Annotated in this window: 107 protein-coding genes and 1 riboswitch (2 of these 108 only partly in view); of the genes, 80 read left to right on the top strand and 27 right to left on the bottom strand. The window is 73.1% G+C overall.

All coding sequences use genetic code 11. From position 1 onward, the window contains the following. The 4 genes in view from ACH34S_RS14460 to ACH34S_RS14445 are tightly spaced (at most 13 nt apart) and all read left to right on the top strand, a layout consistent with a single transcriptional unit that may run on beyond the window. Positions 1–521, top strand: partial view of an RsmB/NOP family class I SAM-dependent RNA methyltransferase gene (locus ACH34S_RS14460; RefSeq protein WP_395953088.1) — the final stretch only. 889 nt of this gene lie to the left of the window's left edge; only the last 521 of its 1,410 coding nucleotides appear in the window; its start codon lies beyond the left edge, outside the window; the stop codon is at positions 519–521. Positions 522–533: 12 nt separating this feature from the next. Beyond that, a complete protein-coding gene (locus ACH34S_RS14455) occupies positions 534–1,472 on the top strand; it encodes a phosphatase PAP2 family protein (RefSeq protein WP_395953086.1) in 939 nt (312 codons plus the stop codon). A 13-nt stretch (positions 1,473–1,485) separates the two neighbouring features. Beyond that, complete coding sequence (gene rpe, locus ACH34S_RS14450) at positions 1,486–2,163, top strand: ribulose-phosphate 3-epimerase (protein ID WP_132170532.1); 678 nt, start codon at positions 1,486–1,488, stop codon at positions 2,161–2,163. Continuing rightward, positions 2,160–2,798 carry an HAD-IA family hydrolase gene (locus ACH34S_RS14445; RefSeq protein WP_395953085.1) on the top strand — a complete coding sequence of 213 codons (639 nt, stop codon included), beginning with the start codon at positions 2,160–2,162 and terminating at the stop codon, positions 2,796–2,798. The genes rpe and ACH34S_RS14445 overlap by 4 nt, the downstream gene beginning before the upstream one ends. Before the next feature lie 7 nt (positions 2,799–2,805). Here the strand turns inward: ACH34S_RS14445 and ACH34S_RS14440 are convergent, their stop codons facing one another. Next, a complete protein-coding gene (locus tag ACH34S_RS14440; RefSeq protein WP_395953084.1) occupies positions 2,806–4,296 on the bottom strand; it encodes a P-loop ATPase, Sll1717 family in 1,491 nt (496 codons plus the stop codon). A 220-nt stretch (positions 4,297–4,516) separates the two neighbouring features. Between ACH34S_RS14440 and ACH34S_RS14435 the strand changes: the two genes are divergently transcribed. The 8 genes from ACH34S_RS14435 to ACH34S_RS14400 all read left to right on the top strand — a co-directional run bounded on the left by ACH34S_RS14435 (position 4,517) and on the right by ACH34S_RS14400 (position 10,697). Continuing rightward, positions 4,517–5,518 (top strand): hypothetical protein, encoded by a 1,002-nt coding sequence (locus ACH34S_RS14435; protein ID WP_395953083.1) that lies wholly within the window; start codon positions 4,517–4,519, stop codon positions 5,516–5,518. Next, the gene (locus ACH34S_RS14430; protein WP_395953082.1) at positions 5,515–6,024 is read left to right on the top strand and encodes an NUDIX domain-containing protein; all 510 of its coding nucleotides are present in this window, start codon (positions 5,515–5,517) and stop codon (positions 6,022–6,024) included. Before ACH34S_RS14435 ends, ACH34S_RS14430 begins: the two co-directional genes overlap by 4 nt. Positions 6,025–6,109: 85 nt before the next feature. Then, positions 6,110–6,240: riboswitch (FMN riboswitch) on the top strand. A gap of 72 nt (positions 6,241–6,312) precedes the next feature. Further along, the gene (locus ACH34S_RS14425; protein WP_395953081.1) at positions 6,313–6,906 is read left to right on the top strand and encodes a riboflavin synthase; all 594 of its coding nucleotides are present in this window, start codon (positions 6,313–6,315) and stop codon (positions 6,904–6,906) included. After that, entirely contained in the window at positions 6,903–7,556 is a 654-nt protein-coding gene (pnuC, locus tag ACH34S_RS14420) for a nicotinamide riboside transporter PnuC (RefSeq protein ID WP_395953080.1), read from the top strand. The genes ACH34S_RS14425 and pnuC overlap by 4 nt, the downstream gene beginning before the upstream one ends. Further along, positions 7,553–8,779, top strand: a complete 1,227-nt coding sequence (locus ACH34S_RS14415; protein WP_395953079.1) for a bifunctional 3,4-dihydroxy-2-butanone-4-phosphate synthase/GTP cyclohydrolase II — start codon at positions 7,553–7,555, stop codon at positions 8,777–8,779. The genes pnuC and ACH34S_RS14415 overlap by 4 nt, the downstream gene beginning before the upstream one ends. Continuing rightward, entirely contained in the window at positions 8,779–9,285 is a 507-nt protein-coding gene (ribH, locus tag ACH34S_RS14410; RefSeq protein WP_395953078.1) for a 6,7-dimethyl-8-ribityllumazine synthase, read from the top strand. Before ACH34S_RS14415 ends, ribH begins: the two co-directional genes overlap by 1 nt. An 88-nt stretch (positions 9,286–9,373) precedes the next feature. Next, entirely contained in the window at positions 9,374–10,249 is an 876-nt protein-coding gene (hisG, locus tag ACH34S_RS14405; protein WP_395953077.1) for an ATP phosphoribosyltransferase, read from the top strand. Position 10,250: 1 nt separating this feature from the next. Next, positions 10,251–10,697 carry a PH domain-containing protein gene (locus tag ACH34S_RS14400; RefSeq protein WP_395953076.1) on the top strand — a complete coding sequence of 149 codons (447 nt, stop codon included), beginning with the start codon at positions 10,251–10,253 and terminating at the stop codon, positions 10,695–10,697. Between the two features lie 121 nt (positions 10,698–10,818). Here ACH34S_RS14400 and ACH34S_RS14395 read toward each other — a convergent pair whose 3' ends face one another. From ACH34S_RS14395 to ACH34S_RS14385, 3 genes are read right to left on the bottom strand one after another with little or no spacing between them, the layout of a single operon-like run. After that, positions 10,819–11,457, bottom strand: coding sequence for a hypothetical protein (locus ACH34S_RS14395; RefSeq protein ID WP_395953075.1), 639 nt, complete (start codon positions 11,455–11,457; stop codon positions 10,819–10,821). Positions 11,458–11,461: 4 nt separating this feature from the next. Then, positions 11,462–12,862 (bottom strand): selenium-binding protein SBP56-related protein, encoded by a 1,401-nt coding sequence (locus tag ACH34S_RS14390; RefSeq protein WP_395953074.1) that lies wholly within the window; start codon positions 12,860–12,862, stop codon positions 11,462–11,464. A gap of 10 nt (positions 12,863–12,872) precedes the next feature. Then, positions 12,873–14,141 carry a sulfite oxidase gene (locus ACH34S_RS14385; RefSeq protein ID WP_395953073.1) on the bottom strand — a complete coding sequence of 423 codons (1,269 nt, stop codon included), beginning with the start codon at positions 14,139–14,141 and terminating at the stop codon, positions 12,873–12,875. 134 nt (positions 14,142–14,275) lie between these two features. On the opposite strand from ACH34S_RS14385, the gene ACH34S_RS14380 reads away from it, so the two are divergent. The 4 genes from ACH34S_RS14380 to ACH34S_RS14365 are packed head-to-tail and all read left to right on the top strand — an operon-like array spanning position 14,276 to position 18,049. Continuing rightward, complete coding sequence (locus tag ACH34S_RS14380) at positions 14,276–15,169, top strand: AAA family ATPase (protein ID WP_395953072.1); 894 nt, start codon at positions 14,276–14,278, stop codon at positions 15,167–15,169. 2 nt (positions 15,170–15,171) lie between these two features. Further along, positions 15,172–16,314, top strand: a complete 1,143-nt coding sequence (locus ACH34S_RS14375; RefSeq protein ID WP_395953071.1) for a VWA domain-containing protein — start codon at positions 15,172–15,174, stop codon at positions 16,312–16,314. Further along, complete coding sequence (locus tag ACH34S_RS14370) at positions 16,307–17,431, top strand: XdhC family protein (RefSeq protein ID WP_395953070.1); 1,125 nt, start codon at positions 16,307–16,309, stop codon at positions 17,429–17,431. Before ACH34S_RS14375 ends, ACH34S_RS14370 begins: the two co-directional genes overlap by 8 nt. A gap of 18 nt (positions 17,432–17,449) precedes the next feature. After that, positions 17,450–18,049 (top strand): NTP transferase domain-containing protein, encoded by a 600-nt coding sequence (locus ACH34S_RS14365; RefSeq protein ID WP_395953069.1) that lies wholly within the window; start codon positions 17,450–17,452, stop codon positions 18,047–18,049. A gap of 25 nt (positions 18,050–18,074) precedes the next feature. On the opposite strand, the gene ACH34S_RS14360 is transcribed toward ACH34S_RS14365, so the two are convergent. The 5 genes from ACH34S_RS14360 to ACH34S_RS14340 are packed head-to-tail and all read right to left on the bottom strand — an operon-like array spanning position 18,075 to position 24,134. Then, positions 18,075–19,292, bottom strand: coding sequence for a DUF6986 family protein (locus tag ACH34S_RS14360; RefSeq protein WP_395953068.1), 1,218 nt, complete (start codon positions 19,290–19,292; stop codon positions 18,075–18,077). 46 nt (positions 19,293–19,338) lie between these two features. After that, on the bottom strand, positions 19,339–20,298 hold the full coding sequence (locus tag ACH34S_RS14355; protein ID WP_395953066.1) for an aldose 1-epimerase family protein: 960 nt from the start codon (positions 20,296–20,298) through the stop codon (positions 19,339–19,341). A 28-nt stretch (positions 20,299–20,326) separates the two neighbouring features. After that, complete coding sequence (locus ACH34S_RS14350; RefSeq protein ID WP_395953065.1) at positions 20,327–21,739, bottom strand: DUF1116 domain-containing protein; 1,413 nt, start codon at positions 21,737–21,739, stop codon at positions 20,327–20,329. After that, positions 21,736–23,190, bottom strand: a complete 1,455-nt coding sequence (locus tag ACH34S_RS14345; protein WP_395953064.1) for an FdrA family protein — start codon at positions 23,188–23,190, stop codon at positions 21,736–21,738. Before ACH34S_RS14345 ends, ACH34S_RS14350 begins: the two co-directional genes overlap by 4 nt. Continuing rightward, positions 23,187–24,134, bottom strand: a complete 948-nt coding sequence (locus ACH34S_RS14340) for a DUF2877 domain-containing protein (protein WP_395953063.1) — start codon at positions 24,132–24,134, stop codon at positions 23,187–23,189. The genes ACH34S_RS14345 and ACH34S_RS14340 overlap by 4 nt, the downstream gene beginning before the upstream one ends. A gap of 212 nt (positions 24,135–24,346) precedes the next feature. On the opposite strand from ACH34S_RS14340, the gene ACH34S_RS14335 reads away from it, so the two are divergent. The 5 genes from ACH34S_RS14335 (at position 24,347) to cutA (ending at position 31,482) form a co-directional block, all read left to right on the top strand. Then, positions 24,347–26,116: a PucR family transcriptional regulator gene (locus tag ACH34S_RS14335; RefSeq protein WP_395953062.1), complete on the top strand. Its 1,770-nt coding sequence runs from the start codon at positions 24,347–24,349 to the stop codon at positions 26,114–26,116. Positions 26,117–26,276: 160 nt separating this feature from the next. After that, positions 26,277–27,707, top strand: coding sequence for a uracil-xanthine permease family protein (locus tag ACH34S_RS14330; RefSeq protein ID WP_395953061.1), 1,431 nt, complete (start codon positions 26,277–26,279; stop codon positions 27,705–27,707). Further along, complete coding sequence (locus ACH34S_RS14325) at positions 27,704–28,567, top strand: FAD binding domain-containing protein (RefSeq protein ID WP_395953060.1); 864 nt, start codon at positions 27,704–27,706, stop codon at positions 28,565–28,567. The genes ACH34S_RS14330 and ACH34S_RS14325 overlap by 4 nt, the downstream gene beginning before the upstream one ends. Continuing rightward, complete coding sequence (locus ACH34S_RS14320) at positions 28,567–29,067, top strand: (2Fe-2S)-binding protein (protein WP_395953059.1); 501 nt, start codon at positions 28,567–28,569, stop codon at positions 29,065–29,067. Before ACH34S_RS14325 ends, ACH34S_RS14320 begins: the two co-directional genes overlap by 1 nt. Then, positions 29,068–31,482 carry an aerobic carbon-monoxide dehydrogenase large subunit gene (cutA, locus tag ACH34S_RS14315; RefSeq protein WP_395953058.1) on the top strand — a complete coding sequence of 805 codons (2,415 nt, stop codon included), beginning with the start codon at positions 29,068–29,070 and terminating at the stop codon, positions 31,480–31,482. It begins immediately after the preceding gene. A 114-nt stretch (positions 31,483–31,596) separates the two neighbouring features. On the opposite strand, the gene ACH34S_RS14310 is transcribed toward cutA, so the two are convergent. Further along, the gene (locus ACH34S_RS14310) at positions 31,597–32,445 is read right to left on the bottom strand and encodes a polysaccharide deacetylase family protein (RefSeq protein WP_395953057.1); all 849 of its coding nucleotides are present in this window, start codon (positions 32,443–32,445) and stop codon (positions 31,597–31,599) included. 204 nt (positions 32,446–32,649) lie between these two features. Here ACH34S_RS14310 and ACH34S_RS14305 point away from each other — a divergent pair, with 204 nt between their 5' ends. Continuing rightward, on the top strand, positions 32,650–33,285 hold the full coding sequence (locus tag ACH34S_RS14305; protein ID WP_395953056.1) for a carbon monoxide dehydrogenase subunit G: 636 nt from the start codon (positions 32,650–32,652) through the stop codon (positions 33,283–33,285). Between the two features lie 13 nt (positions 33,286–33,298). Here the strand turns inward: ACH34S_RS14305 and ACH34S_RS14300 are convergent, their stop codons facing one another. Then, positions 33,299–33,673: an FKBP-type peptidyl-prolyl cis-trans isomerase gene (locus ACH34S_RS14300; protein WP_395953055.1), complete on the bottom strand. Its 375-nt coding sequence runs from the start codon at positions 33,671–33,673 to the stop codon at positions 33,299–33,301. 134 nt (positions 33,674–33,807) lie between these two features. On the opposite strand from ACH34S_RS14300, the gene ACH34S_RS14295 reads away from it, so the two are divergent. After that, on the top strand, positions 33,808–35,856 hold the full coding sequence (locus tag ACH34S_RS14295) for a hydantoinase/oxoprolinase family protein (RefSeq protein WP_395953054.1): 2,049 nt from the start codon (positions 33,808–33,810) through the stop codon (positions 35,854–35,856). Then, entirely contained in the window at positions 35,853–37,670 is a 1,818-nt protein-coding gene (locus ACH34S_RS14290; protein ID WP_395953053.1) for a hydantoinase B/oxoprolinase family protein, read from the top strand. The genes ACH34S_RS14295 and ACH34S_RS14290 overlap by 4 nt, the downstream gene beginning before the upstream one ends. Here the strand turns inward: ACH34S_RS14290 and ACH34S_RS14285 are convergent. Further along, positions 37,616–38,254, bottom strand: coding sequence for a uridine kinase (locus ACH34S_RS14285; protein WP_395953052.1), 639 nt, complete (start codon positions 38,252–38,254; stop codon positions 37,616–37,618). The two genes, ACH34S_RS14290 and ACH34S_RS14285, sit on opposite strands and share 55 nt — an antisense overlap. A gap of 41 nt (positions 38,255–38,295) precedes the next feature. Here ACH34S_RS14285 and ACH34S_RS14280 point away from each other — a divergent pair, with 41 nt between their 5' ends. The 12 genes from ACH34S_RS14280 (at position 38,296) to glyS (ending at position 51,278) form a co-directional block, all read left to right on the top strand. Then, positions 38,296–39,696 (top strand): acyl-CoA synthetase, encoded by a 1,401-nt coding sequence (locus tag ACH34S_RS14280; RefSeq protein ID WP_395953051.1) that lies wholly within the window; start codon positions 38,296–38,298, stop codon positions 39,694–39,696. A 109-nt stretch (positions 39,697–39,805) separates the two neighbouring features. Next, positions 39,806–40,744: an ABC transporter ATP-binding protein gene (locus tag ACH34S_RS14275; RefSeq protein ID WP_395953050.1), complete on the top strand. Its 939-nt coding sequence runs from the start codon at positions 39,806–39,808 to the stop codon at positions 40,742–40,744. Beyond that, positions 40,741–41,565, top strand: coding sequence for an ABC transporter permease (locus tag ACH34S_RS14270; protein ID WP_395953048.1), 825 nt, complete (start codon positions 40,741–40,743; stop codon positions 41,563–41,565). Before ACH34S_RS14275 ends, ACH34S_RS14270 begins: the two co-directional genes overlap by 4 nt. 47 nt (positions 41,566–41,612) lie before the next feature. Beyond that, a complete protein-coding gene (locus ACH34S_RS14265; RefSeq protein WP_395953047.1) occupies positions 41,613–42,851 on the top strand; it encodes a sensor histidine kinase in 1,239 nt (412 codons plus the stop codon). Continuing rightward, the gene (locus ACH34S_RS14260) at positions 42,848–43,453 is read left to right on the top strand and encodes a DNA-binding response regulator (RefSeq protein WP_395953046.1); all 606 of its coding nucleotides are present in this window, start codon (positions 42,848–42,850) and stop codon (positions 43,451–43,453) included. The genes ACH34S_RS14265 and ACH34S_RS14260 overlap by 4 nt, the downstream gene beginning before the upstream one ends. A gap of 21 nt (positions 43,454–43,474) precedes the next feature. Continuing rightward, positions 43,475–44,638 (top strand): pyridoxal phosphate-dependent aminotransferase, encoded by a 1,164-nt coding sequence (locus ACH34S_RS14255; protein ID WP_395953045.1) that lies wholly within the window; start codon positions 43,475–43,477, stop codon positions 44,636–44,638. A gap of 84 nt (positions 44,639–44,722) precedes the next feature. Then, complete coding sequence (locus tag ACH34S_RS14250) at positions 44,723–45,688, top strand: carbamate kinase (RefSeq protein WP_395953044.1); 966 nt, start codon at positions 44,723–44,725, stop codon at positions 45,686–45,688. 41 nt (positions 45,689–45,729) lie between these two features. Further along, complete coding sequence (locus ACH34S_RS14245; protein ID WP_395953043.1) at positions 45,730–46,836, top strand: ring-opening amidohydrolase; 1,107 nt, start codon at positions 45,730–45,732, stop codon at positions 46,834–46,836. A gap of 68 nt (positions 46,837–46,904) precedes the next feature. Then, a complete protein-coding gene (locus ACH34S_RS14240; RefSeq protein ID WP_395953042.1) occupies positions 46,905–47,603 on the top strand; it encodes an SseB family protein in 699 nt (232 codons plus the stop codon). 43 nt (positions 47,604–47,646) lie between these two features. Then, positions 47,647–48,408 carry a phytanoyl-CoA dioxygenase family protein gene (locus ACH34S_RS14235; protein ID WP_395953040.1) on the top strand — a complete coding sequence of 254 codons (762 nt, stop codon included), beginning with the start codon at positions 47,647–47,649 and terminating at the stop codon, positions 48,406–48,408. A gap of 48 nt (positions 48,409–48,456) precedes the next feature. Beyond that, entirely contained in the window at positions 48,457–48,723 is a 267-nt protein-coding gene (locus tag ACH34S_RS14230; protein ID WP_395953335.1) for a glycine--tRNA ligase subunit alpha, read from the top strand. After that, entirely contained in the window at positions 48,720–51,278 is a 2,559-nt protein-coding gene (gene glyS, locus ACH34S_RS14225; protein ID WP_395953039.1) for a glycine--tRNA ligase subunit beta, read from the top strand. The genes ACH34S_RS14230 and glyS overlap by 4 nt, the downstream gene beginning before the upstream one ends. Positions 51,279–51,463: 185 nt before the next feature. Here the strand turns inward: glyS and ACH34S_RS14220 are convergent, their stop codons facing one another. Next, positions 51,464–52,471, bottom strand: a complete 1,008-nt coding sequence (locus ACH34S_RS14220; RefSeq protein WP_395953038.1) for a DUF2332 domain-containing protein — start codon at positions 52,469–52,471, stop codon at positions 51,464–51,466. 79 nt (positions 52,472–52,550) lie between these two features. Here ACH34S_RS14220 and aroC point away from each other — a divergent pair, with 79 nt between their 5' ends. The 4 genes from aroC to aroQ are packed head-to-tail and all read left to right on the top strand — an operon-like array spanning position 52,551 to position 55,771. Beyond that, positions 52,551–53,729: a chorismate synthase gene (gene aroC / locus ACH34S_RS14215; RefSeq protein WP_395953037.1), complete on the top strand. Its 1,179-nt coding sequence runs from the start codon at positions 52,551–52,553 to the stop codon at positions 53,727–53,729. A gap of 16 nt (positions 53,730–53,745) precedes the next feature. Continuing rightward, the gene (locus ACH34S_RS14210) at positions 53,746–54,252 is read left to right on the top strand and encodes a shikimate kinase (RefSeq protein WP_395953036.1); all 507 of its coding nucleotides are present in this window, start codon (positions 53,746–53,748) and stop codon (positions 54,250–54,252) included. Continuing rightward, a complete protein-coding gene (gene aroB, locus ACH34S_RS14205; RefSeq protein ID WP_395953035.1) occupies positions 54,249–55,322 on the top strand; it encodes a 3-dehydroquinate synthase in 1,074 nt (357 codons plus the stop codon). The genes ACH34S_RS14210 and aroB overlap by 4 nt, the downstream gene beginning before the upstream one ends. Beyond that, positions 55,319–55,771: a type II 3-dehydroquinate dehydratase gene (gene aroQ, locus ACH34S_RS14200; protein WP_395953033.1), complete on the top strand. Its 453-nt coding sequence runs from the start codon at positions 55,319–55,321 to the stop codon at positions 55,769–55,771. The genes aroB and aroQ overlap by 4 nt, the downstream gene beginning before the upstream one ends. Here the strand turns inward: aroQ and ACH34S_RS14195 are convergent. After that, positions 55,768–56,343: a TetR/AcrR family transcriptional regulator gene (locus ACH34S_RS14195; RefSeq protein ID WP_395953032.1), complete on the bottom strand. Its 576-nt coding sequence runs from the start codon at positions 56,341–56,343 to the stop codon at positions 55,768–55,770. The genes aroQ and ACH34S_RS14195 overlap by 4 nt on opposite strands. 103 nt (positions 56,344–56,446) lie before the next feature. Here ACH34S_RS14195 and ACH34S_RS14190 point away from each other — a divergent pair, with 103 nt between their 5' ends. From ACH34S_RS14190 to ACH34S_RS14155, 8 genes are all read left to right on the top strand, one after another. After that, positions 56,447–57,115, top strand: coding sequence for an enoyl-CoA hydratase-related protein (locus tag ACH34S_RS14190; protein WP_395953031.1), 669 nt, complete (start codon positions 56,447–56,449; stop codon positions 57,113–57,115). 53 nt (positions 57,116–57,168) lie between these two features. Next, positions 57,169–58,218 (top strand): LLM class F420-dependent oxidoreductase, encoded by a 1,050-nt coding sequence (locus ACH34S_RS14185; protein WP_395953030.1) that lies wholly within the window; start codon positions 57,169–57,171, stop codon positions 58,216–58,218. A gap of 169 nt (positions 58,219–58,387) precedes the next feature. Further along, the gene (locus tag ACH34S_RS14180; RefSeq protein ID WP_395953029.1) at positions 58,388–59,464 is read left to right on the top strand and encodes a M24 family metallopeptidase; all 1,077 of its coding nucleotides are present in this window, start codon (positions 58,388–58,390) and stop codon (positions 59,462–59,464) included. Positions 59,465–59,494: 30 nt separating this feature from the next. Continuing rightward, complete coding sequence (gene efp / locus ACH34S_RS14175) at positions 59,495–60,052, top strand: elongation factor P (RefSeq protein ID WP_395953028.1); 558 nt, start codon at positions 59,495–59,497, stop codon at positions 60,050–60,052. A 16-nt stretch (positions 60,053–60,068) separates the two neighbouring features. After that, positions 60,069–60,485, top strand: a complete 417-nt coding sequence (nusB, locus tag ACH34S_RS14170) for a transcription antitermination factor NusB (protein WP_395953027.1) — start codon at positions 60,069–60,071, stop codon at positions 60,483–60,485. 200 nt (positions 60,486–60,685) lie between these two features. Then, the gene (locus ACH34S_RS14165; RefSeq protein ID WP_395953025.1) at positions 60,686–61,426 is read left to right on the top strand and encodes a methyltransferase domain-containing protein; all 741 of its coding nucleotides are present in this window, start codon (positions 60,686–60,688) and stop codon (positions 61,424–61,426) included. 9 nt (positions 61,427–61,435) lie between these two features. Next, positions 61,436–62,698 (top strand): DNA polymerase IV, encoded by a 1,263-nt coding sequence (locus ACH34S_RS14160; RefSeq protein WP_395953024.1) that lies wholly within the window; start codon positions 61,436–61,438, stop codon positions 62,696–62,698. A 147-nt stretch (positions 62,699–62,845) separates the two neighbouring features. Next, a complete protein-coding gene (locus ACH34S_RS14155) occupies positions 62,846–63,271 on the top strand; it encodes a DUF3040 domain-containing protein (RefSeq protein ID WP_395953023.1) in 426 nt (141 codons plus the stop codon). Between the two features lie 114 nt (positions 63,272–63,385). Here the strand turns inward: ACH34S_RS14155 and ACH34S_RS14150 are convergent, their stop codons facing one another. From ACH34S_RS14150 to ACH34S_RS14140, 3 genes are read right to left on the bottom strand one after another with little or no spacing between them, the layout of a single operon-like run. Then, the gene (locus ACH34S_RS14150) at positions 63,386–65,929 is read right to left on the bottom strand and encodes a transglutaminaseTgpA domain-containing protein (protein ID WP_395953022.1); all 2,544 of its coding nucleotides are present in this window, start codon (positions 65,927–65,929) and stop codon (positions 63,386–63,388) included. Further along, positions 65,926–67,212: a DUF58 domain-containing protein gene (locus ACH34S_RS14145; protein ID WP_395953021.1), complete on the bottom strand. Its 1,287-nt coding sequence runs from the start codon at positions 67,210–67,212 to the stop codon at positions 65,926–65,928. The genes ACH34S_RS14150 and ACH34S_RS14145 overlap by 4 nt, the downstream gene beginning before the upstream one ends. Before the next feature lie 4 nt (positions 67,213–67,216). Beyond that, positions 67,217–68,227, bottom strand: coding sequence for an AAA family ATPase (locus ACH34S_RS14140; RefSeq protein ID WP_395953334.1), 1,011 nt, complete (start codon positions 68,225–68,227; stop codon positions 67,217–67,219). Positions 68,228–68,703: 476 nt separating this feature from the next. Here ACH34S_RS14140 and mraZ point away from each other — a divergent pair, with 476 nt between their 5' ends. The 19 genes from mraZ to ACH34S_RS14045 all read left to right on the top strand — a co-directional run bounded on the left by mraZ (position 68,704) and on the right by ACH34S_RS14045 (position 90,331). Then, complete coding sequence (gene mraZ / locus ACH34S_RS14135) at positions 68,704–69,135, top strand: division/cell wall cluster transcriptional repressor MraZ (protein ID WP_131963293.1); 432 nt, start codon at positions 68,704–68,706, stop codon at positions 69,133–69,135. A 362-nt stretch (positions 69,136–69,497) separates the two neighbouring features. Beyond that, positions 69,498–70,490: a 16S rRNA (cytosine(1402)-N(4))-methyltransferase RsmH gene (gene rsmH / locus ACH34S_RS14130; RefSeq protein ID WP_395953020.1), complete on the top strand. Its 993-nt coding sequence runs from the start codon at positions 69,498–69,500 to the stop codon at positions 70,488–70,490. Beyond that, on the top strand, positions 70,487–71,098 hold the full coding sequence (locus ACH34S_RS14125; RefSeq protein WP_395953019.1) for a hypothetical protein: 612 nt from the start codon (positions 70,487–70,489) through the stop codon (positions 71,096–71,098). Before rsmH ends, ACH34S_RS14125 begins: the two co-directional genes overlap by 4 nt. After that, on the top strand, positions 71,095–73,305 hold the full coding sequence (locus tag ACH34S_RS14120) for a peptidoglycan D,D-transpeptidase FtsI family protein (RefSeq protein ID WP_395953018.1): 2,211 nt from the start codon (positions 71,095–71,097) through the stop codon (positions 73,303–73,305). Before ACH34S_RS14125 ends, ACH34S_RS14120 begins: the two co-directional genes overlap by 4 nt. Before the next feature lie 87 nt (positions 73,306–73,392). Continuing rightward, entirely contained in the window at positions 73,393–74,928 is a 1,536-nt protein-coding gene (locus ACH34S_RS14115) for a UDP-N-acetylmuramoyl-L-alanyl-D-glutamate--2,6-diaminopimelate ligase (RefSeq protein WP_395953017.1), read from the top strand. Then, on the top strand, positions 74,925–76,307 hold the full coding sequence (murF, locus tag ACH34S_RS14110) for a UDP-N-acetylmuramoyl-tripeptide--D-alanyl-D-alanine ligase (protein WP_395953016.1): 1,383 nt from the start codon (positions 74,925–74,927) through the stop codon (positions 76,305–76,307). Before ACH34S_RS14115 ends, murF begins: the two co-directional genes overlap by 4 nt. Before the next feature lie 73 nt (positions 76,308–76,380). Continuing rightward, on the top strand, positions 76,381–77,442 hold the full coding sequence (mraY, locus tag ACH34S_RS14105; RefSeq protein ID WP_395953015.1) for a phospho-N-acetylmuramoyl-pentapeptide-transferase: 1,062 nt from the start codon (positions 76,381–76,383) through the stop codon (positions 77,440–77,442). Positions 77,443–77,492: 50 nt separating this feature from the next. After that, complete coding sequence (murD, locus tag ACH34S_RS14100; RefSeq protein WP_395953014.1) at positions 77,493–78,917, top strand: UDP-N-acetylmuramoyl-L-alanine--D-glutamate ligase; 1,425 nt, start codon at positions 77,493–77,495, stop codon at positions 78,915–78,917. Continuing rightward, positions 78,914–80,167: a putative lipid II flippase FtsW gene (gene ftsW, locus ACH34S_RS14095; RefSeq protein ID WP_395953013.1), complete on the top strand. Its 1,254-nt coding sequence runs from the start codon at positions 78,914–78,916 to the stop codon at positions 80,165–80,167. Before murD ends, ftsW begins: the two co-directional genes overlap by 4 nt. A gap of 39 nt (positions 80,168–80,206) precedes the next feature. Continuing rightward, positions 80,207–81,301 carry an undecaprenyldiphospho-muramoylpentapeptide beta-N-acetylglucosaminyltransferase gene (gene murG, locus ACH34S_RS14090; protein ID WP_395953012.1) on the top strand — a complete coding sequence of 365 codons (1,095 nt, stop codon included), beginning with the start codon at positions 80,207–80,209 and terminating at the stop codon, positions 81,299–81,301. Next, the gene (gene murC, locus ACH34S_RS14085; RefSeq protein WP_395953011.1) at positions 81,298–82,716 is read left to right on the top strand and encodes a UDP-N-acetylmuramate--L-alanine ligase; all 1,419 of its coding nucleotides are present in this window, start codon (positions 81,298–81,300) and stop codon (positions 82,714–82,716) included. Before murG ends, murC begins: the two co-directional genes overlap by 4 nt. A gap of 83 nt (positions 82,717–82,799) precedes the next feature. Beyond that, on the top strand, positions 82,800–83,546 hold the full coding sequence (locus ACH34S_RS14080) for a cell division protein FtsQ/DivIB (RefSeq protein WP_395953010.1): 747 nt from the start codon (positions 82,800–82,802) through the stop codon (positions 83,544–83,546). A 452-nt stretch (positions 83,547–83,998) separates the two neighbouring features. Beyond that, a complete protein-coding gene (gene ftsZ / locus ACH34S_RS14075) occupies positions 83,999–85,480 on the top strand; it encodes a cell division protein FtsZ (RefSeq protein ID WP_395953009.1) in 1,482 nt (493 codons plus the stop codon). Then, positions 85,477–86,205: a peptidoglycan editing factor PgeF gene (gene pgeF, locus ACH34S_RS14070; protein ID WP_395953008.1), complete on the top strand. Its 729-nt coding sequence runs from the start codon at positions 85,477–85,479 to the stop codon at positions 86,203–86,205. Before ftsZ ends, pgeF begins: the two co-directional genes overlap by 4 nt. After that, positions 86,202–86,924: a YggS family pyridoxal phosphate-dependent enzyme gene (locus ACH34S_RS14065; protein WP_395953007.1), complete on the top strand. Its 723-nt coding sequence runs from the start codon at positions 86,202–86,204 to the stop codon at positions 86,922–86,924. Before pgeF ends, ACH34S_RS14065 begins: the two co-directional genes overlap by 4 nt. 174 nt (positions 86,925–87,098) lie before the next feature. After that, positions 87,099–87,635: a cell division protein SepF gene (locus tag ACH34S_RS14060; protein ID WP_131963304.1), complete on the top strand. Its 537-nt coding sequence runs from the start codon at positions 87,099–87,101 to the stop codon at positions 87,633–87,635. Between the two features lie 36 nt (positions 87,636–87,671). After that, a complete protein-coding gene (locus ACH34S_RS14055) occupies positions 87,672–87,956 on the top strand; it encodes a YggT family protein (protein WP_395953006.1) in 285 nt (94 codons plus the stop codon). Between the two features lie 49 nt (positions 87,957–88,005). After that, a complete protein-coding gene (locus ACH34S_RS14050; protein ID WP_395953005.1) occupies positions 88,006–88,920 on the top strand; it encodes a DivIVA domain-containing protein in 915 nt (304 codons plus the stop codon). Positions 88,921–89,056: 136 nt separating this feature from the next. Next, entirely contained in the window at positions 89,057–90,331 is a 1,275-nt protein-coding gene (locus ACH34S_RS14045) for a hypothetical protein (RefSeq protein ID WP_395953004.1), read from the top strand. Positions 90,332–90,355: 24 nt separating this feature from the next. Here the strand turns inward: ACH34S_RS14045 and ACH34S_RS14040 are convergent, their stop codons facing one another. Both ACH34S_RS14040 and ileS read right to left on the bottom strand, forming a co-directional pair. Next, entirely contained in the window at positions 90,356–90,958 is a 603-nt protein-coding gene (locus ACH34S_RS14040; protein ID WP_395953333.1) for a DUF1707 domain-containing protein, read from the bottom strand. A 127-nt stretch (positions 90,959–91,085) separates the two neighbouring features. Beyond that, the gene (ileS, locus tag ACH34S_RS14035) at positions 91,086–94,265 is read right to left on the bottom strand and encodes an isoleucine--tRNA ligase (RefSeq protein WP_395953003.1); all 3,180 of its coding nucleotides are present in this window, start codon (positions 94,263–94,265) and stop codon (positions 91,086–91,088) included. A 734-nt stretch (positions 94,266–94,999) separates the two neighbouring features. Here ileS and ACH34S_RS14030 point away from each other — a divergent pair. From ACH34S_RS14030 to ACH34S_RS14020, 3 genes are all read left to right on the top strand, one after another. Further along, the gene (locus ACH34S_RS14030; RefSeq protein ID WP_395953332.1) at positions 95,000–95,380 is read left to right on the top strand and encodes a TraR/DksA family transcriptional regulator; all 381 of its coding nucleotides are present in this window, start codon (positions 95,000–95,002) and stop codon (positions 95,378–95,380) included. A 68-nt stretch (positions 95,381–95,448) separates the two neighbouring features. Then, entirely contained in the window at positions 95,449–96,036 is a 588-nt protein-coding gene (gene lspA / locus ACH34S_RS14025; protein ID WP_395953002.1) for a signal peptidase II, read from the top strand. After that, positions 96,036–96,968: an RluA family pseudouridine synthase gene (locus ACH34S_RS14020; RefSeq protein ID WP_395953001.1), complete on the top strand. Its 933-nt coding sequence runs from the start codon at positions 96,036–96,038 to the stop codon at positions 96,966–96,968. Before lspA ends, ACH34S_RS14020 begins: the two co-directional genes overlap by 1 nt. Before the next feature lie 4 nt (positions 96,969–96,972). Here ACH34S_RS14020 and ACH34S_RS14015 read toward each other — a convergent pair whose 3' ends face one another. The 3 genes from ACH34S_RS14015 to ACH34S_RS14005 form a co-directional block, all read right to left on the bottom strand. Continuing rightward, entirely contained in the window at positions 96,973–97,284 is a 312-nt protein-coding gene (locus ACH34S_RS14015) for an AzlD domain-containing protein (RefSeq protein ID WP_395953000.1), read from the bottom strand. Beyond that, positions 97,281–97,997 carry an AzlC family ABC transporter permease gene (locus ACH34S_RS14010; RefSeq protein WP_395952999.1) on the bottom strand — a complete coding sequence of 239 codons (717 nt, stop codon included), beginning with the start codon at positions 97,995–97,997 and terminating at the stop codon, positions 97,281–97,283. Before ACH34S_RS14010 ends, ACH34S_RS14015 begins: the two co-directional genes overlap by 4 nt. Before the next feature lie 73 nt (positions 97,998–98,070). Then, complete coding sequence (locus ACH34S_RS14005; RefSeq protein ID WP_395952998.1) at positions 98,071–98,439, bottom strand: chorismate mutase; 369 nt, start codon at positions 98,437–98,439, stop codon at positions 98,071–98,073. A 276-nt stretch (positions 98,440–98,715) separates the two neighbouring features. On the opposite strand from ACH34S_RS14005, the gene ACH34S_RS14000 reads away from it, so the two are divergent. Continuing rightward, positions 98,716–99,576 (top strand): AraC family transcriptional regulator, encoded by an 861-nt coding sequence (locus ACH34S_RS14000; protein WP_395952997.1) that lies wholly within the window; start codon positions 98,716–98,718, stop codon positions 99,574–99,576. Between the two features lie 166 nt (positions 99,577–99,742). After that, complete coding sequence (dnaE, locus tag ACH34S_RS13995) at positions 99,743–103,273, top strand: DNA polymerase III subunit alpha (protein WP_395952996.1); 3,531 nt, start codon at positions 99,743–99,745, stop codon at positions 103,271–103,273. A gap of 4 nt (positions 103,274–103,277) precedes the next feature. Here the strand turns inward: dnaE and ACH34S_RS13990 are convergent, their stop codons facing one another. Then, positions 103,278–104,168: an LLM class flavin-dependent oxidoreductase gene (locus ACH34S_RS13990; RefSeq protein ID WP_395952995.1), complete on the bottom strand. Its 891-nt coding sequence runs from the start codon at positions 104,166–104,168 to the stop codon at positions 103,278–103,280. A 66-nt stretch (positions 104,169–104,234) separates the two neighbouring features. Then, positions 104,235–104,939 carry a DUF6882 domain-containing protein gene (locus tag ACH34S_RS13985; RefSeq protein ID WP_395952994.1) on the bottom strand — a complete coding sequence of 235 codons (705 nt, stop codon included), beginning with the start codon at positions 104,937–104,939 and terminating at the stop codon, positions 104,235–104,237. Positions 104,940–105,037: 98 nt separating this feature from the next. On the opposite strand from ACH34S_RS13985, the gene ACH34S_RS13980 reads away from it, so the two are divergent. Then, positions 105,038–105,655 carry a hypothetical protein gene (locus tag ACH34S_RS13980; RefSeq protein ID WP_395952993.1) on the top strand — a complete coding sequence of 206 codons (618 nt, stop codon included), beginning with the start codon at positions 105,038–105,040 and terminating at the stop codon, positions 105,653–105,655. On the opposite strand, the gene ybaK is transcribed toward ACH34S_RS13980, so the two are convergent. Further along, on the bottom strand, positions 105,539–106,030 hold the full coding sequence (gene ybaK / locus ACH34S_RS13975) for a Cys-tRNA(Pro) deacylase (protein WP_395952992.1): 492 nt from the start codon (positions 106,028–106,030) through the stop codon (positions 105,539–105,541). The two genes, ACH34S_RS13980 and ybaK, sit on opposite strands and share 117 nt — an antisense overlap. Positions 106,031–106,053: 23 nt before the next feature. Beyond that, entirely contained in the window at positions 106,054–106,716 is a 663-nt protein-coding gene (locus ACH34S_RS13970; RefSeq protein ID WP_395952991.1) for an LON peptidase substrate-binding domain-containing protein, read from the bottom strand. Between the two features lie 187 nt (positions 106,717–106,903). Between ACH34S_RS13970 and hisD the strand changes: the two genes are divergently transcribed. From hisD to hisF, 7 genes are read left to right on the top strand one after another with little or no spacing between them, the layout of a single operon-like run. Then, entirely contained in the window at positions 106,904–108,238 is a 1,335-nt protein-coding gene (gene hisD / locus ACH34S_RS13965) for a histidinol dehydrogenase (protein WP_395952990.1), read from the top strand. Next, a complete protein-coding gene (locus ACH34S_RS13960; RefSeq protein ID WP_395952989.1) occupies positions 108,235–109,335 on the top strand; it encodes a histidinol-phosphate transaminase in 1,101 nt (366 codons plus the stop codon). The genes hisD and ACH34S_RS13960 overlap by 4 nt, the downstream gene beginning before the upstream one ends. Beyond that, positions 109,332–109,925 carry an imidazoleglycerol-phosphate dehydratase HisB gene (gene hisB, locus ACH34S_RS13955; protein WP_132177761.1) on the top strand — a complete coding sequence of 198 codons (594 nt, stop codon included), beginning with the start codon at positions 109,332–109,334 and terminating at the stop codon, positions 109,923–109,925. Before ACH34S_RS13960 ends, hisB begins: the two co-directional genes overlap by 4 nt. Before the next feature lie 2 nt (positions 109,926–109,927). Continuing rightward, positions 109,928–110,098, top strand: coding sequence for a hypothetical protein (locus tag ACH34S_RS13950; protein ID WP_395952988.1), 171 nt, complete (start codon positions 109,928–109,930; stop codon positions 110,096–110,098). A 13-nt stretch (positions 110,099–110,111) separates the two neighbouring features. Next, positions 110,112–110,747: an imidazole glycerol phosphate synthase subunit HisH gene (hisH, locus tag ACH34S_RS13945; RefSeq protein WP_395952987.1), complete on the top strand. Its 636-nt coding sequence runs from the start codon at positions 110,112–110,114 to the stop codon at positions 110,745–110,747. A 35-nt stretch (positions 110,748–110,782) separates the two neighbouring features. After that, a complete protein-coding gene (gene priA / locus ACH34S_RS13940) occupies positions 110,783–111,502 on the top strand; it encodes a bifunctional 1-(5-phosphoribosyl)-5-((5-phosphoribosylamino)methylideneamino)imidazole-4-carboxamide isomerase/phosphoribosylanthranilate isomerase PriA (RefSeq protein ID WP_395952986.1) in 720 nt (239 codons plus the stop codon). Beyond that, positions 111,499–112,275 (top strand): imidazole glycerol phosphate synthase subunit HisF, encoded by a 777-nt coding sequence (gene hisF, locus ACH34S_RS13935; RefSeq protein WP_395952985.1) that lies wholly within the window; start codon positions 111,499–111,501, stop codon positions 112,273–112,275. The genes priA and hisF overlap by 4 nt, the downstream gene beginning before the upstream one ends. A gap of 5 nt (positions 112,276–112,280) precedes the next feature. On the opposite strand, the gene ACH34S_RS13930 is transcribed toward hisF, so the two are convergent. Further along, positions 112,281–113,999, bottom strand: partial view of a CocE/NonD family hydrolase gene (locus ACH34S_RS13930; RefSeq protein ID WP_395952984.1) — the 3' portion only. The gene runs 3 nt beyond the window's last position; only the last 1,719 of its 1,722 coding nucleotides appear in the window; the start codon falls outside the window, past its right edge; its stop codon occupies positions 112,281–112,283.

Below are 113,999 nucleotides of genomic sequence, written 5' to 3'. Positions count from 1 at the left end.
CCCTCGCCGCCCAGCGGGACGCGCGGCTCCTGGCCTCCGATGTCCAGCCCCGCCGCGCCGGGCTCGTCCGGGACGCGGTCGACGCCCGAACCGGCGTGGTGGCCGCAGACGGCACCGCCCCCGCATGGCGGCCCGCGTCGTTCGACCGCGTCATGGTGGACGCGCCGTGCACCGGCCTGGGCGCACTCCGCCGCCGCCCCGAGGCGCGCTGGCGACGCGGCCCGGAATCGGTCGCGGAACTCGGCCCCCTGCAGCGGAAACTGCTCGCCACGGCACTGGACTCCGTCCGGCCCGGCGGCGTGGTCGCCTACGTCACGTGCTCCCCGCACCTGGCCGAGACCCGGGTCATCGTGGACGACGTCCTGCGTCATCGCAAGGACGTCGAACGCCTCGACGCCCCCTCCGTGCTCACCTCCGTCGCACCGGATCTCACCGGCCTGGGGGACGGCCCCTACGCGCAGTTCTGGCCCCACCGCCACAACACGGACGCGATGTTCCTGGCCCTCCTGCGCCGCACCTGACCCGGGGGACCCGTGCTGACAGGCTTCTGGCATTTCGTGTCGTTCCTGGGCAGCGCCGGGTTCTACGTCCCTCTGCTCGTGGTCCTGTTCTGGTGCGCGGCACCGCGCCTGATCGCGCGGGCCACGGTCCTCCTGCTGTTCAGCGCGTTCCTCAACACGCTCCTCAAGCTGGTCTTCCACGACCCACGCCCCTACTGGACGGACCCCACCGTCGAAGGCAAGGCGTCGCACGCCTCCTTCGGCATGCCTTCCGGTCACGCGCAGAACGCCCCGGTCGCCTGGGGGTTCTTCGCCGCCCAGACCAGGCGGCGGGCACTGTGGGCCGCCGCGGCCGTCGTCATCGCCCTGATCGGTGTGTCCCGCGTCTATCTGGGCGTTCACTCGATCGGCCAGGTCCTGGCGGGCTGGGCCGTCGGCCTGGCGCTCCTTGTGGCCGCGCTCGGGCTCGAACCCGTCATCGTCCCTTGGTGGACCCGCCGCCATCTGGCCGTGCAGATGACCCTCGCCCTCGCCGTGTCCCTGCTGCTCCTGGCAGCCGCCTGGGGCGCGCTACACCCCCTCCAAGACTGGCAGTGGCCGGGCGCATGGGCCCGTGCCATCCGAGCGGCAGGAGGACAGACCGAACCCGTCACCCTCATCGAATCGGCCAGGGCCACAGGCGGATTCTGCGGAGTTCTGGCGGGCCTGTCCCTGCTCGCGGCACGCGGCTGGTTCGACGCGGACGGGAAACTCTGGCAGCGCCTGGCCCGCCTCCCCGTGGGCATCGCAGGCGGCCTCGCCGTCTCCCTCCTCGACGGATCGCACCTGGTCCAGGCGTTCGCCGTCCAGGCGGTGCTCGGCCTCTGGGTCACCGCAGGCGCGCCGGAGGCGTTCGTCCGCCTCCGGCTGGCCGGACGCTCCGCGCCCGCGGCGACAAGGCCGGGTGACGATCGGACGGAACTGCGCCAATAGACTTCGCGGCATCATGGCTCCACAGATCGCACCCAGCATCCTGTCCGCCGACTTCGCCCGCCTGGCCGAGGACGTCGAGCGCATCGCCGACTCCGCCGACTGGGTCCACGTCGACGTCATGGACAACCACTTCGTCCCGAACCTGACCTTGGGACTGCCCGTCGTCCAGGCACTGCTCAAGCACAGCGCGCTGCCGCTCGACTGCCACCTGATGATCGAGGACCCCGACCGCTGGGCGCCGGAGTACGCCGAGGCCGGAGCGAAGAGCGTCACCATCCACGCCGAGGCGGCCAAGGCCCCGATCCGCACCCTGCGCGCCATCCGCGCCGCGGGCGCGCGCGCGGGCCTGGGCGTCAACCCGGCCACCCCCGTCGACGGCTTCGAAGACCTCCTAGGCGAGATCGACATGCTCCTGCTGATGACCGTCGAGCCCGGGTTCGGCGGCCAGAAGTTCCTGGACGTCGTCCTGCCGAAGGTCCGCCGCGCCCGCGAGCTCATCAAGGGCCGCGATCTCCCCGTCTGGCTCCAGGTGGACGGCGGCGTCAGCGCCGAGACCATCGAACGCTGCGCGGAGGCCGGAGCGGACGTGTTCGTCGCGGGCAGCGCCGTCTACGGCGCGGACGATCCCGCCGACGCCGTCCGCAGGCTCCGCGGCCAGGCCGAAGTAGCGACAGCGAAGGCGAACTGGTGATCCTGCCCTGCGCGGCCGTCCTGTTCGACGTGGACGGCACCCTCGTCGACTCCACGCCCCTCGTAGAGCGGGCCGCCCGGGAATGGGCCGCCGAGTACGGCATCGACCCGGACGAGTTCCTCTCCGACGCCCACGGCCGCCGCACCGTCGACCGCGTCGCCGACTTCCTCCCACCCGAGCAGGTCCTCGAAGCCACGGCACGCCTGGACGCGCTGGAGTCCGTCCGCACCGACGGCATCACCGCCCTGCCAGGCGCCGTCGACCTCCTGACGAACATGAACGGACTGCCCTACGCGTTCGTCACCTCGATGGACAGGCCGCAACTGAAACTCCGCACGGAAGTGGCCGGCGTGCCCGTCCCGCAAGTGGTGGTGACCGCCGAAGACGTCCCGACCGGAAAACCGGACCCGACCGGCTACCTCAAGGCCGCCCGGACCCTGAACGTGGACCCGTCCGCCTGCATCGTCATCGAGGACGCCCCTGCGGGCGTAGCGGCGGGCCTTGCCGCCGGTGCGACCGTCCTTGCGGTGACCACCAGCCACGACCCGGCGGTCCTCACCGCAGCACACCGGATCATCCAGAACCTCACCCAGGTCACGGCGGCACAGACCGGCCTGCGCCTGGCAGACGGCTGACGACCGCTCACCCCTCCGCGGCGGCGATGCCCAGGGACGAGCGGAACATCTCGTGGATCCGGAAACGCTTGACGGCCGCCACGTTGAGGTGCTGCACCTGATGGCTCCCCAGGAAGGTGCCGTCCCCGTGGGCCTGGGCGGTGAGCAGCCCCGACCGCCACAGGACCTCGATGAGGTCGTTCGGGTAGCAGTGCGGCAGCCACGACTCCGTCCCGCGCGTGGGGATCTCACCGACGGCCAGCTCAAGGCAGAGCAGTTCCAGCTCCTCGCGCTCGAACGTGTGCGGGCGGCTGCGGAAGACCTCGAAGACGCTCAGGAGCCCCGGGTACTGGGAGCGGTACTCGGCGGCGATGTCCCTGGTCCGTTCGGCCGAGTAGCCGTACTCGCACCGCTCGATCGCCGAGTACGGCACCGGCAGCTTGGAAGCGCGCCTTCTGGCCTGCGCCAGCGCCTCCGAACAGAACTGGATGATCTCCCTCGGCCGGTACAGCGTCCGGTCGACCATGTAGCGGAACGCGGTGTCCCGTGCCTGGCCCGGCGGTGAGGCGAAGACCGCCGACCAGCAGGCGTGGTCCCCGGCCCGCTCCAGCGCCTCCACGTCGAAGCCCTTCTCGTGCGCCGAGTACCGGATCCGCTTGGCGATGAGCTCCAGCAGGGACTCCTCCGACCAGTAGATCTTCTCCAGCAGATCCCGGTGCTTCTGCGCGTCGTCGTAAAGGGCCGGGATGTCGTCGTAGAGCTCCTGCCGCAGCGACACGTACACCCGCAGGTTCTTGTGCAGCCCGTTGATCGACACGCAGGCCTGGAACAAGCCCGAGACGAACGCCTTGGCGTCCTCGGACGAATCCCACCCGCGGTCGAGTTCGTCGACGAGCACGATGACCCGCTGGCCGTCCAGCACCTTCTTCAACGCGGGCTGCAGATTGTGGATCTCTTCGAGTTTGTAGAGCCGGTCCAGCTCCCGCGTCCGCAGCCCAGCCTCGATCGGCCCGAGCTTGATGGCCTCAAGCCGCTTCAGATACGACACCAGCAGCGACAACGGCCCGAGCTGATGGGCACCGTGATTGTCCCGGATGTAATTGTGGATCTCCCGGCCGCCGCCCTTGGTCAGCCGCATTCCCTTCCGCGCCAGCGCCTTCATCACCAGCACGTAGATGAGGTACTTCCAGGCCGCCGCATAGGCGCCCTGCTTCGCCCACGACCCCGCGTCCTCGGCCTCCATCGTCGAGCTGAGCAGCTCGTAGGAGTAGTCCTCCGGGCTCAGCTCGATGACATGGCTGCCCTCCGCCCGCTCCCGCTTGGCCAGCACCTGGAAGATGGCGCTCTTCCCGGCCCCGCGATTGCCCATCAGGATCGTCTTCGCCCCTGACCGGACCCGCTGGTAGGCATCGGATTCGACGAAATACTTCTCCAATCCACGGGAAATGTCCCGCTCAGCCGACGGAGTGCCGAAGTCGAGGACGTCCAGAATCTTCGGCGACAAGGTCACTTTGCCCATGGGCCAACCCCCGGATCCGCAGCGGTTTCCGCCAACGAGTTTCATCCCGCCACCGCTCCCCGGCAACCCCGCCGCGAGTTCCGCCCGGCCAGGCGATCGCCGACATCAACGACCCTGTTCGGTCTCGCCGTCAACGCGGGTGACTGCCGAGCCTCCCGGCTTTCTCCGATTCCGCGGCGCTCAGCGGCGGGCGCGCGCGTTCCGCTGGTTCCGTGTGCGGTTGACGCACCTGCTCGAAGATGGACACTCGGAGCAAAGCCCGGCGCGAGACGGTTCGGGGGTTGGCGTGGACATCAGTGCGGTATTGACCGTCGCCTCGCAAGTCGCCGGAGCCACGGGTTTGGTGACCGTATCGTCGAGCGCGTCCAGGTGGATGAAGCGGACGGCGAGGTTCCGGCAGCAGGCCGACGTCGCCAAAAAGGTCCTCGGTCTGCATCAGGGCGGGATGGTGGCCTACCGTCACGACTCCCGGCACGTCCTGTACACCGGGACTGAGACGTTACATCCGGACAACCTGCATGGCCTCGTCGCAGCGAGCGGCAACGACTACGTACGGGCCCAGCAGGCGGGCCGGGTCCGGATCGAGGACGAGTTACGCGCCCACGCCGCGCACGACCTGGTGCTCATCGGCAGCCCGATCGCCGAAGGGCTCTCCCGCGTCCTGTTCGGCTACGTCCCTGATGGCGACGCGGATTCGCTGACCCTGAGCGACGCTCCGGTGGACCTGCCCTACCGCTGGGTCATGTCCAAGAACGACGTGGCGGAAGGGGCCGTCGCCCGGCGTCTCGTCCCCGGCCGCGGAATGGTCGAGCGGCCGAACTGGCGTATCACGGGACCCGAGCGCAGCTACGTCCCGAGGGTCGACGAGGACGGCGTCCTGCTGGAGGACTATCTCCTCGTCACCAAGCTTCGCAACTACCTCTCGCCCGTCGCGCTCGACGACGGGCGCGCGGTGATCAGCTTCGGCGGCACCCACGGCACCGGCACCCGGGCGCTGGGCCTGATCTTCAGGGACAGGGACGTCCTCGGGGAACTCGTCGATCAGCTGCGGTCCCGGCCCGCGGCGTTCCAGATGCTGTTCCGGGTAGGAGACATAGCGCACGATCAGAAGGCGGGCAGCCATGCGCGCGCGATAGAACTGGTCGAGAACGCCATCATCCTGCCTGACAACGACCAGGTCTGGCGCACGGCCGCGCAGACGCTCGAGAGGAACCTGCGATGACGCCGCGCAAGCGACCGGAGGTCAAGTTCGCCCCAAGGGAGACCTTCGAGAGCATCCTCGAATACGCGGTCATCCCGACCTTCGATCTCGTGGTGGAGCTCCCCGAGGACGGCGGTGTGATCCTGGTGCGACGCACGATCGCCCCCTACCAGAACAAATGGGCGCTTCCCGGCCTGCGCATGTTCAAGCCCGAAAGCATCGACGACGTCATCGCGCGCGTCGCCGAGGACGAGCTCGGGCTTGCCGTCGACGTCGACGGCAAGCGGTTCCTCGGTCAGTACGTCGGCCGGTTCAAGACCGAGCACGAACGGCAGGACCTCTCCACGGGATACGCCGTCCGCGCGTCCAGCGCCGAAATCCGGATCAACCCAGACCACTTCTCCGGCCACCAGATCATCAAGAAGTGGGGCGAGGTCCCGCCCGCCACTGGCGCCATGTACCGCTACTACCTGGCTGAATACTTCGACAAGGCCGACGCCCTCCATGGAGACCCGGAGCCGCGCTGACCTCCCATGGCCGCCGGAGCGGCGTCGTGGCGATGGTCACATCGGGTGGGAATGCGTGGCGTGGCACACTGGTTGGCAAGCATGAACGCGTGCTCCGGGGTCGGTGAAATTCCGAACCGGCGGTGACAGTCCGCGACCCGGCCGAAGCCATCGGCCGGTTGACCTGGTGGAACTCCAGGACCGACGGTGAAAGTCCGGATGGGAGGCAGCGCGCGGCACGCCCCTGTCCCAGGGGGCGTGCGCCGATGTATCGACGTCCCCCGGAGCCTTAACTAGGAGGCCCGGGAGATGTTCACAGGCATCGTCGAGGAACTCGGCGAGATCGTGGGGATCGAGCCCTCGGACGGCTCGGTCGCGCTCACGGTCCGCGGCCCGCTCGTCACACAGGACGCCGTGCACGGCGCGTCGATCGCCGTCAACGGCGTCTGTCTCACCGTCGTGGACGTCAAGGACGAGGCCTTCACCGCCGACGTCATCAAGGAGACCCTCGACAGGTCGAGCCTCGGGGCGCTCGCGCCCGGCTCCAAGGTCAACCTGGAACGGCCCGTCCGGCTCTCCGACCGGCTCGGCGGGCATCTCGTCCAGGGCCATGTGGACGGCGTCGGCGAGATCATCTCCAGGGAGCCGGGTGAGCGGTGGGACGTCGTCACCGTGTCCCTGCCCTCTGACCTGGGCCGCTATGTGGTGAACAAGGGCTCGATCACCGTTGACGGCATCAGCCTCACGGTCGTGGAAGCCGCAGCCGACCGGTTCAGCGTCGCGCTCATCCCGACCACACTCGCGCTCACCACGCTCGGCCACAAGAAGCCCGGCGACCCGGTGAACCTCGAAGTGGACGTCGTCGCCAAATACGTCGAACGCATGCTGGGCGACCGGCGATGAGCTGGCTCGGCGCCGGATTCGAGGTGTTCGGCGAGCACATTCTCTGGACCGACCTCATCGGCAACGTCCTCTCGCTCGCCGTTGTGTGGCTCGCCATGCGCAAGACCCTCTGGACGTGGCCCGTGCAGCTCGCCGGCGCCGCACTGCTGCTCGCCGCGTCGCTGCATGCGCACGTCCCAGGGAACGCTCTCAAGCAGGTGCTCTTCTGCGGGCTCGCCCTCTACGGGTGGGCCATGTGGACGCGTGGACGGCGTGAGGCCCGTGGGCTCGTCGTCCGGCAGGCGACGCTCAAGGAGCGTGCCGTTCTGGCGGGTGTGCTGCTGGTGGGCACCGCGGTGGTCGCGCAGCTGTTCGTCCACATGGAGTGGCTGAAGATCGCCTGGTCGCCGTGGGCGAACGCCTACATCTTCGTCGGCAGCGCGGTCGCGACCTTCGCGCAGAGCCGCGCGCTCGTCGACTTCTGGATCGTCTGGGTGCTGGTCGACCTGGTCGGGGTCCCGCTGGCGTTCAAGTCCGGGCTGTACGTCTCCGGCGCCGTCTACGGGATCTTCTTCGTGATGGTGCTGGTCGGGTTCAGGAACTGGCTCCGGGAGTCCCGGGCCGTGCAGGGGGCGCACGCCCCCAGGGAGAAGGCGGTGACCGCATCATGAGCGGTAAGGACGGCGACGGGATCTTCGACTCCATCGAATCGGCGGTGGCCGACATCGCGGCGGGACGTCCCGTCGTGGTCGTCGACGACGAGGACCGCGAGAACGAGGGCGACATCATCTTCGCGGCGGCCAAGGCCACGCCCGAGCTGCTGACGTTCACGATCCGGTACACGAGCGGCGTCATCTGCGTCCCGATGGAGGGCCCCGACCTCGACCGGCTGCAGATCCCGCTGATGACGGCGCAGAACACCGAGCGCATGCGCACCGCGTACACGGTCAGCGTGGACGCCCGGCTCGGCATCAGCACCGGCATCTCCGCCGCCGACCGGGCCCGGACGATCAAGACGCTGTGCGACTCGGCGTCCGAGCCGCGCGACCTCGTCCGTCCGGGGCACATCTTCCCGCTGCGCTACCGCGAGGGCGGGGTGCTGCGCAGGCGCGGGCACACGGAGGCCGCCGTCGACCTCGCCAGGCTGGCCGGGCTGTCCCCGGCGGGCGTCCTCGCAGAGGTGGTGAACGAGGACGGCACCATGGCGCGCCTGCCGGAACTCCAGGTCTTCGCCAAGGAGCACGGGCTCAAGCTCGTCTCGATCGAACAGCTCGCCGAGTACCGCAAGCGGCACGAGTCGATGGTGACGCGCGTCGTGGAGACGCGCCTGCCGAACCGGTACGGGACGTGGCGCGCGGTCGGGTTCTCCAGCGCCATCGACGGCGGCGAGCACGTCGCGCTGGTGCTCGGCGACCTCGCAGACGGCGAGGACGTCCTGATCAGGGCCCATTCGGAATGCCTCACCGGCGACGTCCTGCACTCCGACCGCTGCGACTGCGGCACCCAGCTCGACGCCGCCATGGAACGCATCGCCGAAGAGGGCCGCGGCGTCGTGCTGTACCTGCGCGGGCACGAGGGGCGCGGCATCGGCCTGCTCGCCAAGCTGCAGGCGTACGCGCTGCAGGACAACGGGTCCGACACCGTCGACGCCAACCTGGAGCTGGGGCTCCCCGCCGACGCGCGCGAGTACTCCAACGCCGCCCACATGCTGCGCGACCTCGGCGTACGCTCGGTCCGGGTGCTCACCAACAACCCCGACAAGCTCAAGGGCCTGGACGGGTTCGGCGTGGAGGTGCGCGGCCGCGAGTCCATGCCCGTCGTCGTCACCGAGCACAACCGGCGCTACCTGACGGTCAAGCGGGACCGTCTCGGACACCAGATCGAGGGACTCTGATGAGCGGAGCGGGACGCCCCGAGGACACCGCCGTCGACGCCGCCGGCGTCACGCTCGGCATCGTCTGCACCCGCTGGCACGAGCCGATCACCGACCGGCTCCTGGAACGGGCGCTCGCGGCGGCGAAGTCGTGCGGCGTCGACGAGCCCGTCGTCGCGCGCGTCGCCGGGGCGCTGGAGCTGCCCGTGATCGCGCAGCAGCTCGCCCGCGACCTCGACGCCGTCGTCTGCCTCGGCGCGGTCATCCGGGGCGCGACGGCCCATTTCGACTACGTGTGCGACTCGGTGACCGCCGGTGTGACCCGCGTCGCGCTGGACGAGTCGACTCCGGTGGGCAACGGGGTCCTCACATGTGACACCATTGAACAGGCGATGGAACGCAGCGGGCTGCCCGGCAGCCCCGAGGACAAGGGATGGGAGGCGACTGTGGCCGCACTCGACACGGCACTGACCCTGCGAGGTCTGCGGCATCACGGTCACGCCGGGCACGGCCTGGAGCATATGTAGGGGTCTCAGGGCTCCGTCCCTGAATGACTCTTACTCGGCTCCTTACGTCCCGGGTTTCCCATTCTCGTCCCATTGAAAGGCTTATTCCGTGCTGTCACTCGTCCTGCCCAAGGGGTCGCTGGAGAAGGCGACCATGCAGCTGTTCGACGCCGCCGACCTCACCGTCCAGCGCTCGTCGGACCGCGACTACCGCGCGTCCATCGACGACCCGCGCATCGAGCGCGTCCGGGTGCTGCGGCCGCAGGAGATCCCGACCTACCTCGAACAGGGCCTGTTCGACCTCGGCATCACCGGCCGCGACTGGATCACCGAGACCGACGCCGACGTCGTCAGCCTCGGCGAGCTGAAGTACTCCAAGGCGACGTCCAACCCCGTTCGCGTGATCATGGCGGTGCCGGACGGCGCGCCCTGGCAGAAGGTGTCCGACCTGCCGGAGGGCGTCCGGATCTCCACCGAGTTCCCCGCGATGACGCGGCGGTTCCTGGACAAGCACGGCGTGAAGGCGACGGTCGTCCCGTCCTACGGCGCGACCGAGGCGAAGGTCCCCGACATCGTCGACGCGATCGTCGACCTCACCGAGACCGGCTCGTCGCTGCGCAAGAACGGCCTGCGCATCCTCGACACGCTCCTGACCAGCTACACCGAGCTGGTCGCCAACCGCGACGCCTACGAGAACCCCGAGAAGCGCGCCGCGATGGAGGACATCTCCCTCCTCCTCCAGGGCGCGATCCGGGCGCGCGGCAACGTCCTGCTGAAGCTGAACGTCGCGCAGGCCGACCTGCAGAAGGTCCTGGACATCATGCCGTCGATGTCGTCGCCGACGGTGACCTCGCTGGCGGGCGGGGAGTCGAACGCGGTGGAGTCGGTGGTCGCCAAGCGCGGCGTGAACACGCTGATCCCCGCGCTGAAGGCGGCCGGCGCCCACGACATCCTCGAAATCCCCATCTCGAAGATCGTTGACTGATTTGACCGAGCCTCCGGCGCTGCCGGTGGTGTGGCGCCCCCGCACCACCCGGCTCGTCGCCTACCTCACGGCGGGCGTGATCATGCTCGGCCTGATCACGCTCGCCGTGGTGGTGGCGCCCCAGTTCAAGACGTTCGACCGCGTCCTGATCGTCGGGTTCGGCGCCCTCATGGCGTGGATCCTGCACATGCTGGCCCGCTGCCGCGTCGCGGCCGACGAGTCGGGCCTCACGGTCGTGAACGCGTTCCGCACCCGCCGCCTCGAATGGCCCGAGGTCGTGGACGTCTCCATGACGGTCGGCGACCCCTGGCCCACCCTCGACCTGGCGGACGGCACGTCCATCGGCGCGATGGGCATCAACGGCGCCGAGAAGACCCTCGCCGCCCGCCAGCTCGCCGAACTCCAGTCCCTCCTCCACACCCGAGGCGAAGCCCCCGACCCCCACTGACGCGCCGCTCTACGATGACACCGAACCAGCCTCGTTCCGTGATCATTGGTGTGCAGAAAGTCATGACTTGGGTGCTTCTGTGAACCGGCGTCTTCGGTAGGTGCACACAAGACCCTGGCGCCTAGAGGGCCGTGAGGAGGGTCAGGGTGCCGGCGGTGATGAGGGCGGCGGCCCAGAGGCGGTCCAGGTTGAACCAGGCTCGGCGCAGGATGGTCAGGCCGACGATCTCGTAGACGACGACGGCGATCACGCCCGCGACGGCGAGCATCGACAGGGTGTGCACGGCGGTGACGAAGACGCCCGTCGAGACCGCGCTGCCGGACGCCGACGCCAGCCCGTGGTCGTGGCCCGCCGGGGCCGTCCCGGACGAGGTCAGCACGGGCAGCAGCATCAGGCCCGCGCCGTGCGCCGACGACATCAGGAACGACCATCCGGCGAGCTGCCGCAGCGAGATCCGCATGCCGACCCAGCGGAAATGGCGCCTGGACAGCAGCCGCCACAGGCCGAAGCCGACCAGGAGGGCGCCGCCGCCGATCGCGAGCGCCTGCGTCGCGACGACCGAGCGCGTGAGGACGATGAGGATCGCGACCGCGCCGACGGACGCGGCGTGGCCCGCGGCGATGGCCGGGAGCGACTGCAGCACGAGCGAGCGGCTGCGCTCCTGGAAGCCGCGGGCCACGGCGAACAGCCAGCCCATGGCGGGGTTGACGCCATGGAACGCGCCGAGCGCCACGAGGGCGGCGAGGGATCCCTCGGTCACCGGGTCAGGGGTAGCAGTAGGAGTCGGAGGACGCGTCGCCGCCCTGCAGGCGCGTCTGGTGCGGGCGGAGGCCGCGGAACGCGTCGCCGTGCGGGAAGAAGCGCTCGTCGAAGGTGAAGGAGCCGGGGGTGGAGTCGAGTTTGGCCATCCAGGCGCCTACTCCGTCAGGGTAGAACTGGTCGTCCCAGGAGCCGTAGAGCGAGTTGGTGATGTAGACGCGCTTTCCGTCGCGGCTTATCTCCACCATCTGCGGGCCGCCGGCCAGGGGTTGGTCAGGGGCCGCGGGGTGGGGCGCGCGGTTGACGATGCCGCCGATCCGGACGGAGCCCGCCTCTACCGGGTTGAACGGGTCGCTGACGTTGTAGCGCTTCAGCTCGCCGGTGCCCCAGCACGACACGTACAGCCACTGGTCGTCGACGGAAAGGTCGATGTCGGTGATGAGGGGCGGCACCGCGCCGAACGGCTGGATGACCGGGGGGAGAGCGGATGCGTCCGCGGGCTCTGCGGGGATGGTGATGACCTTCTTGGCCGCCCAGGCGTCGCCGTCGCGGTGCCAGAGCCAGACGGACGCCGACAGGTCCTCGACGTTGACGACCACGCCCGCGAACCCGTACAGCTTCGTCGGGTCGTGCGCGGGGCGCAGCTCCAGGACCATCTGGTGCTCGTCGCCGAGGTCCACGGTCTGGACGTGCTTGCGCTTGCGCAGGTCGAAGAAGTTCAGCGAGTGCCCGTACTTGCGGCCGAGGAGGAGTTCGGCGACGACGCCGTCCTCCACCATGGACGGCGTGCCCCATTCGGAGGTGACGAGCACGTCGTGCGCGATGTGCCACCAGGCGTCGTAGGCGAAGTACTGCGGGCCGCGGTCGACCTCCCAGCGTCCGAGCACGTCGAAGGAGGCGTGGTCGAGGAGGGCGATGCCGCCGGGGCCGTCCTCGCCGTTCGCGCCGCCGAGCGCCGTCAGGTAGAGGCCCTCGGGCCCGCAGTGGACGGTGTGCGGGCGCGAGTACCCGGCGCGTTTGGCCAGCTCGTCCGGCTCAAGGACCTTGACGATCTTCGGTGTGGTCGGGTCCTCCTTGGTGTCGATCACGTACACGCGCGAGGAGCGCAGCCCGGGGACGATCAGGTACCGGCGTTCCACGTGCGGGTGCGGCGACCCGGGGCACAGGGCGCTGCTGCAGGCGTTCCACCCGAAATGGTGCAGCTCGTCGCCGAGGAAGGGCAGGTCGGTCCAGCCGGCGACGGTGCCGTAGGAGGCGGAGGCGGGATCGACGTCCAGCACGGCGATCGCGTCCGGTTTCGCGGCGGACCGGTCGAACGCGGCCACGTAGGCGAGCTTCTCGGCGGGCGCCGACGCGGCGTCGCGCGGGGAGGGGTAGAAGGTCGGGTCTGGCGTCCACAGAGCCATGGTCGTCCTTTCAGATGACGGTGACCGGGTGCCGCACGACGGCGCCGAACAGGTAGCCGAGCTTGTTGAAGGGGACGGTCGCGGGCTGGGTCGCGCCGGTCTCGTCGGTGGCGCGGGCCAGCAGTTCGTAGGATCCGGCGCGGCGGGGATGCCAGGGGAACTCCCAGCGAGCCCATCCGCTCGGGTCGGGGTGGCGGTCGCGGAGGCGCGCGGGCCGCCAGGTCGCGCCGCCGTCCGCGCTGACCTCGACGCGCCGGATCCGGCCGCCGCCCGACCAGGACCGGCCGTGCAGCGCGAGCGGCCGCGCCGCGGGCAGCGTCGCCTCCCAGGGCAGCTCGAACGCGGACTTGACGTTCATCCTGGTCAGCGGGGCGGACCCGGCCGGCGGGTGGTCGGGGCCGAAGAACCGGTAGTAGCGGGTGTTCCAGGGTGAGAACAGCGGCTCGTCCGCCACCTGGATGTCGCCGAGCCACTTGATGGACGCGATGCCGACCCACGACGGCACGACCAGTCGGACCGGATGGCCGTGGTCGGGCGGCAGAGGCGCGCCGTTCATGCCGTAGGCGAGCAGGACGTCCTTCATCGCCTTCGCGACGGGCAGGGGACGCCGCACCCGGCCGAGGTTCTCGCCCTTGTCCACGTAGTCAGCGTCCAGCCCGCGCGGCATGATGTCCACGGCCTCACGGGTTACACCTGCACGCCTCAGCACCGTCGACAGGCGGACGCCGTGCCAGCGCGCCACGCCCACCCCGCCCAGCTTCCACGGGGTGCCCGAGACCTCCTGCCCCTGCTGGGACGCGAAGAACCCGCGCCCGTTGCCCGTGCACTCGACGGCCGCCGTGAGGGTCTCGGACGGGAGGTCGAGGAGGTCCTCGTAGGTGAGTTCGATGGGGCGGTCTTCGGTTGGGCGGTCGCACAGGCCGGTGCCCCACAGCTTCAGGCGCCAGGTGCGCGCGTCGATGAGCGGCGTGGCGGTGTGGTTGCGGACGAAGAAACGGTCGGCGGGCGTCAGGTAGCCCTGGTGGCGCATGGCCTCCCAGCGCATCTCGGCGTTGGTCCCGTGCGCGATGAACAGCTCCGGCGGGAGCGGCTTGACGATCCCGCCGGACGCGGCCGCCGTCGCGGGCGGGGCGAGCGCGGCGAGGAGGCCGCCGCCGAGCCCGGCGCTCAGCCCCGCGCCGGCCGAGAGGCGCAGCAGGGTGCGCCGGGAAGGGGAGCGGAGGCGTTCATAGGTCGCTTCTTCGGTCGGGTCGGGGTCGTTCCGGTCACCGGGTCGCATGGCTTCGATGCTGCTCAACGCCCGCGATGAAGTCAACTTTCCATACCGATTTACTAGGATGAATACGCGGATGCCCCGACATGTGCGCCGTCGCTTCGGCTGAGTAGCCTGAGAGCCGTGGGGAGACGGCGGCGATGACCCTGGACCTGGCCGGATCGCCCGCGGAGCTCGCGGGACTGCTCGACCGGCACGCCTACCTGTGCGACGACGGGCTCGCGACGGCGTGCTTCCTCGCGCTGCGCATGGGGCGGCCGCTGTTCCTTGAGGGCGAGGCCGGTGTCGGCAAGACCGAGCTGGCCAAGACGCTCGCGCGGGCGCTCGGTGCCCCGCTGATCCGGCTGCAGTGCTACGAGGGGCTGGACGCGTCCCAGGCCCTCTACGACTGGGACTTCCCGCGCCAGCTCCTGCACCTGCGCGCCGCCGAGGCCGCGGGCGCCCGCGACGTGGCGGGGCTGGAGGGCGAGCTGTACGACCGGCGGTTCCTGCTGGCCAGGCCGTTGCTCCAGGCCCTGGAGACGTCGCCCTGCGTCCTGCTCGTCGACGAATTGGACCGTGCCGACGACGAGTTCGAGGCGTTCCTCCTGGAAGTCCTCAGCGACTTCACGATCACGGTCCCGGAGCTGGGCACGATCAGGGCGGACCGGCCGCCCGTCGTCGTGGTCACCTCCAACCGCACCCGCGAGGTGCACGACGCGCTGAAGCGGCGCTGCCTGTACCACTGGCTGGAGCACCCCTCGTTCGACCGCGAGGTCGCGATCATCAGGCGGCGGCTGCCCGGCGCGGCGGAGCGGCTCGCCGGGCAGGTCGCGCGGGCCGCGCAGCGGATGCGCGAGACCGGCCTGCTGAAGCCGCCCGGCGTGGCCGAGACCCTCGACTGGACGGAGGCGCTCGTCGCGCTCGGCGTCCGCGACCTCGACCCGGCGTCCGCGGCGCTGACGCTCGGCGCCGTCCTGAAGTACCGCGAGGACCAGCAGCGCGTGCTCGGCGGCGGCCTGGAGGCCCTGCTCAACGGCGGCCCCCCGGGGTGAGCATGCGGCGCGATGTCACCGAGACGATGGTCGGGTTCGCCCGGACGCTGCGCGCGGCGGGCGGCGCCGCCGATCCCGAGCGGGTGCAGTCGATGCTGGCGGCACTCGACCATCTCGACGTCCTCGACCCGTCCGACGTGTACTGGGCCGGACGCCTGACCCTCTGCGCCGACCCCGATGACCTCGCCCGCTACGATCGGTGCTTCGCCGCGTACTTCTCCGGCGCGACCGCCCGCCCGGGCCGCAGGACGCCCCCGCCCGTGATCGTCCGCCGGACGGTGACACCCGACCAGGGCGCGGGCTCCGACGGCGGCGAGGAGAGCGACGGGCTGAAGGCCGCCACCGCCAGCGCCGTCGAGGTGCTCCGCGACCGGGACATGGCGCGGCTGACCGCCGCCGAGCGCGCCGAGGTCGCCCGCCTCATCGCGGTGCTCGGCGCGGGCGCCGAGCGGCGCCGGTCACGCAGGTTCGCGCCCGCGCCGACCGGGCGGCTCGACCCGGCGCGGACCGTCCGGGAGACGCTGCGGCGCGGCGGCGAGACGTCCCTGCTGAAACACCGGACGCACCGCACCCGCCCCCGCCGCGTCGTGCTGATCGTGGACGTCAGCGGCTCGATGAGCCCCTACGCCGACGCGCTGCTCCGCTTCGCGCACGCCCTGTCACTTTCCAGCGGGGCCCGCTCCGGCGGGCGCGGCGTGGAGGTGTTCAGCGCCGGGACGCGCCTGACCCGCCTCACCCGCGAGCTGCGGCACCGCGACCCGGACGCGGCGATGGCGGCGGCGTCCGCGGCGATCCCGGACTGGAGCGGCGGCACCCGGCTCGGCGCGGAGCTGAAGGAGTTCCTCGACCGGTTCGGGCAGCGCGGCCTGGCCCGCGGCGCGGTCGTGGTGATCGCCTCGGACGGCTGGGAGCGCGGCGACGCCGCCCTGCTCGGTGAGCAGATGGCGCGGCTGCGCCGGCTCGCGCACCGGGTGGTGTGGGCGAACCCGCACAAGGCGCGTCCCGGGTACGAGCCGCTGACCGCCGGGATGGCGGCGGCGCTGCCGCACGTCGACGACTTCACGTCCGGGCACAGCCTCGCGGCGCTGGAAGAGCTGGCCCGCCTCATCGCGGGCGGGGCGGGAAAGGGGAGCGCACATGCGTGACGTGCTGGACGACATCGCCCGCTGGTACGCGTCCGGGGAGACGTTCGGGCTCGCGACCGTCGTCAACACCTTCCGCAGCGCACCGCGCCCGCCCGGCGCGGCCATGGCCGTGTCGGCGGGCGGCGAGGTCGCGGGCAGCGTGTCCGGCGGCTGCGTCGAGGGCGCCGTGTACGAGCTGGCGCAGTCGGTGCTGGAGAGCGGCGAGCCCGTCGTCCAGCGGTACGGCGTGAGCGACGACGACGCGTTCGCGGTCGGCCTGACCTGCGGCGGGATCCTCGACGTGCTGGTGGAGCCGGTCGGCCCGGCGACGTTCCCGGAGTTCGCCGAGGTCGCCGCGTCCATCGCGGCGCGCGAGCCGGTCGCCGTCGCGACCGTCGTCGCCGGGCCGGGCCGGGTCGGCGCACGCCGCGTGATCTGGGCCGGCCGCGCGTCCGGGTCGCTCGCGCCGGGCGCCCCGCACGCCGACCGCCTCGACGCCGCCGTCGACGACGACGCGCGCGGCATGCTCGCCCAGGGCCTCACCGGCCAGCGCCACTACGGCCGCGAGGGGGAGCGGCGGCTGGACGAGCTGGCCGTCTTCGTGCACTCGTTCGCGCCGCCGCCCCGCCTGCTGGTGTTCGGCGCGATCGACTTCGCCGCCGCCGTCGCCCGGATCGGCAAGTTCCTCGGCTACCACGTCACCGTGTGCGACGCGCGTCCCGTGTTCGCCACGCCCAAGCGGTTCCCCGACGCGGACGAGGTCGTGGTGAAGTGGCCGCACAAGTACCTCCAGGAGACGGCCGGCTCGGTCGACGGGCGGACGGCGATCTGCGTCCTGACCCACGACCCCAAGTTCGACGTGCCGCTGCTGGAGGTGGCGCTCCGCACCGGCGCCGGGTACGTCGGCGCGATGGGGTCGCGCCGCACCCATGACGACCGGCTCGCCCGGCTCCGGGAGGCGGGCCTGTCCGAGGCCGAGCTGGCGCGGCTGCGCTCGCCGATCGGGCTGGACCTCGGCGCCCGCACGCCGGAGGAGACCGCGGTGTCGATCGCGGCGGAACTCGTCCAGCTTCGCTGGGGCGGCTCGGGACGCCCGCTCACCGACACCTCCGGCAGGATCCACCGCGACGCGCCCTGACCGCACTACCCTCGCGGGATGACTCTGCACGGTGCGGAACCTCCCGCGGGCCTGCTCCTCGCGGCGGGGGAGGGGAGCCGGCTCGGACGGCCCAAGGCGACGCTCGAACTCGACGGCGAGCGGCTCGTCGACCGCGGTGTCCGGATGCTGCGGGACGCGGGCTGCTCACCGGCCATCGTCGTGGTGGGGGCGGAACCGGTCGAGGTCATCGGCGCGGTCGTCGTCCCGAACCCGCGGTGGCGGGAGGGCATGGGCTCCTCGCTGCGCGCCGGGCTCGCCGCGCTGCCGCCCGCCTGCCCCGCCGCCGTCGTCGCGCTCGTCGACCAGCCGCTGATCACGGCGGCCGCGGTCGGGCGGCTGATCGCCGCGTACGAGGCGGGCGCGGAGATCGCCGTCGCGACCTACGGGGGAGAGCGGCGCAACCCCGTCCTGCTGCGGGCGGCGCACTTCGCGGCCGTGGCCGAGGCGGCGGTCGGCGACACGGGCGCGCGGGGCTTCCTGCGCGCCCATCCCGGCCTGGTCACGGCCGTCCCGTGCGACGACGTCGCCGCACCCGACGACATCGACACCCCCGACGACCTGACCGCCCTCAGGCGCCGCGGCCACGAGCCCCGCTGACCGGCGCGCCCGTAGGCGGGCGGGTTCAGGACGCGGGCAGGACGCTCTCGTCCAGCGCGCCGCAGTCGACCGCGCGGCGGAGCCGGGACGTGAGCGCCTTGATGGTGGCGGGCTCGTCCAGCACGCCGGTCGACTCGGCCCCCGCCTGCTCGTGCCAGGCGCGCACGCGTCCGATGACGTCGTCGACGCCGCTCAGATGGAACGCGTACACGGCCGCGTACCGGCTCGGCAGGTGCGCGGGATGCAGGTCCCAGCCCTGGTAGAAGCCGTGCTCCAGCGAATGCCTGACGTGCGCGGCGTGCGTCGCCCAGGTCGCGTTGACCTCGTCGGGGCCGTCGTTGCGCGGGATGACGTTGGTGGAGCCGTCCGACAGCCGTACGCCGGTTCCCGCGAACGACACCTGCATGACGTGCCGGGCGAAGTCGCAGGCGGGATGGTCGAGGCGCTGCTCGTGCGGCGGCAGCCCCAGCGCGGCCGTGTAGTCGTAGACGCCGAAGTGCGCGGCGGTGAGGCGGCCCGCGGCGGCGTCGGCGATCCCGCGCAGCCCGGTGCGGCCCTCGCCGTCCAGGATCGCGTCGGGCGTCTCGATCTGCACCTCGAACCGCAGGATGCCGGACGGCAGCCCGAGCGCGGTCTCCAGCCGGTCCAGCCACTCGGCGAACAGCACGACGTGCTCGGCCGCGATCACCTTCGGGAACGTGATCGTGAACCCGCCGGGCAGCCGGCCGAGCCGGTCGCGCAGCGCGGTGAGGAACCCGTCGAGCGTCCGCATCGAGCGCTCGTGCCCGCCGTCGGCGAACGACTTGACCCGCACGCCCCAGTAGTGGGGGAGGCCCTTGACCTGGTACGCGGCGGCGACGGCCTCGACGACCTGCTCGATGTGGCCGTCCTCCTCGGCGTCGGAGCGCACGCCGTAGCCGTCCTCGAAGTCGATCCGCACGTCCTCGACCGGCTCGGCGGACAGCTTCGCCGCGACCCGCTCGCGGACCAGCCCGGCGATCTCCGGATCGAGCCCGAACGCCGCGCCGAACGACCCGGCGCCCGGCGTGTGGGTGTTCAGCAGCCGCAGCGCCTCCGCGCCGAAGTCGGCGGGGGTCGAGCGGGAGAACCGGTCGGCCGGCACGTACACCGTGTGCACCGGCTGCCGGCCGTCGGCGCCGCCGGGCCGGCGCTCGCCGTGCTCGTCGCGGACGGCGCTGATGCGGGCGGACAGGTCGTCGTACGAGGAGACGCTGAGATTCACTCCGATATGATCCCCCACCTTGTGCCTCCGGGGGAACCTGGACGGCTCAGCCGGCCGCCTGGATTCCCCAGGTGCCGGTGAACTCCTCGCCCGGTTCCAGGTGCCGCAGGCCCTCGCCGGAGGCGAGCGCGTTCGGCGGGCACGTCATCGGCTCGACGCCCAGCCCCTCGCGGGGGTCGGGGGCGTCGTCGGCGGTGTAGATCTCCATCCAGGGGTGCGCCTCGTCCGCCCAGAGCCGCACTGTGCGGGTGGTGCCCGAGAGGTTGACCCAGGCGCGGCCGTCGCCGTCGCGGTCATCGGCGGGCCGAGCGGAGCTCGTCGATTGATTGGTGGTGGGTGGGGGCCGGAGGACGGTGTAAGCGTTGTCGATCTTCCGGTCGCTGAGGACGGGGGCGTTGCGCAGGTCGTACTTCGTGCCGGTGACGTCGAGGGGCGGGCCGGACGGGATCATCCGGTCGTCCACCGGGAGGTAGCGATCGGCGCCGAGCGTGACCGCGCAGGCGTCGATCGGCTCCCCGGTGGTGAGGTACGGGTGCGCGCCGTGCCCGTACGGGGCCGTCGCCGTGCCCGCGTTCCGCGCCGTGATCCGGACGTGCAGGCCGTCCGACGCGTCCAGGGTGTACTCGGCCTCCAGGTCGAGGCGGAACGGGTAACCGGCCGTGCCGAGGAGCCGGTACGTCAGCCGTACCCGGCCGGGTTCCTGGACGGCGGCCCGCCACGGCGCCCACCGGACGAGCCCGTGGATCGCGCAGTCCCGCTCCGGCTCGGACACGTCGAGCTGGTGCGTCGCGCCGCCGTAGGAGTAGCGGCCCCGGTCGACGCGGTTCGGCCAGGGGATCAGCAGCTGGCCGTACGCGGCGGGGGCGGGCTCGCCTGCGCCGTGCGAGAGGATCAGCGGCCGTCCCTCGTGCGTCAGCTCCCGCAGGGCCGCGCCCGCCTCGGTGACGACGGCCTGGTACGGGCCCGCGCTCAGCGCGTACTGCTCCCCGGTGATCAGCTCGCTCATGGCGGCACCGTACCCCTGACCTGGGGCTCTACGCGGTCTCCGCGAGCGCGTGCAGGGCGTCGGTGAAGACGTTCGGCGGCGGTTCCACGAGCCCGGCGCCGACCTGGCCGGTGCCCGCCTCGCGTCCGGCGATGCCGGTGTCGATGACCGGCAGGATCCCCGTGCGGACGACGCGGGTGACGTCCACGCCGACGGGGGTACCGCGGAACGACAGCAGCGGGATCTGCAGGGACGGATGCTCGGCGAGGGTGATCTCGTACATCCGCCGGGTCGCGGCGATCGCGTCGGGGACCTCCCCGCCGACGAACCGGACGATCGCGGGCGCGGCGGCGAGCGCGAACCCGCCCAGCCCGGCGGTCTCGGTGATCGCCGAGTCGCCGATGTCGGGGTTGGCGTCGTCCGGGCCGTAGTCGCCCAGGTAGAGGCCGTCGGGGACGCCCGCGGGGCCGGTGAACCAGCGGTCGCCCGTGCCCGACACCTGGATGCCGAAGTCGGTGCCGTTGCGGGCCATCGCCACGACCAGGCTGGACCCCGGAACGTTCCGCGCCGCGTCCGCGCACGCCTTCGCCGCGGCCATCCCCGCGTTGAGGAAGAAGTGGTCGTTGCCCGCCGCGAACCGCAGCGCCTCGGCGGCCCGGTCGCGCGGGACGTCCTCGGCGGCGAGCAGGCTGGGCGCCAGCTCGCGCAGCAGCAGCGACGTCGCCGCCCGGTTCCGGTTGTGCAGCTCGTCGCCCATCTGCAGCGCCTGCGCGATGACCGCCATCAGGTCGAGCGGCCCGTGGTGGCGGACGGCCGCCTGGAGCGCGGGCCCGAGGACCTCGCCCATCCAGGTCAGCCGGTCGATCACGGCCGGCCCGTACGCCCCGTACCGCAGGACCTTCCCGAGGCCCTCGTTGAGCGAGCAGTACGCGGTGCCGCCGTGCTCGGCGTCCTCCACGACCAGCATCCACATGGACGGGCTGACGACCCCCGCCATCGGCCCGACCGTGGCGTGGTGGTGGCACGGTTCGAGCGTCGCCGCGCCGCGCTCCAGGGCGTGCTCGGCGCCGAGCGGCGTCTCCGCGAGCCCTTCGAGGAGCATCGCGCCGATGAGCGCGCCGCGCATCGGGCCGGACGCGCGCTCCCACTCCAGCGGCGGGCCCGCGTGCAGGAACGTCGCCTTGTCCAGGCCGAGGACCTCGCGGGCGGGGCGCACGTCCACCAGATGCGGGCGGGAGGACACCATGCGCCGCACGGCGCGCGCGTTGGCGTCCGCGTGCCCGGGGTCGCCGAGCACCGCCGTGAGCGCCGGTTCCGTCCCGGCGGGCGGGGGCCGCCAGTCGACCCGCTCGACCGGGACGGCCTGGTCCGCGAGCGCGTCCGCGAGGACCTCCACGCCCGTCGCGACCACCCTTGGGTCGCGGGCGAGGAGCCCGCCGAGCGGTCGCCGCTGCTCGGTCATGTGGTCGTCCCTTCCGCGAGGGCCGCCTCGATCATGGCCAGGGCGTGCCGGGCGGCTTGCGCGTTCGAGGCGAACACGTCCGCGCCCGCCTCGCACAGTGCCGCCGCCTGCCGGTCGCGGTCCTGCGGGTCGGCGGGCGTCCCGCACAGCGACACGACGACGCCCAGGTCGCGGCGGTCCCGCACCGCGTCCGCGATCGCCGGGGCGAGGGACGCGGCCGGGTCGGGCTCCGCGCCGTGGCCGAGCACCACGTCCAGCAGCAGGACACCGCAGCCGGGGTCGGCCGCCTCCGCCCGGACGGCCTCCAGCCGCAGCGCCGGGTCGATCATCGGGTGGGCGCGGCCGCGGGTGTAGGCGTCGTCGCCGAAGTCGGTGAACCGGTGGTCGCGGCCATCCAGATCCCAGCCGAGGGCTTCCCGCGCGATCGCCTCGGCCTCGTCGCGGAGCGTCCCGCCCGCGAACAGCCCGCGCAGCGCCTTCCCCGTCACCGGCGCCGGACGCCGCGCCGCCTTCCAGCGGGGCCATGCGGGGACCACGCGGCGGAGCGCCTTCAGCGTCTTCTCCGCCGCGGCCGTCAGGTCGTCCTCGCCGGCGGCGGGCAGCGCGAACACGACCGGGGTGTCCAGCCGCCGGGCCGCCTCCCGGATCAGATCGGTGACCTGCGGCGCGGGCGGCTTGGACACCAGCACGATCAGCTCGGTGCCGGGGTCGGCGTCCAGCGCCGCCAGCGCCGCCAGCGCGGACCGGCCGCTGACCTCGGGCGACAGGTCCCGGCCACCGACGCCGAGGACATGGCTGACGCCGACGTCCGCCTCGTCCAGCAGGCACATCAGCTGCTGCGCGCCCGTCCCGGACGCCGCGACCATCCCGACCGGGCCCGGCCGGACCGCGTTGGCGAACCCGAGCCCCGCGCCGCCGATCACCGCCGTCCCGCAGTCGGGGCCCATCACGATCAGCCCGCGCCGGGCCGCGGCCTCCTTCAGCAGGATCTCCTGGGCGAGCGGCACGTTGTCGCTGAAGACCATGACGTTGAGGCCGGCGTCGAGGGCGTCCATCGCCTCGGGGAACACGTGCGGGCCCGGCACCGACAGCAGCGCGACCGTCGCGTCCGCGCGGGCCGCCGCGGACGCGGTCGTCCGGGGCGGCGCCACCGCACCCATGACCCCCGTATCGGCGGGCGGGCGGGACATCTCGCGGAGCAGGGCGTCCAGCGCGTCGCGCGCCCCGTCGAGCGCCTCGCCCTTCGCCCGGACGGCCACCACCAGGTCATCGGGGCTCGTGCCCGCGGGCACCGCGAAGCCCATCCGCTCCAGCATCTCGCGGTTCAGCTCGGTGCCCATCGCCACCATCGCCGCGGCCACGTCCGGCCGCTCCGACAGCGAACGGCTCACCCGCATCAGCGTGACCGAATCGTGGTAGCTCCCCGGGCGCACCTCGACCCAGTCGCTCATGCAGTCACCCTCGAAGCGGTGTGCATGCTCGTCAGCGCGAGGGCGGCGCGGCAGCCCGCGAGGACGCCGTGCGCGAGGTCGGCGCCGGAGGTGTGGCCCACCGCCAGGAGGCGCCGGACGGCCTGGCCGGTCGCCGCGGGGTCCGCGGGCTCGTGGCCCGCGACGCAGCGCAGCACCGAGGCGACCTCCGCGCCCGCGCCGCCGTCCGCCGCGCAGTGCAACAGGGTCGCGGCCAGCGCGGTCGTCCGGGTGCCCGCGTCGGCGGTGACCGCCGCGCCGAGCCAGTCGGCCAGCCACACGGCCGTGCGGCCGTTGCGGAGCGCGTCGCCGACGCCGCGCAGCGACACCAGCAGGCCGCACAGGATGTCGTCGCCGCTCGGCGTCAGGCCGGGGCCGAGGCCCACGATCCGCTCCGCCGCCTCCACGGCGCCCGCGAGGTCGCCCGCGGCGCAGCATTCGGCGAGCGCGGCCGGGTCCGGATGGTCGCCGAGGCCGCCGCCCGCCGTCCCCGCGCCGGCCAGCTCGTCCTCCAGGCACCGGACGCCGTAGGCGAGCGCGGACGTGTGCACCGGCCCGAGCACGGGCGCCGGGTCCCACCAGCGGCGGACGCGCACGTGCAGCGGGCCCGCCTCCACCTGCCCGTCGCCGACCCACGCCTCGCCGCCCTCCCGGATCGACCGGAACGGCTGCTCCCGGCGTGCCGCGACGACGACCACCGAGTTCGGCAGCCGGTGCGCGTCGGAGGCGACGACCGCGAGCACCCGCGGCTCCGGGCCGCCGCGCATCTCCAGGTACAGCGCCGCCGGGAACACGGCGATGACCCGCGCCGCGCGGCGCGGCGGGTCGAGCAGCGGCCGCAGGGCCAGGCTCGCGGCGCCGGCGGCGGGCGGCCGGCGTCCGGGCCGGGCCGGAAGCGGGATCGGGTCGCGGACGAGAGCGGTCACGGATCCTCCCGAGGCCGGCGTGGGTCGCCGCCCGGCGTGCGGGCTGCCCGGCCTCTGCCGAGACGTTAGAACGGGCCCCGCACCGGACGTATGGAGAAAGCTGCCAAGGATGCTTGTCATCGTTCGTCTTAGTTGTCAGTGTTGATCAGGAACCGGTAGCGATCACGCCAAATCGGGCGATGTACGCACCAAATAGCGAGGTGACCCCTGGCATGAGCTACACCACAGCGGACCCGGGCCCACCGGCCCTGCGGCTCGCGAGCACCGGAACACTGACCTACGGCCTGTCGGTCGGGGAGGTCCTCGGCGTCAGCACCCTGAACGGCGCCCGCCTCATCGCCGGCCGGTCCGGTCTCGAACGCATCGTCCAGCGTCTCAACGTGATGGAGGTCCCCGACATCCTGTCGTGGGTGAAGCCGAACGAGCTCCTTCTCACCACCGGCTACCCCCTGCGCAACACTCCCCAGTCGCTCGACAACCTGGTCTCCGACCTGGACGAGCGCGGACTCGCGGCCCTCGCCATCAAACTCGGCCGCTACCTGGACTCGCTCCCCGCCGAAATGATCGCGCAGGCCGACCGCCGCGGCTTCCCCCTGATCCTGCTCCCCAACGACGTCGGCTTCGACGACATCCTGAACCAGGTCCTGACCGACATCCTGAACCGGCAGGCGTCCGTGCTCGCGCGCACCGAGGAGGTGCACCGCGCGCTCGTGCAGATCGTGCTGTGCGGCGGCGGCCTCCAGGAGGTCGTCGACGAGGTCGCGACGCTGCTGGACGTCGCCGTCGTCGTCGTGGACGGCGAGCAGCGCGTCCTCGCCGGCGCCGGTCCGGACGAGCACGTCCAGGCCATGCGGGCGTTCGACGCGGGCCGGCACGCGGCCTGCGGGCGCGGCGGCTGCGGCATCATCGGCGCGCACGGCACCGGCGACCACCTGGTCGTGCCCGTGATGGCGGGCGGCTTCGACCACGGCCGGATCATCGCCTTCAGCCCCGGCGGCACGCTGCGCGGCAGCGACCTCGGCATCCTGGAGCGCGCCGCGACCGTCGCCGCGCTCGTGGTGACGAAACAGCAGGCCGTCGCGGCCGTCGAGAGCAAGTACCGCGCCGACTTCCTCCGCGACATCCTCGCGGGGCGCGCGGGCGACGACGACCGCGTCATCGCCCACTGCGCCGGATTCGGCTGGGACCTCGACCGTCCCGTGATGGTCGTCGTCGCCGAGCTCGACGGCCGCCCGCGCGGCACCCCGCCCGCCCCCGAGACGGACGGGAAGGCCCGCGGCAAGGGCACCGAGGCCGAGGCCGCCACGCGCGGCGGCGGGCGCGGCGCCGAAGAGCGCTCCGCGCAGGAGCGGCTCGCCGCGGCGTGGACGACGGCCGTCCGGCGGCACGACCGCGGCGCCGCCGTCGCGAGCTTCGCGCACGAGGTCGTCGCGGTGATCGGCGCGGACGGCGGCGACCCCGCCGAGCTGACCGCCGGGCCCGTCCAGGCGATGCTGAAGGAGGCGTCGTCGATCTTCGCCGAGCACCTGCCGGTCCGCCGGACGTTCTCCACCGGCATCAGCCGGACGGTGACGTCCCCGGCCGCGCTGCCCGAGGCGTACGAGCAGGCCGTCAAGGCCGTGCGCGTCGGGCGGCAGCTGAACGGCGCGGGCGCGCGGGCGCACTTCGACCAGCTCGGCGTGTACCGGCTGCTGAGCCTGGTGTCCGATCCGGAGGAGCTGCACGCGTTCGTCCGGGAGACGCTCGGCGACCTGGCCACCGACGACGAGCCGGAACTGGTCGACCTGCGGCGCACGCTGCAGGTGCTCCTGGAGACCAACCTCAACGTCGCGGAGACCGCCCGCCGTCTCCACTTCCACTACAACACGCTGCGCTACCGCATCGGGAAACTGGAGCGGATGCTCGGAGCGTTCACGGAGGACGCCCATCTGCGCCTCAACCTCACCCTCGCCCTTCACGTGCTGCGCATGCGTGGTATCTGAGGGTAACCAAGGGTAGTCCGACGCCTCGGTGATCTTCCGATGACGCGCCGTTCCCGCCGCTACCGGGGGCGGGCTTTGGCAGATGTCGCCGATGCCCCCCGACCGGGGTAGATCTACCGTGCCCGCAGGAAAGCGGACGGTTGAGCGGGAGGGGCCATCCATGGTGTTCGGCTGGAAGCTGCACGGGGACGGGCGCACCCCGCCGCCCGGCGAGGTCGTCAGGCCGGACGAGCGGCTGTCGTGGCCGCGCACCGCCGGCATCGGCGCGCAGCACGTGGTGGCGATGTTCGGGGCGACGTTCGTGTTCCCCGTCGTGATGGGCCTGGACCCGAACCTGGCGATCATGATGTCCGGGGTCGCGACGGTCCTGTTCCTGCTGATCGTCGGCGGCCGGGTGCCGAGCTATCTCGGCACCAGCGCCTCGTTCGTCGGCGCGGTCGCGGCGATCCGCGCGGCGGGCGGCGACAGCGCGACGGTGACCGGCGCGATCCTCGTCGCGGGCGCGGTGCTCGCGGCGGTCGGCGTGCTGATCCACTTCGCCGGCGGCGACGTCATCCACCGGGTGTTCCCGCCGGTCGTGACGGGCGCCGTCGTGATGCTGATCGGGTTCAACCTGGCGCCGGTGGTCGCGAACGTCTACTGGCCGCAGGACCAGTGGGTCGCGCTCGCGACGCTGGCCTTCGCGGTGTTCTGCGCGGTGCTGCTGCGCGGGTTCTGGGCGCGGATCGCGGTGCTGCTGGCACTGGTGTTCGGGTTCCTGCTGTCGTGGCTTCTCGACAACACCGCCGGGAAGGTCACGTCGGTTCTCCCCGGCCAGAACCTGCTGGACGCGTCGGGCAAGCCGTGCACGGCCGAGGGCACGTACTGCGTCGCGACCGCGTTCCCGCACGACCGGATCGACTTCTCGAGCGTGGAGGCGGCCGACTGGTTCGGGTTCCCGAGCCTGCACGGCCCCGATTTCAAGACCTCCGCGATCCTGCTGGCGCTGCCCGCGGTCATCGCGCTGATCGCGGAGAACACCGGGCACGTCAAGGCCGTCGCCGCGATGACCGGTGACGACCTCGACCCCGTCCTCGGCCGCGCCATCACCGCCGACGGCGTCGGCACCGCGCTCGCCTCCGCGGTCGGCGGCTCCCCGACCACCACCTACGCCGAGAACATCGGCGTCATGGCCGCCACCCGGATCTACTCGACCGCCGCCTACTACGTCGCCGCGATCGTCGCGATCCTGTTCGGGCTGTGCCCCAAGTTCGGCGCGCTGGTCGCCGCGACGCCGGGCGGCGTCCTCGGCGGCATCACCGTCGTGCTGTACGGGATGATCGGGCTGCTCGGCGCGAAGATCTGGATCGAGAGCCGGGTGGACTTCGCCGATCCGGTGAACCTCGTCCCGGTCGCGGCCGGCCTCATTCTCGCCATCGGGAACGTGACACTGAACATCACCGACGACTTCCCGCTGCAGGGCATCGCGCTCGGGACGATCGCCGTGCTGGTCGGCTACCACGTCCTGAACGCGGTCCGCGGGCCGAGCGGGCAGGGCGGCGGCATCATCCCGCCCGCCGACGTCCCGCCCGGCGGCCGGGCGGCCGGATGAAGCCGCCGCCGTTCGGCTACCACGCCCCGCGCACCCTCGACGAGGCTCTGGACGCACTGGCCGCGGCGCCGTCCGGCAAGGTCCTCGCGGGCGGGCAGAGCCTCATCCCGCTGCTGAACATGCGGCTCGCCGCGCCGCCGGAGCTGGTCGACATCAACCGCGTCGCCGAGCTCGACACCCTGCACGCGGGGGACGGCGGCGTCCGGGTCGGCGCGCTCGCCCGGCACGCGCGGGTGGAGCGCTCGGCGGCGGCCGCGGGCGTCCAGCCGCTGCTCGGGCGGGCGCTGCGGCACGTCGCGCATCCCGTCATCCGCAACCGCGGCACGGTCGTCGGGAGCCTCGCGCACGCCGATCCCGCCGCCGAGCTGCCCGCCGTGCTGGCCGTGCTCGGCGGGACGGTCGAGACGGCGTCGGCGCGCGGGCGCCGCACCATCCCGGCCGCCGAGTTCTTCCGCGGGCCGATGGAGCCCGCGCTCGAACCCGGCGAGCTGGCCGTCTCCGCGTTCTTCCCGGCCGCGTCGCCCCGCACCGGGACCGCGTTCATGGAGACGTCGCGGCGGCACGGCGACTACGCGATCGCCGGGGTCGCCGCCGTCGTCACCCTGGACGAGGACCTGCGCCTCTCCGCCGCCCGCGCCGGATATCTCGGGATCGCCGCGACGCCGCTCGTCCTCGACCTGACCGGGGCCGCCGGGCTGCACGGCGACTGGCGGGCCGCCGCCGCGCACGTCCGCGAGCGGATCGACCCGGACACCGACATCCACGCCGGCGCCGCGTACCGGCGGCACCTGACCGGCGTGCTCACCGAGCGCGCGTTCAAGTCGGCGGCGGCCGAGGCGCTGCGAAGGGCGGGGGAGTGATGGAGGAGAGTTTCGAGGTCGCGCTGACCGTCAACGGGACGCACCGCACCGCCCGCGTCCCCGCGCGCCGCCTGCTGTCGGACCTGCTGCGGCACGATCTCGGGCTCACCGGCACGCACGTCGGCTGCGAGCACGGCGTCTGCGGCTGCTGCACCGTCCTGCTGGACGGGGAGCCGGTGCGGTCGTGCCTGATGCTCGCCGTCACCGCCGCGGGCCACGAGATCACCACCGTCGAGGGCCTCGCGGACGCGGACGGGACGCCCTCGCCCGTGCAGCGCGCGTTCCGCGAATGCCACGGCCTGCAATGCGGGTTCTGCACGCCCGGGTTCCTCTGCACGGTGACGGCGCTGCTGCGCGAGACGCCCCGCCCGACCGAGGACCAGGTCCTTGAGGGCATCTCCGGGAACCTGTGCCGCTGCACCGGCTACCAGAACATCGTCAAGTCGGTGCACCGCGCCGCCGACCTGCTCGCTCTGTCCGCCGACGAAGGGGAGGCGTAGATGGGGACGCGGGTGTTCGGCGAGCCGGTCCAGCGCCGCGAGGACGAGCGCCTCCTCACCGGCCGCGGCCGCTACCTCGACGACCTCGGACGGGACGCGCTCGCGGCGGCGTTCGTCCGCTCGCCGCACGCGCACGCCCGGATCGCCGACATCGACGTGTCCGGCGCCCTGGACGTCGACGGCCTCGTCGCCGTCTACACCTGGGAGGACCTGCCCGGCCGGGTCGGGGAGCCGCTGCCGCTGCTCATCCCGCATCCCGCGCTGACGCACGGCCGCACCGGATATCCGCTGGCGCGCGACGTCGTCCGGCACGTCGGGGAGCCCGTCGCGATGGTCGTCGCCCGCGACCGGTATCTCGCCGAAGACGCCGCCGAACGCATCCGCGTCGAGTACGAGACGCTCCCGCCCGTCGTCGGCATCGAGGCGGCGACGCGGGCCGAGCACCTCGTCCACGACGACGTGCCGGGGAACGTGGGGGCGGTGCTCGTCCAGGAGACCGGGGACGCCGCCGCCGCGATCGACGCCGCGCCGCACGTGCTGGAGTTCGGTCTCGCGATCGAGCGCAGCGCGTCCATGCCGCTGGAGGGACGCGGCGTCTACGCGCGCTGGGACGCCGACGACGGGTCGCTGCGCGTGTACTCGTCCACGCAGGCGTCGACCAGCGTGCGCGCCGCGATCGCCGCGCGGCTCGGGCTGCCGAACGGGAAGGTCGAGGTCGTCGCGCCGGACGTCGGCGGCGGGTTCGGCGTCAAGATCGTCCACCCGTGGCCGGAGGAGGTCCTCGTGCCGTGGGCGGCGCGGCTGCTGGACCGCGAGCTCAAGTGGACCGAGGACCGCCGCGAGCACTTCGTCTCCGCCGCGCACGAGCGCGGCCAGCTCCAGGACGTCCGGGTCGGGTTCGACGACGCGGGCCGCATCCTCGGCCTGGACGTGAAGATCCGGCACGACCACGGCGCCTACACCCCGTACGGGATCATCATCCCGATCGTCACGTCCACGCAGCTCCTCGGCCCGTACAAGATCGGCGCGTACCGGGCGGAGGTGACGAGCCTCTACACCAACACGCTGATCGTCACCCCGTACCGGGGCGCGGGACGCCCGCAGGGCGTGTTCTGCATGGAACGCACCATGGACCGCGTCGCCCGCCACCTCGGCCTCGACCGCGCCGACGTCCGCGCCGCCAACCTCATCCAGCCCGACGAGTTCCCTTACGACCAGGGCCTCATCTTCCAGGACGGCCGCCCGCTGATCTACGACTCGGGCGACTACCCGGAGCTGCTCCGCAAGGCGCGGGAGCTGATCGGCTGGGACGGCTTCGACGCCGAGCGCGCCGCCGCCAGGGCCCGCGGCCGCCGCCTCGGCATCGGCCTCGGGATCTACGTCGAGGGGACGGGCGTCGGCCCGTACGAGGGCGGCCACGTCGAGATCGACACGGCCGGGCGGGTGCACGTCTCGACCGGGCTGACCTCGCAGGGCCAGGGTCACGAGACCGTGTTCGCGCAGATCGCCGCCGCGGAGCTCGGCGTCCCGATCGGCGACGTGCACGTCACGACGGGCGACACCCGCCGGTTCGGGTACGCGGTCGGGACGTTCGCGTCCCGCGCCGCCGTGATGAGCGGCAACGCGATCGCGCTCGCCTGCCGGAAGGTCCGCGCGAAGGCGCTGCGGATCGCGGGCGAGGCCCTCGAAGCCGACCCGGCCGACCTGGAGATCACGGACGGCGTGGTGCACGTCAAGGGCGACCCGTCGGCGTCGGTGCCGCTGCGGACGGTCGCGGTCCTGTCGAACCCGCTGCGGTACGCGTTCGACGAGGAGGCCGCGGCGGCGACGCAGTTCGCGGTCGGCCGCCCCGTCACCGAGCCGCCGGTCGCGGCGGGGGACGAGCCGGGCCTGGAGGGCCGCGACTACTACTCGCCCATCCGGTCCACGTTCGCCGCGGGCGCGCACGCCGCGATCGTCGAGGTCGACCCGGACACGGCGGAGATCGCGATCCTGCGGTACGCGGTCGTCCACGACTGCGGGCGGCTCATCAACCCGATGGTGGTCGAGGGGCAGATCCACGGCGGCGTCGCGCAGGGCGTCGGCGGCGCGCTGTACGAGCGGATGGCCTACGACGAGTCGGGCCAGCTGCTCAACGCGTCGTTCATGGACTTCCTCATGCCGTACGCGACGGAGATCCCGCGCATCGAGACCGATCATCTGGAGACGCCGTCGCCGCTGAACCCGCTCGGCATCAAGGGCGCGGGGGAGGCGGGCGTCATCCCGGTGTCGGCGGTGATCGCGTCGGCGGTGGAGGACGCGGAGGGCGTCCGCGTGGACGCGATGCCGATCTCCCCGGACACCCTCTACGAGCTGCGCCGGCGGGCGGCGGACGACCCGGCGCTGATCGTCCGGGAGGAGGCCCGGAGTTTGTAGTGCTGGCGGGGTCGGCTCGGGTGCGGGGGACCTCAACCCCGCCAGCGTGTTGACCCTAGTCAACGGGGGTGCGGGCGCTCGGCGTAACCGGGATTCCTCCGGGAAGGTCGGCTTTCAGCCGCCCGCGGGCGCGGGCTTGTCGGGCGCGTTCCCGCCGAGCGACTTCGGCAGGTAGTTCTGGACGGCGGCGGGCCGGAACCCGGCCTGCTGGATCCAGCCGAGGATCGTCAGGAGGTCCTTGGCGAGCCCCTTGCGGTAGTGCATGAGGACGATGTCGCCGGGCTTGAAGCCCTTGCCGCCGTCGCCGCGCGCGAAGCCGTTGAACCCGACGCCCGGACCAGTGGTGCCGTTGTAGAACTCCGCCGACCACATCAGCACCGATTTGACGCCGCACTGCTTGGCGACCTGCAGGGTGGTCTCGTTGAAGCTGCCGAACGGCGGCCGGAAGATTTCGGGACGCCGCCCGTACTGCTTCTGGATCTGGTCGGAGGCGTCGCAGATCTGCTGCTTCTGCCTGTCGGCGGGGAGCGTCGCCATGTTGGGGTGGCTGACGGTGTGGTTCTCCATGACCGAGCCCGCGTTGCGCATGGCCCAGAAGTACTGCCCCTGGCCCTTGATGTAGGTGGAGGTCAGGAAGGTCATGATGGGAACCTTCCGCGTGCGGACGAGGTTCACGAACTCGGAGTCGTACTCGTAGCCGTCGTCGATGGTGAGGAAGACGACGCGCTCCTGCGTCTCGATGCTCTTGATGACCGGGGGCAGCCCATTCTGGGACGGCTGCGGCGGCGTCCACGAGCCGGGCTTGGGCGTCGCCCACTTCTGGTCGCCGAGGACGGCGGCGAGCTGCGTGCGCATCGACGGGCCCGAGTCGCCCGCCCGCGCCGTCAGGACGGGCCAGCCGCCCGCGGCCACGCCGACCACGCCGGCGGCCACCATCGCGATCACGGGGGTCGTACCTCGCATCGGCCGCGTACTCCGTTCGGTCTTTCGGCTGCTGGTTCGCATCGGTTGACGCGCCGGTGGCGAGGGGAGTTCGCACCCCGGCGGAACCTGCCGGACATATCTGACCATTTCCCACGATCGCGCGGGCGCATCTGCCCAATCCTCGGCGTGTACTCGGCAGATGTTGCCGTTCGGCGCGGCGGTGTCGTTCCCTAGAGTCAGGTCATGCAGCTCAACGGCACTGCCACCGTCGCCGCGCCGCTCGCCCGCGTGTGGGACGCGCTCCAGGATCCGGCCGTCCTGGCCCGGACGATCCCCGGATGCCGCTCCCTGGAGGAGACCGGCCCGGACACCTACCGCATGACCGTCACGGCGGGCGTCGCCTCGATCCAGGGCACCTACGAGGGGCGGGTCGAGCTCGCCGAGCCCGACCCGCCGCGCTCGTTCGTCCTGCGGGCGAGCGGCCAGGGCGCGCCCGGGACGGTGGACGCGACCGTCCGCGTCCGGCTCACCGGCGGCGACGGCTCGACCCGCATCGACTACGACGCGGACGCGGTCGTCGGCGGGATGGTCGGCGGCGTCGGCCAGCGGATGCTGGGCAGCGTCGCCAAGCGCACCGCGGGCGAGTTCTTCGCCGCCGTCGAACGCGACCTGACCGCGCCCCCGGCCGTGGCACCCGAGGCGCCGGCGGCGGGCCCGCGGGCCGGGACGGGCGCCGTCTACGCGGGACGCGCGGCGGCCGCCGGGCCGCCGCGCGATTCCGCCGTCTGGCCGATGGCCGTCGCGTTCGGCTCCGGCGGCCTCCTCGCCCTCGCCGGCGTGCTGCTCGGCTACCTCCTGGGCCGCCGCGCCCGCCGCTGAACGGGCGGGGGCGTCAGCTCACCGCGACGAGGTCGACGACGAAGATGAGCGTCTCGCCCGGCTTGATGGCCGGGCTCGGGCTGCGGTCGCCGTAGGCGAGGTGCGGCGGGATGACGAGCTTGCGGCGCCCGCCGACCTTCATCCCGGCGATGCCCATGTCCCAGCCCTTGATGACGCGGCCGGCGCCGAGCTCGAAGTCGAGCGTGCCTTCCCGGTTCCAGGACGCGTCGAACTCCTCGCCCGTCGACCACGACACGCCGACGTAGTGCATCGACACGGTGGAGCCCTTCGCGGCCTCCGGACCGTCGCCCTCGGTGATGTCGGTGATGTCGAGGTAGGCGGGCGGCTGTCCCTCGGGGAAGTCGATCTCGGGGCGTTCCAGGGCCATGAACGGGCTCCAGCGTCTGATGGGAATTGGGAAAGGCTCAGCCTAGCCGTACCGGGTCCTCACGAAAGGCGATCCCGCCCGTTGGCAGAATGCGACGGTTCCGCAGGTGGGCGGCGTCCGGTAGACCCGTGTCCATGAGGCGGTCGAGGCGGTTGCGGATCGGGATCGACACGGGCGGGACGTTCACCGACGTCGTCGCGCTGGACGAGGACGGCGGCGGGCTCGTCACCACGAAGACGCCCTCCACGCCCGCCGACCCGGCGGAGGGCTTCGCGGACGGCGTCGCGAAGGTCCTCGCCCTCCTCGGCGCGGAGCCCCCGGACGTGGCCGCTCTCTCGCACGGCACGACGGTCGCGACGAACCGCCTCCTCGAGGACCGGATCGACGACCTCGGCTTCATCACCACCGAGGGCTTCGCGTCGATCCTGGAGATCGCGCGGCAGAGCGTCCCGGACGGCTACGGCAACAGCTACTTCTGGGTGAAGCCGCCGCGGATCGTCCCGGCGCACCGGGTCCGGACGGTCGGCGGGCGGCTCGACCACACCGGCGCCGAGCTGCGCCCCTTCGACGAGGCGTCGGCGGTCGCGGCGGCCCGCTGGTTCCGCGACGCGGGGATCCTCGCGATCGGGGTGTGCTTCCTGCACTCCTACGCCGACCCGTCGCACGAGCTGGCGATGCGGGACGTGCTCGCCCGCGAGCACCCGGACGCGGTGGTGTCGCTGTCGTGCGAGGTGCTGCGGGAGTACCGCGAGTACGAACGGTCGGTGACGACGCTGGTCGACGCCGCCGTGAAGCCCGCGATGAACGGCTACCTCGCGCGGATCGCCGAGCGGGTCGCGTCGCGGCTGCTGGTGATGAAGAGCAACGGCGGCGTGCTGTCGGCGGACGAGGTCGCCCGGCAGCCGATCACGACCGTCCTGTCGGGCCCGGCCGCCGGGGCGCTGGGCGCCGCGTTCGTCGTGTCCCGTAGCGGGCACGGCTCGGTCGTGACGCTGGACGGGGGCGGGACGTCCACCGACGTCGCGGTCGTCCTGGACGGCGAGCCGACCCTCACCACCGAGGGTTCGATCGGCCGCCACCCCGTCAAGATCCCGATGATCGACATCGTGACGGTCGGGGCGGGCGGCGGGTCGGTCGCGTGGCGGTCGCCGGAGGGCGCGCTGAAGGTCGGGCCGCGCAGCGCGGGCGCCGACCCCGGCCCGCTCTGCTACGGGCGCGGCGGCACGGAGGTGACGGTGACCGACGCGCACGCCGTCCTCGGCCGCATCCCGCCGCACCTGCTCGGCGGCGAGGTGCCCCTGGACGTGGCCGCCGCCCGCGCGGGCCTCGAAACGCTCGCCGGCGGGCTGGGCCTGCCGGTGGAGAGGGCCGCCGCGGGCATCCTGGAGATCTCGGCGTGGAACCAGGCCAACGCGATCCGGCAGATCACCGTCAAGCGGGGCCTGGACGTCCGCGACTACCCGCTCGTCGCGTTCGGCGGGTCCGGCCCGCTGCTGGCCTGCCGCCTGCTGGACGTGCTCGGCCTGCCCGCCGCCGTGATCCCGGAGAACCCCGGCAACCTGTCGGCGTTCGGGCTGCTCACGGTGGACGTGAAGAACGACCACGTCCGGACGCGCGTCGTCCGCGACGCCGAGCTCGACCCGTCCCTCCTGGACGAGGTCTACGCCGACCTGGAGTCGGAGGCCGCGCAGGCGCTGGCCCGCGAAGGGTTCCCGGACGGCCGCCGCCGCTTCGCCCGCTCCGCCGACCTGCGCTACTACGGCCAGGCGTTCGAGGTGCGGGTGCCCGCGCCCGCCGGACGCCCCGGCGAGGAGTTCCGCGCCGAGGTCGTCCGCCGGTTCCACGACGCGCACGAGGCCCTCTACGGGTACTGCTACCGCGACGACCCGCGGCATCCCGTCGAGTGGGTCAACCTGCGCGTCTCCGGCATCGGCCCGATCGCCCGCCCGAGCCTCACCGAACGCCCGCCGGGAGACGGCGACCCCACGCGCGCGCAGACGGGCACCCGAACCGTCTACTTCGATGCCTGGCAGGAAGCGGCCGTCTACCGCCGCGAGAAACTCGCCCCCGGTGACACGATCGCGGGCCCGGCCGTCATCGAGGAGTTCGGCTCGACGCTCCCGCTGCACCCCGGCTTCACCGCGGAACTCGACGGCCACGGCAACCTGGTGGTGACCCGATGACGATCGACCCGATCCTGCTGGAGATCGTCGAAGGGACCCTCGCCTCGGTCGAGCGGGAGGTCGAGACCGCCATCGCCCGGACGGCCCGCTCCCCGATGATCCGCGACGCGCACGACTTCCGCGCCGGCATCCACGACCGCCGCCTCCGCAAGCTGACCGGGCGCTCCTACTCCGCGCTCGTCCAGCCGATCGCCCGCGACTTCCCGCCCGAGGAGATGCGTCCGGGCGACGTGTTCTTCCACAACGACGTGTACCTGTCGGAGGGCGGCATCGGGCATCTGCCGGACCTGTGCGTCACCGTCCCGGTGTTCCACGGCGGCGAGGTGGTCGCGTTCGTGCAGGCGTTCGGGCACCACGACGACATCGGCGGCGCCGTCCCGGGGTCGATGCCGAGCCATGCGCGCAGCGCGTTCGAGGAGGGCCTGATGGTCCCGCCGATCAAGCTGTGGGACCAGGGCGTCCCGAACCGGGCCGCGCTGACGATCATGACCCGCAACTCGCGGATGCCCGACTCGCTGGCCGGCGACCTGGACGCCGAATGCTCCGCCTGCCTGATGGGCGCCCGCCGCCTCGGCGAGCTGTTCGCCCGCTACGGCCGCGCCGACGTCGAGGCGTGCTTCGACGCAATCATCGACCGGACGACGGAGACGTTCCGCCGCGAGCTCCTCGCCAAGATCCCGGACGGCACGTTCGCCTGGGAGGACTACGCCGAGCACGACGGCGTCGACCCGCCGCGCCTGCACGCCCAGCGCATCACGCTGACGGTCGACAAGGCGGCGGACGTCCCGCTCGTCATCGACTTCACCGGGACGTCCCCGCAGGCCAAGGGGCCTATCAACCACGCGGGCGACTACTCCGACGGCGTGTTCCTGAAGAAGTGGCTGGCGCCCGTCCTGCGGAACCTGGCCGACACGCCTGAACGGGCCGCCGAGCTGGACGTCAACGAGGGCGTCGTGCCGCTCATCGAGATGCGGTTCCCGGAGAAGGGCACGCTGCTCACACCCGTGTTCCCGGCCCCGACGAACGCGCGCACGTTCGTCATCCTGCGGCTGCTCGGCGTCCTCGCGGGCGTCCTGGCGAAGGCGACCGGCGGGCGGATGCCCGCCGACCAGGAGACGATCCGCTACACCGGCGTCTACGGCGAGGACGACCGCGGCCCGTACCTGATGCGCGAGGTGCTCGGCGGCGGCTCCGGAGGCCGCTACTACGCGGATGGCGAGGACACCATCCACGTCGTGCCCGACTCCCGCAACATCCCCGCCGAGTTCGCCGAGGCCCGCTGGCCGTTCATCGTCGAGCGGCTCGGCCTCGCCGCCGACTCCGGCGGGCCGGGGGAGTACCGGGGCGGGCTCGGCTACGACAAGCACATCCGGATGCTCCGCGACGCGCACTACATGTCGATCGCCGACCGGTCGATCCTGTCGTGCTGGGGCGTCAACGGCGGCCGCGCGGGGCGTCCCTTCCGCGTGGACATCGACGGAGAGGAGATGGACGGCCTCGTCGACGACCATCCCGTCAAGGCCGGGCAGGTCATCCGCATCCGCACGACCGGGGGCGGCGGCTGGGGCGACCCCCTGGACCGCGACCCGTCCCGCGTGGCCGCCGACGTCCGCGACGGCAAGGTGTCGGTGGACGGAGCCCGCGACGACTACGGCGTGGTCCTGACCGAAGGCCTGGTCGACGAGAACGCCACCACGTCCCTGCGTGAGCGCCTGCGCGCCGAACGTGGACCCGCGCCGTTCTTCGACCGCGGGCCGGGCTATCCCGAACTGTCGGGCGGGCTGCCGTCCGCCGGCGTCGACTCCGCCGAGTAGGCCCGGAAGCGGTGGGACGTGAGCGTGGTGCCGTCCACGAGGAGGCCGGAACGGGCGCGGGTGCCGTCGGCGGTGAAGAACGCCGTCTCGCGGATGCTCCACGCGTCCCAGTCGCCGGCGTGCTCCGGCCCGTCGCGGTCGATGGCGCGGGCGCGGCGAAGGTCGTGCGGCGCGTCGATCCAGATGCGGAACGCGGCGGGCGACCCGGCCCACGCGGCCCCGACGCCCTCCACGATCAGCACCGGCCCGGCCGGAATCTGCTCCTCCGGCCCGTACAGGTCGCGGTGCCAGTCGTAGCGGCGCAGGACGGCGGGCCGCCCGTCGCGCAGCGGGTCGAGGACGGCCGCGCGAAGCGGTTCCCACCAGGTGAGCGGATCGGCGTCCCACGGCACGCGGAAATCGTCCGACCGCACCACCGGCGCGCCGACCAGAACCTCGGCCAGGTGATCGGCGAACGTCGACTTCCCGGCGCCGCTCGGCCCGTCGATCGCGACGAGGCGCGCCGGGCCGCACGACGGCGGCAGGACCAGCAGCCGGGCGGCGAGCGCGGGATAGGTCAGGGCGGCACCCTGCGGGAACGGCACGGACGGCATACTTCCAGGACGACACGGAGAGGGGCCACGGCATGGACCTGCTCGGCGCGACGGGCGGCCCGGTGCGGATCGCGGGACGCGGCCTGCCACGCGACGAGCTGTTCGGCTGGGCGTCGGCCGTGGCCGCCGAGATCCGGGGCGCGGACGCCGTCGCCGTCCACGCCACGGCCTCCCTGGAGACGGTCGCGGCGGTCGTCGGCGGGCTCCTCGCGGGCGTCCCGGTCGTGCCGGTGCCGCCCGACTCCGGCCCCGCCGAACGCGCCCACATCCTCGGCGACTCCGGCGCGAGCCTCCTCCTCGCCGCCCGCGACGCGGGCCCGCGTGCGGACGGCGAGCCGCCGTTCATCCCCGTCGACGCGCTCCCGCACGACGGGAACACCAAGACCGATCCGGGCCCCGGCGCGACCGCGCTGATCCTCTACACCAGCGGGACGACAGGCGCGCCGAAGGGCGTGCTGATCTCGCGCGGCGCCATCGCCGCCGGGCTGGACGCGCTCGCCGACGCCTGGGCGTGGACCCCGGACGACGTCCTCGTCCACGGGCTGCCGCTGTTCCACGTGCACGGGCTCGTCCTCGGCGTCCTCGGGGCGCTGCGGGTCGGCTCGCCGCTCGTGCACACGGGACGTCCGAAGCCCGCCGCCTACGCCGCCGCGGCCGCGAACGACGGCGGGAGCCTGTTCTTCGGCGTCCCGACCGTCTGGTCGCGGACGGCCGCCGACCCGCCCTCCGCGCAGGCGCTCCGCGGCGCGCGGCTCCTCGTCTCCGGCAGCGCGCCCCTCCCCGTGCCCGTCTTCGAGCGGCTCGCGCAGCTCACCGGGCACCGGCCGGTCGAGCGCTACGGCATGACCGAGACGCTGATCACGATCAGCGCCCGCGCCGACGGCGACCGGCGTCCCGGCTACGTCGGCACCCCGCTGACCGGCGTCGAGACCCGCCTCGCCGCCGAGGACGGCAAGCCCGTCCCGGCGGACGGCGAGACGCCCGGCGAGCTGCACGTCCGCGCCCCGCTGCTGTTCAAGGGCTACCTCAACCGCCCCGGCGCCACCGCCGAGTCGTTCACGGCGGACGGCTGGTTCCGCACCGGCGACATCGCCACCATCGGGCCGGACGGCTGGCACCGCATCGTCGGCCGCGCGTCCACCGACCTGATCAAGAGCGGCGGCTACCGGATCGGCGCGGGCGAGATCGAGAACGCGCTGCTCGCGCACCCGGGCGTGCGGGAGGCCGCCGTCGTCGGCACCCCGCACGACGACCTCGGCGAGCAGGTCACCGCCTACGTCGTCGCCGACGGCGTCACCGGACGGCAGCTGACCGACTTCGTCGCGGAGCGGCTGTCGGCCCACAAGCGGCCCCGCGTGGTGCACCTGGTCGAGTCGCTGCCGCGCAACGCCATGGGCAAGGTCGTCAAGACCCGCCTGGCGCCGCCCGCATGACACCCCCGGCCCGCATGACACCTGTCACGCCGATCGGCTGACAGGCGCCGCCGGAACCGGTGATACGCGCTTCTACCGGCGGACCCGCCCCGCTCGCGACGCTGGGGGCATGGATACGAGCACAGCCATCAGCGTCGACGGGCTCCGCCAGCGGTACGGGGACTTCGAGGCCGTCGCCGGGATCTCCTTCGAGGTCCGGGCCGGTGAGCTGTTCGCGCTCCTCGGCACGAACGGCGCCGGCAAGACCACGACCCTCGAAGCCCTGGAGGGGCACCGGCCCGTCCACGAGGGGACGGTCCGGGTCCTCGGCCGCGACCCGCACCGCGAGCGCCGCGCCGTCCGCCCCCGGATCGGGATCATGCTGCAGGAGGGCGGCTTCTTCGCCGACCTCACCGTCGCCGAGACCGTCGACCACTGGCGCGGCTTCACCCCCGCGCCCCGCGCCCGCGGTGAGGCCCTCGCCCTCGCGGGCCTCACCGACAAGGCCGGCGTCCGGGTGCGGCAGCTGTCCGGCGGCCAGAAACGCCGCCTCGACCTCGCGCTCGCGCTGCTCGGCCGCCCCGCCGTGCTGTTCCTGGACGAGCCCACCACCGGCATGGACCCCGAGGCCCGGCACACCACCTGGAAGATCGTCCGGGACGTCGTCGCGGACGGCACCACCGTCCTGCTGACCACCCACTACCTGGAGGAGGCCGAGCAGCTCGCCGACCGGCTCGCCATCCTGCACCGCGGCCGGATCGAGACGTCCGGCACGGTCGCCGACGTCGTCGCCGGCCAGGGCGACCGCATCACCTTCCGGATGCCCGAGCACCTCCGGGTCGCCGAACTCCCCGACCTGAGCGGCGCCCGCCCCGGCATCACCGTCGACGGCGGCCGCGCCGTCGCGACCTACACCGTCACCGGCCCCAGTCTCCAGGCGGGCCTGTACGACCTGCTGCGCTGGGCCGACGCGGAACGGATCCGCCTGGACGGCCTGGAGGCCCGCAGCGCCTCCCTCGAAGACGTCTTCCTCCGCACCGCCACCGCCGCCGAAGGAGCCGGCCGATGAACCTCACCGCGACCTCGCTTCCCGCCGTCTCCCTCCCCGCCATGCTCCGCGTCTCCCGCCTCGACCTCACCCTCCTGTGGCGCAACAAGACGTCCCTGGTCACCGTCTTCGGCCTGCCGGCGGTGTTCGCGGGGATGCTCGTCCCGATGAAGGGCATCGACATGGACGGCGTGGACGCCGCGCTCCTGCAGGGCACCGGCCACCTCGGCCTCTTCCTCGTCTTCGCCGTCCTGATGAACCTCGTCACCGTGTTCACCGCCCGCCGCGAGGACCTGACCCTCAAACGGCTCCGCGGCACCGCCCTGTCGGACGCGGAGATCACAGGCGGGAGCGTCCTCACCGCGATCGCGATGTACGCCGCCCAGGCGCTGGCGCTGCTCGTCGTGCTCGGCGCCGCCCTCGGCGGCCGGTTCCCCGCCGACCCGGTCCTCCTTCTGGCGGGCCTCGCGGGCGGCGTCGCCGTCTTCACGGCCCTGGCGTTCGCGCTCTCCGGCGTCAGCCCGAGCGCCGAGCTGGCACAGCTCATCGTCCTGCCGATCATGTTCGGCTGCATGCTCGGCGGCGGGGTCATGTTCCCGCTGGACGACCTGCCCGGCTGGGTCGCGCAGATCAGCCGGCTCACCCCGCTCAGCCCCGTCGTGGAGATCACCAGGACCGGGTACTTCGGGCAGGACTTCCACGACCACTCCGCGCACCCGTCCGTCGGGATCCTGGAGGGCTGGCGCGCATGCCTGCCGTCGTTCGCCGTCCTCGCGTTCTGGGTCGTGCTCGGCCGCGTGCTCGCCGCGCGCTGGTTCCGCTGGGAGCCCCGGCACGCCTGATGCGGGGTGCCGAACCGGTTACAGTGCGACACGAGGAGGAGACGGACATGACGGTCGCGACGACGGCGGACCTCGAGGCACGTGACACCCGCAGGCTGGAGCGCTACCAGCGGGTCACCTACCGCTCGTTCCAGTGCGCGGCCGTCGGCTTCGTCGCACCGAGCCTCGTCGGGGTGGGCATGGCCTACACCGACGGCCACATCGGCGTCCCCCTCGCCGTCCTGGTTCTCGCGGGCCTGGCCCTGCTCAGCTGGTACTACGCGCGGCTCGTCAGGACGGGCCTGGCGGACGGGGCGTCGCGCCGCGACATCGTGCTCAGCGGCACGCTGGCGGCCGCGCTGAGCGTGATGATCCTGACCGGCCCGCTGTTCAACGTGATACCCGTCTTCTGGGTGTCCGCGGTGGTGCTGTCACCGCTCAGCCGACGGCAGATGGCCGCCATGTGCGTCGCCGTCGCGGCGTTCTGTTCGGTCCTCACCACGGTCGCCGCGCACCGTCTCGCCCCGGACGGACCCGTCCCCTGGTACGGGCTCGTTCCGCTCATGTTCGGGATCTACGTCCTCGGATGCTTCGTCACCGTGTTCATCAACCGGTACCAGCGCCGCATGTGGGAGATGCACCGGGAGACCCACGCGGCCCGCGACGCCCTCGCCCGGCTCGCGGTCACCGAGGAGCGGCTCCGCTTCTCCCGCGACCTGCACGACCTCCTCGGCCACAGCCTCTCCCTCATCGCGGTGAAGAGCGAGCTGGCCATGCGGATGGCGAGCACCGATCCGGCCCGCGCGGGCGCCGAGATGGCCGACGTCCGCCGCACCGCGCGCGAGGCGCTGCGCGAGGTCCGCTCCGCCGTCAGCGGGTACCGGGCCGCCGAGCTGGACGCCGAGCTGGCCGGGGCCCGCGCCGTGCTGGAGGCCGCCGGGATCCGCTGCGACATCGGCGACCCGCCCGACCCGCTGCCGCCCGAGGTCCGCTCGGTGCTGGCCTGGGTCATCCGGGAGGGCGCCACCAACGTGATCAAGCACAGCGAGGCGCGGCGCTGCGCCGTCGCCCTCACCGCCTACGAGGGGTCCGTGGTGCTGGAGATGCGCAACGACGGCGTCCAGGGGGACGGCGACGGGAACGGCTCGGGCCTCACCGGGCTCGCCGAGCGCGTCGCCGTGCTCGGCGGCGAGATCTCCTCCGGCCGGCACGGCCGCGACGGCTTCCTGCTGCGCGCCGCCGTCCCGCTCCCGGCGCCCGCCGAGGACACCGCACCCGCTGAGCCGGTCGCCGGGAGGACGGCGTGATCCGCGTCCTGCTGGCCGACGACGAGCACCTCATCCGCGGCGCCGTCGCCGCGCTGCTCGGCCTGGAACCCGATCTGGAGGTCGTCGCCGAGGTCGGCCGCGGCGACGAGGTCGCGGCAGCGGTCGCCGAGCACGCCCCGGACGTCGCCGTCCTCGACATCGAGATGCCCGGCGTGGACGGCCTCACCGTCGCCGAACGGCTCACCGCGTCCGGCGCCCGCTGCGCGATCTGCATCCTGACCAGTTTCGGCCGCCCCGGCTACCTGCGCCGCGCGATGGCCGCCGGGGTCCGCGGCTTCGTCGCCAAGGACGCCCCCACCCAGGAACTCGCCGCCGCCATCCGCAGGATCCACGACGGCGGCCGCTACCTGGACGCCGAGCTCGCCGCCACCGCCATGGCCGCGGGCGACAACCCCCTCACCGACCGCGAACGCGAGATCCTCCGCCTCACCGGAACCGGCGCCGAGACGGCCCGCATCGCGTCCCAGCTGCACCTCTCCGAGGGCACCGTCCGCAACTACCTCTCCACCGCCATGACCAAGCTCGGCGCCCCCACCCGCGCCGCCGCCGCCCGCGCCGCACACGACATGGGCTGGATCTGACGGCCCGTTAGTCTGGTCGGCGTGAGCGAGCCTCTCGTAACGCGGATGCAGGAATTCGGCGAGACGATCTTCGCCGAGATGTCGGCACTCGCCGTCCGGACCGGCGCGATCAATCTCGGTCAGGGCTTCCCAGATGAGGAGGGCCCGAAGGCCGTCCTGGACACGGCCGTCGAGGCGATCCGGACCGGCGCGAACCAATACCCGCCGGGGCCGGGACTTCCCGAACTCCGCGAGGCGGTGTCCGCGCAGCGGCAGGCGCGGTACGGGTTGTCGTACGACCCGGCGACCGAGGTCTTCGTCACCGTGGGCGCCACCGAGGGCATCGCGGCCTCGGTGCTCGCGCTCGCCCAGCCCGGCGACGAGGTCATCGTCTTCGAGCCCTACTACGACTCCTACGCGGCCGTGATCGCGCTCGCGGGGGCCGTGCGCAGGCCCGTCACGCTGCGTCCCGTCGAGGGGCGTTTCACGTTCGACCCCGGCGAGCTGCGCGCCGCGGCCGGCCCCCGCACCCGGGCGATCCTGGTGAACTCGCCGCACAACCCGGCCGGGACCGTGTTCACCCGCGCCGAGCTGGAGACCATCGCGGGCGTCTGCCGCGAGCACGACCTCGTCGCGATCACCGACGAGGTGTACGAGTACCTGACGTTCGACGACGCCGAGCACATCCCCCTCGCCACCCTGGACGGCATGCGCGAGCGGACGGTGTCGGTGTCGTCCGCGGGCAAGTCGTTCTCCGTCACCGGCTGGAAGACCGGGTGGGTGACCGCGCCCGCGCGGTACGTCCGGGCCGTCCAGACGGTGAAGCAGTTCCTGACGTTCACCGCCAGCGCCCCCTACCAGCGGGCCGCCGCGTACGCGCTGGCCAACGAGCTCCCCTGGGTCGAGGAGCTGCGCAAGTCGCTGCAGGCCAAGCGCGACCGGCTCATCACCGGGCTGGAGGCCGCCGGGTTCAGTACCTACCGGCCGCAGGGCACCTACTTCGTCCAGGCCGACATCCGGCCGCTGGGCTTCACCGACGGCATGGCCCTGGCCCGCGCGCTGCCGGAGAAGGCGGGCGTCGTCGCGATCCCGACGCAGGTGTTCTACGACCACGCCGAGGCGGGCGCGCACTTCGTCCGCTTCGCGTTCTGCAAGAAGGACGAGGTCATCGACGAGGCCGTGGAACGCCTCGCCCGCCTCCGCTGATCGGCGCGGATTGCCGAAGACGCGGCGCCCGTTGGGCGGAATTCGCCCATGAGCGCGGCGTCCGGCGCGGCTAGCGTTCGGCCTGTGAGCTGGAACGGCACGGCCTCGCTCGACGGTGAGCGGGTCCTGATCGCGCTCGGCGGCAACGCCATGACCGCGCCGGACGGCAGCGCCGCGCCGGGCGCCCAGGCCGCGGCGATCGAGGCGGCGATGGGGCCGGTGGCGGACCTGGTCGCGGCGGGCGCGCGGGTCGCGCTCACGCACGGGAACGGGCCGCAGGTCGGCAATCTGCTGATCAAGAACCAGCTGGCGGCGGGCGTGGTGCCGCCGGTCCCGCTGGACTGGTGCGGCGCGCAGACCCAGGCCACCGTCGGCGTGATGATCATGAACGCGCTGGAGCGGGCGCTGGCCGGGCGGGGCGCGGGGCGGCCGGTGTCCACGGTGGTGACGCGGACGCTTGTGGACGCCTCCGACCCCGGCTTCGCGGCCCCCGCCAAGCCGATCGGCCGCTACTTCCCGGAGGCGGACGCGCGGCGGGCCATGGCGCGCGGCGAGGTGTGGCGGCCGTTCGGGGAGCGCGGCTGGCGGCGCGTCGTCGCCTCGCCGGAGCCGCTGGAGATCCTGGACGCCGACGCGGCGGTCGCGCTGCTGGACGCCGGGCACGTCGTCGTCGCGGCGGGCGGCGGGGGAGTGCCCGTGGCCCGCGTGGACGGGACGCTCCGCGGCGTCGAGGCCGTCGTCGACAAGGACCTCGCGGCGCAGCTCCTGGCCCGGCGGCTCGGCGCGTCCACCCTGGTCATCGCCACCGACGTGGAGTACGCGATGGCCGGGTTCGGGACGCCGCACGCCCGCCCGCTGCGCCGCACGACCCCCGCCGAGCTGGCGGAGCTGGCCGCCGCCGGGCACTTCGCCGGCGGCAGCATGGGCCCGAAGGTGGAGGCGGTGCGGCGGTTCGTCGCGGCCGGCGGGCGGCGGCGCGCGGCGATCGCGTCGCTCGCCCGGCTCGGCGCCGCCGTGCGCGGCGAGGCCGGGACGATCATCGAGGCGTGACCCGGGGTAGAGAGCGAACAGAGCAGCTGAGGAGCGATGACGTGCCCGATCCGATCGAAGTCCGCAAGATCCCCATCGAGAGCGTGACCGACGCGTCCGGGCTGGCCCGGCTGATCGACGACGGTGTCCTGGACGCCGACCGGGTCCTCGCCGTCGTCGGCAAGACCGAGGGCAACGGCGGCGTGAACGACTACACCCGCCTGCTCGCCGACCGCGCGTTCCGCGAGGTCCTGATCGCGAGGGGCACCCGCCCGGCGGACGAGGTCGGGCGCGTCCCGCTGGTGTGGTCGGGCGGCACCGACGGCGTCCTCAGCCCGCACGCCACCGTGTTCGCCACCGTCGACCCCGCGACCGCGCCGAAGTCGGACGAGCCGCGGCTGTCGGTCGGCGTCGCGATGAGCGAGATCATCCGGCCCGAGGACATCGGCCGTCCCGCGATGGTGGAGACCGTCGCCGCCGGCGTCCGGCAGGCGATGAAGATCGCCGGGATCGACGACCCGGCCGACGTGCACTACGTCCAGACGAAGACACCCCTGCTCACCCTCGACACGATCAACGACGCCAAGGCGCGCGGCCACGACGTCGTCACCGAGGACACCCTCAAGTCGATGGACATCTCCAACTCCACCACCGCGCTCGGCATCGCCGTCGCGCTCGGCGAGATCGAGCCGCCGTCCGCCGCGCAGATCCACAAGGACCTGTCGCTGTACTCGTCGGTCGCGTCGTGCTCGTCGGGCGTGGAGCTGGACCGGGCGCAGATCGTCGTGGTCGGCAACGTGCGCGGCATCGGCGGCCGGTACCGCGCAGGGCACGGCGTGATGAGGGACGCCCTCGACGCCGACGGCATCTGGGACGCCATCGCCTCCGCCGGCCTCGACCTGCCCGACCGGCCCCGAACGTCCGACCTCGGGGACCGGCTCGTCAACGTGTTCATCAAGTGCGAGGCCGACCCGTCCGGCTCGGTCCGGGGCCGCCGCAACATCATGCTGGACGACTCCGACGTCCACTGGCACCGGCAGATCAAGGCGTGCGTCGGCGGCGTCGCGGCGTCCGTGACCGGCGATCCCGCGGTGTTCGTGTCGGTCGCGGCCGTGCATCAGGGGCCGTCCGGCGGCGGCACCGTCGCCGCGATCGCCGACCTCGGGTGACGGGATCGGAACGGAGAGTGTCCGAATAACCACACACAGCGGTCGCCGGAGGATATAGCCTTCCTGCCGTGTCCGGACTGACCATTCCCGAACCGCAGTTCCCGGAGGACGACGGCAGCGCCGACCCGCGGCTCTGCGAGGCCCTCGCCGGGTACGCCGCCGGCCGCGTCGGCGCGCACGTGGTGCTCCGCAGGCTGCAGGGCGTGCGGCTGCTCGTGCCGATCGTCGCCGTCCTCACCGAAGAGGAAGACGTGCAGGCCGGCGAGCTGCGCCGGGAGAAGTCGAGCGACATGGCGCTGCCGACGCTGATCGGCGACGACGGCCGGCGCGGCGTGCTCGGCTTCACCTGCACCGAGACGATGAAGGCGTGGCGCGACGACGCCCGCCCGGTCGCGGTCCGCGCGGGCGACGCCTGCCGCGCCACCCTGGACGAGGGCGCCGACGCCCTGGTCGTGGACGTGGCGGGCCCCGTCCCGTTCGCCGTGGACGGCCTGCGCCTGCACCTGCTCGCCGAGGGCCGCCCCGTCCCGCCCCCGCACGAAGACCCGGACGTCCTCGCCGCCATCGAGGCCGCGTTCGGCTCCGACCAGTCGGTCAGCGGCGTCCGCGTCACCGAGGGCGAGTCGACGGAGCTGGCCGTCCGGTTCGCGGTCGTCGAGGGCCACGACGAGCGCCGCACCGTGCAGCGCGTCTCCGACCGCCTCGCCGAGCTCCTGCGCGGCCACATCGTCGGCGGCGTCGAGCTGAGCGTCAGCCGCCGCGCCTGAAAATCGGTGGCGTCGCCGCCGCCGCGCTTGCCAGGCTGGGGCGGTGCCAGCCACCGACATCGACATCGACGCCTTCGCCGAGGACGGCTTCGTCCGCGTAGACGAGGCGTTCCCGCCGCGGCTCGCGGCGCGCTGCCGCGACATCCTCTGGCGCGACACCGGCTGCGACCCCGACGACCCCGCGACCTGGACGCGGCCGGTCGTCCGGCTCGGCGACTACGCCCAGGAGCCGTTCCGGGAGGCCGTGAACACGCCCCGCCTGCACGCGGCGTTCGACGCCGTCGTCGGGGAGGGCGCGTGGGAGCCGCGCGGCGGCCTCGGCACGTTCCCCGTCCGGTTCCCGAGCGACGAGCCGCCCGGCGACGACGGCTGGCACATCGACGCGAGCTTCCCCGGCGACGACCCGTCCGACTTCATGGCCTACCGGGTCAACCTCGCCTCGAAGGGCCGCGCGCTGCTGATGCTGTTCCTGTTCTCGGACGTGGGCGAGGACGACGCGCCCACCCGCGTCCGCGCCGGGTCGCACCTGGACGTCCCGCCGATCCTCGAACCGGCGGGCGAGGACGGCCTCGCCTTCATGGAGCTGGCGGAGCGGGCGGTGCCCGCCACCGAGCGGCGCCCCGTCCGGCTCGCGACCGGGCAGGCGGGGGACGTCTACCTGTGCCATCCGTTCCTGGTGCACGCCGCGCAGCCGCACCGCGGGACGCGGCCCCGGTTCATGGCGCAGCCGCCGCTCGTCCCGTCCGGCCCGCTCCCCGAGTCCTCCCCGGTACGGATCGCGATCGAGCGAGGTCGCGGGCGCTGAGCTTCTAGGCTTGCCGTCCCGCCGACCTTGGAGATCCCCGTGCCGACCATGCAGGACGCCCTGATCCGTCTCACCGGCTACTGGGCCGGGCACGGCTGCCTCATCGCGCAGCCGATGAACACCGAGGTCGGCGCGGGGACGCTCAACCCGTCCACCGCGCTGCGCGTCCTCGGCCCCGAGCCGTGGCGGGTCGCCTACGCCGAGCCGAGCGTCCGCCCCGACGACGTGTTCCGCCCCCGTGGCTTCGCCCCACCACCCCCCAGCGCTACGGCGACAACCCGAACCGGCTGCAGACCCACACCCAGTTCCAGGTGATCCTCAAGCCGGAGCCGGGCGACGCGCAGGACCTCTACCTCGGCAGCCTCGCCGCGCTCGGCGTCGACCTGCGCGCCCACGACGTCCGTTTCGTCGAGGACGACTGGGCGTCGCCCGCGCTCGGCGCGTGGGGGCTCGGCTGGGAGGTCTGGCTGGACGGCCTGGAGATCACCCAGTTCACCTACTTCCAGCAGTCCGGCGGGCTGACCCTCGACCCGGTGTCCGTCGAGATCACCTACGGGATGGAACGCATCCTGATGGCGCTCCAGGGCGTCTCCCACTTCAAGGACATCGAGTACGCGCCCGGCTTCTCCTACGGGGAGGCGTTCGGGCAGGCCGAGTACGAGATGAGCCGCTACTACCTCGACGACGCCGACATCGCGGCGAACCGGGAGCTGTTCGAGGCGTACGCGGCGGAGGCGCGGCGGATGCTGGACGCCCGCCTGCCCGTCCCCGCCCACTCCTGCGTGCTGAAGTGCTCGCATACGTTCAACGTGCTCGACGCGCGCGGCGCGATCGGCACGACCGAGCGGGCCCGCGCGTTCGCGCGGATGCGGGGCCTCGCCCACGAGGTCGCCGCGCTGTGGGTGGAGCGCCGCGCCGAACTCGGGCATCCGCTGGGCGACGCCGCGACCCGCCCGGCCCCCGCAGCGGCCCCGGCCGCGCCGCCGGAACTCGCGGCGCCGGGCACGCTCGCGCTGGAGATCGGGGTCGAGGAGCTGCCGCCGCACGAGGTCGCCCGGACGGCCGGCGACGTCGCGGCCCGCCTCCTCGCCGCGCTGGAGCGGACGGGCCTGGTCACCGATGCGTCCTCGCTCGACACGTGCGCGACGCCGCGCCGGATCATCGTGCTCGTCCGCGACCTGGAGCCCCGCGAGCCCGACACCGAGCAGGTCGTCAAGGGGCCGCGCCTGGCCGCCGCGTACGACGAGCACGGGCAGCCGACGCGGGCGCTGCTGGGGTTCGCCCGCGGCCAGGGCATCGAGGCGACGGACGTCCAGAAGGTCACCGTGGGGGGCGGGGAGTACGCCGGACGTGTCAAGAGGGTGACGGGACGTCCCGCGGCCGAGGTCCTGGCCGGGCTGCTCCCGGAGATCGTGGCGGGGCTGCGCGCCGGGAAGAACATGCGGTGGAACGCGCCGGGCCTGTCGTTCGCCCGCCCGATCCGCTGGCTGCTCGCGCTCCTGGACGCCCACGAGATCCCGTTCACCGTCTCCGGCCTCACGGCGGGCCGGGTCACGCACGCCCACCGCACGGCCGGCGAGCCGCGCATCGCGATCCAGGACGCGTCGTCGCTGGTCGCGACGCTGCGCGAACACGGGATCGAGCCGGTTCCGGCGCGCCGCCGATCCCGGATCATCGACGACGCCACCGCGCTCGCCCGCCGCCACGGCGGAGCCGTTGGCCTCGGCGCCGAGCACGGCCTCGTCGAAGAGATCGTCAACCTGGTCGAGGAGCCCGTCGCGATCCTGGGCTCGTTCGACGAGAAATACCTGGACCTGCCCGAAGAGATCCTCACCACGGTCATGCGGAAGCACCAGCGGTACCTGCCGGTGCGGACGTCCACGGGCCGTCTCCTTCCGCATTTCGTCACGGTCGCCAACGGCGAATGCGACCACGACGCCGTCCGGGCAGGGAACGAAGCCGTTCTCCGCGCGCGCTACGAGGACGCCTCGTTCTTCTTCCGGCAGGATCTCCGCAGCACGCCCGAGCAGCTCAAGGAGGGCCTCGACAGGCTCACGTTCGCCGAGCGCCTCGGCTCGATGGCGGACCGGTCGTCGCGCATCGCCGCGATCGCCGCCGAGCTGGCCGGCCGGCTCGACCTCACCGCCGACGAGCGGGCCGCACTCGGCCGCGCCGCCCGCCTCGCCAAGTTCGACCTGGCGTCCTCGCTGGTCATCGAGCTGTCGAGCCTCGCCGGGACGATGGCCCGCGAGTACGCGCGCCGCGCCGGGGAGGGCGAGCCCGTCGCCGAGGCCCTCTACGAGATGGAACTGCCCCGCTCGGCCGGGGACGCGCTCCCCGCCACGATCGCCGGGGCGCTGCTCGCCGTGGCCGACCGGTTCGACCTGCTCGCGGGCCTGTTCGCCGTCGGGTCCGCGCCGACCGGGAGTTCCGACCCGTTCGGCCTGCGGCGCGCCGCGCTCGCGCTGACCGCGATCCTGCGGGCCGTCCCGCGCCTCGCGCCCGTCACGGTCGGGGACGGCCTGGCCGTCGCCGCCCGTCAGCAGCCCGTCGGCGTCAAGCCCGAAGCGCTCGCGGAAGCGGAACGGTTCGCCGCTCGCCGCCTGGAGCAGAACCTCCTGGACGAGGGCCATCCCGTGCACGTCGTCCGGGCCGTCCTCCCGCACGCGGGCGCGCCCGCCCGCGCCGCGCAGGCGGCGGCCGACCTGGGCAGGCTGCTCCGCTCGTCCCGGTTCGGGCAGCTCACGACCGCGCTGCAGCGCGCGCTGCGCATCGTCCCGGACGGCACCGCCGCCGGTTACGATCCCGCGCTCTTCACCGAACCCGCCGAACGCGCCCTGGACGCCGCGTTCCGCGCCGTCCGGGCCTAACTTCCCGGCGACCCGTCACTGCCGGAGTTCTACGAGGCGGCGGCGGCCCTCATCGCCCCGATCGACACCTACTTCGACGACGTCATGGTCATGGCCGAGGACCCGGCCCTCCGCGCCAACCGGCTCGGCTTCCTCGCCGCCGTCAGGGACCGTGTCGCGCCGGTCCTCGACTGGCGCGAGATCGCCTAGAACCAGGTGACCGGGAGGCCGTGCGCGGGGCCCTCGCCGAGGATCCGCCGGTCGCCGTCCGGCCACGTCCGCAGCGTCACGACCTGGACGGCGTTGAGGCGGGAGGCGTCGCGGGCCTCGAACGTCAGGTAGGCGACGGGCGCGTCCGCGGTGGCGGCGGCCCCGGCGTTCTCCACGCTCCGCACGACGCGCGCCGCCTCGTCCCCGGACATGTAGGGCTGCATCGTCGAGTGCCACACGACCGTCACGGCGCCCGGGGCCGGGGCGAGACCGTCCAGGAACTCGGCGGCGCCCGCCCGCACGACCGTCGCCGGAACCCGGGCGGCGACCTCGAAGGCCGCCCGCAGCCGCTCGACCCGCGCCGTCTGGTCGGGCCACACGTACGACAGCAGCCGCAGCCGCGCCTCCGGTGAGGCCGGGTCGAGCGGCGCCGGGTCGCAGCCGAGCCGTTCGGTCACGGTGAGCGGGACGTCCGGCGGGAGCGTGCCGTGCCAGGCGTCCGGCAGCACGACCGGCGAGTCCGGTCCGTAGCCGCCGTGCCCGTGCAGGATGCGGAACCGGTCGGCGCGCAGGTTCAGGCCCGCGCTCGCGCCGATCTCCAGCAGCCGCACCGGCAGCCCGTGCGCCGCGACGGCGGTGAGCAGGCCGCCGACCAGCGGAGCCGCCCGCCCGACCTCGTTCGTCTGCGGCGGGTCCGCGAGCCCCGCGCGGATCTCCTCCGTGTGCGCGGCCAGGACGTCCCGGAACGCGGGCCAGGCCTCCAGGGGGTCGGCGGTCCCGCCCGCGGTCGGGTAGTGGGCGGCGAGATCCGGCACGCGCCCCTCCAGGACGAGCCGGTGCACCGTCCCCAGCATCCCGATGATGAATCCGGCCTCTCTTCGCGTTCCGAGCACGTCCGCGAGGAGATCCGGCGCCTCGTCCGCGGCCCGCGCCAGCAGCTCCGCGTACATCGGCGACCCCAGCTCGGCGCACGCCCGCGCCTGCTTCAGCAGTTGCTCCCGCACCGCCCCACCTCCGGCGCCGAGCTTCTCAGATGGCGGACGCCGTCACGTCCGGCGGCCCGGACTCAATAGGATCAATGGCATGCTGCGCTGGTTGACCGCGGGGGAGTCCCATGGCCCGGCCCTGACCGCGATCGTGGAAGGGCTGCCGGCCGGTGTGCGCGTGACCTCGGCGGACATCGCCGAGGAGCTGCGCCGCCGGCGGCTCGGCCATGGGCGGGGCGCCCGGATGAAGTTCGAGCAGGACCAGGTGACGATCGTCGGCGGCGTCCGGCACGGGATGACGCAGGGCGGTCCCGTCGCGATCGAGGTCGGCAACACCGAGTGGCCCAAGTGGGAGACGGTCATGGCCGCCGACCCCGTGGACGCCGGCGTGCTGGCGGCGCAGGCGCGCAACGCGCCGCTGTCGCAGCCGCGGCCCGGCCACGCCGACCTCGTCGGCATGCAGAAGTACGGCTTCGACGACGCGCGGCCCGTCCTGGAGCGGGCGAGCGCGCGGGAGACGGCGGCGCGGGTCGCGCTCGGCACCGTCGCCAAGGCGTTCCTCAAGCAGGCCCTCGGCGTGGACGTCCTCAGCCACGTGATCGCGCTCGGCGAGGTCGAGGCGCCCGACGGCGTCCTGCCCGAGCCCGGCGACCTCGCCCTCGTGGACGAGAGCCCGGTGCGCTGCTTCGACGCAGACGCCTCCGCCGCGATGGTCGCGCACATCGACGAGATGAAGCGCGCCGGTGACACGCTCGGCGGCGTCGTGGAGGTCCTCGCCTACGGGCTCCCGCCCGGCCTCGGCAGCCACGTCCACTGGGACCGGCGGCTCGACGCGCGGCTCGCCGGGGCGCTGATGGGCATCCAGGCGATCAAGGGCGTGGAGCTCGGCGACGGGTTCACCACCGCGCGCCGCCCCGGGTCCCGCGCGCACGACGAGATCGACGGCACGCCCGAGGGCGTCCGCCGCCGGACGAACCGGGCCGGGGGCGTCGAGGGCGGCATGACGACCGGCGAGGCGCTGCGCGTCCGGGCGGCGATGAAGCCGATCTCGACCGTCCCGCGGCGGCTCGACACCATCGACGTGAAGACCGGCGAGCCCGCCAAGGCGATCAACCAGCGCAGCGACGTCACCGCCGTGCCCGCCGCCGGCGTCGTCGCCGAGGCGATGGTCGCGCTCGTGCTCGCGGACGCGGCGCTGGAGAAGTTCGGCGGCGACTCCGCCGAGGAGACCGCCCGCAACCTGCGGGGATACCTCTCCTCGCTGACGATCAAGTGAACGGGATCCGCTGACCATGCGACCGAAGGCAGTCATCATCGGCCCGCCCGGCTCGGGCAAGTCCACGATCGGCGCCGCGCTCGCGGACCGGCTCGGCGTGCCGCTGCGCGACACCGACGCCGACGTCGAGTCCGCGGCGGGCAAGCCGATCGGCGAGATCTTCATCGACGACGGCGAGGAGCGCTTCCGCGAGATGGAGCGCGCGGCCGTCGCGGCGGCGCTGGCCGGCCACGAGGGCGTCGTCGCGCTCGGCGGCGGGGCCGTCCTCGCGGCGGAGACGCAGGAGCTGCTGGGCGGGCACACCGTCGTCTACCTCCAGGTCGGGCTGTCGGAGGCGATCAAGCGGGTCGGGCTGGCGTCGGCGCGGCCGCTGCTGGTCCTGAACCCGCGCAGCCAGATGCGCAAGCTGCTGGAGGAGCGCCTGCCCATCTACGAGCGGCTCGGCACGATCGCGGTCGACACCGACGGACGCGAACCCGCCGAGATCGTCGAGGAGATCGCCGCGGCGCTGGAGGACGCGTGACGCGGTCCCGCGTGCGGGTGGGCGGCCCCGACCCGTACGACGTCGTCATCGGGACCGGCGTCCTCGGCGAGCTGCCCCGCATGGTCGGCGACCGCGCGCGGACCGTCGCCGTCGTCCACGCCGAGGGCCTGCCGGAGATCGCCCGCCCGGTGTGCGGCGCGCTGGAGCAGGCCGGATACGCCGTGCACGCGCTGCCCGTCCCGGACGGGGAGGCGGCCAAGGAGACCGGGGTCCTCGCCGGGCTCTGGTCGTCGTTCGCCCGGCACGGCATGACCCGGACGGACGCCGTCGTCGGCGTCGGCGGCGGCGCGACCACCGACCTCGCCGGGTTCGCGGCGGCGTCCTGGCTGCGCGGCGTCCCGGCGGTGCTCGTCCCGACGACGCTGCTCGGCATGGTCGACGCGGCCGTCGGCGGCAAGACCGGCATCAACATCCCCGAGGGCAAGAACCTCGTCGGCGCGTTCCACCCGCCCGCCGGGGTGCTGTGCGAGCTGACCACGCTCGTCACGATGCCGCGCGAGGACTACATCAGCGGCCTCGCCGAGATCATCAAGGCCGGGTTCATCGCCGACCCGAAGATCCTGGAGCTGGTCGAGGACGACCCGGCCGGCGCCGCGTCCCCGGACGGCCCGCACACCCGCGAGCTGGTCGAACGCGCCGTCCAGGTGAAGGCGGACGTCGTGTCCGCCGACCTCAAGGAGAGCGGGCTCCGGGAGATCCTCAACTACGGGCACACGCTCGCGCACGCCATCGAGAAGGCCGAGGAGTACCGCTTCCGGCACGGCCACGCCGTCGCCATCGGCATGGTGTACGCGGCCGAGCTGGCCCGCCTCGCCGGACGCCTGCCCGCCGACGTCGTCCAGCGGCACCGCGACATCCTCACCTCCGTCGGGCTGCCCGTCTCCTACGCTGCCGACTGGCCGGGCCTGCGCGCCACGATGACCATCGACAAGAAGTCGCGCGGCTCGACGCTGCGGTTCGTCGTCCTGGACGGCCTCGCCGAACCCGGCCGCCTCGAAGGACCCGGCGAGGACCTCCTCGCCGCCGCCTACCGGGAGGTCTCCCGATGACGACCCGCGTCCTGGTCCTGAACGGCCCGAACCTGAGCCGGCTCGGCGTCCGCGAACCCGACGTGTACGGGACGACGACCCTCGACGACATCGCCGCGCTGTGCCGCGACGCGGGCCGCCGCCTCGACCTGAGCGTCGAGGTCCGGCAGACCGACGACGAGACCGAGATGCTCCGCTGGGTGCACGAGGCCGCCGACGGGCGCGTCCCCATGGTGGTGAACCCGGCCGCGTTCACGCACTACTCGTACGCGCTGCGCGACGCACTCGCCCAGCGCACCGCACCGCTCGTCGAGGTCCACATCAGCAACCCGGCGGCCCGCGAGGAGTTCCGGCACACCTCCGTCGTCGCGGGCGTCGCGACCGGCACGATCGCCGGGTTCGGCCCGCTGTCGTACGTCCTCGCCCTCCAGGCCATCGCCGACCTGATCGCGGAGAAGCCCGGCGGCTAGGTCCCCTGGACGGCGCCGCGCGTCAGGTCCTTGAGCTCGATCACGACGTCGTCCAGCGGGGCGACGTCGCGGTGGGCGCGGCACAGGATCGTGGCGCCCTCCACGGCCGCGACGATCAGGCGGGCCAGCCGGGCGGCGCGGTCTGCCGGGACGCCTGCGTTCTCGAGGCCGGTGGCGAGGGTGTCGCGCCAGCGGCCGAACGCCGCCGCCGCTGCCGCGGCGAGCCGCGGGGCCTCGTCATGGCACTCCACGGTGACCGCGACGACGGGGCATCCGGCGCGGAACTCGCTCTTGATCAGGACCTGCCGCCACCAGCCGGTGAAGGCGTCCACGGCGGACGCGGCGTCCCCGCCCTCGGTCGCGGCGAGGATCCCGGCGTTGAGGAAGTCGCCGGCGTAGCGGACGGCCTCTTCGGCGAGCTGCGCCTTGCCGTCCGGGAAGTGGTGGTAGATCGACCCGCGCGGCGCGCCGCTGTGCGCGATGACGTCGCGGAAGCCGGTGCCGCTGTAGCCGCGCTCGCGGAAGAGGTAGGCGGCGCTGCGCACCATGCGTTCCCGGCTGTCGGTCCCCATGGCCTCGATTATGACATTCATCATAGGCATCGCCCCGACGCGCCGGGGCAGGACCCGCTACCCGCGAGTAGGGTCGTCTCGGGCACGGATGAAGGAGACCCTCGTGATCGACCTCCAGCGCGACGGAGACGTGTACGTCCTGCGGTTCGACGCCGGTGAGAACCGCTTCGGCCCCGAGTTCCTCGACGCCGCGGCGGACGCGCTCGGCACCGTCGAGAAGAACGACGGCCCGGGCGCGCTCGTCACCGTCGGCACCGGCAAGTTCTACTCCAACGGCCTCGACCTCGACTGGCTCGGCGCCAACCCGGACGGGTTCGAGGACTACCTGCGCCGCGTCCACGGCCTCTACGCGCGGATCCTGTCCCTTCCGATGCCCACCGTCGCGGCGCTGAACGGGCACGCGTTCGCGGGCGGCGCGATGCTCACGCTCGCGCACGACTTCGCCGTCATGCGGACCGGCCGCGGCTACTTCTGCCTGCCCGAGGTCGACCTCGGGATGAGCTTCACGCCGGGCATGGACGCGCTGATCCGGTCGCGGCTGCCGAAGACCGTCGCGCACGAGGCGATGCTCACCGGCCGCCGGTACACGGCGGAGGAGGCGCTGTCGGCCGGGATCGTCTCGCGCACCGCCGCCGAGGACGAGGTCCTGCCCGCCGCCGTCGAGCTGGCCGCGTCGCTGGCGGGCAAGGACGGCCGGATCGTGGCGAAGATCCGAACCGACATGTACCGGACCGCACTGGACGCCCTGAACGGCCCGCCGCTGGGCCGATAGGTTACCGTCGACTCGAATCAGATTCGGTTCATGGAGGGATGGAGGGAACGCCGATGCGCATCGGGATGTCGATCAGCTATTCCGACGCCGGTTTCCGGCAGACCGCCGAGGAACTGGCCGACTACGAGAAGGCCGGCCTCGACATCGTGTTCGTCGCGGAGGCGTACAGCTTCGACGCGGTCAGCCAGCTCGGCTACATCGCCGCCAAGACCGAGCGGCTGGAGATCGCGTCCGGGATCATGCAGATCTACACCCGGACGCCGACGCTGACCGCCATGACCGCCGCGGGCCTCGACTTCGTCTCCGAGGGCCGGTTCACGCTCGGCATCGGCGCGTCCGGGCCGCAGGTCATCGAGGGGTTCCACGGCGTCCCCTACACCGCGCCGCTCGGCCGCACCCGCGAGATCATCGAGATCTGCCGGAAGGTGTGGCGGCGGGAGCGGCTGGAGCACGAGGGCAGGCACTACACCGTCCCGCTGCCGCCGGACCAGGGCACCGGGCTCGGCAAGCCGCTGAAGCTCATCAACCGGCCCGTGCGCGCCGACATCCCGATCTTCGTCGCCGCGATCGGCCCGAAGAACGTCGAGCTGACCGCCGAGCTCGCCGACGGCTGGGAGCCGATCTTCTACATGCCGGAGAAGGCGAAGGACGTGTGGGGCGCCTCCCTCGCCGCCGGCCGCGCCCGCCGCGACCCGGCCCTCGGCGAGCTGGACGTCGTCGGCCAGGCCACCCTCGCCATCGGCGACGACGTCCAGGGATACCTGGAGTTCGGACGCCCGATGGCCGCGCTCTACATCGGCGGCATGGGCGCCAAGGGCCGCAACTTCTACAACGACCTGGCCCGCCGGTACGGCTTCGAGCAGGAGGCCGAGGAGATCCAGGACCTCTACCTCGCCGGGAAGAAGGACGAGGCCGCCGCCAAGGTCCCGCACGAGCTGCTGGAGAAGATGTCGCTCATCGGGTCCGAGGGCCACGTCCGGGAGCGGCTCGCCGCGATGAAGGAGTCCGGGGTGACGACGCTGAACGTGGCGCCGGTCGCGGGCGACCACAAGGGCCGCCTCGCGCTGCTGGAAAAGGTCAAGGAGATGGCCGCCGACCTGTGAGCGGTGCACGGGCGGCGTGCCGCAGGCGCCCCGGCACGCCGCCCACCGGGTGGCTCACACCGCGGATCACGCTAGACCGCCCGCGGCTAAAAGTCGAGAGTTATTCATGTTCGCTGCCGCCACGGCGCCGGCCGCCCGGCCCGCCCACACGGTGATCTAGAGTCTGACCATGGGGGAGACGCACCTCGCACGCCGCCGCCGGCTGGCCGCGCTCGTCGCCGGACGCGACGCCGACGCCCTGCTGGTGACCCGGCTCGTCAACGTCCGCTACCTGACCGGCCTCGACAGCTCCCGGGCCGCGCTGCTCGTCCCGGCCGAGGGCCCGGCCGTGCTCGCCACCGACGGCCGGTACGCGGGGACGGCCGAGCAGGTCTGCCCGGAGCTGCCCATCGTGGTCGACCGGCTCGTGACGGAGGCGCTCACCGCCCGCGCCGCCGCCGACGGCCATCGCCGCCTCGGCTTCGAGGCCCACGACATGACGGTTGAGCACCACGCCACCCTCGCCGGGAACGCCGGCGTCGAGCTGACGCCGCTCGGGCATCTGGTCGAGGAGCTCCGCCTGGTCAAGGACGAGGAGGAGATCGCGCTGCTGCGGGAGGCGTGCGCCATCACCGACCGCGCGTTCGCCTCCGTCCTCCCCGAGATCCGCGCCGGGGTCACCGAGCGGGCCGTCGCGATCGCGCTCGAACGCGCGATGGTGGACTTCGGGGCCGAGCGTCCCGCGTTCGAGTCGATCGTCGCGTCCGGGCCGAACGGCGCCGTCCCGCACCACCACCCCGGCGGCCGCGAGCTCCAGACCGGCGACCTCGTCACCATGGACTTCGGCGCCCTCTACGGCGGCTACCACGCCGACATGACCCGCACCGTCGCGATCGGCGAGCCCGCCGCCTGGCAGCGCGACATCTACGACCTGGTCCACCGCGCGCAGCGGGCGGGGATCGACGCGGCCATGCCCGGCGCGGAGACCAAGGCCGTCGACGGGGCCGCCCGCGACGTCATCAAGGCCGCCGGGCACGGCGCGGCGTTCCCCCACGGACTCGGGCACGGCGTCGGCCTGGAGATCCACGAGGCTCCGCTCATGGGGTACGACAAGACCGGTAAGCTGATGGACCGGGTTCCGATCACGGCGGAGCCGGGGGTCTACCTCACCGGCCGCGGCGGGGTCCGCATCGAGGACACGCTCGTGGTCCGTCCCGGCGGCCCGGAACTCCTCACGACAACCACCAAGGACCTGCTCGTCCTCTAGGCGCGCGGGCCGCGACGGGAGAACAACGCAGTGGCGACGACGAACGACCTGAAGAACGGCATGACGCTGAACCTCGACGGCCAGCTGTGGACCGTCCTGGAGTTCCAGCACGTCAAGCCCGGCAAGGGCGGCGCGTTCGTCCGCACCAAGCTCAAGAACATCCTGTCCGGCAAGGTGGTCGACAAGACCTTCAACGCCGGCACCAAGGTGGACGTCGCCAGCGTCGACAAGCGGGAGATGCAGTACCTCTACCGCGAAGGCGAAGATTTCGTCTTCATGGACACCGAGACCTACGACCAGCCGCACATCCCCGCGGCCGTCGTCGGCGACGCCGCGAACTACCTGCTCCCCGAGCAGAACGCCACGATCGCCTTCAACAACGACAACGCGCTGTACATCGAGCTGCCCGCCGCCGTCGTGCTGGAGATCACCGAGACCGAGCCGGGCCTGCAGGGCGACCGCTCCACCGGCGGCAGCAAGCCCGCCACCCTGGAGACCGGCGCGCAGATCCAGGTGCCGCTGTTCATCACCACGGGCGAGAAGGTCAAGGTCGACACCCGTTCCGGCGAGTACCTCGGCCGCGGCTGAGGCGAGAACTGACGGAATGAGCGCACGCACCAAGGCACGCAAACTCGCCCTCGACATCCTGTTCGCGGCGGAGCTGCGCGAGGAGGAACCGACCGCGGTCCTCGCCGGACGGGGCCGCCCCAACCAGGACGAGCTCGCCGAGTACTCCCACGCCGTCCGCTTGATCGAGGGCGTCCAGGAGCACCGCGAGCGCGTCGACGAGCTGATCGCCACCTACGCCACCGGCTGGACGCTGGAGCGGATGCCGGTCGTCGACCGCAACATCCTGCGGATGGGCGCCTACGAGCTGCTGTGGATCGACGACGTCCCCGACGGCGTCGCGGTCAGCGAGGCCGTCGCGCTCGCGACCGAACTGTCCACCGACGAGTCCCCCCGCTTCGTCAACGGCCTCCTCTCCCGCCTTCAACAGCTCAAACCCTCCCTCTCCCTATAAGCTGGTCGCACAGGTCACACCGGCCTCAGCCACCACCGCAACCTCGCGACAGCCTGAACCGTCGCGATCGCGTCCGAAGGCAGGTTTCGAGCTTGCGAGAACCTGATCGCGCAGCGAGCCGCCAGGCGAGTCGGAGCGATGCAGCGATCGCACCGCGTTTCTCGACGATGGAGGCCCGCCAGGGCCGAAGGAGGAGAGAAATGCCCATGAGACACAGCCGTGTGCGCAGTGCGGTTCTGTGGGACGCGCTGCGCGCGGTTCTCGGCCGCATCGCGCCCGAGGCCGGGCGAAGCGAGGTCGTGGACGTCGGCGGCGGCACCGGCGGGTTCGCCGTGCCGCTCGCCGAACTCGGCCACCGGGTCACCGTCGTCGACGCCAACCCCGACGCGCTCGCCGCGCTGGAGCGCCGCGCCGCCGAGTCCGGGGTCGCGGTCCGCGCGGTGCAGGGCGACGCCGTCGACCTGCCCGACCTGCTCGGCCCGGACGCCGCCGACCTGGTCCTGTGCCACAGCGTCCTGGAGTACGTGGACGACCCCGGCGCCGCGATGGCCGCCATGGCCGGGACGGTCCGTCCCGGCGGCTCGGTCAGCGTCCTCGCCGCCGGGCAGATCGCCGCCGCGCTGCACCGCGCGCTCGCCGGGCACTTCGACGACGCCCGCCAGGTCCTGACCGGAACGTCCGGGCGGTGGGGCGAGGGCGACCGGATGCCCCGCCGCTTCACCCGGGAGACGCTGTCGGCGCTGGTGCGCGGCTCCGGGCTGCGGGTCGCCGAGCTGCACGGCGTCCGGATCTTCGCCGACCTGGTGCCCTCCGGCATGCTCGACGGCGACGCCGGGTCCGCCGACGCCATGATCGCGCTGGAGTCGGTCGCGGCCGTCCACCCCGTCCTGCGGGATCTCGCCACCCAGCTGCATCTGGTGGCCGACAAGCCGGTCGAGTAAGAACGAACCGTGAGCCGCAAGCAGCAGTTGCATCGGCCGGGGCCGCAGCCCGGTCCGCCCGCCGACGACACCGGCTGCCACATCCTGCACGTCGACATGGACGCCTTCTTCGTCGGCGTCGAGCTGCTGGAGCGGCCCGAGCTGCGGGGCCGTCCCGTCATCGTCGGCGGCGCCGGGCCGCGCGGCGTCGTGTCCGCGGCGTCCTACGAGGCCCGCAAGTTCGGCGTGCACTCGGCGATGCCGATGTCGCGGGCCCGGCGGCTGTGCCCGCGGGCCGTCGTGCTGCCGGTGAGCCACGGCAAGTACTCGCGCGTGTCCGCGGCCGTGTTCGAGCTCTTCCGGTCCATCACGCCGCTGGTGGAGGGCCTGTCGCTGGACGAGGCGTTCCTCGACGTGGCGGGCGCCGGGCGGCGGCTCGGCCGGCCCGCCGAGATCGCGCGGCTCATCCGCGAGCAGGTCAGCGCCCAGCAGGGCATCACCTGCTCGGTCGGCGTCGCGAGCACCAAGTTCGTCGCGAAGCTCGCCTCCACGCGGTGCAAGCCCGACGGGCTGCTCGTCGTGCCCGCGGACGGCGCCGTCGACTTCCTGCACCCGCTGCCCGTCGCGTCCCTCTGGGGCGTCGGGGAGCGGACGGAGCAGACCCTGACCCGGCTCGGCCTGCGGACCGTCGGCCAGCTCGCCCAGGTGCCGCTGAGCACCCTCCAGCGCGAGCTGGGGAACGCGGTAGGCGCCCACCTGCACGAGCTGGCCTGGGGACGCGACCCGCGCGAGGTCGTCCCGCACACGCCCGACAAGAGCATCGGCGCGGAGGAGACGTTCGACACCGACGTCGACGACCCGGAGATCATCCGCCGCGAGCTGCTGCGGCTGGCGGAGAAGGTCGGCGCGAGGCTGCGCGCGAGCGGGAACGCGGGCCGGACGGTAAGCGTCAAACTACGGATGGCGAACTTCAAGACGATCACCCGGGCGCGCACGCTCGCCGAGCCCACCGATCTCACACGTGTGATCTATGTCACAGCCCGTGATCTCTATGAGGGGGCCGGGCTGGAACGGGTACGACTCAGGTTGGTCGGGGTACGGGTGGAGAACCTGGGCCCGGCCGGCGCGGCCCCCCGCCAGCTCGCCTTCGACGAGCCGGAACGCGGTTGGCGTGAGGCCGAGCGAGCCATGGACCAGGTCGCGCACCGGTTCGGCCGCGGTGCGGTCCGCCCCGCCGCGCTGGTCCGGCGTGCGGACGGCGACGGACGTGACGGCAGGGACGGAACACAATGAAAGAAGGCAGTGGGGTGACCGCCGCCGGGCCTGTGAGGGGCCGTCTGCTTTCGTGCGCGGCACAGTGCTCGTATTCTGGGCATATCACCGTTGACGTTCGCGTCCTGCATCGGATACCCCGCAGCGGGGCTGTCGTTGGGAGGTGCCGTGCCGCTCTCTGAGCACGAGCAGCGCATGCTCGAACAGATCGAATCGGCGTTGTACGCCGAAGATCCGAAGTTCGCTCACGCGGTTCGCTCGACCAGCCCACAGGTCCACTACAAGCGCCGGATCGTCAAGGCGGCCTTCGGGTTCGTCGTCGGCGTCGGCGCGCTGATGGCCGGCCTCGTGATCAACGCGGGCACCGCCACCATCGCGGTGAGCGTCACCGGGTTCCTGCTGATGGTGGTGTGCTGCGTCTGGGCGCTGACGTCCTGGAAGCGCATGACCGGCATCGGCAACGAGCCCGCGCGCCCCCCAGGGCAGCCTGGGCAGCCGGGCCGGGCCAGGCGGGCCGGGCAGCCGAAACCCGCCAAGTCGGGCTTCATGGAACGCATGGAAGAGCGCTGGCGCCGCAGGAGCGAAGGCGACTGACCCTCCCCTCCTGAACGTCGGAACGTCCGAGCGTCCCGGCCGTACGCGGGCTGCCGCCCGCGCGGGCCGGGACGAACGCGTGTCCGGGGGCCGTGCCGCCGGTGGCCCGGTCGGCTACTTGCGGCGGAGGCGGGCGGGCAGCTCGTAGAGGCGGGCTCGGACGTCCAGCGCGCGGTCCCCGGCCGACTGGAGCATGGCCCTGGTCTGCGCCAGCGTCGACGGCGGCAGCAGCCGGGCGCGCCAGCGGGTTCCGGGGCCCACGGACGCGGCGAACGCGTCGCGGACCGTCCGGACGTCCGCGCGGAGCCGCTCCGGCGGCTCGGGGGAGCGCGCCAGGGAGTAGCGGGCCAGCTCCTCGGCGCGGGCGATCCTGGCGAGGGCCTGCGTGCCCGCGTCGTCCAGCTCCAGCAGCTCACCGAGCCGGCGCGCGGTGGCGCGCGGGGAGTCGCTCGCCCGCCATTCCAGGCCGTGGTCGAGCGCGTCCGCCCGCATTTCCCGCCACGCGGCGTGCGCGGCCCCGGCGGCATCGGGCGGCGGCACCCGCGGGCCCGCGCCCGCCGCCGACCCCGGCCGCGCCCCGAGCCGTCTCCCGGACCGCGACCCGGGCGAAGACCCCGGCCGTGTCCTCGTCCGGGACGGCCGCGACGCCGACCCGGGCGGTGCGAGCAGCGCCGCCCACCGGCGCCGCCGGGTGAACGCCCGCAGCACCATCGGGACGGCCAGCAGCAGGAGAACCAGCACACCACCCGCCAGCCACGGCGCCGCGGAGAAGCCGCCGTCCTCGTCGTCCTGCGCGGCGGCGCCGCCGGTCTCGCCCGTGTCGGTGCGGCCCCGGGCGGGCGACTGCGGCGCGGGGGCCTGCCCGCCGGCGGGCGACGAGGTCTCCGGCTCGGGCCTGCTCTCGCCCCCGTCCGTGCCCCCGCCGGTGGTCTCGGGGAGGCTGTACTCGGGGGAGGCGGCGGTGCCCTGCCCGCCCGCGCCCGACGGCGTCGGCTCGAACCGCACCCAGCCGGTCCCCTCGAAGTACAGCTCGGGCCAGGCGTGCGCGTCCTGCGACCTGACGACCCACTGCCCGGGCCTGACCTCGCTGCCCGCCGTGTAGCCCATCGCCACCCGGGACGGGATGCTCAGGAGCCGGGCCATCAGCGCCATCGACGCGGCGAACTGCTCGCAGTAGCCGCGCTTGCTGTGCAGCAGGAAGTCGACCAGGTCGCTGCCGTGCTTCGGCGCCGGCGCGCTCAGGTCGTAGGTGAAGCCGCCCGACAGGGTGAACCAGCGCTGCAGCCGCACCGCCTGCGACAGCGCCGTCGCCGACCCGGCCGTGACCTGCTCGGCGAGCTGCCTGACCTCCCGCGGGACGTTCTTCGGCACCGCCGTGTACCGGGCCACGATGTCGGGCGGGGAACTGCCCGCCCCGGCGAGCTGCCCGATCGTCGGCTCCGCGCGCCGGCTCCTGACGGTGTAGGCGCGCCCGTCCGCGGAGTCGCGCAGCGAATAGATCATCAGGGAGCGCTCGTCCACCCGCCAGTCGCCGCTGATCGTGACGTCGGCCGGCGCGTACGGCACCGGCAGGAACGACATGTCCCTGACCTCGGGACGCACCTGGACCCTCGTCGTCACCTCCCGGGACGACGCGACCGACAGGCCCGGCGGCGCCGGGAGCCTGCGCTCGTCGAGGCGGTCGCGGGGGTGGCTGTCGAGCTGGGAGTAGGTCCACCGGTCGCCCTCGAACTTGTCGAGGGCGTACAGGCGCAGGTAGTCGGGCGCCTCAGGGTCGTTCGTGCGGTAGGTGAGGACGATCGACTCGTCCAGCTGGGTCAGCTCCCGCTTCAGGCTCACCAGCGGGTCGGGCGTCGTCACCGTCTGCGTGCCGCCGCGGCCGCCGCCGCCGAGGCCGAACATGCCGCGCGGCTGCAACCCCGGCACGGCCGCCGGCACCAGCACCGCGATCGCCACCGCGCCGGCCGCGATACGGCGCCCGGACGCCGCCAGCGCCGCCGCGTCGGGCAGCGCGGACCCCTCGCCCGAACGGGACGCGGCGCCCGCCAGCGGCACGTCCCGCTGCCGGAACGAGCTGACCGTCCGGCCCCAGCCGCCGACCTGCTCGCGGGCGTCGGCCATCAGCAGCGCGAGGAAGCCGAGCGCGCCGACGCCGAACGCCAGCCAGCTGACGCCGTCCTCGCGGACCGCCGCGGGCACGCTGTACATGGCGAGCAGCGGCAGCCCCGCCGGGGCCGCGCGGCGCAGCCGCACGGCCAGCAGATCGACGAGCACCGCGACCAGCCCGATCCCGGCGGCGGCCAGCAGCTCGATCCCCGGCAGCACCGGGACGGGCGCCGCGTACCGGTTGGCCGCCCGCCAGCCGTCCCCGGCCAGCACGCCGAGGCGCTCCACCGACTCCGGCGACGGGATGACCCCCAGCCACGACTCGCCGGAGGCGTACACCAGGTTCAGGTACAGCAGCAGCCCGGTCACCCCGAGCAGCAGGTTCACCGCCGCCGGCAGCCGCAGCCGCCGCGCCAGCACGCCCGCGGCGGCGACCGCCAGCACCGCGCCGAGCCCGGTGCCGAACCAGCTGCCCGACTCGAACAGCGGGTAGAGGCCGATCGAGCCGGCGAGCGTCGCCAGCCCCGCCATGACCGTCATCCGGATTCTCATGCGCCGTCCCTGACGAACTCGTCGCCGGCCTGCCCGGCCTGCGCCCACGCTCCGGCCAGCTCCGCCGCCGACCGGACGACCAGCACCCGCCAGCCGCCCGCGCGCAGCAGCGCCGTGGCGCGCTCGGCGGCCGTGCCGCCCGTGTCCGCGCCCGTGGCGCTCGTCGCGCGGCCGCGTCCGAGCACGAGCACCGCGACGCAGGTCCCGGTGCCGCGCCGGACGGCCGCGAGCGAGCGCGCCTCGTCCTCGGACAGGACGCCGAACACCCCGATGACCAGCCCGTCGCCCTCCCGCGTCGCGCCCGCCCGGCCGCGCAGCGCGGACAGGCCGGCCGACAGCGAGCGCTCCTTGGACCGGCGGGCCACGGCCAGCGCGTCCAGCAGCAGCCCCTCGAACGTCCCGTCGGCGCGCGCGGCCGCCAGCGCCTCGCCGCCGTCGGTGATGTACCGCAGGTTCATCCCCGTCCGGACCAGATGCACCCCGATCGACGCGGTCGCCGACACGGCCTGCTCGAACGTGCCGCCGGGACCGTCGCCCCAGTGCGCCGTCCGGCGGGTGTCGAGGAACAGCGTCCCGCTGTTCTTGAAGTGCTGCTCCTCGCGCCGCACCATCAGCTCGCCATGCCGCGCCGTGGACCGCCAGTGGACGCGGCGCAGGTCGTCGCCGTGCCGGTACTCGCGCGGGGTCACATCGTCCTCGCCCGCCGCGGACACCGCCCGGGCGACGCTGTCACCGCCGCCCGACCACGTGCCCGACAGCCGTGCCGAGGGCAGCGGATGGATCGCCGGGGTCACCGTCAGCGTGTCGGCCAGGCTGAACGAGCGGACCAGCTCCACCATCCCGAACGGGTCGGCGAGCCGGACGGTCAGCGGCCCCACCCGGAACCGGCCGCGCACGTCCGAGCGGATCCGGTAGCCGAGCCGGCGCTTGCCGTGCGACTCGATCCGGTCGAGCACGAACCTGGCCCGCCCGCCGAGCGCGTAGGGGACCCGGTCCTCCACCATCAGCAGCCCGCTCGGCAGCCGCGACACGTTCTCCAGCCGCAGGTCGACGCGCGCCTCCCGGCCGACCGGCAGCCGCGGCGGGTCGAGCCGCCGCGCGCACGCCAGCCGGTAGCGGGTCCGCGACACCGCGAGCGTGCACAGCAGCGGCAGCGCCAGCACCAGCACCCCGGCGCGCAGCAGGTCGCGCTCGCCGAGGACGAACGCGCACACGATCGCGGTCGCGCCGGCGGCCACGAAGGACCGCCCGCGCGTGGTCAGGCCGGCAAGCGCGCGTCTCACCAGGTCACTTCCCGTGCGGAGGTACCGGCAGCCGTCTCACCAGGTCGGCCACGACCTGCTCGGGGCGGCGCCGGTCCACCTGCGCCTCCGCGGTCGGCAGCAGCCGGTGCGCGAGGACGGGCACCGCGAGGTCCTGCAGGTCGTCGGGGAGGACGTAGTCGCGGTCGTCGAGCGCCGCGTACGCCCGCGCCGCCCGCACCAGGTGCAGCGTCGCCCGCGGCGACGCGCCGAGCCGCAGCTCGGGATGGCTGCGGGTCGCGGCGACCAGGTCGATCGCGTACTGCCGCACCCCGGCCGACACGTGCTGGCGGCGCACCACCTCGATGAGGTCGCGGACGTCGGCCGCGTGCGCGACGGGCGTGAGCCGGTCGAGCGGGGAGGACTGCCCGTGCGTCTCCAGCATCTCCAGCTCCGCCGCCGGGTCGGGGTAGCCCATCGAGATGCGGGCGGTGAACCGGTCGCGCTGCGCCTCCGGCAGCGGGTAGGTGCCCTCCATCTCCACCGGGTTCTGGGTGGAGATGACCATGAACGGCGGCTCCAGCGTGTAGGTGGTGCCGTCCACCGTGACCTGGCGCTCCTCCATGCACTCCAGCAGCGCGGACTGCGTCTTCGGGGACGCGCGGTTGATCTCGTCGCCGACCACGATGTTGGCGAACACCGGGCCCGGCTTGAACTCGAACTCGCGCAGCTCCTGGTTGTAGGCGCTGACCCCGGTGATGTCGCTGGGCAGCAGGTCGGGCGTGAACTGCACGCGCCGCACCGAGCAGTCGACCGAGCGCGCGAGCGCCTTGGCCAGCATCGTCTTGCCGACGCCGGGGACGTCCTCGATCAGCAGGTGCCCCTCGGCCAGCAGCACCGTCAGGGCGAGCCGCACCACCGAGGGCTTGCCCTCGATCACCGACTCCACGGCGTCCCGGATCTTGTTCGCGACCTGCGCGAGACCCTCGAGGCCGGGGCCCGCCGCCTCCGTGGCGCCGCTCCGGGCCGGGTGGGATGCCGGGGGGTCGGTCTCCATGAACGACTCGCCGTGCGTTCCTACTGCCACCAAACCCTCCTCAGCCGTCCGGCCGCGCGATGTGCCCGCCCCTCAATCGGGGCCCGGCCTTTCACGCACCGGTGCGGCGCTCTTTGCGCCCGTCCAAACGACAGTACGTCGTCGGGCGGCGCGCCGCGATGTTCATGGTGAACGCGAGCCCATTGTGCTCCACGAGATCGGCTTCCCGGCCATCACGGCGCACCACTTCTCTCCACCCGGCCCCTCGCGTCCCCCGCCGCCCCGGAACGGAACGGCCGGGACGGCATTTTCCGGCGCCGCGGCACGCGGAGCGGGCGCCGCGCGCCCCCACCCCGCGCCACCCCCTCTGAACTGGGGATTCGTCCGCAGAATCGGCCTCTGGAACGTGTTTTTATTGTTGACGGTGGGGAAGAGTGGAGTAGAGTGGGGCGCCGTGGGGAGCAGGTGCGCCCCATGCGGCGCGGGAGGTGGGGCCGGTGTTCCTCGGCACCCATTCGCCGCGCCTCGACGACAAGGGACGGCTGTTCCTGCCGGCGAAATATCGCGAGGAGCTGTCGGGGGGATTGGTGATCACGAAGGGCCAGGAACGCTGCCTGTACGTCTTCCCCATGGCGGAGTTCCAGCGGATAACCGAGGCTCTGCGTGCCGCACCGGTCACCGAGAAGGCCGTGCGCGGCTACAGCCGGGTCTTCTTCGCCAGCGCATCCGACGAGGTCCCCGACAAGCAGGGCCGCGTCACCATTCCTCCACCGCTGCGAAAGTACGCGGGCCTCACCCGCGACTGCACGGTCATCGGCGCCAACACGCGACTCGAGATCTGGGACGCGCAGGCGTGGGAGACCTACCTGGAGCAGGAGGAGGAGACGTTCTCCGACGTCTCGGAGGAGGTGTTGCCAGGGATCCTCTGAGAATCGACTCGTCGGTCCGATGACCGGCTATGGCCCACGTTCGGCCAGGTCTCCAGCCGCTCTCCGAGCCATCTGGCGCAGCTTCCCCGGCGCCAGACGGCGACCCCCCGCGCAACCACGCGGTGTTCTTCCTCTAGGGCATAGGGCAGCGGATGGGGACCTGGCCGGGCGAGGCCGCCGGGGGGGATCAGTCATCAGCCGAGCGAAGCCCGTCCGTTGAATGGCGGCGGGTGGGGGCTGGAAGACAGTTCGCCGAGCGAAGCTCGTCCGTTGAATGGCGGCGGGTGGGGGCTGGAGGACGGTCGGCCGACGAGACGCCACGCAGTCCGCGAGCGAAGTGGCAGTAGTACAGGGGGTGAAGCATGGACATGGGGGATCACGCGGCCAAGTCCGGTCACGTACCGGTCATGCTCGGTCGCGTCCTGACGCTCCTCACCCCCGCGCTCACCGGCGCGGCGGGTGCCGTTCCCGGCCGAGACCCCGTCTGCCTCGACGCCACGCTCGGCATGGGCGGCCACGCCGAGGCGCTGCTGCGGGCCGTCCCGCGGCTCCGCCTCATCGGCCTCGACCGCGACACCACCGCTCTGGAGCGCTCGGCGCGCAGGCTCGCCCCGTACGGCGACCGGGTCACGCTGGAGCACGCCGTCTACGACGAGATCCCCGGCGTCCTGCGCCGGCTCGGCGTCCCCGCGGTGGACGCGGTCCTGTTCGACCTCGGCGTCTCCTCCCCGCAGCTCGACGAGGCCGAGCGCGGCTTCGCCTACTCCTACGACGCGCCCCTCGACATGCGGATGGACCGCACCCAGCGGCTCACCGCCGCCGAGGTCGTCAACGGCTACCCGCCCGCCGAGCTCGCGCGCATCCTGCGCGAGTACGGCGAGGAACGGTTCGCCCAGCGCATCGCCGCCGCGATCGTCCGCGAGCGCGAGCGCGCCCCGCTCGAGTCCACCAGGCGGCTCGCCGACCTGGTGCGCACCGCCATCCCGGCCGCGACCCGCCGCACCGGCGGCAACCCGGCCAAGCGCACCTTCCAGGCGCTGCGGATCGAGGTGAACGGAGAACTCGACATCTGGCGCCGCGCCCTGCCCGCCGCCCTCGACGCGCTCCCGGTCGGCGGCCGGGTCGCCGTCCTCAGCTACCACTCCCTGGAGGACCGCATCACCAAGCAGGTCCTCGCCGCCCAGGCGGCCGACACCACCCCGCCGGACCTGCCCGTCCCGCTGCCCGAACACGAGCCGAGGTTCCGGCTTCTGACCCGCGGGGCGGAGCTGCCGTCCGACGAGGAGACCACGACCAACCCACGGGCCGGATCGGTGCGGATGCGCGCCGCCGAACGGGTCCGGGAGGCGACATGACCACGACCACGAGGCCGCCCGCCAAGGCGCCCAGGAAGCCGCCCGCGCAGCGCACGCCGACCAGGCGCACGCCCGCGAAGCCCGCACCCGCGAAGAGCGCGACCGCGGCGGCCAAGACCGCTCCTAAGACCGCTCCCAAGGCCGCTCCCGCGACCACGGCGACCACCGCCAAGGCGACCGTGAAGCGCACGGCGGCGGCCGCGCCGCCGCGCGCTCCGTTCGTGCTGCTCATCATCGGGCTGCTCGGCGGCGCCCTGGTGAGCCTGCTGCTGCTCAACACCGTCCTCGCGGAGGACGCGTTCACCCTGACGCGGCTGCAGCAGAGCAACAAGCAGCTCGCCCAGCAGCGGGAGGCGCTCGAAGAAGACATCGCACGCGGCGACTCCCCGGCGGTGACCGCGGAGAAGGCCGAGTCGCTCGGCATGCGCCAGGCCGAGGACATGGCCTTCATCGACCTCGAGACCGGCCGGGCGAGCGGCGGGACGATCCGTCCCGTGCCGCCCGAGGCCGCGGCGGCGGCCGGGGCCGCGGGCGTGATCGGCGTGCCCGGCACCGTGGTGCCCGGGGACGGCGTCCCGCCGGCGGCCACCGGGCAGGGCGCGCGGTGACGAAACGGCCGGGACGCGGGACCGCCGGGCCTCCGCCCGGCCGGGGCCGCGGCCCGGACGGCGCGGGACGGCCGGGGACGAAGGGCAGCGCCGCCCGGCGTCCCGCGCGCGGCGGCATGGGCCCTTCCCAGCGCAAGGAGACCCCGCGTAAGGAGACCCCGCGCAAGAAGCCGCGCAGGGAGGCGCCGCGCGACGACGCAGGCTCCGCCGGCACGCCCACGAAGAAGCCCGGCCCGAAGAAGCCGACGCAGAAGGCGCCCTCTAAGCCTGCGCAGAAGCCCGCTCAGAAGAAGGCGCCGGCCAAGGCCGCGCCGGGAAAGGGCCGCGCGGGCGGGACCGCGCAGAACGCCCACCCCGCCCGGCCGCCCCGGACCGGTCCCGGCGACGGCCCGCGCGCGCCGCGCTCGCCGCGTCCCGGCGGGGGCTCGGGACGGCGCCCGCCGCCCCGCGGCCCCCGGACCCGCGTCCCCTTCCACCGGCGCGACCCGCTCAAGCGGCTGAACGTCGGGCTGCTCGTCGTCGCGTTCGTGCTGTCGCTGTTCGCCGGACGGCTCGTCCAGCTCCAGACGATCGAGTCCGACAAGTACTCCGAGGAGGCGATGGAGCAGCGGCTGCAGGAGATCGAGCTGCCCGCGATCCGCGGCAACATCACCGACGCGCAGGGCCACCCGCTCGCCATGACGGTGGAGGCGCGGGCGATCTTCGCCGACCCGCACATCATCGCGCCGGACAAGCGGCAGACCATCGTCAACGCCCTCGCCCCGACGCTCGGCCTCGACCCCGCGACCGTCATGAAGCAGATCAGCAAGCCCAAGAGCCGGTTCGTGTACCTGGCGCACGGCGTCCGGCCCGACCAGGCCCGGCTGATCATGTCGTGGAACCTCCTCGGCATCGGGACATTGCCGGAATACCGCCGGGAGTACCCCAACGATTCGCTCGCCGCGGGCGTCATAGGGTTCGTGAACGACACGGGGAACGGCGCCGCCGGGCTGGAGAGCTCGATGAACGGCGTGCTCGCCGGCCGCAAGGGCTGGCAGCGGGTCGAGATCAGCCTCGAGGGCCAGCACATCCCCATGGGCGAGGACCAGCGGCGCCCGTCCAAGCCCGGCCGCGGCGTGCGCCTCACCCTCCAGCGCGACCTGCAGTTCAAGGCGCAGCAGGCGATCGAGAAGCAGGTCAGGGCGACGAAGGCGAAGAGCGGCAGCGTCATCGTCATGGACCCGCGCACCGGCCGGCTGCTCGCCATGGCCTCGGCGCCCGGGTTCGACCCGAACGAGTACGCGAAGACCGACGGCGACCTGTGGGGCAGCCCGCTGGTCCAGGCGGCCTACGAGCCGGGCAGCACCGGCAAGGTCGTCACCGCCGCCGCCGTCATGGAGCACGGCGGCGTCACCCCGCACACCCCCTACACCGTCCCCGACAGGATCAGGAAGTACGACGTCCAGTTCAGCGACTCGCACCCGCACCCGACCGAGCGGCTCACCTTCGCCGGCGTCCTCGCCACCTCCAGCAACGTCGGCACCATCATGGCCAGCGAGAGCATCAGCTCGCAGCGGCTCTACCAGACGCTGCGCGACTTCGGGTTCGGCCAGAAGACCGGCCTGCCGCTGCCCGGCGAGACGCCCGGCCTGCTGAAGCCGCCCGCCCAGTGGTCGGGCACCGACCGGTATCCGATCGCGTTCGGGCAGACGGTCTCGGTGAACGCGGTGCAGATGGCGAGCGTGTACGCGACGATCGCCAACGGCGGCGTGCGCGTCGAGCCCACGCTCGTCGAGGGCACCGTCGGCGAGGACGACAGGTTCACGCCCGCGCCGGAGCCGCTGCGCAAGCAGGTGATCAGCGCGCGGACGGCCCGGCAGATCAGCGACATGCTGGAGGGCGTGACGACCGAGGAGGGCACGGCCCCCAAGGCCCAGATCCCCGGATACCGCGTCGCGGGCAAGACCGGCACCGCCGAGAACGTCAACCCGCGCACCGGCACCTACGAGGGCGGCGGCTACACCGCGTCGTTCGCGGGGTTCGCCCCGGCCGACGATCCGCAGCTGGTCGTGCAGGTCGTCCTCCAGGATCCCAAGCGGGGCAGCCACTATGGTGGCGATGCGGCCGCGCCGGTCTTCAAGGACGTGATGAGCTTCGCCCTGCGGTCCGAGAAGATCCCGCCCACGGGGAGCCGGCCGCCTACCGTCCAGATTCGCGCCCGAAACTGACCGCAGCGAGTACTCTCCTCGCCTGTGAGTCCACCACGACGACCCGTGCACCAGCAGTCCCGTCCCGCTCGCACCGAAAGAAACGTCATGCGTCCCACCACCAATCCGGCCCGTCCGCTGAGCGGGCTCGCGGCGCTTCTCGGGATCGAGCACGGCGGCTGGGACGAGGTGTCGGCGACGGGCATCACGCACGATTCGCGGGCGGTGCTGCCCGGCGACATCTACGCGGCCCTGCCGGGCGCGCGCGCACACGGCGCGCAGTTCGCCGAGCAGGCGGCGGAGGCGGGCGCGGCTGCGGTCCTCACCGACCCCGACGGGTACGACCTCGCGGCGGCGACGGGCCTGCCGGTGCTGGTGGTGGCGGACGTCCGCGCGCGGCTCGGCGACGCCGCCTCCTGGGTGTACGGGGAGCCGGGACGCGACATCACCACGATCGGCGTCACCGGCACCAGCGGCAAGACCACCACCGTGTTCCTGCTGGAGGCGGGCCTGCGCGCCGCCGGGATCCAGACGGGCCTGGTCGGCGGGGTCGAGATCCGGGTCGGCGGCGACCGGGTGCCGAGCGCGCTGACCACGCCGGAGGCGACCGATCTGCACGCGCTGTTCGCGATGATGCGCGAGCGCGGCGTCGGCGCCGCCGCGATGGAGGTGTCCAGCCACGCGCTGAAGCAGGGCCGGGTCGGCGGCATGACCTACGAGGTCGCGGTGTTCACGAACCTGTCCCAGGACCACCTGGACTACCACCCGTCCATGCAGGACTACTTCTATACGAAGGCGCGGCTGTTCACGCCCGAGTACTCGCGCGTCGGCGTCGTCAACCTCGACGACCACCACGGCCGCGAGCTGCTGGAGGTCGCCACGGTGCCGGTGACGACGTTCTCGGCGTCCGGCGACCCGGCGGCCGACTGGCGGGCCGAGAACGTCCGCGTCGGCGCCGACGGCAGCGTGTTCCGCGTCGTCGGGCCCCTCGGCATCGAGGCCGACGCCGAGGTGCGGCTTGCCGGGCCGTTCAACGTCGCGAACGCGCTCGCCGCGATCGTCGCGCTGGTCGAGGCGGGCATCCCGCTGCAGGCGGCGGTGCGCGGGGTCGCGTCGCTGCCCGGCGTCCCCGGACGCCTGGAGCGGGTCGACGAGGGCCAGGAGTTCGTCACCCTCGTCGACTACTCCCACAAGCCCGGCGCGGTCGAGGCCGTGCTCACCGCGCTGCGTCCCGTCACCGAGGGCGACCTCACGGTCGTGATCGGCTGCGGCGGCGACCGTGACCGCGGCAAGCGCCCGCTGATGGGCGAGGCCGCGGCCCGGCTGGCGGACCGGGCGTTCTTCACCAACGACAACCCGAGGTCGGAAGATCCGCTGGTGATCCTCGCCGCTATGGTCGAGGGCGGGCTCAAGGTGCCGCAGGCCGAGCGGGCGCAGATCGTGGTGGAACCCGACCGCGCGGCCGCGATCGCGCTGGCCGTGAGCCGGGCCCGCCGCGGCGACGTCCTCGTCATCGCGGGCAAGGGCCACGAGCAGGGGCAGAACGTGGCGGGGACGGTGTACCCGTTCGACGACCGGGAGGTCGTCCGGGAGGCGCTCCGGCGCCATCCGACGGTGACCAGAGGGGACGGGACGCAGGCGTGATCCCACTTCCGCTGTCGACGATCGCGGAGATCACGGGAGGCACCCGCCACGGGCCTCCGGACGTCATGGTGAGCGGTCCCGTGGTGATCGACTCCCGTGCCGTGGAGCAGGGGGCGCTGTTCGCGGCGTTCAAGGGCGAGCGCGCGGACGGGCACGACTTCGCGTCCGGTGCGCTGGCCGCCGGGGCCGCCGCGGTGCTGGCGCAGCGTCCCGTGGACGGGCCGTGCGTCGTCGCCGCCGACGTCCAGGACGCGCTCGGCCGCCTCGCCAGGGGAGTGCTGGAGCGGCTCCCGGCCGCGACCGTCATCGCGGTGACCGGCTCGGCGGGCAAGACCTCCACCAAGGACCTCATCGGGCAGGTCGCGGGCCGCGCCGGCCCGACCGTGTTCCCGCCCGGCTCGTTCAACAACGAGCTCGGGCTGCCGCTCACCGTGCTGCGCGCCGACGAGTCGACGCGGCACCTCGTGCTGGAGATGGGCGCGCGTGGGATCGGCCACATTTCCTACCTGACCGGCATCGCCCGTCCCGACGTCGGCGTGGTGCTGAACGTCGGCACCGCGCACGTCGGGGAGTTCGGCAGCCGGGAGAACATCGCCCGCGCGAAGGGCGAGATCGTGGAGGCGGTGCCCCCGGGCGGGACCGCCGTCCTCAACGCCGACGACCCCCTCGTCGCCGCGATGGCGTCCCGCACGCGCGGCGAGGTCGTGACGTTCGGCCGGTCGCCCGGCGCCGACGTCCGCGCCGAGGACGAGACGCTCGACGAGCAGGGCCGGGCGACGTTCACGCTGGTCACGCCGGAGGGATCGGCGCCGGTCGCGCTCCGCCTCTTCGGCTCGCACGCCGTCCCGAACGCGCTGGCCGCGGCGGCCGCGGTGCGGGCCGCCGGGATGGCGGCCGCCGACATCGCCGCGGGCCTCTCGGAGGCCGGGCCGGTCAGCCGGTGGCGGATGGAGGTCACCGAGCGCGCCGACGGCGTGACGGTGGTGAACGACGCCTACAACGCCAACCCGGACTCGACGCGCGCCGCGCTCGACGTCCTCGCGCACATGGCCCGCGGCCGCCGCGCGCTCGCGGTGCTGGGGGAAATGGCCGAACTCGGCGACTCGTCCGCCGCGGAACATGCCAAGATCGGGGAGCATGCCGCGCGGCACGGGGTCGCCTGCCTCGTCGTCGTCGGCGCGAACGCGGCCGCGATCGCGGACGGGGCACGTCAGGTCGGGTCATGGACGGGAGAGTGCGTGCAGGTGGATGACGTCGGCGCGGCGGTGGCCGCGCTCAGCGGGCGGCTCGCGCCGCGGGACGTCGTGCTGGTGAAGGCCTCCCGCGTCGCCGGGCTGGAACGGGTCGCCGCGGCGATCCTCGCGGAGGGCGCCCGATGACCGCAGCGAAGCGAGGATCGTCGGGCGTCCGTCCCGGGGGTCTGGGGGGCGCCCCCCAGAAAGGCGGGGCCCGATGACCAACATCATCATCGCGGCCGGGGTCGCGCTGATCTTCGTCATGGTCGGCACCCCCGTCTGGATCCGGATCATGAACCGGCTCGGCTACGGCCAGATGATCCGGGACGACGGCCCGGAGGCGCACGCCAGCAAGCGCGGCACCCCCCAGATGGGCGGGACGGTCTTCATCGTCGGCTCGCTCGTCGGCTACGCCGCCGCGCACCTGTTCACCGGCACCGAGCCGACGATCTCCGGCATCCTCGTCCTCTTCCTGATGGCCGGCCTCGGCGCCGTCGGGTTCGTGGACGACTACATCAAGGTGTTCAAGCAGCGCAGCCTCGGCCTGCGCAGCGGCGCCAAGATGATCGGCATCGTGCTCGTCGGCGTCGTGTTCGCCGTCGGGTCGCTCAGCTTCCCCAACGGCTACGACATCACCCCCGCGGCCCCCCACCTGTCCTTCCTGCGCGACTTCGGCCCCTCGATCGGCCCGTACCTGTTCGTGGTGTGGGCGCTGCTGCTCATCGCGGCCATGTCCAACGGCGTCAACCTGACCGACGGCCTCGACGGCCTCGCGGCGGGCCCCGCCGGGATGGTGCTGGCCGCCTACGTCATCATCGGGAACTGGCAGCTCCGCAACAGCTGCACCGACTTCGCCCTCGCTCCGAACTGCTACAGCGTCCGCGACCCCCTCGACCTCGCGGTCGTCGCCGCGGCCGTGCTCGGCGGCGTGTTCGGCTTCCTGTGGTGGAACGCGCCGCCCGCGAAGATCTTCATGGGCGACACCGGCTCGCTGGCCCTCGGCGGCGTCCTGGTCGGCCTCGCGATCCTCACCCGCACCCAGTTCCTGCTCGCCATCCTCTGCGGGCTGATCGTGATGATCACGCTCTCGGTGATCATCCAGGTGGGCGGGTTCAAGATGACGAAGAAGCGCGTGTTCAAGATGGCGCCGCTGCAGCACCACTTCGAGCTGTCCGGCTGGGCGGAGACGACGATCGTCGTGCGCTTCTGGCTGATGTCCGCGCTGTTCGTGGCGATCGGCATTGGCCTGTTCTACTTGGAATGGATGCCGAAGGAATGAGCGGAGCGAACCGGGGGGTGCGGGGGGTCGTCCCCCCGCAGGAAGCACGAATGAGTGAAGTGCCCTGGGGCGGGCGGAGCGTGTGCGTCGCCGGGCTGGGTGTGTCGGGGCGCGCCGCCGCTCGCGTGCTCGCGTCCCATGGCGCCCGCGTCACCGTCGTGGACGCCCGCGACGGCGACGAGCAGCGCGGGCACGCCGCCGAGCTGGAAGCGCGCGGGGTCGCGGTGCGGCTCGGCGACGGGGAGACCCTCCCCGCCGGGACCGACCTCGTGGTGACCTCGCCGGGCTGGAGCCCGGACGTGCCGCTGCTCGCCGCGGCCGCCGCGGCCGGGATCGAGATCATCGGCGAGGTCGAGCTGGCGTGGCGGCTGCGCCCGGAGAACGCCGCGCCGTGGCTGGCCATCACCGGGACCGACGGCAAGACCACCGTCGTACGGATGCTGGCCTGCATGCTCACCGCCGCCGGGTACAAGGCCCTCGCGGTGGGCAACGTGGGCACGCCGATCGTCGAGGCCGTGTCCGAGCCCTACGACGTCCTCGCCGTGGAGCTGTCGAGCTACCAGCTGCACTGGTCGACCTCGCTCGCGCCGCACGCGTCGGCGATCCTGAACGTCGCGCCCGACCATCTCGACTGGCACGGCTCCATGGACGCCTACATCGCCGCCAAGGCCAAGATCTTCACGCCGGGATGCGTCGCCGTCCACAACGCCGACGACGCGACGTCCACGGCCCTCGCCGAACGCGCCGAGGGCGTGGCGCGCCGGGTCGGCTTCACGCTCCAGGTGCCGCGTCCCGGCGAGCTCGGCGTCGTCGAGGAACTGCTGGTCGACCGCGCGTTCACCGAGCACGCGGGCGAGGCGGCGGAGCTGGCCGCGCTCGGCGACGTCCGTCCGTTCGCGCCGCACAACGTCGCGAACGCGCTGGCCGCCGCGGGCCTCGCCCGCGCGTTCGGGGCGCCGCCCGAGGCCGTCCGGGACGGGCTGCGCGCGTTCGTGCCCGAACCGCACCGCATCCAGCACGTCGCGGACGTCGCCGGCGTCACCTACGTCAACGACTCCAAGGCGACCCAGCCGCACGCCGCCGCCGCGTCCCTCAACGCGTTCGAGCCCGTCGTGTGGATCGCGGGCGGCCTCCTCAAGGGCCTCGACGTCGACGACCTGGTCCGCACCTGCGCCGGGCGGCTGCGCGGCGCCGTGCTCATCGGCCGCGACCGGCACCGCCTCGCCGAGGCGCTCGCGCGACACGCCCCGGATGTCCCTGTCGTGGACGTCTCCGACACCGACACTGGGGCGATGGACCGCGTCGTCAACGAAGCCGCCTCCCTCGCCCGCCCCGGCGACACCGTGCTGCTCGCCCCCGTCGGGGCGTCCTTCGACATGTTCGCCAACTACCCGGCCCGCGGTGACGCGTTCATCGCCGCCGTCGAGCGCCTCGCCGCAGGCGCCCCCGGGGACGCCGCCGCCGGGGAGTCGTGACCGCCGCGGCCGAGGAGGAGCGCGGGCGGCGCTCGGGGCCGCGGGAGCAGGTGGTCGCCGCCGTCGGGCTGCTCGACCGTCCCCTCACGTCCTACTACCTGGTGCTGGGCTGCTCGGTGATGCTGCTCGCGCTCGGGCTGACGATGGTGCTGTCGGCCTCCAGCGTCAAGCAGCTCCAGGCGACCGGGTCCGCCTACACGCTCTTCCAGAAGCAGGCCATGTGGATGGCGATCGGGCTGCCCGGCATGTGGCTGGCGTCGCGCCTGCCGGTGAAGACGTTCCGGGCACTGGCCTACCCGCTGCTGCTGCTGTCGATCGTCGCGCTGGCGATGGTGCTGGTCCCCGGGCTCGGCCGCAGCGCGGGCGGCGCCACCCGCTGGGTCGACCTCGGGCCGGTGCAGATCCAGCCGTCCGAGCTCGCCAAGCTCGCGCTCGTGCTGTGGGGCGCCGACCTGCTGGCCCGCAAGGACCGGCTCGGCCAGCTCACCGAATGGCGGCCGCTGCTCGTCCCGCTGATGCCGGGCGCGGGCCTGCTCGTCCTGCTGGTCATGCTGGGCAGCGACCTCGGCACCACACTCGTGCTCCTCACCATCTTCCTGGGGCTGCTGTGGGTCGTCGGCGCCCCCGGACGGCTGTTCGTCGGCATCGCCGGGCTCGTGTGCCTGCTGGTGTCGATCCTCATCGTCGTCGAGCCGTACCGGATGGGACGGGTCACCGGGTTCCTCGACCCGTCCGGCAACAGGCTCACCACCAACTACCAGGGCACCCAGGGCCTGTTCGCGCTCGGGTCCGGCGGCCTGTTCGGCACCGGTCTCGGCGAGGGACGCGCCAAATGGGACTACCTGCCGCACGCCGAGACCGACTTCATCTTCGCGATCGTGGGGGAGGAGTTCGGGCTCGTCGGCACCCTCGTCGTCCTCGGGCTGTTCGGCCTGCTCGCCTACGCGGGCCTGCGGATCGCGCGGCGCGTGCACGACCCGTTCACCCGGCTCGCCGCCGCCTCCACCACGGCGTGGCTCGTCGTGCAGGCCATCGTGAACATCGGCGCCGTGATCGGCGTCCTGCCCATCACCGGAATCCCGCTGCCGCTGGTCTCCTACGGCGGCTCGGCGCTCATCCCGAGCCTGTTCGCGCTCGGGATGCTGCTCGCGTTCGCGAAACGCGAGCCCGGTGCGCGGCAAGCACTCTCCGCACGGGGCCCCGGACCGGTCGTGAGGGCTCTAAGCTGGCTGGGTCTGGCACGGCGTTGAATTCCCCCTTCCGAACACGCTGAGGAGATGTCAACGAGCATGAGGGTTGTCCTGGCCGGCGGCGGCACCGCCGGACACATCGAGCCCGCCCTGGCTCTCGCGGACGCGCTGCGCCGGGGTGACCCGAACGTAGGGATCGTCTGCCTCGGCACGGAACGGGGCCTGGAGACCCGGCTCGTCCCGCAGCGGGGCTACGAGCTTGCGCTGATCCCCCCGGTGCCGCTGCCGCGCACGCTGACCCCGCGGCTGCTGACGGTGCCCGGCCGGCTGCGCGGCGCGATCAACGCGGCGGCGTCCGTCCTCGACCAGGCGCAGGCCGACATCCTGGTCGGGTTCGGCGGCTACGTCGCGACCCCCGGCTACCTGGCCGCGCGCAAGCGCAAGGTCCCGATCATCGTCCACGAGGCCAACCCCAAGCCCGGGCTCGCCAACAAGCTCGGCGCCCGCTTCACCGAGCACGTCGCGGTCTCGCACGCCGACTCGCCGCTGCCGAACCCGACGTTCGTCGGCATCCCGCTGCGCCGCGAGATCGCCACGCTCGACCGGCTCGCGACCGGCGACAAGGCCCGCTCCTACTTCGGCCTCCTGCCCGACCTGCCGACCCTGCTGATCTTCGGCGGGTCGCAGGGCGCCCGGTCCCTGAACCAGGCCGCCGTCGCCGCCGCGCCGTACTTCCGGCAGGCGGGCATCCAGGTGCTGCACATCGTCGGGCCGAAGAACACCGAGGAGCCCGAGCCCGCGTCGGGCGGGCCGCAGTACGTGACGATCCCGTACTGTGACCGGATGGACCTCGCCTACGCCGCCGCCGACATGGCCATGTGCCGCGCGGGCGCGATGACCTGCGCGGAGCTCGCCGCGGTCGCGCTGCCCGCGGTGTACGTGCCGCTCCCGATCGGGAACGGCGAGCAGCGGCTGAACGCCGAGCCGATCGTCGCGGCGGGCGGCGGGCTGCTCGTCGACAACGCCGAGCTGTCGCCCGACTGGATCGCGCGGCACCTGCTGCCGGTGCTGGCCGACCCGGCCCGCGTCGCGCACATGTCGGAGGCCGCCGGGACGATGGGCCGCCGCGACGCCGACGTCGCGCTCGCGAAGATGGTGTACGACGTCGTCCACTCGGCGGGCGCCGGCCGATGAGCCCGAGCGATCCGCCCGGAGCCGTGCCCGGAGTCGTGCCCGCCGGCGACCTCGGCCGGGTCCACTTCATCGCGATCGGCGGCGCCGGGATGTCCGGCGTCGCCCGCATCATGCTGCGCCGCGGCCTCGCCGTGTCCGGCAGCGACGCGCGCGACTCCGAGCTGCTCACCCAGCTCGGCGACCTCGGCGCGAAGGTATTCGTCGGGCACGACGCCGCGCACGTCGGCGACGCCGACACGGTCGTGGTGTCCACCGCCATCCGCGAGACGAACCCGGAGCTGGTCGCCGCGCGCGAGCGGGGCCTGCGCGTCCTGCACCGCTCGGAGGCGCTGGCCGCGCTGATGGCCGGGCGGCGCGCCATCGCGGTGGCGGGCACCCACGGCAAGACGACGACGACCTCGATGCTCACCGTCGCGCTGCAGCACGCGGGCGCCGACCCGTCCTACTGCATCGGCGGGCAGCTCGTCACCACCGGCCTCGGCGCCGACGAGGGCACCGGCGACGTGTTCGTCGCGGAGGCCGACGAGAGCGACGGCTCCTTCCTGCGCTACACCCCGCACATCGCCGTCGTGACCAACGTGGAGCCCGACCACCTCGACAACTACGGCGCGTTCGAGAAGGTCAAGGAGAACTTCGCCGAGTTCACCGGACGCGTCGTGCCGGACGGCGCCCTCGTCGCCGGGGCCGACGACCCCGTCGCCCGCGAGCTGGCCGAAGCCGCCCGCGAGCGCGGCCTGACCGTGCTCACCTACGGCGAGTCCGGCGACGCCGACCTGCGCATCACCGGCTTCACCCCCCGCGGCCTCGGCTCCAGCTTCGCGATCGAGGGCCTGGGCGAGGTGCGCCTCGAGGTGCCCGGACGGCACTACGCGCACAACGCCACCGCCGCCGTCGCGGTCGCGCGGCTCCTCGGCCACGGCTTCGACGTCGTGCGGGACGGGCTCGCGTCGTTCACCGGGTCGATGCGGCGGCTGGAGCGCAAGGGCGAAACGGGCGGTGTCGAGGTGTTCGACAGCTACGCCCACCACCCGACCGAGCTGTCCGCCGACCTGGAGGCCACCCGCGACTACCTCGGCCAGAAGGGCGAGGGCGGCCGGATCGTCGCGGTGTTCCAGCCCCACCTGTACAGCCGCACCCGGTTCTTCGCCGCCGAGTTCGGCGCGGCGCTCGGCCGCGCCGACATCGCCGTCGTCCTCGACGTCTACGGCGCCAGGGAAGACCCGGAGCCCGGTGTCACGGGCGCGCTGATCGCCGACGCCGTCCCGGCCGCGACCCGCTCGGTGTACGTGCCCGTCCGGGACGAGGTGCCCGGCGTCGCGGCGTCCCTCGCCCGGCCAGGCGACGTCGTCCTCACCCTCGGCGCCGGAGACGTGACGCAGCTCGGCCCCCTCATCCTGGAACGCCTCGCGCGTTAGCGGGCGGACGGAACCGGCCCGGGTGACACGCCGCAGCCCGCGGGTTCGGCGGCGCTCGGCCCGATCGCTGCCAAGCTGGGCCCATGACCGAGACGGGGACGAGCCGGCCCGCGGCGGCGGACGCGGACCCGGCGGCGGAGCAGCGCGCCCGGCCGAACCGCTGGAAGGTCGTCTTCGTCGCCCTGCTGCTGCTCGGCGCGCTCGGCGCCGTGACCTGGGTACTTCTCGGCTCGCGGCTGCTGGTCGTGCGGCACGTCGAGGTGACGGGCACCGCGCTGGCGACCAACGAGCGGGTCGTCGCCGCGGCCGGGGTCGACCTCGGCACGCCGATGGCGCGGCTCGGGACCGGCGCGATCGGCGACCGGGTGGAGCGGCTCAGGGAGGTCGAGTCCGCAGAGGTGCGGCGGCACTGGCCGGGGACGGTCCGTATCGTCGTCCGTGAACGGGCGCCGATGGCGGTGTTCGAGCGCGGCGGGCGCTTCCACCGGATCGACCGGCACGGCGTCGTCGTCGCGGACGGCGACACCCGGCCGTCCGGGCTGCCGACGCTGACGGTCGCCTCGCCCGGGCCGTCCGACAAGGCGACCCTCGCGGCGCTCACCGTCCTGTCCGACCTGCCCGATCGCATGCGCGGGAGGCTGACCGAGATCGAGGCCACCGCGCCCGACGCGGTCACGCTCCACATGAACGGCGGGCAGATGGTGGAATGGGGCGCCGCAGAACGGGCAGCAGAGAAGATCCGGCTCCTGGACGCGCTGTGGCGCACGGCGGCGGGACGCTCCGTCCGCACCGTCGACGTCGGCTCGCCCGAGATCCTCAAGACGAAGTGACCCGGACCGATGGAGTGACCCGGGATCAGGGGCGATGTGCGCGGTCGTTCGGGTCCGGTGCGTGTGTCGCGGCGATTCCCGCCGTCCGATGGGGCACGCTGGAACGGTCGTCCCGGATCGGCCGGGTCGGCGGGCACCGACCGATGGGACTCACGATGTGCTTGACCAGAGGCAGATGTCCTTCGACAACCTGGACAAACGCGTGCCCAGTGCGACACGCCGGGAGGTTAGTTGACCCTGGCGGTAAGGCCGCCCTACTGTCCGTATCAGTCCTCAGGTTGACATAAGTGTAAGCCTCAAGTTGAGGGTGAGGGTTCGGGGCGGACCGGTCATCGCGACCGGTGGCCGGCCCGGGGCTCGTTCCCAGAAGTGCACTAAGGATCAGGAATACCGCGGCGGCACGGTCGGCAGACCGGGGCGGGCGGTCGGAGAGAGCGGAAAGGCCCCTCGTCGTGGCAGCACCGCAGAACTACCTCGCGGTCATCAAGGTCGTCGGCATCGGCGGCGGCGGCGTCAACGCCGTCAACCGGATGATCGAAGAGGGACTCAAGGGCGTCGAGTTCATCGCGATCAACACGGACGCCCAGGCGCTGCTGATGAGTGACGCCGACGTGAAACTTGACGTGGGCCGCGAGCTCACCCGGGGCCTCGGCGCCGGCGCCAACCCCGACGTCGGCCGCAAGGCCGCCGAAGACCACCGTGAGGAGATCGAAGAGGTCCTCAAGGGCGCCGACATGGTGTTCGTCACCGCCGGAGAGGGCGGCGGCACCGGCACCGGCGGGGCGCCCGTGGTCGCCAACATCGCGCGCTCGCTCGGCGCCCTGACGATCGGCGTGGTCACCCGCCCGTTCAGCTTCGAGGGCAAGCGCCGCGCCATGCAGGCCGAGGCCGGCATCGAGACGCTGCGCGACGAGGTCGACACCCTCATCGTCATCCCCAACGACCGGCTGCTGTCGATCTCCGACCGGCAGGTCAGCGTGCTGGACGCGTTCAAGGCCGCCGACCAGGTGCTCCTCTCCGGTGTGCAGGGCATCACCGACCTGATCACCACGCCCGGCCTCATCAACCTCGACTTCGCCGACGTCAAGTCCGTCATGTCCGGCGCCGGGTCGGCGCTGATGGGCATCGGCTCCGCGCGCGGCGACGACCGCTCGGTCGCGGCGGCCGAGATGGCGATCTCCAGCCCGCTGCTGGAGGCCAGCATCGACGGCGCGCACGGCGTGCTGCTGTCCATCTCCGGCGGCTCCGACCTCGGCCTGTTCGAGATCAACGAGGCGGCGCAGCTGGTGTCCAACGCCGCGGCGCCCGACGCCAACATCATCTTCGGCGCGGTCATCGACGACGCGCTCGGCGACGAGGTCCGCGTCACGGTGATCGCCGCCGGGTTCGACGAGGGACGGCCCGAAAAGCCGACCCCGGAGCCGGAGACCAAGCGGCTTCCTCCGCCGCCGCGTCCCGCGCCGACGCCCGTGTCCACCCCGGCGACGCCGACCGCGCCGCAGGCCAACCCGATCCCGAGCCGCGTCGGCCGGTCCGACGCGGCGCAACAGCCCGCGCCGCGCCAGCAGCAGTCGGTCGCCCAGGCCGCCGCCGCGCCGCAGCCGTCCGCGCCGCCGCAGCACGAGCGTCCGCAGGCGGCGGCGCCGCAGGCGCCCGCGCCCGCACCGGAGGAGCGCTCCGCCGGACGCGACGAGCCCGCGCGCCAGGAGAACACCTCGCCTTCGCAGACCGGCCCGCCCGCCGACCGCGACACCTCCGGCACCGAGGGCGGCTCGCGCACGCCCGCGCCGCGCGCCGCGTCCGAGCAGACTCCGTCCCGCGTGCACGCGGGCGAGAACGACGGCGGCCCCGCCGCGTCCGCGCAGCGCCGCCGCCGCGTCGTGTTCGAAGAGGACGACGACCTCGACGTCCCGGACTTCCTGAAGGAGAAGTGATCACCGCCGTCGCCCTGGGCGACGGCGTCGGCGCCGCCTTCACCGGCCGCGCCGGCGGCGTGAGCACCGCCCCCCTCGACTCCCTGAACCTGGGCGGCGCGGTCGGCGACGACCCCGCCACCGTCCAGGAGAACCGGCGGCGCGCCGCCACCGCGCTCGGCGTCGACCCCGCCCGTACCGTCTGGATGCGGCAGGTGCACGGCGCCGACGTCGCGTTCGTGACCTCCCCCGATCTGCCGGGCCCGGTCGACGCGATCGTCACGACCGTCCCCGGCCTCGCCCTCGGCGTCCTCGTCGCCGACTGCGCGCCCGTCCTGCTCGCCGACCCCGTCGCCGGGATCGTCGGCGCCGCCCACTCCGGCCGCCCCGGCACGGCCGCCGGAATCGTCCCGGCCCTGCTGAAGTCGATGTGCGAGCGCGGCGCCGACCCGGCCAGGACGACCGCGGCGATCGGCCCCGCCGCGTGCGGCCGCTGCTACGAGGTCCCCGCCGAGATGCGCGACGAGGTCGCCGCCGCCGTCCCCGCCGCGTACGCGACGACGGCCAAGGGCACGCCCGGCCTCGACATCCGCGCGGGCATCGCCGAGCAGCTCGCCGAGGGCGGCGTCGCCGGCGTGCACATCGACCCGCGCTGCACCATCGAAGACCGAGGCCTCTTCTCTTACCGCCGCGACGGCCGCACCGGCCGCTTCGCCGGATTCGTCTGGCTCAAGGAAGACGCGTGACCAACGAGCAGGACTTGGCGGCCGCCGGGCGGCGCGCCGAGATCGCCGAGGGCATCGCCACCGTCCGCGCCCGCATCGCCGCCGCCTGCGCCGCCGCCGGACGCGACGAGAACGAGCTCACCCTGATCGCCGTCACGAAGACGTTTCCGGCGTCCGACGTGCGGCTGCTGGCCGGGCTCGGGCTCACCGACGTCGGCGAGAACCGCGACCAGGAGGCCCGGCCGAAGGCCGCCGAGTGCGCCGACCTCCCGCTCACCTGGCATTTCGTCGGAAACCTGCAGACCAACAAGGCCCGCGCCGTGGCGGGCTACGCCGATGTCGTCCACTCGGTGGACCGGTCCAGGCTGGTGTCCGCGCTGTCGGACGCCGCCGTCCGCGCGGAGCGCACGCTGCGCTGCCTCGTCCAGGTCTCGCTGGACGAAGCAGAAGGAAGGGGCGGCGCGTCCCCGGGCGACGTGCCGCGGATCGCCGGCGAGATCGCCGCGGCCTCCGGCCTGGAGCTCGGCGGCGTGATGGCCGTCGCGCCGCTCGGCGCGGACCCGGCGCCCGCTTTCGCCCGCCTTGAACGAATCGCGGCGGATGTGCGGGGGAACCATCCGGACGCCCGGATCGTCTCTGCGGGTATGAGCGGCGATCTGGAACAGGCGATCGCGTGCGGCGCGACACACCTGCGGGTCGGTACGGCGTTGCTCGGCGGCCGACGGGCAATCGTCAGGTAATGTCCCCCCAGTGACGCCCGCCTTACGCGGACGACACGAAGGATCAAGTGAACAGTTTTCATCCTCGGCCGGTCCGCATAGTTCACGCCGGTGCGAACAGGCCGGATGAAACTGTTCAGTCCACCGCGGTGCCGGACGCGCCCGGAGCCGCTGCCACAGGACACGGAGGGGCGTATGGCCAGCGCGATGCGCAAGATGGCGGTCTACCTCGGCCTTGTGGAGGACGATCGCTACGACGACAAGTACGGCGACTACGACGAGTACGACGCCTACGACGAGGACACCGACACCGGGCAGGCCCGTCGTCGTGAGGACGAATCCGGCGGACAGCTTACCCGAGCGGAAGACGCCGCGGACCGCGAACGCGACCATCACGCCACGTCCACCATCGAGCGACGCTCCGTGGCGCTCTACGAGTCCGGTACCACCGACCTTGCGCGTATCACTACGCTGCACCCAAGGACCTACAACGAAGCGAGGACCATCGGGGAACACTTCAGGGAGGGCACCCCGGTCATCATGAACCTGACCGAGATGGTCGACAGTGACGCGAAACGTCTGGTCGACTTCGCGGCAGGTCTGGTGTTCGGCCTCCATGGGAGCATCGAGCGTGTTACCAACAAGGTGTTCCTGCTGTCGCCCGCCAACGTGGAGGTGACGGCTGAGGACAAGGCCCGGATGGCAGAACGTGGGTTCTTCAACCAGAGCTGAGAGTCACATGCGTGAGAGTGGGATGCGAGAGTACTCGTGAGCGTCGTTGGAACCGTGCTGCAGGCCGTCCTCTACTTCTTCCTCCTGTTCCTGATCGGGAGGTTGATCCTGGAGGTCCTGCAGTCGTTCGCCCGGCAGTGGAAGCCCACCGGTGTGGTCCTGGTGATCGCTGAGGCGACCTACACCATCACCGATCCGCCGCTGAAATTCCTGAGGCGCTTCATCCCGCCCATACGACTGGGTAACGTGGCGCTTGACCTCAGCTTCACCGTGCTCATCCTTGTGGTCTGGGTCTTGATCATCTTCGTGCAGAGGCTCTGATCGGATACCGTCCTTTCGGACAGACTCCAAGCGCGCCAAGGAGACGAACATGCCGCTGACACCCGCCGACGTGCGGAACAAGCAGTTCAGTACCACCAGGCTGAGGCCGGGGTACGACGAGGAGGAGGTGGACGCCTTCCTCGACGAGGTCGAGGCCGAACTGGACCGCCTCATCCAGGAGAACGAGGAACTGCGGGCCAAGCTCGCCGAGTGCCTGCGCGGCAAGGTTCCCGCCATGGCCGCCCCCATCGTGGAGCCGAAGCCCGACGTTCAGAAGATCCCCGAGCCTCCCCGCCCCGAGCCGCAGCAGCAGCCCGAGCCGGAGCCCGTCCTCGGCGGCCTCGGCATGTCCTCCGCCCCCACCGGCGAGGACAACATGGACACCGCCGCGCGCGTGCTCGCGCTCGCGCAGCAGACCGCCGACCAGGCGATCGCCGACGCCCGCCGGGAGGCCGACGAGACGCTCGGCCGCGCCCGCCGCGAGGCCGAGGAGATCCTCGGCAAGGCCCGCCGGCAGGCCGACCAGATCGTCAGCGAGGCCCGCTCGCGCGCCGAGGCCCTCGACCGCGACGCCCAGGAGCGGCACCGCCAGGTCATGGGCTCGCTCGTGCAGCAGCGCGAGGAGCTCGAGCGCGAGGTCGACAACCTGCGCGCGTTCGAGCGCGAGTACCGCAGCCGCCTGAAGGTCTACCTGGAGGGGCAGCTGCGCGACCTGGAGGCAGGCAGCACCGAGACGGGCGCGTTCGCCGCCGTCCCGGGTGCCGCACCCGCCCCGTCGCAGACCTCTCCCCAGGCCGGGCCGCAGAACGCCCTCCCGCACAGCGAGAACCGCAACGGCACCGCCGGCGGCTCCGCCCCCGCGGGCCCGTTCCCGACGCCCCCCGAGCACGCCCAGCAGGTGCAGCACTCCGCGACCGGCGCGTTCCACTCGGGCGGCGACAACCCGCCGCACGACAGGCGCTGACGCCGGACGCCGGGCGATAGTGTCTTCCCGATCGCCGCGCCGAGGACGGCAGCGCCGCCGTCCCGGCGGCGCGGGGAGTCCGGCGGTGGCCGGACCGGCGGGAAGCCGAGCGCTCTGAACGAGTGGGAGAGACCCAGTGATCATCCTGAGTGGCGTTCTCGTGGTGGTGGCGATCGCCCTGCTGGTGGCGGGGATCGTGGCCAGCAACGGGGACAGCGCCGAGGTCTTCAACCTGGACGCCCTGTGGGTCACCTACATCTCGATCGCCGTCAGCATCGTGTCCGCACTGTGCCTGGCCATCGGGGTGTTCCTGCGCCGTAAGGAACTCTTCGGGCCCCCTGGTGCCGCGCTGGCACCCCCTCGCCAGAGCAGGCAACCGAAGCAGGGCAGGCAGGGCAAGCGCCCGAAGGCAGGGCCGCCCCCCATGCCGGCCGCGCCCGTCAAGGGCCCCGGCCCCGAGGCGACCGCGCCGATGGGCCCGGTCGACGACGAGGTGGCCTTTCCCACCCCGCAGGTGGACGTCCCCGGCGACGCGCTGGTGTTCGTCGTCCGCGGGCGCAAGCGCTACCACCTCGACACCTGCCGCCAGCTCGCCGGACGCGAGACCGAGGAGCTCACCTACGCCGAGGCCAAGGAGGAGGGGTTCAGCCCCTGTACCGCCTGCATGCCCGACACCGCACTGGCGGCGCGCGCCGCGGCGTCGGGTACCGCGTCTCCCGACGCGAGCAAGGCGGCGGGGGCCTCCGCTCCTCCACGGCCCGGCGCGGAACGCTCCGAGAGCGGCCTGGCCGGGCTCGCCCAACCGGCACCGTCCAAGCCCGCACAGCCCGCGTCCGCCTCTCACTCCGCACCGGCGTCGTTCGACAAGACCGCCGAGATCCCGCGGACGGACAAGCCCGTCGCGCGCGAGCCGGAGCCGCCGGCCCCGAGCCCGGCGGGCCCGACCCTCACTGACATGCCCGTCACGGGTCCGTTCGCGCCCGAACAGGCCGCGAGGCCCGCGGAGAAGGCCGCGCCGCGCAGGCCTGAGCCGGAGGACTCCTCCTCCTCCGACCGGCCCGCCGAGAGCGAATCCGTGCCGCTCGCCGCACCCGCGGAACCGCGCGGCACCCTCGCCGAAGACCCGCTCGCACCCCGTACCGAAGAGCGTCGTACCGAAGAGCGCTCGTCCGGGGCCGAGGCGCCGTCCGAGCCGTCCGCCGCCGCGGCAGAGGACGAGTCCGGCGACGCGGGCCCGCAGGTCCGCATCCTGAGCGGCACCAAGCGGTATCACCGCATGGACTGCGCCCTCATCGAGGACATCGGCGACGAGGCCGACGACCTGGAGTCGCTGCCCCGCACCGAGGCGAAGGCCAGGGGCTGCACACCCTGCCTCGTCTGCCAGCCCGACCGCGAGCACGCCCGGGACTGAGCACCCGGCCCGCCCGCACAGCGGTCAGCGGTCGCGGTCCTTCTTGTCGATCGCCTTCGCGTCGACCGCCTTCCGCTTGACCGAGACGCCGCCGAACAGCAGCGTTCCCGTCAGCCGGATCACCGGCGCGGCCGGGTCCGTGGTGTCGTCGTCCGGCAGGTCGTTCCCGCCGAAGATCGCCGTGGTGGAGCCGATGACCCGCACCCCCGGCGGCACCACGAGGTTCACGCCGCCGAACACGCAGGTGACGTTGACGGTCACCTCGCTCTGGCTGAGCACGGCCTGCCGGAAGTCCAGGTCCGCGCCGCCGAACACGCAGGTGATGTTCGTCGTCGGCTCGGCCAGCCAGCGGCCCTTCCGCTCCACCCCGCTGAAGATCGCCACGAGGTTGGGCGACTGCGCCGGAGGCGGCGCCAGGGCCTGCTCGTTCTTGCGCAGCTCCACCCGCGGCCGCGGCGCCCGCTCCGTCGGCAGGTCGCTGAGGACGGGCTCCAGCTCGGCGTAGGTCTTCGCCTTGTACACCAGGTCGATGCGCTCGGCGTGCTCCTCCGGCGTGATGCGTCCCTCCGCCAGAGCCTCGCGCAGGCGGTCGGCGACCTCGTCGCGATCGGCGTCCGACGCCCGCATGCGCGCGGTCTGCGGCTCCGCGGGAACTCCGGCCTCGGAGGGCTTCTCGGGAAGATTCACCCCTTAATCATTGCAGCGCCGGTCCAGGGGGACGACCCCCTGGACCGGAACCGGCGGCCGCGGGGCCCTAGGGGCGGGCCTTGCGCAGGTAGTAGGTGAGACCGAGGTCCTCGTCGTGGGTGGCCTTGAGGTCGTCCGGGCGGCCTTCGGTGACCGTGGTGGCCAGGACCTCGGCGGCCACCTCGCCGGTGTGGGCGCGCAGCGCCTCGGCGAGGTCGGTGCCGGTGGCCTGCCACCACAGCTCGATGCGGTCGGTGACCTCCAGGCCCGCGGTCTTGCGGCCGTCCTGGACGAGCCGGACGGCCTCGCGGACCAGGCCCGCGCGGCGCAGCTCGGGCGTGACCGTGAGGTCCAGCGCGACGGTCTCCCCGGCGGCGCTCTCCACCGCCCAGCCGCTGCGGGGGCGCTCGGTGACGATCACGTCGTCCGGGGCGAGCGGGATCGTGCCCAGGTCGGCGGCCGTCACCTCGGCGGTGCCTGCGCGGAGCGCGTGGACGAGCTCCGCGGCGTCCGCGGACGTGATGGCCTTGGCGACCTTCGGGGTGTCCTTGGCGTAGCGCTTGCCCAGCTCGCGGAAGTTCGGCTTCACCTCGTATTCGACCAGGTCGCCGCCGATGGACGACAGCTCCTCGAACCCGAGGACGTTCAGCTCCTCGGAGATCTGCGCGCGGAGCTGCTCGGGCAGCGCCGCCCACCCGGCGGCGCCGACCAGGGCGCGGCCGAGCGGCTGGCGGGTCCGGACGCTGCTGGCGGCGCGGGCGGAGCGGCCCAGCTCGACCAGCCGGCGGACGAGCGCCATCTGCGCGGTCAGGGTGTCGTCGAGCAGGTCCTCGTCGACGGCCGGCCAGGCGGCGAGGTGCACCGACTCGGGGCCGTCGCCGGGGCGGATGACGTCCCACACGTGGTCGGTGACGAACGGGACCATCGGCGCCATCAGCCGGGTGAGGGTCTCCAGGCACTCGTAGAGGGTCGCGAAGGCGGACGAGCCGTCCGGGGTCTCCGGGCCCTCCCAGAAGCGGCGGCGGGACCGGCGCACGTACCAGTTGGACAGGTCGTCGACGAACTGCGCGAGGACGCGTCCGGCGCGGGCGGTGTCGTACTCCTCCAGCGCGGCGTCGACCTCGCCGACGGTGCGGTGCAGCTCGGCGAGCGCCCACCGGTCCAGGAGGGGACGGTCGGCCGGGGCGGGCGCCTCGGCGCGGCGGTCGGGCGTCCAGGCGCGGCCCTGCTCCTTGGCCGCGTTCGAGTACAGGACGAAGAACGACGCGGTGTGCCAGTAGGTGAGGAGCACCTTCCGGACGATCTCCTCCAGCGCGCCGTGCCCGACGCGGCGGGACGCCCAGGGCAGCCCGTTGGCGGCCATGAACCAGCGCAGCGCGTCGGCGCCGTGCTCGTCCATCAGCGGGATGGGCCGCAGGACGTTGCCGAGGTGCTTGCTCATCTTGCGGCCGTCCTCGGCGAGGATCAGCCCGAGGCACACGACGTTCTCGTAGGACGACCTGTCGAACACGAGCGTCCCGACGGCCATGAGGGAGTAGAACCAGCCGCGGGTCTGGTCCTGGGCTTCGCAGATGTACTGCGCGGGGTAGGAGTTCTCGAAGACCTCGTTGTTGCGGTGGGGGGCGCCCCACTGCGCGAACGGCATCGACCCGGAGTCGTACCAGGCGTCGATGACGTCGGGGACGCGGCGCGCCTCCGCCTCGCAGTGCGGGCAGGGGAACGTGACGTCGTCGACATAAGGACGGTGTGGGTCGAGCCCTGACATGTCCTTGCCGGCGAGGTCGCCCAGTTCCTTGAGGGAGCCGACGCAGGTGACGTGCTCCTCGTTCTCTGTGCAGACCCACAGGGGGAGGGGCGTGCCCCAGTAGCGGCTGCGGGACAGCGACCAGTCGACGTTGTTGCGCAGCCACTCCCCGTACCGGCCGTGCTTGACCGTCTCGGGGTACCAGTTGGTGTTCTCGTTCTCCTCCAGCAGCCGGTCTTTGATCTGGGTGGTCCGGATGTACCAGGCGGGGAGCGCGTAGTAGAGCAGCGGGGTGTGGCAGCGCCAGCAGTGCGGGTAGCTGTGGTCGAAGTGCCCGCCGCGGAACAGCAGCCCGCGCGCGCGCAGGTCGTCGGTGAGGGGCTCGTCGGCGTCCTTGAAGAACTTGTTGCCGACCAGCGGGACCTCGCGCAGGAAGCGGCCGTCCGGGCCGATGGGGTTGACGATCGGCATGCCGTAGCGCTTGCAGACGGCCATGTCGTCGCCGCCGAACGCGGGCGCCTGGTGGACGAGCCCGGTGCCGTCCTCGACGGTCACGTAGTCGCCCAGGACGACGTAGTGCGCGTCCGGGATGTCGACCAGGTCGAACGGCCGCCGGTAGGTGGTGCGTTCGAGGTCGGTGCCCTGGTAGGTGGCGAGCCGTTCCGCGTCGTCGCCGAGGACCTGCGCGAGGAGCGGCTCGGCCACGACGAGGACCTCGTCGGAGCCCGCCGGGCGGGCCGCGACGTAGGTGACGTCGGGGTGGACGGCGACGGCGGTGTTGGAGACGAGCGTCCAGGGCGTCGTCGTCCAGATCAGCAGCGCGGCGTCCAGGTCGGCGAGCGGGCCGGAGGTGACCGGCATCCGCACGTACACCGACGGGCTGGTGACCTCCTCGTACCCGCCGGGCTGCCCGAGCTCGTGGTCGGACAGGCCCGTGCCGCAGCGCGGGCAGTACGGCGTGATGCGGAAGTCGCGGAACAGCAGGCCCTTGCCGAACACCTGCTTCAGGGACCACCAGACCGCCTCGACGTACTCGGGGTCCATCGTCCGGTACGCCTGGTCGGTGTTGACCCAGTAGCCCATGCGCTCGGTCATTTCCTCGAACGCGTCCACATGGCGCAGGACCGACTCACGGCAGCGGTCGTTGAACTCCGCGACGCCGTACTCCTCGATGTCCTTCTTGCCGGTGAGCCCGAGCTCCTTCTCCACGGCGACCTCGACGGGCAGCCCGTGGCAGTCCCAGCCCGCCTTGCGCGGGACGTGGAAGCCCTTCATCGTCTTGAAGCGCGGGAAGACGTCCTTGAAGACGCGCGCCTCGACGTGGTGGACGCCCGGCATGCCGTTCGCCGTCGGCGGGCCCTCGTAGAACACCCACCGGGGACCGGACGCGGTCTGCTCCAGCGACCGCTCGAAAACCTTGTTCTCCTGCCAGCGGCGCAGCATGTCCCGCTCCAGGGCGGGCAGATCGACCTGCGCGGGCAGGGGCCGAAATCCTCGGCTCACGGCGGACCTCCGGAAACGACGTGTGACGTGACGACGTTGACCGGAGGGACGAGGCGAACGCCCCGCGGTACCACCCTCCTTGACCGTGCCGCAGGGGCACGGTCCGCTTCGTTCGAGTCTCGGCAACCGGTTCTACTTGGCCCGCGGACGGAGCAACATGCCGTCCCGGACGGTTCTTCCGGAGGCTCCGGGGTGATCAGACCGCCGCGCTCGCCCCCGGGCTCGCACCGTCCCCGGGTCGCTCATGGCCGCATGCGGCGGCAGGTGTCCCCATCAGCGCCTGCCGATGTGACTGCTCATCCCGACCTTAACGCACGCGGGCCGCGTTCCTCTTCCCGATTTCGCGCCGTCCGGGTCCCGGCGGGCGGCGTGCCGTTCCTTTGCGATCTCGTGCGCAGGGCTGGGGTTTCCGGGCGATCGGCGACCGGGCATAAGCGGTCGGTAACGCAGCCCAGGCTGTTTGCCGCGCCCGAGAAAGGGGACTTATGCTGCCCGCACTGCCCGTCGAGGCGATCAGCGCGAGGGGGGCCGACATGGCCGGCGCGAAGAAGGCCGCACGACCTGTTCAGGAACCGCCTGCCGGAAAGACGACGCGGGGGCCGAGGCCGGCGGCGGCGAAGAAGCCCGCCGCCAAGAGCCCGGCGACCAAGCCCGCGGCGCCCGCCCGGCGCGGTCCCGCGAAGGCGGGCAAGCCGGGGACGCCCGCGGGGCGGAGCCCGGCGACGCCGGCGGAGCTGCCGGTCCGCGAGGGGGAGCACCAGTGGACGGCCGCCGAGCTCGCCGAGGTCAGGGCCGGGCTGCAGGAGCAGATCCAGGCGCTGCGCACCGAGATCGCGGCGTCCGCGAGCCAGATCGCGGAGGGCGATTCCAGCGACGGCGCCGGTGACGACCAGGCCGACGCGGGCGCCAAGACCTACGAGCGCGAGCACGAGCTGGCGCTGTCCTACAATTCTCAGGATCTGCTCGCTCAGATCGAGCGGGCCGTCCAGCGGATGGACACCGGCACGTACGGGATCTGCGAGTCGTGCGCCCTGCCGATCGGCAAGGCACGCCTCCAGGTCTTCCCGCGTGCGACCCTGTGTGTGACATGCAAACAACGCGAGGAACGTCGCTGAGCGACTCAACGAACCCAGAGGGCGGGGCCGAGGAATCCACGGGATCTCCTCGGCCGCGCCGCGTCGGCGTGCTGATCGCCGTGGCGCTGACCGCGCTCACCGCCGACATCGTGTCCAAGATCATCGTGGTGGCGACGCTCAAGGACGAGGAGCCGATCCGGCTGCTCGGCGGCCTGCTGACGCTGCGCGAGACCCGCAACAGCGGCGCCGCGTTCTCGATCGGCACCGGCTACACGATCGTCTTCACCCTGATCGCCTGCGGCGTGGTGGTGGCGATCCTGCGCACCGCCCGCAACCTGCGGAGCGTGCCCTGGGCGATCTGCCTGGGCCTGCTGCTCGGCGGCGCGGTCGGCAACCTCATCGACCGGATGCTGCGCGAGCCCGCGCCGCTGAAGGGCCATGTCGTCGACTGGATCCAGGTACCGAACTTCCCGGTGTTCAACTTCGCCGACTCGGCGATCGTCTGCGGGGGCGTCCTGGCCGTCCTGCTGGCGGCGCGCGGCCTCCAGGTCGACGGGACGCGCCTCACCGGCAAGGACGACACCGCCCCGGAGCCGGAGCCGAAGCCCGAACCCAAGGCCGAAGCCGAGGCCGAACCGGCACCCGAGCCCGAGCCCGAGACCAGCGATGCCCCGGCCTCGGAGGAGAAGTCGTGATGGGGGACGTGCGGAGCCTCCACGTCCCGGACGGTCTCGAAGGCGAGCGGGTCGACGCGGCGCTGGCGCGGCTGTTCGGCCTGTCGCGGGGCAGCGCCGCCGACATCATCGCCGCCGGTGACGTCCTGCTCGACGGGGCCGCGGTGGCGACCAAGTCCGAGCGGCTGCACGCGGGCGCCTGGCTTGAGGTGACGCTGCCGCCGCCGCCCGCACCGCCCGCGCCGGTCGCCGAGCCGGTCCCCGGGATGGCCGTCCTCTACGAGGACGACGACATCGTCGTGGTGAACAAGCCGATCGGCGTCGCCGCCCACCCCACCACCGGCTGGACGGGCCCGACCGTCCTCGGCGGGCTGCTCGGGGCCGGGCACACGATCGCGACCAGCGGCGCGTCCGAGCGGCAGGGGATCGTGCACCGGCTGGACGCCAACACCACCGGCGCGATGGTCGTGGCCAAGAGCGAGACCGCGTACTCGCGCCTCAAGCGCGCGTTCAAGGAACGCCGCGTCGACAAGCGCTACCAGGCGCTCGTGCAGGGCCACCCCGACCCGTTCCGCGGGACGGTCGACGCGCCCATCGACCGGCACCCCTCCGGCGACGGCCGGTTCGCGGTCGTGGCGGGCGGCAGGCCGTCGGTGACGCACTACGACACCGTCGAGGCGTTCCGCGCCGCGACGCTGCTCGACATCGACCTGGAGACGGGCCGCACCCACCAGATCCGGGTGCACATGTCGGCGATCCGCCATCCGTGCGTCGGCGACCTGCTGTACGGGGCCGATCCGACGCTGTCGGCGCGCCTCGGGCTGCGGCGGCAGTGGCTGCACGCCGCCCGGCTCGGGTTCGAGCACCCGGGCACCGGCGAGTATGTGCAGTTCGAGAGTCCCTACCCCGACGACCTCGCCGCCGCCCTGGAGATCGTCCAGGCGGAGTCGTAGCCGGTCAGAGGCCGGCCAGGCGCAGCCCGGCCGCGACGCCCGCGGCGACGACCAGCACCACGAGGAACGGCGCGCGCAGCAGGAGCGCGGCGACGGCCGCGCCCAGGCCCGCCATGCGGGCGGCGTCGAACTCCAGCGCCTTGCCGTCGGCGAGCGCCTGGACGGCGATCAGCGCGGTCAGCAGCGCCACCGGGACGAGCTCGGTGAACCGGCGCACCCGCGGGTCGTCCAGGACCCGCTGCGGGGTGACGAGCCCGCCGAGCTTCAGCGCGTAGCAGCCGAGCCCGGTGGCGATCACCGCGATCCAGGCGTTCACGGGTTCTCGGTCCTCCTGATCAGGGCGGGCAGGGCGGCGACGGCGGCCAGCATGACCGGCACGCCGGGCGGCAGCAGCGGCGTCGCCGCGAGCGCGATCGCCGCCGCGAGCAGCGCGACCCGCACCTCGGTCCGGCCGGCGGTCAGCCGCGGCCACAGCAGCGCCAGGAACGCGGCCGGGCCGAGGACGTCCAGCCCGATGTCCTCCGGGTCGCCGAGCCGGGCGGCCCCGGCCGCGCCCAGCAGCGTGGTGGCGTTCCAGGCCAGGTAGAGGCTGATCGCGGTGGTGTAGAAGCCCGCGCGGGCCGCCGCCCGCCCCTGCTGCGCGGTGGCGACGGCGGTGGTCTCGTCGATGACGGCGTGCGCCGTGAGGAGGCGCCGCCAGCCCCGCACGCGCAGCGTGTGCGCGAGCCGCATCCCGTACAGGGCGTTGCGCCCGCCGAGCAGCACCGCGCCCAGCGACCCGGCGACCAGCCCGCCGCCCCCGCCGATCACCCCGGCGAGCGCGAACTGGGACGCGCCCGTGAACGCCAGCAGGCTCAGCACGCACGCCTGCGCGATGCTCAGCCCGGCCGTGACGGCCGCCGCCCCGAACGCGAGCCCCGACATGCCGACGGCGATGCCGACGCCCAGCCCGTCCCGCACGGCGGCGGACTTCCGCGCGCCCTCGTCGGGCGCGCCCACCTCCCCGGTCTCGGTCTCGGTGACGCTCATGGCGTCCACGTTAGGGACGGGCGCGCCCCGCAATCTTGAACGTTCTTGCACCCCTCGCCGCGGGGCCCGGCGGTCACCGGTTCTCGGCGGCGTCGAGGCCGGCCTCGATGACCGCGGTCATGATGCGGGCGAGCCGGTCGGGCCCGAGGGACGGCGCGTGCACCGCCATCGCCTCGACGATCTGCCGCTCGCGCGCCGGGTCGCGCCCGGCGAAGCCGCCGACCGGCTTGAGCCGCTGGACGGCGGCCGCGACCGCGGCGCGGTGCTCAAGGAGGGCGGCGAGGGCGGCGTCGAGCCCGTCGATCGCGGCCCTGGCCTCGCCGAGCGTGGCGATGTCCCCGGCGGACGGCAGCGCCACGCGCAGCTCGCCGCCGTTCCCCGCCCGGCCACAGGCCGGGCAGGCCGCGGCGCCCTCCACGGGGTCGATGACCTGGTCGTGCATGTCGGTTCCCTCTCCTGCGGCGGCCGTTCGCGCAAGGGGATCCGTGCCCGGGCCGCTCTGGTCAACAGAAAAGGCAGAGCCCGATGCTGGGCTCTGCCTTGCCGGCTCCGGGGTCGTCGCTCAGGTCGCAGCGGCGGCCGGCTCACCCGGAGCCGGCCTCGTAAACCTGAAGTGACGATAGTCCACGGACCAGATCGTATGCGGTCCCGGCCGGTGCCCGTCAAACCGCGGACAGATCATCTCGCCGGTTGAGACGTCCCGGATAGCATGTCCGATATGGGGGAAGAGGTCGCGCACTTTTACCGCCACCCGGCGCTCCCCGAGGTCGATCTGCTGCGCGCCCGCTTCGTGACGCACCGGTTCACCCGGCACGCCCACGACGGCTACGTGTTCGGCGTCATCGACGCGGGCGTCGAGGAGTTCGAGCACCCGGGCGGCGTGCAGCGCGCCGGGCCCGGCTCGATCGTCGTCGTCAACCCCGGCGTCGTGCACGGCGGGCACGCGGGCACGCCGGAGGGCTGGGCGTACCGGGTGATCTACCCGCCGGTCGACGTCGTGGCCGGGATGGCCGCCGAGCTGGGCGCCCGGCAGGGCACGCCCGCCTTCCCGGACCCCGTCGTGGACGATCCCGCCACCGCCGACCGGCTGCGCGCCGTCCACCGGGCGGGGGAGAAGGGCGACGCGCTGGCCGCGTCCACCATGCTGCGGACGGCCGTGGCGGGCATGCTCACCCGGCACGCCCACGATCTCCGCCGGAACGACGCGTCCAGGGGGAGCGGCATGCCGCACGCCGTCCGCGAGGCCCGCGAGATCCTGCACGCGAGCCTCGTCGGGCCGCCGTCCCTGGACGAGCTGGCCGAGGCCGTCGGGACCCGCCCGTTCCCGCTGCTGCGCGCGTTCCGCGACACCGTCGGCCTGCCGCCGCACGCCTACCTCAACCAGGTGCGCGTGCGGGAGGCGCGCGTCCTGCTGGACGAGGGCCTGCGGCCGGCCGACGTCGCGGCCCGCACCGGCTTCGCCGACCAGGCCCACCTGACCCGCCATTTCAAGCGCACGCTGGGTGTCCCGCCGGGCGCCTACCGTAGTGCCCGCTCGATTGGGCGCGTCGGGGCGCATGGGGCGCCGGAGGAGAGTTAGGCTCTCAGGACCGCGTCATTCCGGCGTCCCCGCCGGGTTGACGATCTTCCCCCGGACCCGATAAAGCCGACACGCACCGGCCGACCTGTTGTGGGGGGCGACCCCCACACCCCCCGTAAGGCCGTGGCGTGCGCGGTCGCATGCATGAGCAGGAGGCGCAGCACGCATGGCCGACTCTTTCGTTCACCTGCACGTTCACACCGAGTACTCCATGCTGGACGGAGCCGCTCGGCTGAAGCAGATGTTCGACGAGGTCAGCCGGCAGAAGATGCCCGCCATCGCCATGACCGACCACGGCAACATGCACGGCGCCTACGACTTCCACAGGCAGGCGACCGCGGCCGGGGTCACGCCGATCATCGGCATCGAGGCGTACATGGCGCCCGAGTCCCGCTACCACAAGAAGAAGGTCCAGTGGGGCGAGCCGAGCCAGAAGCGCGACGACGTCTCCGGCGGCGGCCTGATCAACCACATGACGCTGTGGGCGCGGAACAAGACGGGCCTGCACAACCTGTTCAAGCTGTCCAGCCGCGCCTACACCGAGGGCTTCGTCTTCAAGTACGCCCGGATGGACGAGGAGCTCCTCGCCGAGCACGCCGACGGGATCATGGCCACGACCGGCTGCCCGTCCGGCAAGGTCCAGACGCGGCTGCGGCTCGGCCAGTTCGACGAGGCCCTCAAGGCAGCCGCCAACTTCCAGGAGATCCTCGGCAAGGAGAACTACTTCCTTGAGCTGATGGACCACGGCCTGGAGATCGAGCGCCGCGTCCGCGACGGTCTCATCGAGATCGGCAAGAAGCTCAACATCCCGCCGGTGGTCACCAACGACTCGCACTACACGCACGAGTCCGAGGCCACCGCGCACGACGCGCTCCTGTGCGTCCAGGTCGGCAAGCAGCTCGCCGACCCCGACCGGTTCCGGTTCGACGGGTCCGGCTACTACCTCAAGACCGCCGACGAGATGCGCGCGATCGACTCGTCCGACATCTGGGCGGAGGGCTGCCGGAACACGCTGCTCATCGCCGAGCGCGTCGAGCCGGACGGCATGTTCGAGTACAAGGACCTCAGCCCCCGCTTCCCCGTCCCCGAGGGCGAGACGGAGGAGAGCTGGTTCCGCAAGGAGGTCTGGAAGGGCCTGGAGCGCCGCTTCCCCGACGGCCTGCCCGAGGGGTACAAGGAGCAGGCCGAGTACGAGATGGGCGTCATCCTCGGCAAGGGGTACCCGTCGTACTTCCTCGTCGTCGCCGACTTCATCATGTGGGCCAAGGAGAACGGCATCCTGGTCGGCCCCGGCCGAGGATCCGCGGCGGGGTCGCTGGTCGCGTACGCGATGGGCATCACCGACCTCGACCCGATCCCGCACGGGCTGATCTTCGAGCGGTTCCTGAACCCCGAGCGCGCGTCCATGCCCGACATCGACATCGACTTCCCTGAAGATCGGCGCGCCGAGGTCATCAAGTACACGACGGAGAAGTGGGGCGCCGACAAGGTCTCCTTCATCGCGACCTTCGGCACCATCAAGGCGAAGGCCGCGATCAAGGACGCGGGCCGCGTCCTCGGTTTCCCGTACGCGCTCGGCGACCGCATCTCCAAGGCGTTCCCGCCCGCCGTGATGGGCAAGGACATCCCGCTGTCGGGGATCTTCGACGACAAGCACCCCCGCCACGGCGAGGCGGGCGAGCTGCGCAAGCTGTACGAGGAAGAGACCGACGTCAAGCAGATCATGGACCTGGCGCAGGGCCTGGAGGGCCTGATCCGCCAGACCGGCGTGCACGCCGCCGGGGTGATCATGTCCGGTGAGACGATCACCGACCACGTCCCGATCATGCGCCGGGACGCCGACGGCGCGATCATCACGCAGTTCGACTACCCGACCTGCGAGACGCTCGGCCTGCTGAAGATGGACTTCCTGGGCCTGCGGAACCTGACGATCATCGACGACGCGCTCCGCGGCATCAAGAAGAACAAGGGCATCGACGTCGACCTCCTCGCCCTCCCGCTGACCGACCAGCCGACCTACGACCTGCTCGCCCGCGGCGACACCCTCGGGGTGTTCCAGTTCGACGGCGGCCCGATGCGGTCGCTGCTGCGGCTGATGAAGCCCGACAACTTCGAGGACATCTCCGCCGTCGGCGCCCTGTACCGGCCGGGCCCGATGGGCGCGAACTCCCACACCAACTACGCGCTCCGCAAGAACGGCCAGCAGGAGATCACCCCGATCCATCCGGAGCTGGAGGAACCGCTCAGGGAGATCCTCGACACCACCTACGGCCTGATCGTCTATCAGGAGCAGGTGATGGCGATCGCGCAGAAGGTGGCGGGCTACACGCTCGGCAAAGCGGATCTTCTCCGCCGCGTCATGGGCAAGAAGAAGAAGGCGGAGCTGGACGCCCAGTTCGTCGGCTTCGAGCAGGGGATGATCGACAACGGCTTCTCCAAGGAGGCCGTCAAGACCCTCTGGGACATCCTGGTCCCGTTCTCCGACTACGCCTTCAACAAGGCCCACTCCGCCGCGTACGGCCTGGTCTCCTACTGGACGGCCTACCTCAAGGCGAACTACCCGGCCGAGTACATGGCGGGGCTGCTCACCTCCGTCGGCGACGACAAGGACAAAAGCGCCCTCTACCTGTCCGAATGCCGCCGGATGGGGCTGAAGGTCCTGCCGCCGGACGTCAACACCTCCGAGGCCGACTTCACCCCGCTGGGCGACACCGAGATCAGGTTCGGGCTGTCGGCCGTCCGCAACGTCGGCACCAACGTGGTGGACGGCATCGTCGCCGCCCGCAAGGAGAAGGGCGCCTACACCGACTTCAACGACTTCCTCAGCAAGGTCCCGCCGATCGTCTGCAACAAGCGGGTCGTGGAGTCGCTGATCAAGGCGGGCGCGTTCGACGAGCTCGGCCACCAGCGCAAGGCGCTGCTGATGGTGCACGAGCAGGCCATCGACTCCGTCATCGACATCAAGCGCAAGGAGGCCGTCGGCCAGGACTCCCTCTTCGGCGCCCTGGAGGACGACGGCGGCGAGGACGCGTTCGCCGTCGCGATCCCCGAGGGCGAGGAGTGGGACAAGACGACCCTCCTCGCGTTCGAGCGGGAGATGCTCGGCCTGTACGTCTCCGACCATCCGCTCCTCGGCGTCGAGCACATCCTGGAGCGCGAGGCCGACTGCACGATCGCCGTCCTGAACGAGGGCGAGCGCCCCGACGGCCAGGTCGTGATCGTCGCGGGCCTCCTCTCCGGCCTCCAGCGCAAGGTCACCAAGCAGGGCAACTCGTGGGCGATGTTCCAGCTGGAAGACCTGGGCGGCTCCATCGAGGTGATGTGCTTCCCGTCGTCCTACCAGCTGTGCTCGACGCTCCTCGCCGAGGACGCGATCCTCGTCGTCAAGGGCAGGCTGGACCGGCGCGAGGACGTCGCGAAGATCATCGCGATGGAGGTCGTCCAGCCCGACCTGACGATCACCGACGCGACCGGCCCGTTCCCGATCACGATGCCGCTGGGCCGCTGCACACCGCCGGTGGTGTCCCGCCTGAAGGAAGTCCTGATCACCCACCCCGGCAGGTCCGAGGTGCACCTGCACGTCCAGAACGGGCCGCGCACCACGGTCGTCCGCCTGGACGACAAGCTCCGCGTGGCCCCGTCGCCGGCCTTGATGGGCGACCTGAAGCAACTCCTGGGCCCGTCCTGTTTGGGTTGACGGGTCAGGCGTCGAGGAGGGCGCGGGCGGCGGGGACGACCTCCTGCGCCCAGCGGCGGAGCTGCGTCGCGTCGGCGGTCTCCGGCCAGTAGACGAACGTGTCGAAGCCGGTCTCGGTCGCGAGATCGGCCAGCACGCGAGCCCAGCCTGCGGCGTCCGTGCGGATGGGCTCCTCGCCCTCCAGCCGGACGGTGCCCTGCGCATCGGTGATGTGGCCGACGAGCTGCGCGATCCGGGTGATGGCGGACGGGTCGCGCCCGGCGTCCTCGGCGGCGCGGGTGATGATGTCCTGCGATGCGCGCCACGACTCGTACGGCAGGTAGTGCGGGATCGGCGCGGCCCACCCGTCGCCGACGCGGCCCGTGAGCGCGAGCGCCTTCGGCCCCACGCTGCCGAGCCAGATGCCGACCGGATGCGCGGGGGCCGGTCCCGCGTGGATGCCCTTCACCGTGTAGTGCGTCCCGCTGACCTTGACCGCCTCGCCCGGACGCCACATTGCCCGGATGATCTCGATGGCCTCCTCCAGCGCCCTGAGCGCCTCGCCGGGCGTGCGGTCCGGGCCGCCCATCGCGGAGATCGCGGGCCAGAACGCGCCCGCGCCGAGCGCGAGCTCGAACCGGCCGCCGCTGAGCAGGTCGAGGGTCGCGGCCTGCTTGGCCAGGACGGCCGGGCCCCGCAGCGGCAGGCTCGCCACGTCCGGGAACACCCGCAGCCGCTCGGTGCCGGCGAGCAGCGTCGCGATGAGCGCGAGCGTGTCGGCCTGGTCGGCCGCGTACGGGTGGTCCTGGACGCCGAGGAGGTCGAGCCCGTCACGGTCGGCCTGGCGGGCGAGGGCCTGGACCTCGCCCAGCCCGGCGGCGGACGGGGCGAGCTGGACGCCGAATCGGTAGATCATGGACTTGAAACTATAGAGCCCGAGCCCCGGGCCGAATCAGTAGGGCTACGGGCCCGTCCTACCGGATCAGCCGCTCATCGCGGCGGCGCTCAGCTCCGCGTGCCAGTCGACGAAGCGGCCCAGGCCGTCGAAGCGGGCGCGGGCCTTCCCGCCGCCGGGGAGCAGGGCCTCGGTCTGCAGGTCGGTCTGGCGGTAGGGGACGCGGTGCCGGGACAGGAAACCGGCCAGCGTCAGTCGGGGCTCGTGCGGGAACAGGCTCGTCGCGCTCGCCAGGATGCGGGGGAGGGGGATCGGGTCCCACCGGGCGGGCGGTGCCTGCGGGTCGTCGACGTGCAGGTAGGCGGAGCCGCCGTCGTAGCCCGCGCCGATGTAGCCGGCGCCGCCGAGGACGCCGCCCGCGGCCATCGCCATCAGCTCCCCGCCGTGCCCGGCCGGGCCCTCGTACCAGGACAGGTCGACCTCGGGGGTGGTGAACTCGGTGATGCCGAGCCGCTCGCCGACCGTCCGGATGACGAGGGTGGGGGTGACGGCGGGATGCGCGTCGCCGAACTGCGGGTTGGCCCACCCCCACAGCCAGGTGCGCTCCCGCGCGGCGTAGCTGCCGAGCAGCGACACCCGGACGGTGACACCGCCGCTGGAGTAGGTCCGTGCGGTCAGGTCGGCGCTCCAGTCCTCGCGCGGCAGGAACTCCGCGAGCGTCTCCTGCTGCTGCAGGACGACGGCCGCCAGGGCGGCGCCGAGGCGTTCGAACGCGGGACTGAATCCGGACATGTCGGGCACATTATCCCAGTGGTCGGGCCGATCGCGGGCCGTATCGGACAGGCTAGGCTTTTCGCTGTCAGAGGACTCTTCAATGAGGAGCGTACGAGGTGCGGGGACCCACCGGGCGGCTCTCGGCGATGAGGTTCTTGGTGACCTGGGCGGTGACCGCCGCCATCGTGACGCTGCCGGGCCCGCTCGTGGGGGTGCTGTGGGCCAAGACCATCCCCGAGGTGACATACGTAATAGTCCAGGGTGAGCCGTTGCTGGCCGAACCGGAAGGCCAGGGTCCGATCGGCATCGATGCCCGGTTCGCTCTGATCGCTCTCGTCGCGGGCCTGCTGTGCGGTATCGCCGCGTATGTGGCGGGCAGGCGCGGCGACGACATCGCGCTGCTGCTCGGGCTGGCCGTCGGCGGGGGAGCGGCGGCCTTCCTCGCCTGGAAGACCGGCCACCTGATCGGGCTCGGCGGCTTCCGGGACGCGGTCCGCAGCGCGCGCGACGGCACCACCGTGACCGGTGTCGCCGACCTGCGCGCCAAGGGCGTCCTGGTGTTCTGGGCGCTGCCCGCCGTCGCCACCTACGGGGTGCTGGAGCTGGTCCTGCGGCGGCTACCCGCGGGCGATGACGGCGACGCGGGCGCCGGTGAGGCGGACGAGATCGGCGGGGAGGAGCTCGATCTGCAGTCCGCGCCGGCCGGCCGAGACGTAGACGGTGGCGAGCGCTGACACCGACGCGTCGATCACGGTCGGCAGCCGCCTGCGCTGCCCCAGCGGGCTGATCCCGCCGACGACGTAGCCGGTGGCGCGCTCGGCGTCGCGCGGCTCCGCCATCCGGGCCTTCTTGCCGCCGGCCGCCGCCGCGAGCGCCTTCAGGTCGAGGCTGGCCGACACCGGGACGACGCCGACGGTGAGCCGCCCGTCGACGTCGGCGAGCAGCGTCTTGAAGATCTGCGAATGCGGGATGCCGAGGGCGTCGGCCGCCGCCGCCCCGTACGACTCGGCGTTCGGGTCCGGCTCGTAGGTGTGCAGGGTGAACTCGATCTTCGCCTTGGTGGCGGCGACCGTCGCCGGGGTGCCCGTGCCGCCCTTGGTCTTGCCCATGGAGGGCAGTCTGCCGTGTGCGGTCAGTTCGCGTGGAACGACCCGTCCAGGAACTGGCCCGCGGGGATCATCGGCAGGACGTCCAGGATGCGGTTCTCCCTGACCAGCAGGTCGCGCTCGGCCTCCAGGCGCAGCGTCGCGTCGTCGCACTCCAGCAGCCGCTGCTTCTCGTGGCCGTCCAGGATCAGCGACGCGGCGATCACATACGACAGGGCGACGGGGTCGTCGGGCGGCTCGCCCGGCTCGAACGAGCCGGCGCCCGCCGCGGTCAGCCGGTGCCGGTACAGCCGGAACAGCCGCCGGACGCGCAGCCCGACCGGCCCGGGGTCGGCTCCCGGCTCCTCGGGCAGGAACTCCACCTCACCCTGCAGATAGGGCCGCGAGCGGTCCAGCTCCTTGAGCCGGAAGCGGCGGGCGCCGACCGTCACGATGTCGTACCGGCCGTCCGGGTGCGGGCGGGCGTCGCGCAGTTCGGCGACGCAGCCGATCTCCGCGAGCCGGTGCGCGGAGCCCTCGCCGACCTCGTGCCCGAGCTCGATGCCGACGACGCCGAAGCCGCGCGGCTCGGGCCGTTCCAGGAGGTCGCCGATCAGGCTGAGGTAGCGGTCCTCGAACAGGTGGAGGGGGAGAACGAGGCCGGGGAACAGCACGGTGCCCAGGGGGAACAGGGCGAGCCGCTCGGTCACTGTCGCTCCACGGTCCTGGGCGCCGCCGGGAAAGCGCCTTCCGCGCCAGCCTACGTCCTGGTCGATGATCTTGGTAAGGGGTGATTTTTCATAGTGTGAAGCGGATGTCATCGCCGGTCGCGGCACGGGGCATCTCGGCACGTGAGACGGTGCGCGAGGGGCGGGAGGCACTCCGTAGACTGGACGGGTGATTTCCCGTATCGACCTGCGCGGTTCGCTTCCCGGCGAGCTGCGCTCCGTGCTGCCCCGCGCCGAGCTCGACGTCGAGGCCGCCCTTGCCAAGGTGCGGCCCATCTGCGACGGCGTGCGCCATCGCGGCTCGGCAGCGGTACGGGAGTACACGAAGGCGTTCGACGGCGTCGAGCTGGAGAGCACCCGCGTGCCGGTGGACGTCGTCCACCGGGCGCTCGCGGAGCTCGATCCGGCCGTCCGCGACGCGCTGGAGGAGAGCATCCGGCGGGCGCGCATCGTCCACCGCGATCAGCGGCGCACCGACGTGACCACGCAGGTCGTGCCCGGCGGGACCGTCACCGAGCGGTGGATCCCGGTCGGGCGCGTCGGGCTGTACGTGCCTGGTGGGCGCGCCGTGTACCCGTCGAGCGTGGTCATGAACGTCGTGCCCGCGCAGGAGGCGGGCGTCGGGTCCCTCGCCGTGACCTCGCCGCCGCAGCGCGAGTTCGGCGGCCTCCCGCACCCGACGATTCTCGCGGCGTGCGCGCTGCTCGGCGTGGACGAGGTGCACGCGGCGGGCGGCGCGCAGGCGATCGCGATGTTCGCCTACGGCACTGGCGAGTGCCCGCGCGCCGATCTGGTCACCGGGCCCGGCAACGTCTATGTCGCCGCCGCGAAGCGGCTGCTCAAGGGCGTGATCGGCATCGACGCCGAGGCCGGGCCGACCGAGATCGCGATCCTCGCCGACGCGACCGCGAGCCCGGTGGACGTCGCCGCCGACCTGATCAGCCAGGCCGAGCACGACACGCTCGCCGCGGCCGTCCTGGTCACCGACTCGGTGCGGCTCGCCGACGAGGTCGAGACCGAGCTGAAGGCCCAGGTCGCCCGCACCCGGCACAGCGAGCGGATCACCGCGGCGCTCGCCGGGCGCCAGTCCGGGATCGTGCTGGTCGACGGCGTCGAGGACGGCCTCAAGGTCGTGGACGCCTACGCCGCCGAGCACCTGGAGATCCACACCGCCGACGCGGCCGCCGTCGCCGCCCGCGTCCGCAACGCCGGAGCGATCTTCGTCGGGCGGTACGCGCCGGTGTCGCTCGGCGACTACCTGGCCGGGTCGAACCACGTCCTGCCCACGGGCGGGTGTGCTTGCCACTCGTCCGGGCTGTCGGTCCAGTCGTTCCTGCGGGGCGTCCACGTCGTCGAGTACGACCGGGACGCGCTCGCCGAGGCCACCGGCCGCGTGGTCGCGCTCGCCGAGGCGGAAGACCTGCCCGCCCACGGCGCCGCGCTGAAGGCCCGTTTTGGCGGAGCCGAACCAGACAAGCACAGCGACTGGGAGGTCCCGTCGTGACCTCGCTCGGCGACCTGCCGCTCCGCGACGACCTGCGCGGCCGCGAACCCTACGGCGCGCCGCAGCTGGACGTCCCGTACGCGCTGAACACCAACGAGAACCCGTACCCGCCGTCCGAGCGCCTGGTGAAGGCCCTCGGGGACGCGGTCATGGACGTCGCCGGCACCCTGAACCGCTACCCCGACCGCGACGCCGTCGCCCTCCGCGAAGACCTCGCCGCGTTCCTGAACACCGACACCCCGGGCGCCGGCCTCACCACGGGCCACGTCTGGGCGGCGAACGGCTCCAACGAGATCATCCAGCAGATCCTCCAGGCGTTCGGCGGGGCGGGCCGCACCGCGCTCGGCTTCGAGCCGTCCTACTCGATGCACCCGATCATCACCGGGGTGTCCGGGACGCGCTGGGTGAACGCCTTCCGCGACGACGACTTCGGCATCGAACCCGCCCGCGCGGTCGCCGCCGTCGAGGAGCACCGCCCCGACATCGTGTTCCTGACCTCGCCGAACAACCCGACCGGCACCGCGCTGCCGCTGGCGGCGATCGAGGCGGTGCTGGACGTCGCGCCCGGCATGGTCGTCGTGGACGAGGCGTACGCGGAGTTCCGCCGCAAGGAGACGCCGTCCGCGCTGACGCTCCTGGACGGCCACCCCCGCCTGATCGTCACCCGGACGATGTCCAAGGCGTTCGCCATGGCCGGGACACGGCTCGGCTACCTCGCCGCCGACCCCGCCGTGGTCGAGGCGCTGCTGCTCGTCCGGCTGCCGTACCACCTGTCGGCCGTCACCCAGGCCGTCGCGCGCACCGCCCTCGCGCACGGCGACGAACTGCTCGGCGGCGTCGAGGCGTTGCGCCGCGACCGCGACGATCTCGTAGCCTGGCTGCGCGGCGAGGGGCTCCGGGTGGCCGACTCCGACGCCAACTTCGTCCTGTTCGGGACGTTCCCCGACCGCCGCACGGTCTGGGAGGCCCTGCTGGAGCGCGGCGTGCTGATCCGGGAGGTGGGACCGCCCGAGTGGCTGCGGGTCAGCGTCGGCACCCCCGAGGAGATGGCCGCCTTCCGCACCGCACTGAGCGAAACACTGAAGGAGAGTCTGTGACGCGCAAGGGACGAGTCGAACGCGGGACCGGGGAGACGCAGGTCCTCGTCGAGATCGACCTGGACGGCACCGGGCAGGTCGACGTGGCGACCGGCGTGGGGTTCTTCGACCACATGCTGGCCCAGCTCGGCAAGCACGGGTCGTTCGACCTGACCGTCAAGACCACCGGCGACCTGCACATCGACAGCCACCACACCATCGAGGACACCGCGATCGCGCTCGGCCAGGCGTTCCGGGAGGCGCTCGGCGACAAGGCCGGCATCCACCGGTTCGCGGACGCGTCCATCCCGCTGGACGAGGCCCTCGCGCAGGTCACCGTCGACGTCTCCGGCCGCCCCTACCTCGTCCACGTCGAGCCCGACGGCATGGCCCCGATGATCGGCCCCGAGTACGACACCACCATGACCCGGCACATCTTCGAGTCGTTCGTGTCGAACGCCCGGATCGCGCTGCACGTCCACGTCCCCTACGGCCGGAACGCGCACCACATCGTCGAGGCGCAGTTCAAGGCACTCGCCCGCGCGCTGCGCGACGCCGTGGCGCTCGACCCGAAGGTGCACGGCATCCCGTCCACGAAGGGGGCGCTGTAACCGTGGAGATCGGCGACCTGCACTTCACCTACGGCAACGTCGCGGTCTTCGCGGTGGCGGCGTTCCTGCTGGCGGGCGTGTACAGCTTCGTCAAGCAGGGCCTGAAGATCGCCGCGCTGATCGTGCTCGTCCTCGCCGCGATCGCCTTCACCGGTGGCGTGATGTGGCTGTGAGCGTGATGTTGCCATGAGCAAGATCGTCATCCTCGACTACGGCTCGGGGAACCTGCGCTCGGCCGAACGCGCCGTCGCCCGCGCGGGCGCGGAGGTGACCGTCACCGCCGACTGGGACGCCGCGCTCGCCGCCGACGGCCTCGTCGTCCCCGGCGTCGGCGCGTTCGCGGCGTGCATGGCGGGCCTGCGCTCGGTGCGCGGCGAACAGATCATCGGGCGGCGGCTCGCCGGCGGGCGGCCCGTCCTCGGCATCTGCGTCGGCATGCAGATCCTGTTCACCAAGGGCATCGAGCACGGCGTCACCACCGAGGGCTGCGACGAGTGGCCCGGCACGGTCGACCGGCTCGACGCGCCGGTCGTCCCGCACATGGGCTGGAACACCGTCGACGTCCCCGAAGGCTCGGTCCTGTTCAAGGGCCTGGAGGACGCGCGGTTCTACTTCGTCCACTCCTACGCTGCCCGGAGCTGGGACCTGGAGCCCGACCCGACCGGCGTCATCGCGCCGCCGCTGGTCACCTGGGCCGAGCACGGCGACCGGTTCGTCGCCGCCGTGGAGAACGGCCCGCTGTGCGCCGCCCAGTTCCATCCGGAGAAGTCCGGCGACGCCGGCGCCGAACTCCTCCGCAACTGGCTGGGCACCCTCGCCTGATCTTCCCGTCCCATCTGCCTCGAAAGGGTTTCCGCATGTCCTTGACGCTCCTTCCCGCCGTCGACGTCGCAGGCGGCCAGGCCGTCCGCCTGGTCCAGGGCGAGGCGGGCACCGAGACCTCCTACGGATCGCCGCTGGAGGCGGCCCTGGCCTGGCAGCGCGCGGGCGCGGAGTGGATCCATCTGGTCGACCTGGACGCCGCGTTCGGGCGCGGCTCCAACCGGGAGCTGCTCGCCGAGGTCACCGGGCGGCTGGAGGTGAAGGTGGAGCTGTCCGGCGGCATCCGCGACGACGCCTCCCTGGACGCCGCGCTCGGCACCGGCTGCGAGCGCGTCAACATCGGCACCGCCGCGCTGGAAGACCCCGCCTGGTGCCGGAAGATCATCGCCTCGCACGGCGACCGGATCGCGGTCGGCCTCGACGTGCGCGGCACCACGCTCGCAGCCCGCGGCTGGACGCGCGAGGGCGGCGACCTGTGGGAGGTCCTCGCCCGGCTGGAGGACGACGGCTGCCCCCGCTACGTCGTCACCGACGTCACCAAGGACGGCACGCTCCGCGGCCCCAACACCGAGCTGCTCCGCGAGGTCTGCTCCCGGACGGGCAAGCCGGTGATCGCGTCCGGCGGCGTCTCGTCCCTGGACGACCTGCGCGAGCTGGCCGGGCTCGTCGAAGCCGGCGTGGAGGGCGCGATCGTCGGCAAGGCCCTCTACGCGCAGGCGTTCACGCTCGAAGAAGCCCTGGAGGCCGTGAAGTGACGGTCGCCGTGCGGGTGATCCCGTGCCTGGACGTCGACGCCGGGCGCGTGGTCAAGGGCGTCAACTTCCAGAACCTGCGCGACGCGGGCGACCCCGTCGAGCTGGCCGCCCGCTACGACGCCGAGGGCGCCGACGAGCTGACGTTCCTGGACATCACCGCCTCCAGCGCCGACCGCTCCACGACCTACGACGTCGTCCGCCGCACCGCCGAGCAGGTGTTCATCCCGCTCACGGTCGGCGGCGGCGTCCGCACCGTCGACGACATCGACCGGCTGCTGCGCGCGGGCGCCGACAAGGTCTCGGTCAACACCGCCGCGATCGCGCGCCCCGAGTTCCTGCGGGAGGCCGCGCACCGGTTCGGGTCGCAGTGCGTCGTCCTGTCGGTCGACGCCCGCCGCGCCGCGCCCTCCGGCCAGCACGGGACCGCGTCGGGGTTCGAGGTCACCACGCACGGCGGCCGCAAGGGCACCGGCATCGACGCGGTCGAGTGGGCCCGGCGCGGCCAGGAGCTGGGCGTCGGCGAGATCCTGCTGAACTCCATGGACGCCGACGGCACCAAGGAGGGCTTCGACCTGGAGATGCTGCGCCGCGTCCGGGCGGCCGTGACCGTGCCGGTGATCGCCAGCGGCGGCGCCGGGGCCGTCGAGCACTTCGCGCCCGCCGTGGCCGCGGGCGCGGACGCCGTCCTCGCCGCCAGCGTCTTCCACTTCGGCGAACTGAAGATCTCCGAGGTCAAGGCCGCCCTGCGGGACGCGGGCACCCCCGTCCGCTGACCGGATCAGGCCTCCTCCTCGCCCGGGGCGTGCACGGCCGCCTCGGCGGAACGTTCCACGATCGGGAGGATGATCGCCGACGGCCGGTCCGGGTCGTGGAAGACCTCCTGGTGCGCCGTGACCATCCTCGTCGCGGTGGCGAGCGGCTCGCCGGTGCCGGGGTTCGCGGCGACCTTCGGGTGGGCGCCGCTGGTGACGTGGACGCGGACCCGGTGCCCGCGCGCGAACCGGTGCCCGGTCGGCCACAGGTCGACGCCGATGCGGCGGACGCCGCCCGTCCCCACGGGCTTCTCCGCGGCGGCGGGCAGCCGCAGGCCGCCCTCGCAGACGCTGCGGGACGTCCCGTCCGGCGCGACATCGCACAGCCGGACGACGAAGTCGGTGTGCTCCCGGTCGGACCGGACGAACAGATCCGCGCCGACCGGACCGATCACGTCCAGGTCGGCGTCGAGGGCCGGAGAGGTGAAGACGAGCACGTCGTCGCGGCGCTCCAGCGGCCGGTTGTCGACCGGGCGGGAGCTGCCGAGCACGGTCGGCCCGCCGAGCGCGGGCGTCGGTCGGGCCGGGTCGAAGCGGTAGGTGCTCGCGGGGGCGTCCTGCGGGCCGTCCTCGCCGAGGCCGCCGCCCGCGTGCAGGTGCCATGGCACCTGGCGCGTCCCGGGCGGCGGCCAGTCGCGGTAGTGCCGCCATTCGCGGGCGCCGGTGACGTAGACGCGGACGGGATCGCGCCGCAGCCCGGACGGGTCGCCGAGCAGATGGGCGCGGAACCAGGCGAGCGACTCGCGGACCGTGACGAGCCCGTGCCGGGCGTCGGTGTGCCACCAGGGGCCGATGGTCAGGTACGGGGTGTGCCCGGCGGCGCGGAGCGCGAGGTAGTCCCTGACCTGCCAGGGCAGGAACACGTCGTACCAGCCGCCGAGGAGGGTGACGGGCGCGGTGACGTCGCCGACGGTGCCGCTGAAGTCGCGGTCGTCCCAATAGCCGTTCTCGCCGGTGTGGCCGGCGAGAAGGTCCTGGTAGAAGCGCATCGACCGGCCGCCTGCCAGCACGTCCAGCTCGGAGAGGGGACGGCCGGACCGCGCGGCGCGGACGGCGCGGCGCCGGGACGTCAGCGGCGCGGTGAGCATCCCGAGCGGCCGCCGCTGCCGGTAGGTCAGGTCCGTCCAGGTGAGCGCGGACTCCAGCGCGAACGACCCGCCCACGTAGGCGGCGTCCCGGAACGACGACGCGGTGATCTGCAGTGACATCGCCTTCAGCTCGGGACCGGCGCCCGCCGCGATCGCCCACGCCGTGTAGCCGAGGTAGCTGGGGCCGAACGCGGCGAACGTGCCGTGGAACCAGGGCTGCCGCTTCAGCCACGCGACGGTCGCCAGCCCGTCCTCGCCCTCCCGGCCGAGCGGGTCGAACTCGCCGCCGGACCCGGCCGTCCCGCGCACGCTCTGCACCACCAGCTGGAAACCGAACGGGACGAACGGCAGCCCGTTGGCCAGCGCCGCCGGTCCGCGCCGCCCGTAGGGGGTCCGGACCAGGATCGTGGGCGGGCGCTCGACCCCGGACGGCGTGTACCGGTCGGTGAGCAGCGTCACGCCGTCCGGCATCGTCACCGGCAGGTCGCGCTGGACGGTGTACGGTGCCAGCCCGCCGGGGAGCCCGCGGGGGAGGGGGAACCTGATCGGCGGCGCGGGCAGCCGGTCCCAGGGAGCGGGCAGCCGATCCCAGGGAGC

Source organism: Actinomadura sp. 3N508, from assembly GCF_044326375.1.
Lineage (GTDB): Bacteria > Actinomycetota > Actinomycetes > Streptosporangiales > Streptosporangiaceae > Spirillospora.
This window is presented reverse-complemented; position numbering and strand designations above follow the sequence as displayed.

Coding starts and splice junctions, on each gene's coding strand:
- aroQ (WP_395953033.1), top strand. CDS start 55,319: ATGACGACCCGCGTCCTGGTCCTGAACGGCCCGAACCTGAGCCGGCTC.
- ACH34S_RS14080 (WP_395953010.1), top strand. CDS start 82,800: ATGACCGAGACGGGGACGAGCCGGCCCGCGGCGGCGGACGCGGACCCG.
- dnaE (WP_395952996.1), top strand. CDS start 99,743: ATGGCCGACTCTTTCGTTCACCTGCACGTTCACACCGAGTACTCCATG.
- rsmH (WP_395953020.1), top strand. CDS start 69,498: ATGGACATGGGGGATCACGCGGCCAAGTCCGGTCACGTACCGGTCATG.
- ACH34S_RS14350 (WP_395953065.1), bottom strand. CDS start 21,739: ATGACCGAGCAGCGGCGACCGCTCGGCGGGCTCCTCGCCCGCGACCCA.
- ACH34S_RS14415 (WP_395953079.1), top strand. CDS start 7,553: ATGAGCGGTAAGGACGGCGACGGGATCTTCGACTCCATCGAATCGGCG.
- aroC (WP_395953037.1), top strand. CDS start 52,551: ATGCTGCGCTGGTTGACCGCGGGGGAGTCCCATGGCCCGGCCCTGACC.
- ACH34S_RS14275 (WP_395953050.1), top strand. CDS start 39,806: ATGGATACGAGCACAGCCATCAGCGTCGACGGGCTCCGCCAGCGGTAC.
- ACH34S_RS14390 (WP_395953074.1), bottom strand. CDS start 12,862: ATGGCTCTGTGGACGCCAGACCCGACCTTCTACCCCTCCCCGCGCGAC.
- ACH34S_RS14280 (WP_395953051.1), top strand. CDS start 38,296: ATGGACCTGCTCGGCGCGACGGGCGGCCCGGTGCGGATCGCGGGACGC.
- ACH34S_RS14330 (WP_395953061.1), top strand. CDS start 26,277: ATGGTGTTCGGCTGGAAGCTGCACGGGGACGGGCGCACCCCGCCGCCC.
- rpe (WP_132170532.1), top strand. CDS start 1,486: ATGGCTCCACAGATCGCACCCAGCATCCTGTCCGCCGACTTCGCCCGC.
- ACH34S_RS14440 (WP_395953084.1), bottom strand. CDS start 4,296: ATGGGCAAAGTGACCTTGTCGCCGAAGATTCTGGACGTCCTCGACTTC.
- hisH (WP_395952987.1), top strand. CDS start 110,112: ATGAGCAAGATCGTCATCCTCGACTACGGCTCGGGGAACCTGCGCTCG.
- ACH34S_RS14305 (WP_395953056.1), top strand. CDS start 32,650: ATGCAGCTCAACGGCACTGCCACCGTCGCCGCGCCGCTCGCCCGCGTG.
- ACH34S_RS14375 (WP_395953071.1), top strand. CDS start 15,172: ATGCGGCGCGATGTCACCGAGACGATGGTCGGGTTCGCCCGGACGCTG.
- ACH34S_RS14195 (WP_395953032.1), bottom strand. CDS start 56,343: ATGGGGACCGACAGCCGGGAACGCATGGTGCGCAGCGCCGCCTACCTC.
- ACH34S_RS14165 (WP_395953025.1), top strand. CDS start 60,686: ATGCCCATGAGACACAGCCGTGTGCGCAGTGCGGTTCTGTGGGACGCG.
- murC (WP_395953011.1), top strand. CDS start 81,298: ATGAGCCCGAGCGATCCGCCCGGAGCCGTGCCCGGAGTCGTGCCCGCC.
- ACH34S_RS14345 (WP_395953064.1), bottom strand. CDS start 23,190: ATGAGCGACTGGGTCGAGGTGCGCCCGGGGAGCTACCACGATTCGGTC.
- ACH34S_RS14365 (WP_395953069.1), top strand. CDS start 17,450: ATGACTCTGCACGGTGCGGAACCTCCCGCGGGCCTGCTCCTCGCGGCG.
- ACH34S_RS14325 (WP_395953060.1), top strand. CDS start 27,704: ATGAAGCCGCCGCCGTTCGGCTACCACGCCCCGCGCACCCTCGACGAG.
- ACH34S_RS14150 (WP_395953022.1), bottom strand. CDS start 65,929: ATGAGAATCCGGATGACGGTCATGGCGGGGCTGGCGACGCTCGCCGGC.
- ACH34S_RS14210 (WP_395953036.1), top strand. CDS start 53,746: ATGCGACCGAAGGCAGTCATCATCGGCCCGCCCGGCTCGGGCAAGTCC.
- ybaK (WP_395952992.1), bottom strand. CDS start 106,030: ATGGGCAAGACCAAGGGCGGCACGGGCACCCCGGCGACGGTCGCCGCC.
- ACH34S_RS13985 (WP_395952994.1), bottom strand. CDS start 104,939: ATGTCCGGATTCAGTCCCGCGTTCGAACGCCTCGGCGCCGCCCTGGCG.
- ACH34S_RS14380 (WP_395953072.1), top strand. CDS start 14,276: ATGACCCTGGACCTGGCCGGATCGCCCGCGGAGCTCGCGGGACTGCTC.
- ACH34S_RS14125 (WP_395953019.1), top strand. CDS start 70,487: ATGACCACGACCACGAGGCCGCCCGCCAAGGCGCCCAGGAAGCCGCCC.
- ACH34S_RS14355 (WP_395953066.1), bottom strand. CDS start 20,298: ATGAGCGAGCTGATCACCGGGGAGCAGTACGCGCTGAGCGCGGGCCCG.
- ACH34S_RS13990 (WP_395952995.1), bottom strand. CDS start 104,168: ATGATCTACCGATTCGGCGTCCAGCTCGCCCCGTCCGCCGCCGGGCTG.
- ACH34S_RS14005 (WP_395952998.1), bottom strand. CDS start 98,439: ATGCACGACCAGGTCATCGACCCCGTGGAGGGCGCCGCGGCCTGCCCG.
- ACH34S_RS14270 (WP_395953048.1), top strand. CDS start 40,741: ATGAACCTCACCGCGACCTCGCTTCCCGCCGTCTCCCTCCCCGCCATG.
- priA (WP_395952986.1), top strand. CDS start 110,783: ATGTCCTTGACGCTCCTTCCCGCCGTCGACGTCGCAGGCGGCCAGGCC.
- ACH34S_RS14265 (WP_395953047.1), top strand. CDS start 41,613: ATGACGGTCGCGACGACGGCGGACCTCGAGGCACGTGACACCCGCAGG.
- ACH34S_RS14050 (WP_395953005.1), top strand. CDS start 88,006: ATGCCGCTGACACCCGCCGACGTGCGGAACAAGCAGTTCAGTACCACC.
- ACH34S_RS14370 (WP_395953070.1), top strand. CDS start 16,307: ATGCGTGACGTGCTGGACGACATCGCCCGCTGGTACGCGTCCGGGGAG.
- ACH34S_RS14000 (WP_395952997.1), top strand. CDS start 98,716: ATGGGGGAAGAGGTCGCGCACTTTTACCGCCACCCGGCGCTCCCCGAG.
- ACH34S_RS14425 (WP_395953081.1), top strand. CDS start 6,313: ATGTTCACAGGCATCGTCGAGGAACTCGGCGAGATCGTGGGGATCGAG.
- ACH34S_RS14010 (WP_395952999.1), bottom strand. CDS start 97,997: ATGAGCGTCACCGAGACCGAGACCGGGGAGGTGGGCGCGCCCGACGAG.
- ACH34S_RS14320 (WP_395953059.1), top strand. CDS start 28,567: ATGGAGGAGAGTTTCGAGGTCGCGCTGACCGTCAACGGGACGCACCGC.
- ACH34S_RS14300 (WP_395953055.1), bottom strand. CDS start 33,673: ATGGCCCTGGAACGCCCCGAGATCGACTTCCCCGAGGGACAGCCGCCC.
- ACH34S_RS14115 (WP_395953017.1), top strand. CDS start 73,393: ATGCGTCCCACCACCAATCCGGCCCGTCCGCTGAGCGGGCTCGCGGCG.
- pnuC (WP_395953080.1), top strand. CDS start 6,903: ATGAGCTGGCTCGGCGCCGGATTCGAGGTGTTCGGCGAGCACATTCTC.
- murD (WP_395953014.1), top strand. CDS start 77,493: ATGAGTGAAGTGCCCTGGGGCGGGCGGAGCGTGTGCGTCGCCGGGCTG.
- ACH34S_RS14430 (WP_395953082.1), top strand. CDS start 5,515: ATGACGCCGCGCAAGCGACCGGAGGTCAAGTTCGCCCCAAGGGAGACC.
- ACH34S_RS14180 (WP_395953029.1), top strand. CDS start 58,388: ATGGGGGAGACGCACCTCGCACGCCGCCGCCGGCTGGCCGCGCTCGTC.
- ACH34S_RS14185 (WP_395953030.1), top strand. CDS start 57,169: ATGCGCATCGGGATGTCGATCAGCTATTCCGACGCCGGTTTCCGGCAG.
- mraY (WP_395953015.1), top strand. CDS start 76,381: ATGACCAACATCATCATCGCGGCCGGGGTCGCGCTGATCTTCGTCATG.
- ACH34S_RS14040 (WP_395953333.1), bottom strand. CDS start 90,958: ATGCGGGCGTCGGACGCCGATCGCGACGAGGTCGCCGACCGCCTGCGC.
- ACH34S_RS14060 (WP_131963304.1), top strand. CDS start 87,099: ATGGCCAGCGCGATGCGCAAGATGGCGGTCTACCTCGGCCTTGTGGAG.
- ACH34S_RS14290 (WP_395953053.1), top strand. CDS start 35,853: ATGACGATCGACCCGATCCTGCTGGAGATCGTCGAAGGGACCCTCGCC.
- ACH34S_RS14140 (WP_395953334.1), bottom strand. CDS start 68,227: ATGGAGACCGACCCCCCGGCATCCCACCCGGCCCGGAGCGGCGCCACG.
- ACH34S_RS14295 (WP_395953054.1), top strand. CDS start 33,808: ATGAGGCGGTCGAGGCGGTTGCGGATCGGGATCGACACGGGCGGGACG.
- ACH34S_RS14335 (WP_395953062.1), top strand. CDS start 24,347: ATGAGCTACACCACAGCGGACCCGGGCCCACCGGCCCTGCGGCTCGCG.
- ACH34S_RS14310 (WP_395953057.1), bottom strand. CDS start 32,445: ATGCGAGGTACGACCCCCGTGATCGCGATGGTGGCCGCCGGCGTGGTC.
- ACH34S_RS14385 (WP_395953073.1), bottom strand. CDS start 14,141: ATGCGACCCGGTGACCGGAACGACCCCGACCCGACCGAAGAAGCGACC.
- cutA (WP_395953058.1), top strand. CDS start 29,068: ATGGGGACGCGGGTGTTCGGCGAGCCGGTCCAGCGCCGCGAGGACGAG.
- ACH34S_RS14230 (WP_395953335.1), top strand. CDS start 48,457: ATGCAGGACGCCCTGATCCGTCTCACCGGCTACTGGGCCGGGCACGGC.
- murG (WP_395953012.1), top strand. CDS start 80,207: ATGAGGGTTGTCCTGGCCGGCGGCGGCACCGCCGGACACATCGAGCCC.
- ribH (WP_395953078.1), top strand. CDS start 8,779: ATGAGCGGAGCGGGACGCCCCGAGGACACCGCCGTCGACGCCGCCGGC.
- nusB (WP_395953027.1), top strand. CDS start 60,069: ATGAGCGCACGCACCAAGGCACGCAAACTCGCCCTCGACATCCTGTTC.
- ACH34S_RS14020 (WP_395953001.1), top strand. CDS start 96,036: ATGGGGGACGTGCGGAGCCTCCACGTCCCGGACGGTCTCGAAGGCGAG.